Genomic DNA, 110,708 nt, shown 5'->3' with positions numbered 1-110,708 from the left:
CCGCTCGTCCGGGCTCCGGACGGCGACCTCGCGGACGTTCCGGAGGGAGCGATCCTCGCACTCCCCGCCGACTTCGACGGGGAGTTCACCGGCGACATCGAGAAGATCGGCGGGATCGTGTACGCACAGCGTGGAATGACCGGCTACCCGGCGCTGGTCGCCCGTGAGATGGACATCCCGATGATCAGCGGCGCGGACGTCTCCGAGACCGAGGGCGATACGACCGTGACGCTCGACGCCGAACGCGGCGTCGTCTACGGTGGCCACATCGGCGACCGAACCGATCGGGACTGAGACTGAAACGCGTCTGCCCGTGGTTCTCGACGGCCGGGCGTCGACGCGAATGACCGCGGGTTTTTGACCGCGGGCCCACTACGGGTTCGTATGGCAGACGATGCGTCCGGGCCGGAACGCGACGAAGACGACCCAGCGCCGCCGTCACGGGATCCGGACGGTCCCGGGCCGTCGACGCCGGCCGACGGGTTCGACTCCGACTACGACGTCGAAACCCCCTCGAGAACCGTCCAGAGCGAAGCCGATTCGGGGAGCGACGAGAGCTACCACGAGCGAATCCCGATCGATCTCTCCGGCGCAAACGGGGCGGACGAACCCGAGGACGACGAATACACTCCTGAACCGAGTTCGACGCCGATCGAAGCCGGGGATCCGGACCTCGAGAACGCGGTGTTCGTCCTGCTCGGCGCGATCGCGATGATCCTCCTGATCGTCCACATGCTTTCGCTCCCGTTCTGACCGTCGGATCGGGCGGTACAGCTATGGGGTTCCCGTGTGATACGTTCCGACGAACCCATGGGGACTGCCCAGGCGGTCCTCGACCGCTATGCCGACGACACGCCTTACGAGACCCTCTCAAAGCGGTTTCTTGAGTCCGATCGCTGGACCGGTGACGACCCCGTGTTGCTCCTCGCCGAGGCCGCCGCCGCGACGACCGGACAGCGCTTTGGCGGCATCAGGTCGACCGTCGAGCGCTTTCACGACGCGTTCGTCTCCACCGGCCGCGTCGATTCGCTCGCGAGCCTCGCGGCGCTGGACTTCGAAGACGACGCGCTCGTCGCCGCCTTCGGTGCCCGGCGGAAGCGTCGCGTCCTGCTCGAGGCGGCGTCCATCCTTGCGAGTCGCCCGGAAGCCGCGGACCGCACCGCGTTACGGGCGTGGGCCGCCGAAGCCGACCACTACCGGTACGCCGAGGACCCGATCGGAGCCATTTCGGGCGTCGGCCCTGCGACCTTCCAGTACTTGCGACAGCTCGCCGGCGTCGATGCAGTGAAACCGGATCCACAGGTCCGGCGTCTCATCACGGCCATCGACGCCGCCCTCGGGCCGTCGCCGCTCGATACCTCGACGCCCCTGCGGACGATCGCCTCCTGTGAGTGGCTGTCGCTGACCACCGCGTACCGGCCGCTCGAGATCGACCGGATCGCGTGGTGGACGTTCACCGACGCGGACGAACGCGAGGCCGTCGTTGCGACACACCGCGATCGCTCGCTCGCGGACGGCACCGGAGGCGGCCGCGAGGACTAGATCTCGGTCAGTTCCCGGGCGCGTTCGAGTCCGGTCTCGACCTCCGCTTCGGTGGTCTCGAGCGGGTCGACGATCTCGTCGGGCAACTGCATCCGATCGGCGAGTTCCAGCAGCGTCTCGAGTTTCGTGAGTTCGAGTCGCTCGATCGAACGCCCGAGTTCGGCTTCGACGAGGTCGCCAAGCGGCGGCTGCTGGACGTCCTCGACGAGCGCCTCGCGCTCCTCCCGGAACCCCGCAAGCGGGGCACTCTCGAGTTCCCCCGGGTCGGCCTCGACCGCGTCGAAGATCGGTTCGAGACGGCCGATCTGTTCGGTCGTGGTCTCGCTGTGAGCCATGTAAAACTCCTCGAGGTCCTCGTCGGTCGCGGCCTCGGCCAGTTCGGTCTGGAGGTCCTCGAGTTCGCGCTCGAGGTGATAGAGTTCGCGAAGCTTCCGGACGAACAGGTCGCGTTCGCTTTCGATCATCCCGTCAGCGGCGACGCCGGCGAGGCGCAAAGAGCTTCGGCCGTCGAGTGAAACCCGGCTGTCCGCGCCTCACGAGGTCCGTAATCCGGGTTCCGTGCCGCACAGGGACTACCCTAGGCGGGCGTCCGTAATCCGTACCCGACCGCGCGTTCCGTCCCACTCGGTCTCGTACTCGAGGTCGAGTCGTCGTTCCATGTGCGGGCCGTCGATCACCAGCGTCTCGAACTCGCCGCCTTCGCCCAGCACGTGGACGCCGTATTCCTCGTGTAGCGCCTCGAGATCGGCCAGCGCCTCGCGGTCGATCGTCCGGCCCAGCCAGGAGTCGTCGAGGCCGTGTGCCGCGACCTGAATGATCTCGATCTCGAAGCCGGCCGTCAACATCGCGTCGGCGAGTTCCCGGGGATCTTCCTGCCACAGGGGTGCAAACAGGTCACAGCCGAGCCGGTCGCACATACCCTCGATGCGGTTCGTCTGGTACTCGCTTTCGACCGCGCCCGCAGTGACGCCCGCGATCCCGCCCTCGAGCCGTCGGTCGAGGGATTCGAGCGCGGCCTCGAGCGGCTCGAGTTCGTCGTCACCCTGTGTCGACGAATCGGCTGCCGCCTCCGCCTCGAGATCGCCGGGGTCGACCTCGACCAGTTCGATCCCGATACTCTCGGCGGCCAGCGCCGCCAGATCCGTCGCCGGAACGTGATACATGTAGGAGTCGCCCGTCGGATGGACGGTAACGAGCCGTCGCACGTCGAGTCCCTCCTCCAGCGCCCGGTACAGCGCCCACGCGGAGTCTTTCCCGCCTGAAAAGAGACTCACCCACGCGCCGTCTGCGTCGCTCATAGTGTGAGCAGGGCGTACGGGAGTAAATGCGTGACGAGTTCGCGCTCATCGGGTCGACTCCGACGGTGCCGTGTCGGACTCGAGCGGCGACGTCGACTCGTGGGTTCCGTCCGCGTCGTCGCGCTCCGGAGTCGAATCGCTCGAGCGATTACCGCTCGTCTCCGGGCCGCCGTCAGTGATCTCCGATTCCGGTCCGGAGCCGCTTTCCTCCCCGCCGTCGACTGGCTCCGTGTCGTCTCCCGTCGTGGCGACCGTCGCCGCGATCCGTGCGCCGACGAGACTGATCACGATCGCGCTGACGACGTACAACGCCAGCCGTTCACCAGTGGCCACGGTAATCCCCTCGGTCGGAAGTGGCCCGAGGACGCGTGTCGGAACCACCAGCGGGTCGATCACGCCCTGTTGCTCGAGGAAATACGCGGCGAACCCGCGGATCACCAGCCCGACCGCGACGACGATAAACGGCAGGTTGAGATAGGAGCTTCGAACCGGGTCCTCGCCGATCGCTTCGTCGAGCAGTCGGCCGGCGCTGGCGGTGAGCGCGGCCATCGCGAACCAGGGGACGCTGTTGAACACGAACTGCATCGTCGGGATCACCACGCCCGCGGGGTCGTCGAGGTTCGAGACGCCGAGCCCACCGGCAAAGAGACCGACCAGCGTGAGGCCGGCGGCGACGACGTAGGTGACGACAGAAACCTGTCCCGAGTACAGCGACTCGCGGGTCCGGCGGGCGAGTCCGGTGACGATCTCGTCGATGCTGAACCCCTTGTAGAGCAAGAACAACCCGATGACGGTCGTAATCGCGGCCGCACCTTCCGCGGCCCCGATACGCATCGCGAGAATCGGAAAGACCAGCAGCGTCAGGCCGAGCGGTACCAGAACCGTCTGTCGAAGCTCCTCGTCGGCGAGGAACTGTTTGAGGAGGTAGTACGTCGATTCGATGTCGCGGGCCTGTCGAACGACGACGCGATCGACCGAATCGACCCGCACGCGACTCTCGACGATAGGGACCAGCCGTTCGTCCTCGGCGCTGTCGATGACGACGATCGCCGACTCCGGATCGTGCTCCGCAATGAGATCGTCCAGCTGTCGAGCGACCGCCCTGTCGGCCGAGACCATCGACTCACGGTCGCCGGAGACGACCGCGACGACGGCTTCCTCGTTCTCGTCGCGGAGGTCCTGTGCGACCCGCAGCCCCTCGAGCAGCGTATTGACGCCCGAGTCCTCGGGATCCGCGAGCCCGACGTCGGTCACGAGCGCGCGAACTGCCTCCCAGCCGACGACGGGCGACTGCAGTCCGGTCTTTCGACCGACGTCGTCGGTCCGGTCGAGACAGACGACCAGCGTTGTCACGGTATCCGTTCGATCCCGTACAACGATAAAACCACTTACTCTCTCGGAAACGGCGGCAGACGGAGGACGACCGGCTCAGTCGTTCCCCGTGATACAGTCGGCGACCCGTTGGCGGTCGAACAACTGTTCGTCCCCGGGGATCTCGGGGTACGGTCCGGTCGTATACGTCGGCCACTCGCCGAATCGATCGGGATACAGTTGTTTCGCCGTCATCTCGAGCTGGAAGAGGTTCAGTATCGGTCCCTGATAGCGTGCGCCCTGTGGGTATACGCGTCCGTTCTGGACCGCGGATAGCTCCCGGGCCACGGCGTGGTCTTCGAGCCGAGTACGGATGTCGACCATGTCCGTCTCCGGATGCAGCCCTCCGAGGACGAAGATGACGTCCGGATCGGCGTCCAGTAGCCGCTCGAAGTCGATGACGGCACCCGACTTGACGTCGTCACCGAGCGCACCGACCGGCCCGAGCGGGCGCGTGTGTGCCGTCAGGAATCCGGGGTTAGAGAGCGTGTACGCGTAGATAGTGTCGAGGTCGCTCAGCCCGAGCATCACCGCCGTCGGTCGCGCTTCGACCGCCGGCAACTCCGCGTCGAACCACTCGAGTAGTCGCTCGCGGATCGCCGCCAGCGTCCGGTAGCGATCTTGCTCCCGGAACACGCGCGCAACACGTTCGAACAGTTCCCACAGTGAGTAGTACCGGTAGTCGTCGGCCCACCCGGACGGTGGCGTCTCGTGTCTGTCGCTGAACTTGTTCCCGAACCACGGCCCGAGGTACTGACCGACCTCCTCGAGGTCGGACTCGGACCAGCCGTCAAGGGCGGCGACACTGGCCGGATCAGCCAGATGGACGTCGCTGTCCAGTTCGTAGAGTTGTTCCTTGCTCACCTCCCACGAGGGTTCGCAGTCGCTCCAGTCGAGGGTCACCCCGTCGAGACGCGGCGTAAACTGGTTCCAGAGCGCGTCGTAGTACCCCGGGGCGTGCATTGCGTTGACCTGTTCACCGCGGCCGAGCGCGAACGCCATCCCGGCGTGGTGGGTGAGCCGCGTGAACACGCTCTCGGGGACGGAATCGAACTCGACCTCACCCATCGGGGCCATCGAAACCGTGTACGAGCCACCGGTGCCGGTCGTCGCCCCGTCGTCCGCGGAGCCGTTCGGCTCGGCGATACAGCCGGCGAGTAACCCCCCGCCGACGACCGTTCCGCCGCCTTTGAGATAGTCGCGTCTCGTCGGCACTGCCTGGTGTACAGCGTTGCTAGCCATGGTTTTAGGCTGGCCTAAATCAATATACCGTTTTCGCATCGTTCCGGATCGAGCCCCAAGCGGCGTCAACTCCGCAACCGGAAACCGCGGTCTTGCCCGAGACCGGCGATGCCGGCCCCGAACGCGTACGCCACCCGCTGGGCACCCGCACCGACGCGGGACATCAGCGGCCGCTGGGGCTCGAACTCCTCGACGGTCACCGCATCGGTCTCGAGGCGGTCGGCCAGTTCGTCCTCGAGTTCACGACGGGTGCCGAGTTCATCGACGAGGCCCATCTCGTGGGCCTGCTCGCCGAGGTAGATCCGGGCTTCGGTGTCGCGAACGAACTCCGTTTCCAGATCGCGGCCGTCACTGACCCGCTCGACGAACGTCTCGTAGTAATCGTCGATCAACCCCTGGAGGTACTCCCGTTCGTCCTCCTCGAGTTCCTTCAGCGGCGTGCCGGCGTCCTTGTACTCGCCCGCGGCGAACCGTTCGTAGGAGAGGCCGACCTTCTCGGCGAGTTCGCTCGCGTTCACCCGCGAGCCGATGACGCCGATGGAACCGACGATGCTCCCCTCTCGAGCCCAGAGTTCGTCACAGCCGCTTGCGATCCAGTAGCCTCCACTCGCACAGACGTCGGTCGTGTACGCGATCGTCGGGCCGTCGAACCGCTCGGCGGCCAGCCGGATGTCGTCGCTCGGGACGACCTCGCCGCCGGGCGTGTTCAGTTTCAACAACAGCGCGTCGACGCTGTCGTCCGCGTCGGCGCGGTCGATCTCGTCGACGATGTCGTCGGCCGGCGTCGCGCGCGGACTCGAGGGAAGCGGACCGCCGCTGCCGTCGCGAGTGATCGGCCCTTCGACGGCGACTTCAGCGACGTCGTAGCCGGGAAACAACGACGTTGCGACGGTGCCGGCGATCTTCAGCCCGACGAGCGCCGCACCCAGCGCGAACACGACGCCGAACAGATCCGTCAGGGTCTCCGGATAGACGACAAACACCGCGACGCCAGCGATCACGACCGCGGCGACGGCCAGCGTCCCAACTGCGAGTCGACCGATACCGTCCTTACTGACCACGACAACCACCTCGATTCATGCCGGAGTCTGAGGGTGCCGACCTGTTAATCGTTGTCGTCGCGGCGACGGAGGCTGGAACGACGAAAACACGAAAACGGGCCCACCTTCGCAATCGACGAAGCAACGGCTCTCGAGTCGCGGCTCGGGGCCGGACGTCGGCGAACGCGCGGTCGAAAAACGAACGTGGGACGAATCGAGAGGACGACCGCGTTAGAGCAGCCCCGTCTTCTGGAGCTTCATCAGGTCCTCGGTGTCGAGGGTTTCGCCTTCCTTGAACTTCTGATAGATCTCTTCGGCCTCCTCTTTGGCCTCCTCTTTCTTCTTGTCCCGCTCGGACTTGCGCTCCTCTTCTTCCTTCTTGTCCAGTTCGCGCAGGCGCTTCTGGACGCGGACGAAGTCCTCGTGGTGTCGGTCGGCGGCCTCCTGGGCCTCGACGAACTTCTCGTGCATCTCGTCGGCCTCGTCACGGATGTCGTCGGCCTCGCGGTAGGCCTCGATCATCTGGTTGTGGTGTTCCTGGGCCTTGTCCGCAAGCTCCGTGACCTTCTGGTGGTGTTTGGACGCTTCCGAGCGGACCTCTTCAGCTTCCTCGACGAGCTCTTCCAGATCCTCGTTCTGTTCGAGCTTTTCCTTTCGCTCCTCGTACTCCTCGCGTTTGGACTCGATCTTCTCGATGAGCTCTTTTTCCTCCTCGCTCGAGAGGACCTCGGTCTGCTGTTTGAACTCGAGTTCCTCGATCTCCTCCTCGAGTTCCTCGAGGTCCTTGCCCTCGTTGAGCTCCATGTCCGACTTGAGCTTCTCGACTTTGTCGAACAGCTCGTTGGCCTCGGCGTTGAGCTCGTTGCGGCTTTCCTTGTGCTCTTGGACCTTCTCGTTGAGCTCGTCGCGCTTCTCGCGGTGTTCTTGGGCTTCGTCGACTTTCTCTCGCGTTTTCGCGTTGAGATCGTCGCGTTTCGAGGCCCGCTCGGAGGCCATCTGGTTCAGCTCGTTTCGCCGGTCTCGCAGCTGCCCGGCCATCTTGATGAGCTGTCCTTTCGATTTGTTTTCTAGGTCGTCCTCTGTCAGTTCGATGTTTTTCGATTCGTCTACCATGTGTTAGTCAAACCTCTGTGCCATACCCGCACCGGGGAGACGGGACGCCGTCCGAAGGACGTCCGAAACCGGACGATCACGTCGTTGGCGACCCGTATAAAGCGTCCGCTCACGATCTGCGAAACCTCGGTGAATAAGATTTCCTGTCATCGATCGTCGAGCGATACGCGCCCCGGTGGCGTTCTGGTACCCGTAACTACCGGTGCCTGTAATTTAAATGTACCGGTCCGTAACTCCCTGAAAACAGTTAGCAGGGGCCTCGTCGTGCGTGCTGGAGAGTCCCGCGTGGGTCGGCGAATCCCTATAAAGGATAGCGGTTACGGGCCGATCGATCCCCGGCGGTCACGGCGAGCACGACGCGAGATGCTTCCGGTGGCACGTCGGCGACGCCGGCGTCGGCCGTCGAAAGCGGATCGACGTCGACGGTCGTTTCGCCGGCCGCGTCACCGGCCTGCCAAGTAACGGTCGCTTCGAGCGCCTCGCGAGTATCGTTACAGAGCGTGATACCGACGGAACCGGTCGTCGGCGGCCCGTCGAGAACCGCTTGAAGGGGCTCGAGGGAATCGGCGATCGCTGGATACGCGGGTAGCGGTTCCCCGTCGGCCGTCACCACGCCCATGCCGCCGCCCGGGGACGGGTCACGCAACGTCGCAGCGACGAAGACGCCACAGCGTCGCCGGCGAAGCGTCTCCGCGATCGTCTTCACCGCGGTCGCCTGTGAGGACCGAGACGATTCGTCGTCCGAGCGACGATCGAGAAGCGCCGCGTCGAGTCCGGGGACATCGGACGGCTCGGCGTCGGCCGTTACCGAGCCGACGCCGACGGCACTGACGATCTCGCCGAGGGACGGATACGCCTCGAGCAGCCACGCGAGGTCGTCGGACTCGAGGTACTGCCAGCCGGGCGCGAGGCGAGCGGCGTCCGGATCGGTTCCCGGCGGGCCGACGACCGGGACCACGGGGAGATCCGCGGGGAGTGCCTCGGCGATGGCTGGGGTCGACCCGTGATCGGCCGCGGTCCGCCACGCGCGGTATCGGAACGCGAGTTTCGCGAGGACGCCGCTCCCGAGCGGTTCCGCGAACGGATCCGTCGGGTGCTCCCGGAGGCTACACATCGTCAGACTCGGATGGGGACCGTACGTCCGCGCGAGGTCCCCCGCCAGTTCGCGCCCGCGCTCGGCCCCGAGGTCGTCGGTCGCGGGAAAATCCTGCCAGACGAGTAGCCCGGCTTCGTCACAGGCTGTGTAGAACGCCGACGATGGCGCGTGCGCACGAGCGCGAACGAACGTCGCGTTCGCCTCCCGTGCCCGCCTGACGTCCGCGCGTGGCTCCCCGCCGGGGAGTCGCGCGAACCCGCGGGCGCGAACGCGAGTCCCGTTGACCACGAACCCGTCGGCGTCGCGCTCGATCCGACGAAAGCCAAGCGTCCGGTCGACGGTATCCTCACCGAGGGTCGCCCGCAGCGTGTATCGGTGCTGGGGGCCGTACCCTCGCGGCCACCACAACGACGGATCGCGCACCTCGAGCGTTCGCGAAACCGTCGTTCGTTCGGCCCCTGCAGTCGTTACCGAAACGCGCTCCATCGTGGCACCGCCCCCGGCCCCCTCCGGGCGAAGCGAGAGCGTGATCGCGTCGTCGATCGCCGCGCCGGCATCGACGTCGATCGAGACCTCGACCGTCGCGCCGCCCCCCTCGAGCGTGTCGGCAGGGTGCCCGTTTGCCGCCGCGTCGAGTCGCGGCCGACCCTCGAGCCGACGCAGGAACGTTCGCGGTCGTGATTCGACGTCGATGCGCAACCGCCCGCCGGGGACGGCCAGTCGTGACGGGATCCCCTCCGGTGTAGAGCTGTCCGGCCGCACGTCAACCGACGCGGAACTCGCCGGTGGTTCGCATACGACGAGCAGTTCGTTCTCCGACCGTCCATCGAGGGCGGCGTCGATCGTCACGAGCGCCGGGGCAACGTACTGCTCCCGCTCGCCGAGGTTCGTGCCGTTGACCCAGATCGTCGCCCGACCACCGATCCCGCGAAGCGAGAGGAGTGCCCGATCGGTTCCGTCGGAACGAGGGTCCTCGAACGTCGTCCGGTACGCGATCGCTCCCGCGTCCGCCCGATCGCCCGCAAGCGCCGGCCACGACCCGGCCCCGTCGACGGGGAGCCACTCGTCGACGATCGGGCGGCCGTCGGCCCGCCGGTCCTCGACGACACCGCCGGTCAACTCGTCAGTCATTACCACGGAGAGTGGGCGCGGGGCTGAAAACGGTTCCGACGGTTCGAACCGTTAGAAAAGGTTCTCGAGCCGGTCGTCGACGAGCTGTTCGGCCGGATCGGTCCGGTCCTGTTCTTGCTCCCGGTTTGCCTCGCGAGCACGCTCCATGAACTCGTCGATCCGGGCCGACCGTTCGGCACCGCCGAGCAACACGAGGGCACCGAGTCGATCGCTGTCCAGCGGGAAGTCCCCGCCGCGGACCTGCATGCTGCCGGTTTCGTCCTCGAGCCATCGCCGCGCCTTCTCGACGCCTTTGCGGGGGATCTTGTCGGGCTCGCCGGCGATGACGAGCAGCGCCGAATCGGCCGTCGTCGCGTCCGGGAGGCTGGTCCCCGTAAGCAACGCCTGCCTCGAGACGGTCATCGCGGTCCGGACGTTCTCGCTGCTGTCGTCGCTTGCGGCCTCGCTTGCGTACCCGAGTGCGGCGATACCGCCCGCACGCAGGGTGTTGATGATCTCCGAGGAGTCGACGACGCTCTCGCCGACGCCTTCGACGGCCTCGCCCGCGGCAAACAGCAGGCCGACCCGCTGGGCGATCCGTTCGTTGATCGTCTCGAACGCGCCTTCGACGCTCTCGCCCTGTTCGTGCCAGGCGTCGTTGTCGACCAGCAGGGTCGAGTCGGCCTCGCGAACGATCGTTTTCAGCGAACGGCCGGCGTTGGCCTGATAAAGCGATCCCTCGTTCCGACCCGGAAGAATGCCGAGCGCGTAGACGGGGACGTCGTAAACCTGCTGGAGGTGATGGACGAGGACGGGTGCGCCGCCGGACCCGGTGCCGCCGCCGAGGCCCGCCACCACGAAGATCGCCTCGGCGCTCGAGGTGACGCGGCCGTCAAGGGATCCCAGCACCTGCTGGATGTCCGATTGCATGATCTCGGTACCGAGTTCGTTGTCGCCGCCGACGCCGTGACCGTTCACGCGGTCCGCGCCGATCAACTGCGTGTCGACGAACTGGAGGGACTGGAGGTCGGGTTTCGCGGAGTTGACGGCCAGTGCACCACGAACGGCCTCGAATCCCATCTCCGCGTCGAACCGGGCGAGCCGTTCCGTGACTTTCCCACCGGCCTGACCGACTCCGATCAGGGCTACCTTCATAGACACTCCATGTGAGGGGGGCGTGTTGAACGTTGCGATGCAACGGTAATGACAGCCAGATGAACTGACTTCCACGGGACACACGTCAGCAACCCGGGTTCGCTGACGGGTCGATCAGTGCATCGAGTACCGGGGACGGGTCGTCGGGAGACGCCTGTGGCGACGAGACCGACAATGACAACGCACTTGTGGCCGACCGCTGTCACTCCGGGTATGTTCCACGAGCAACGGACCACGGTCCCCGAGTCGCCGGACGAACTGCTGGCGGAGTACGAGTCCGACCTCGCGGCCCTCGTCGAGCGCCACGGTCTCGAGCACGTCGTCGACGCGACCGACGTCGACCGGGACGCGCTCGAGGCGCTTCTCGAGGGCGATGCCGCCGATCTGGATCTCGAGGAGGCAGCCCGGATTCAGGCGCTCGAGGACGGCGTCCGGGAGCCGGAGACTGTCGTGACGATGGCGTGTGAACACCTGCTGATGGGAATGTCGTCGGCGGTGCTCGACGTCGATGCGGTCCAGAGCGAACTCGAAATCGAGCTGGACGCAAAAGAGATCCAACAGAAGATCGAACGCCGTGCGCCGATGTCGTTCGCGGAGTACGCCCACATCCAGCACGTGATCGTGTCGAACATGCCCTGACGGCGGTACGCGGGACCGGCCGTCCGAAGCCGCGAAACCACTGTGGTTCAACGGTCGCGGAACCTGTCGGCTCGAGCGGTGGCGTTATGTCTCCCCCGCGACGAGTTTCGGTATGCGAGTCGCAATTCTGGGCTGTGGCTACGTCGGTCTGGAGCTGGGCGAACAGCTGACGGCCCGCGGACACGACGCGATCGGCGTTCGACGGTCCGAATCCGGCATCGAGCGGATCGAAGACGCGGGATTCGACGCCGTCCGTGCCGACGTAACCGACGGCGACGCGCTCGCGGCCGTTCCGGACGTCGACGCGATCGTGTTCGCCGCCAGCAGCGGCGGGCGAGGGGCAGAGGCCGCCCGGACGGTGTACGTCGACGGACTCCGTGCGGTCATCGAACACTTCGGCGAGCGAGAGCAGCCGCCCGAACGCCTGCTCTATACCTCTTCGACGGGCGTTCACGGCGACCACGACGGCGACTGGGTCGACGAGTCGACGCCGATCGAACCGACGACGGCGAAGACGGAGGTGCTCGCGTCGGCCGAACGGCTCGCACTCGATCTCCCGCCGGCATACGGCTTCGACGGCACGGTCGCACGCTACGCCGGCCTGTACGGTCCCGATCGGTATCGCCTCGAGCGCTATCTCGAGGGGCCGGTCACCGAGGGCTATCTGAACATGGTCCACCGCGACGACGCTGCCGGAGCCGTCGGCTACCTCCTCGCGGAGGATCTCGCCCGCGGCGAGGTCGTCCAGGTCGTCGACGACGAACCGGTCTCGAAGTGGGAGTTCGCCGACTGGCTCGCCGACGAGTGTGGCCTCGAGCGACCGCCCAAGCGGACGAAAGCCGAACGGCTCGCGGACGACGATCTCTCGGAACCGGCCCGTCGCCGGCTTCGGACGAGCAAGCGCTGTTCCAACGAGAAGCTCCGTGAACTCGGGTACGAGTTCGCGTATCCGACGTTCCGGGAGGGGTACCGCGACGCCGTCGAGTCGCATCGGTGACCGACCGACGACGCCGCCGAACCCGGCGGAAATTTCATGGGGATTCGATTTGAGTGTGTGGTATGAGCTACCGGAGCACCTCGGACAGCCGCGCGTTCGCCGAGGCGGACGTGCTGGCGGTCGAGCCGGTCGTGGACTCGATACGGTCGCTCGATCCGCTGGTCCTTTCCCTGCTCGTTCTCGGTCTCGTCGGCCTCGTCCTCGGTGGTTGGTGGATCGTCCGCTGGTTCCGGCGTCCGCCGGGCGTGCGTCTCCAGCGGGTGCTCCGGGAGTACGACGAAGTTGCGGTCCTCATGCATCCCAACCCCGATCCGGACGCGATGTCGTGTGCGATGGGCATCGGGGCGATCGCGGCGTCGGTCGATACCGACGCGACGTTGCAGTTCGCCGGCGAGATCCGCCATCAGGAAAACCGGGCGTTCCGGACCGTACTCGACATCGACCTCGAGAGCGTCGACTCGAATTCGGAGCTCGCCGCCGACCCGGTCGTGCTGGTCGATCACAACACGCCGCGCGGGTTTACCGGCGCACAGACGGTCGAACCGGTCGCAGTGGTCGATCACCATCCGGGCAACGGGACGGGAACGGCGTTTACCGACGTTCGGACGGCCTACGGCGCGGCGTCGACGATCGTCGTCGAGTATCTCGACGAGATCGGTGCGTCGCGTGACGGGACGGACGGGGCGACCGATCTCGAGCTTTCGGCGGAGCTCGCGACCGGGTTGCTCTACGGCATCCAGTCGGATACGAACCACCTCACGAACGGCTGCTCAAAAGCCGAGTTCGATGCCTGTGCGTACCTCTTTCCGGCGATCGACGAGGACCTGCTCGACCGGATCGCGAACCCACAGGTCAGCGACGACGTGTTACGGGTCAAAGCCACCGCGATCACCGAAAAGCGGATCGAGGGTCCCTTCGCGGTCTGTGACGTCGGCGAGATCACGAACATCGACGCGATCCCGCAGGCGGCGGACGAACTCATGCACCTCGAGGGCGTTACAGCGGTGGTCGTCTACGGAGAGTACGACGGGACGATCCACCTCTCGGGGCGATCGAGGGACGACCGCGTCCACATGGGCGAGGCGCTTCGCCACGCGGTCGACGACATTCCGATGGCCAACGCCGGCGGCCACGCGCGAATGGGCGGGGGACAGGTTTCGGTCGATCACATGAACGGAATCGGGCCGTCCGACGGGATCAGCAGGCCGGAGTTCGAGGACCGCCTGTTCGCGGCGCTGGCCGGCGAGCGGTAGCCGCAAAAGAGACGACACCGGTAACTGCCGTTGGACATTGGTGCCGCCGGCGAAGCGCCGACTCGGTCCGTGACCGGCGTCGACTATCGGATCTCTTTCCACTCGGAGTCGCAATCCGGACAGATCCGGACGGTTTTGATATCGTCCGGATCGTTCTCGGTCTTCAGCGGCTTCTCGCACTCGCCACAGACGAGTCGATCGTACGTATCCTTGTCGAGTTCGCCGTCACGTAGTGCCTTCCGGACTGATTTCATGTTCACCCTTTAGGAAGGTAGGGGAGAAAAAGACCGGGGCTTTCTCCGAACTCGAGGGGGCCGGTCGCTTCGAACACAGCCCGCCCGGAAAAATCCAAAACCGCACCGGGTTAGTCCGGCGGGAACGCTATCGTCCGGAGTCGTGGCCGTTTTACCGGTTCGGCCGAACAATCCACCGATGGAGTACGTCCAGGAGCGGATCGCGACGCTCCACGATCTCGGCGGATCGGGGAGTACGAGGACCACTGCCGCCGACCGGGATCTCGACGGCCCCGTCGACGAGACGGCCGTCGTCGTGCCGATGACCGGCCGTGAACACGGAAGTCCCGCCGCCGAGCGCGTCCTCTCGGAACTCGAGACGCTCGATCCGCCGCCAGCCGCGGTTTTCGTTCCGGTCCGTGCACCACCGGATCGGATCGGTCCGTTCCGCGAGTGGATCGAGTCGTTCGCGCTGCCGAGTCGCATCCTCTGGTGTAACGCGCCCGACGTCGAGAACCTGCTGGGGGACGCCGGACTGGCAACCGGCTTCGGCAAGGGGCGGGACGTGTGGCTCGCCGTTGGTCCCGCCGCCGACGCAGCCGAATACGTCGTCGTTCACGACGCGGACGCACGAAGCTACGAGGCCGCCCACGTCCGTCGGTTGCTCGCACCGCTGTCGATGGATGCCGGCTTCGAGTTCTCGAAGGGCTACTACGCCCGCGTCGAGCAGGGGCAGCTCTACGGTCGCCTGTTTCGCCTGTTCTATCGGCCCCTGATCCGAGCGCTCGCGGCCGACCACGACGAGCCGATCCTCGACTACCTCGGGGCGTTCCGGTACGCGCTGGCCGGCGAGTTCGCGATGACCGGCGCGCTCGCGCGTCGACTCCGAACGCCCCGCGCGTGGGGGCTCGAGGTCGGCACCCTCGGCGATGCCTTCCAGTACGCCGGGTTCGCCGGCAGCGCACAGGTCGACCTCGGCCGGCACGTCCACGATCACCGCGCGGTAGCCGGCGAGGCGGGACTCGAGGGGATGAGCCGGGAAGTCGCCGCGGCGCTCCTGCGGGTGCTCGAAGAGGGCGGCGTCGAACCGGCCTACGAGACGCTGCCGGATCGGTACCGCGCCGCCGGCGAGCGGCTGCTCGAGCAGTACCGCGCCGACGCGTCGTTCAACGGCCTCGAGTACGATCGGGCGAGCGAGCGCGCACAGCTCGAACGCTACGCCGAATCGATCGCCCCGCCCGGTCCCGACCGACGGCTCCCGCGCTGGATCGACGCGCCGTTCGGACCGGCCGACGTCCTCGAGGCGGCACGACCATGGCGCGAGCACCGTGTCGATCCGAGTGCGGGGGACTGACGGTCGTGTTCCCCACCCGCGGCGTCGCTCGTAGTCTTTATCAGCAAACCACCCGTTGGACCGGGTATGGATCCGACCGCCGACGAAGTAGCCGGGATCGTCGATCTCTTCGGCGGGTTGACGCGCTCGGAACTCGAGCGTGCACTCGAGGAAGCCGCCTTCCGCGCGGGCGGCGAGACCGTCGACGCGACCGCGCTCGAAGGGACGATCGAGGGCGCACTCGAGTCGTTCGCGCTCGTCCGGTACGAGCGCGACGATCCCGGCTCGGAACCGCTGCTGGTCGCCGGCCCGACGGCGTTTCCGACGGTTCCGGAACACGCGGCGGACGTCCCCCACATTCTCGACGTCGACCGGCGGCGACTGGACCGGGACGCGCTCGGCGAGGCGGTGTCCGATCGGTTTACCGACGCCGTCAGCGACGCCGTCGAGGCCGGCGACGACCAGCGCCGCCGCCAGTTGCTCGAGGTGAGCTACGATCTGGAGGCGTGGGCACCGCTGGATCTCACCGCACAACGACGCCGACTGGAGGAGACGCTGGAGTGACATGGGCCGGACGACACTGAACCTCGATCCGATCGCAGCACACGCCCCCGTCGAGATCGACGACCAGGAACACGACGCGGCCGTCCTCGCGCCGGTCATCGATCGCGACGGCGAGGACCACCTGCTGTTTACCAGGCGGGCCGACCACCTCGGCGAACACCCCGGCCAGATGAGTTTCCCCGGCGGCGGGGCCGAACCGGTCGACGAGACGATCCTCGAGACCGCACTCCGCGAGGCAAACGAGGAGATCGGCCTCGCGTCCGCGGAGACGGAAGTCGTCGGCCAACTCGACGACATCCGAACGGTTACCGAGTACGCGGTCACGCCCTTCGTCGCACGGGTCCCCGATCGGGAATACGTACGCGACGGCCACGAGGTCGCCGAGATCGTCGTCCTCCCGCTGTCCGAGCTGCTCGATCCGGCCAACTACGAGCACGAACGCCGGGAGCACCCCTACTACGGCGATATCGTCATCCACTACTTTCACGTCGACGGCTACACCGTCTGGGGGGCGACCGGCCGGATTCTGGTGCAGTTGCTCGAGTTGGCGACCGATTTCGAGGCCCCCGAACGGATCGACCGATCGCAGCTGTAGTACTGCCGACAGATACGCCCGCAGGGGTGTCAAGCGTCAGGTTTTTGCATCCGGCTCGCCCAGCACGCCCATGGTCGCACAGACGATGGATCGAGTTCCGCACGGGCTGTAGAACGACGTCTTTTACCGTTGTGTGGGGTGAGATCGGATGTTAGCAACGAGTACCGTAGCTCGCGCTGGCCTCGACGCGGTCGCGCTCAAACCGACCGAGTGTGACGTCTCGACGGCCGCGTCGATACCAGTCGAAACGATCGCGATCGATTACGAGGGCCGCGAGCACGTTCCGACCCACGAGACCCTCGAGACCCTCGCCGGGGACGCCGACGTCCTCGTGACGACGCCGGTCCGGGCCGACGGCTTCGACCCGCTCGGGGACGATTCGATCGTGACGGACCTACCGGACGCCGTCGGGCGCGTCCTCGTGGCGGGTCATCCCGCGTACCTCACGGACGAGGAGCGCGACCGAGCCGTCGCGCCGCGATTGGGCGCGGCTCTCGAGACCGATTCCGACGCCTGGGTCGGGACCGAAAGCGTCGAACGAATCGCCATGGCGACGGGCGCGACCCAGTACGATCTGCTCTCGCGGACGACGCCACGGGAGTTGCGGGCGCTCCGATCGGCCGGCTTTACCGGCGACGTCGCGGTGTACGCGCCGACGGTCCTGACCGACGACGACGACGCCATCCTCGATGCAGTCGGGGACTACGTCTCGCGCCGGCGGCCCGTCTCGAAGGCGCTCCCCGAGGATGCCGCCGTTGACGCGACCGCTACCGGGCGCGCACGCGAAGTGCTGCTCAAGGCGGCCGACGACTACGCGCTCGTGGGCACCGAAGCCGAGATCCGCGAGCAGACCGACACGCTGCGCGAGGCCGGCGCGACGACCGTCGTCGGCTACCCCGCGCGCGGCCTCGAGCCGTTTTGCGAGTAGTCCGCGTCGCCGACCGCGGGCCGGCGTTGACCCTCGCGATCCGCGCCCGGTTTCTTCAAGGAACGATGTCCGACAGTATAAGTCACTCCACGCGCCAGAGGAAGGCATGACGTTGCTCGCCGAACAGACGACGACGGCCGCAGCCGACGCGCTCGGGACGGCCGACGTCGCGGTGATACCGACGGGGAGTACCGAACAGCACGGGCCGGCGCTGCCGCTCGGAATGGACCACATGGCCGCCGAGGCGTTCGCCCGGACGGCGACCGACCGCGATGACGCGGTCGTCCTCCCGACGATTCCGGTCGGCGTCAGCGCCCACCACCGACAGTTCGACGGGACGCTGTACGTCTCCGCGGACACGTTCGAACGCTACGTCGAGGAGACGCTCTCGAGTCTCGCCGAACACGGCGTTCGCAAAGCCGTCGTCGTCAACGGACATGGCGGGAACTCGGGCGCACTACGACGGGCCGCCCGGACGCTGCGCGACGAGCGGACAGCGTTCGCGCCGCCGTGGAACTGGTGGGACAGCGTCGACGACCTCGGAGCCGACCTGTTCGACGAGGAAGGCGGCCACGCCGACGCGATGGAGTCGAGCCTGCTGTGGTACCTCCGCGAGGACCTCGTCCGGCCGGCGGCACTCGAGACCGCCGAAGCCGGCGCGAGCGAGTCCTGGGGGGAGTCGATTCACGGGGCGGCCCTCGGGTTCGATACGATCGATTTCTCCGAGAGCGGCGCGGTCGGTCGGCCGACTCAGGCCGACCCGGAGAAAGGCGAACGGCTGTTCGAGGCCGCCCGCGACCAGCTTCACGCGCTGCTGGACTGGCTGGTCGAACGACCGCTCGAGGACTGCTGGTCGCGTGATCACCGATGACGGGCGACGACGATCCCGAACTCGCCGTGGGCGCGGACGCGTTCGTTCAACAGGGGGCCGGGCTCGAGGTCGCGGTCGTCGGCGCGGGAGCCGTCGGCGCGACGGCCGCCTACGACCTGGCACGGGAGGGTGCGGACGTAACGCTGTACGACCGCGGGCAGGTCGCAAGCGGCTCGAGCGGCCGGGCGGCGGGAATCTGTTACGACGCCTTCGCTGACCCGCTGGACGCCGAGATCGCCGGCGAGGCGATCGAACGGTTCCGGGCGTTCTCGGGCGACGATACGTTCCCGTTCGTCGAGTGCCCCTACGTCTGGCTCGCCCGCGAGGGCGACACGGAACGAGCCGATGCGATCCGCGAGCAGATCGAACGGATGCAGGAAAACGGCGTGGTCGCCCTCGAGTTGGACGCCGACGCGCTCGCGGACCGGTTCCCGGCGCTTCGAACGGACGACGTCGCCGTCGCCGGTATCGCCGGCGCGGCCGGGTACACCGATCCCGCCCAGTACACCGCCTGTCTCGCCGCCGCGGCGACCGGGGCTGGCGCGACTCTCGAGTCCGAGACGCCGGTCGGCGTACGGGCCGACCCCGCTCGGATCGTCCTCGAGGACGGCACCGAACGGGAGGTCGACGCCGTCCTCGTCGCCGCCGGCGCGCACACGAAGCAACTGCTCGCGGACGCCGGAATCCCGATCGCGATGAAACCCTATCGGGTGCAAGCGCTCGTCGCGAGCGGCGACCTCGCGGAGCCGACCTGTTACGACGCGACCGGCGAGTTCTATCTCCGGCCACACCCCGAAGGGCTCCTCGCGGGCGACGGTACCGAAGAGATCGAAGCCGACCCGGACGACTACGACCGGGCGGCCGATCCAGACTTCGCGGACGACCTCCTCGAGCGCGTTCGCCGTCGGCTGCCCGACGTCGAGCTGGAACTCGAGCGCGCCTGGGCCGGCCTCTGTACCTCGACGCCCGACCGGGACCCGCTCGTCGGTCAGCTACAGAACGGACTCTACGTCGCGACCGGCTTCCAGGGACACGGGTTTATGCGCGCGCCCGCGATCGGCCGGCGAGTTGCCGAGGACATCCTCGGCGGGGACAGCATCGAGGACTTCGATCCAACGCGGTTCGACGGCGACGAGGAGTTCGAAGTCGTCGAGGGAATGGCGGTGGATTTCGAGAACTGATCAGTTATCGACGGTGAGTTCTTCGGGTTCGGATTCGGACCCGGCGGGTTCCTCGATGGCTTCGCCTTCGTCGATCTCGGGTTCGTCGGCGTCGTCGTCGATAGCCCGTCCTTTCGGTATTTCGATGCGCAGCGTGCCGGTTTCGGTCAGCGTCGCCGTCCCCGCGTCGGGATCGACGACGGCGTCGGCGGGTAACTCGGCCTCCCCGTCGAGTTCCATCCCGCGACCCGGAAACCGTATCTCGTACCCCTCGCGGTACTTCCGGAATCGGTCGATACGGATCCTGACGGTGCCGGCGAGATACCGAACCTGCACGTCGTCCGGTTCGGCCCCGGGCGCGTCGAAAACGACGAGATAGGAGTCGGGAGCCTCGAGGACGTCCACCGGAATCGATCGGTGGTTCTGTATATGTCCGTTCGCCCGCCCGACCTGACGGTAGAGCGCGTTGCCGACCGACGTTTTGAATTCGTTGAAACTCACTCACGGTCACCTCCGGTGGAGGCCTCGCTCACCGGAAACGCCGACGGGATGGGGACCTGGCAGTGCGCGTTGGACATGTCCGGGTGCATCGCTACGAGTGCCCTGTTCTTATTGATTTTGATCGTTCCAAAATAAATGTCTGACGACACACCGGCGTCGACTCTGCGAACCGTCAGTCCGGAGCCGGTGTTTCAGAGTTCGACGGGCTCGAGACAGTCGGTCCCGCCACAGACGGGACACGAGAGTTGCGAGACGTCGAAGTCGTCAGGGACATCGTAGGTGTAGTGATTCTCGAACAGATCGAGAACGCAGTCGTCGTCGGTACACACGATCTCTTCCGTCGGTGGCATAACCGGATGTACCGCCACCAGAACCATCAACGCTTGCACTGGGAGCCAAACGGCGACGGACACAACGGATTACCCGGGACGGAACCGGACGCTCGCGCGTGTAGTCACCGTTTTACCCCTCGAGCCGCTATCCGGAGCTATGACTGACCCCGAGACGCTGTCGGTGACGATCGTCGACGGCTACGTCGACGAACCCGCACACTTCGGGGTGCCGCCGTACGTCTCGACGTACCCCCGGTACGCGGCAGGGGCGCTCGTCGACGCGGGCGTCCCGCGCGAGCGGATCACCTACCACACGATCGACGGGCTTCGCGAGGACCCCGACCGGTGGCGCGACGTCGACGAGGCCGACCTCATGATCTATCTGGGCGGGATGACCGTCCCCGGGAAGTACGTCGGCGGTACACCGGCCGAACCGGACGAGGTACGAAAGCTCGCCTGGACCGCGACGGGCACCAGCCTGATGGGCGGTCCCGTCAAGTTCGGCGTCGGCGACGAAAACGCCGGCGCGACCGAAACCGAACGGCAGGACCTCGATTTCGATTTCGTCGCCAAAGGCGACGTCGAAGCCGCCGTCCACGACCTCGTCGAGAACGGTCTCGAGGGGTTCAACAACCGGATGCGCGACGTCGACGAGGTTACCCGCTGGGCGCGCGAGGGCGCGTTCGTCGTCGAACAACACCCCAACCATCCCGACCATCTGATCTGCGAACTCGAGACCTCGCGGGGCTGTGCCTACCGCTGTTCGTTCTGTACCGAACCGCTGTACGGCAACCCCTCGTTCCGACCGCCGGAGACGGTCGTCGCCGAGGTCGATGCCCTTTCGGAGTACGGGGTCAAACACTTCCGGCTCGGGCGGCAGGCCGACATCCTCGCCTACGGCGGCGACGGCGAGGCCCCCAACCCCGACGCGCTCCGGGAACTCTACGGCGGCATCCGCGACGTCGCACCCGATCTCGAGACCCTCCATCTGGACAACATGAACCCCATCACGATCGTCAACTGGCCCGAGAAGAGCCGGGAGGGGATCCGGATCATCGCCGAGCACAACACGCCCGGCGACACCGCCGCGTTCGGCCTCGAGTCCGCCGACCCCGTCGTTCAGGAGGAGAACAACCTGAACGTCAGCGCCGAGGAGTGTTTCCGAGCGGTCGAGATCGTCAACGAGGAGGCCGGCTGGCGACCGGGAGAGGAGCCGGAAGACGCACCCACCTTCGGCGAGGACGCGCCGCGACGGCTCCCGAAACTCCTGCCCGGTATCAACCTCCTGCACGGGCTCAAGGGTGAACGCGAGGAGACCTACGAACGCAACCGCGAGTTCCTCCAGCGAGTCTACGACGAGGGGTACATGCTCCGGCGGGTGAACATTCGGCAGGTGATGTCCTTCGACGGGACGGACATGTCCGACACCGGGGCCGAGATCGCGAAGGACCACAAGAAGCTCTTCAAACGGTACAAACGACAGGTCCGAGAGGAGATCGACAACCCGATGCTCGAGCGCGTCGCCCCGCCGGGCACCGTGTTGCCGGACGTCCACCTCGAGTACCACCAGGACGGGAAGACGTTCGGTCGCCAGCTGGGGACGTATCCGCTGCTGGTCGGCATTCCCGGCGAGCGGGAGCTCGGACGGACGATCGACGTCGCCGTCGTCGATCACGGCTATCGTTCGGTTACGGGCGTTCCCTACCCGCTCGATCTCAACGACGCATCGATGGACGAACTCACCGCGATTCCGGGTGTCGGCGACTCCACTGCGGGCGACATCGTCGTCAACCGGCCCTACGATACCGTCGCCGACACGTCGCTGGACCTCGAGTTCGACCTGTCGTCGTTCACGACCGTGCAGTCGGCCGAACAGGTGGAGTAACGGGAACGACGCTCCGGGCCGAAATCCAGCAATCGGCGGCGCTCGGTCGGTAGTTCTATTATGGATGGGAATCAGAGAAGATATTGAGGGTCTACCTGTGGAAATATCTGAAAAACTCCTGTGTCTGTTCAGTACGGAGGTTTCGGCAGAGGAGGATCGATACGTCATTGAAGTACCACGGCAGGAAGTCGAGACCGGCGACGTCGATCCGGGGGACGTCTATCGCGTCGCGCTCATCTCCCGCGAGGAGGGGGAGGAAGCCGACGCGTCAGCGACGGCACAGCCACAGAGTGCACCGTCCGAGCCACAGCCACCGGTCGACGTCGGCGAAACACGCTACGTCGAGATCGAAGACATCGGGAAGCAAGGCGACGGGATCGCCCGCGTCGAGCGGGGGTACGTCATCATCGTCCCGGGGGCCGATATCGACGAACGCGTCAAGATCGAAGTCACCGAAGTCAAGTCGAACTTCGCGGTCGGCGAGATCATCGAAGAGACCTTCTGAAAACCGGGTTGCGTCCGGGCCGGCCACACCCACCACGCAAACCCGCCGTCGCGTCGTTCTTCTCCGAAGGAGGGGTCAGGGGTCCGGAATCGTCTCACGGAAGGTTTCGGGATCGTCGTGGAAACAGTCACCGACGACGATCGCGTCCGCGCCGGCCTCGAGGATCTCGGTCGCCTTCTCGCGACTGTCGATCCCGCCGCCGTAGAACAGCGTCGTCTCTTCGAGATACCGGGCGGCGGCTTCGACGTCCGTGGGGCCGCCGTAGGTTCCGGAGTACTCGATGTAAAACACCGGGAAGCCGTAGAACGCCTCGGTCGCGAGCGCGGCACCGGCGACCTCTTCCGGCGTGTACGTCGACTCGACGCCCGCCCGGGCCGCCGCCGCGGAGTCGAGGTGTTGGACGACGTACCCCTCCCCGAGCAGGCTGTCAGCGAGCTCCGCGACCGCGTCGACTCCCTTCGACGCGATGAGGTCGCCGACGACCGGCAGCCCCGAGCCGAGAAGTTCGTCCGGTTTGCGGCCGACCTCGGTGAAGAGATCGACGTGCTTGCCGACGAAGTGGCTCCGGTCGCCGTTGTAGACGGCCGCGATCGAGAGTCGGTCGGCGGCCTCGACGGTCGCTTTCGAGACGTGACTCGAACGGTACGGCTCCTGAAAGATCGGCGTCTCCGGGATCGCGGCATCGACCGTCCGGATCGTTTCGAGCGTGTTCGCCTCCGTGACGCCGTCGGAGCCGCCGACGATCACCAGATCGGTCCCCGACAGGACCTCGAGATCGGACGGGAGCGGCTCCGCCGGATCGACCTTGGTCACGTGCGTAATTTCGTTCCAGTTGACGTTCATAGCGGTCGCTTCGAATTACAAGTATAAATCCGCTGTCGATTCGAGGCGTTCCGCTCGGCCGGCGACGATCGCCGTCGGTCGCTCCCGGCTTCGTCTCACTCCTCGAGCGGCGTTCCGTCGGCTCGCTTCGCGCCTTCGGAGTCGTGGACGACGACCTCGCCGGGGTCCGGATCGGCGGGTTCGTAGGCGTCGCGGACGGCGATCGCCTCCTCGAGTTCTCGCACCGCCCGTTCTTTCAGTGCGCGAGCGAGTTCGACGGCGTCCTCGCGGGAGATATCCCGACCGAGTCCCTCACACTCGTGGGCGCGGACGACGCCGGCCTCGTCGACGGCCTCCCCCATCGGCTGGCTGGTTCCGGCCAGCGCGACGCTGAACGGGTACGTCCGGCAGATCAGCGGCCGGTCGTCGTGGGCAACGCAGGTCCCGACGCCGTCGTTTTCCTCGTAGAAGACGCAATCGCCACAGCCGTCGGTCTGGAGCGCCCACTCGAAGGTCTCGCCCTCGAGTTCGCCGTCGTCGGTTTCCGTAAGGCCGTACGGCATCGGACGGGCGACGTCGCGCCAGTCGTAGGGACGGTCGTCGCTGTCCTCGAGACCGCGCACCTCGTCCGGGAACACCGTCGCCGTGTGTTCCTCCCCGCCGTGGCCCGTACAGCACGCGCCACACCGGGTACACTCGAAGCCGATCGATTCGATGGCATCGGCGAGGTCGTCGACTTCGAGGTCGCGGGCGGCCTCGAGTTCGGCTTCGAGGGATTGCACACGCGTACCTACGCGCCGACGCGGAAAAGTCAGTCGCTGTGTGCGCGCTCGCCGGTCCACGCGAGTTGCCCCTCGACGTCGAGTTTCTCGAGGTGGGCGCGGACGGTCGCCCGCGCGAGATCACGGACCCCGGTCAGATCCTTCTCGTACGCACGCTCGAGGATTTCCTCGAGGCTCGTCGCGCCGTCGTCGACCGCCTCGAGCACCCGCCGTTCGCGGTCGGATCGGTGGGCGAGCAGTCGCTCGAGCGTTGCCCGGGGCGTCTCGATCACGGGGCCGTGACCGGGCAACAACCGCGGCGGATCGAGCGCCCGAAGCCGTCGAAGGGTCGTCACGTACGCGCGCATGTCCCCCTCGGGTGCACCGACGACGACGCTGCCCTCGCGAACGGCACAGTCACCACAGACGATCGGTCCGTTCCGGCCGGCCTCGAAGGCGACGTGATCGGGGGCGTGACCGGGGGCATCGAGGATCCGAACGCGGTCGGTTCCCAGTTCGACCGTCGATCCCGGCGAGAACGTGCGATCGGGGTCGCAGCCGGTCGCCTCGCGGAACCGGTCGGTGCGGCCGGTACGAGCCCAGACGCTCGCGCCCGTCTCCACAGCGTAGTCCGCGACTGCGCCGACGTGATCGGGGTGGGTGTGCGTGACGAAGACGTGGGCGACGTCGCGTTCGCGGACCAGCCGATCGAGGGCGTCGGCTCCGGCCGCCGGATCGACCAGCACCGCAGGATCGGTCCCGAGCAGGTAGCTGTTAGTCGTTCCTCCCGGGGCACGCGTCGACACCGGAACGGAACAGCTGGTGACATCCATCGCTCGAACGATGTCGCTCGATGGAAAAGGGCGTACCGACCGGGTTCGCTCAGCGCTTGAGGTAGTAAACTTGCTTGCGCGCGTCCCGGAAACTGTACCGGGAGCCGACGAGGCCAACGTCCTCGAGGCGGTTGAGCGCGTAGCGGACCGTCCGATCCGGCAACAGTGACTCCTCAGCGAGTTGCCCCTGTGAAAGCGGCGAATCGCTCTCGAGAACCTTCGCGACGAGCTTCGCGCTCGGGGGTAGTTCACGGAGGCGCTCGCGGTATTCGTCCTCCGAAAGTGGCTCCTCGGCAGCAACGGCGCGATCCTCAGCTGTACTCGTGCTCATACACCGGTGAGCGGAATCAGGAGTGGTAAAGCTTCCCTATATGTGGATACGAATAATCCAGTTTGTATTAGGTATCTAGATGGTATATTACCACATTATATGTCTGCCATGCTACCGACCCGATCCCTCGGATAACTCCAGTATCGTTTTATCCCACGGCTCCTGTAGTTGCGCCCAGTGTGAAAGGACAGGAGTGGTACCAGGCCGACGACGTCGCCGAGGAGTACGACGACAAGCGCTTCTCCAAGGGCGGGCAGTTGATCGACCGTCGGGAGAAGCAAGCGGTCCTCGAGGCGATCATGCCCGTCGAGGATCGGAACGTACTCGAGATCGCCTGCGGGACCGGGCGGTTCACGGTGATGCTCGCCGAACGAGGGGCCGACGTCGTGGGACTGGATATTTCGGCAGCGATGTTACAGCAGGGGCGAACGAAGACACAGGACGCGGAGCTTTCGGGCACGCTCGAGTTCCTCCGGGGTGATGCGGGACGGCTCCCGTTCCCGGACGATCACTTCGATACCGTCATCGCGATGCGGTTTTTCCATCTGGCGGACGACCCCGAAGCGTTCCTCAGGGAGATGCGCCGCGTCTCGCGGGAGCAGATCGTCTTCGACACGTTCAACCGGTTTAGCGCCCGGAGCGTCTACAACTGGGCGCTCCCGATGGGATCACGGCTGTACTCGAAAAGCGAGGTCAGCGAGTTGCTCGCCAAGACGAACTTGACGCTGGTCGACGTCGAGGACGATTTCCTCGTTCCGTACGGGGTGTACCGGTCGATCCCGAACGGGCTCGCGTCGCCGATCCGAACGATCGAGACGGCTATCGGCGGCCATCCGATCACGGACCACTTCGCGTCGGTGTCCTACTGGAACACGGAGTTGCGCTGATTCGGGACTGCCCGACGGACACGAACCGCACCGTATTTTTACTACCGGGGAGTTCTACCACCCAGTATGGAGCTCTCGGTAGTGGTGTCGACGCTCAACGACCGGGAGCGATTGCTGTCCTGTCTCGACGCCCTCGAAGAACGGACACCGCCATCGACGGAGGTAATCGTCGTCAACGGCCCCTCTTCGGACGGGACGACCGGCGTAGTCCGGGACCGCACTGACGTCGACGTTCTCGTCGAAATCTCCGAGCGAAACCCGAACGTCTCCCGAAACGCGGGGATCCGCGTCGCCACGGGCGAGGTCGTCGCCTTCCTCGATGGCGGCTACGCGATCGACGCCAGTTGGTACGCGGCCATCGAACGGGAAATCGACGACGGTGCCGACGTCGTCACCGGTCCGGTCACGGGTACACAGCCGTTCGACACCCTCGAGAACCCGCAAACGCCCCGGACCGTCGCCCGCCGCAGCGTGACCTACTTCGACGGCGACAACGTCGCCTTCGATCGGACCGTCCTCGAGGCACTGGACGGGTTCGACGAGTACCTCGAGCTAAGCGGAGCCCGGGACTGTGCACATCGCGTTGCCGGCCTCGGCTTCGAGGTCACCTGGGCTGCCGAGATGGCCGCCCGAACGGAGGTCGGTGCCGACGGCGGCCGCGCCGAACCCGAGTGGGGGTCCCGGTACCGATCGCTCGCCTATCGGCTCGCGAAGAACTACGGCTTGCGACCGACCGTACTGGCACGGACAGCCGGCAGCGCGGTCCGTGACGGCTTCGGCGGCGCTCGGCGGCTCATCTCCGGTGACGCAACGCCGACCGGCTGGGTCTCGGACGGTCTCGAGGTCGTCACGAACGCGACCGGCGGGCTGCGCGACGGCGTCCGCGCACGCTTTCGGGATCGATCGGCACGCCGGAACCCGAACGGGCTCTCGATGCGCCACGACCGGGCGGTTCGAGTGTACGATCGGCGCTGACTGCGTCGACGGGGGCAGCTTCCGACCGCGGTTCACTCGGGATCGAACCCACCCGCAACCGTATCGAGTGTGAACAGCGCGATCGCACCGAGCAGCGCCCATGCTCCCGTCATGGCGGCGGTCTCGGATGTCACGGCGTGTGCATCGGCGACGTTGTGAAGCGGTGCGGGGACCGAGCCGGCGATAAGTCCCACGAGGAACAGAAGCGTTAGCTCGCGGTGGCGATCGAGGGCGAACCGGACGGCTCTGGCGATCGTCACGAGACCGATGAATCCACCGGCGACGAACACGACCACGGTCGTCCCCGGCTCGAGGACCGCGGCGATCGTTCCGTCGGCCCACACGAGGTCCGAGATCGATTCGACGAACGCATCGAGTTCCGACGAGAGGTAGACGTACTGGCCAAGCAGGATCAGGATCAACGCGCCCGAGACGCCCGGGAGTATCATCGCGCTGACCGCAAGCGCGCCCGCGAAAAAGACGAGAACGCTCCCGGTTCCCGGGAGTTGAAGCACGTCGGCCGCGACCAGCAGCGCAAGCGAGGTGCCGGCGGCTGCGGCGAGGACGTGCCGGGTCGAGGATATCGGGAGGCTCCGAAAGAGGACGATCGCCGTCGCCGCGATCAGGCCCGTAAAGAACCCAAAGAGCGCGAGGGGATGGGACTCAGCCAGCGCCGAGACGGCGCTTGCGATGACCGTGACTGCAGTCGCCATCCCGAGGCCGAGGGGGACGAGAAACTGCAGATCCATCTCGATCAGCGCTTGCTGTGCCCGATCGCGGCGGTCGGGATCGTACGCCCGAAGGACGGCGACGGCCCGGCCGGGCGTAAGCGACGTGATGGCGGCGATCAACCGCCCGTAGAAGCCGAGCAACAGCGCGACGGTCCCGCCGGAGACCCCGGGCAGCGCGTCGGCCGTCCCCATACAGAGGCCGTACGCGTAGACCCGAACCAGCGTGAGTCGGTCGCCGACCCACCGTTCGAGCCTATACTCCATGGCTCCGGCTCCCCGTCCAACGAGCGTTCGTCATCCACGGGAGCGGCGATCCGATGTCCCGTCTCGTGTCCATACCTACGGTCACTCGAGGCAGGAATATAAATCGTCGGAACGATCCCGTTCGCCTACGGCGGTCGGCTCCCGTCGAACGCGTTGCGGATCGCTTCAGCCTCTGATCTGGGCTTCCGGCGCGAGCGCGTCGATCACCCGACAGGCGTTCTTCGAGAAACACCGCCAGAGCTTGTCCTCGGAGACGTCGAGCGTGAGAATCTCCATGACGGCCACGTCCGGATGACACGCCGGCGCGCCGCTGCCGAAGACGACGCGATCGGGGTGTTCCAGGAGGGCACGCTCCAGCGGATCGCGGTATCTGACGAAGCTCGTCTCGAGATAACAGTCGTCGTACTCCTCGAGGAGGTCGATCATCCCGTGCATGAGCGCCCGATCGAGCGGGTGGCCGCCGAAGTGGGCGACGACGACGGGGAACGAGCGTCCGAGCAGGGTCTCCGCGAGAACGTCGGGCGGCGCGTCTGTGCCGCCGCGGACGAGCAACGGGAGGCCGACGTCCTCGAGGGTCGAAAGGATGTCCTCGTCCGGGTAGTCGTCGACCGTCGGGTCGAGGACGAACCCGTGAAACCGGTCGTCGTAGGCGTACTTCTCGACGTCTTCCGGCGTCGTGTGGTGCTCCTTGCGTCGGGTCACGGCGTTGTGTAGCCGGCCGGTCGGGGTTCCGCCGGGCCGCTGTGTGCCGTTGATCCGGGCGAACGCGACGAACGGCCGATCGACGCTGCGGCGAGCGACCCCGTTGTTCGGCGCGACGTAACTCGATTCCGGCCGTGCCGGCGGGAAGACGACCGATTTGGTGATTCCCGCCTGATGCATCTCGCGCTCGAGTCGATCGGGCGTCATCGTCCGTCTCCGCGGGGTTCCACTCCCGTGGTCCGGCGTAAGCCGGGCATAAATATCGACAACCCGAAACCCGTGTTCCAGCTCCAGCATCCCAACGGGACGTTCCGTGTCGACCCATATTTTGCTACCGGCTCTTCGGCTCGAGTTTCGTGGGACTGTGACCCACGCGTTCGGCCGCGAACTGACGACCGATTCCGTCCGGACCGATCGGAACGGGAATCGGGAACGGCGGCCGCTCGAACCGGTATATCGGCGTCGGATCACCCCTTCGCTAACCGACGACACTGTCGATCGGTCGTTCCACCTCGGGAACCGCTTCGATCCGGTCGGTCGCGACCGGGGATTCTCCCTTCTCTTCGGCATTTACCAACAAAATAACCCATTAGGGGCGTCATTCGTCCGCCTCGATTACGGCGTCCGTAAAGGTGTCTCGACGGGGAGTTCCGTCAACACGGTGGTTGTGGATAGCCGGTTTTCGGCCCGATTATCCAGCCTACCATAATATTACGGATAGGTTTTCCGCCAATGCCGCCACTACTCGCTGGACCGGTACTCTTTTCCCCTGATAGCTTCGTTCGTCGGGAGGGAAATTTTTATATAGAAGTGCTGACGACATGGTTAGTGAGGATCCAACTATGGCACAACAGCGACGCATGGGCGGACAGCCTATGTTCATTCTGAGCGAGGACAGCCAGCGAACCCAGGGTCGTGACGCCCAGTCGTCGAACATCATGGCCGGCAAGGCGGTCGCCGAGTCGGTCCGGACGACACTCGGGCCCCGCGGTATGGACAAGATGCTCGTCGACTCCGGCGGGGAGGTCGTCATCACCAACGACGGTGCGACGATCCTCGACGAGATGGACATCGAACACCCCGCGGCCCAGATGATCGTCGAGGTCGCCGAGTCCCAGGAGGAGGAGGTCGGCGACGGTACCACGACCGCGGCGGTGATCGCTGGCAACCTGCTCGGTGAAGCCGAGGATCTCATCGAACAGGACGTCCATGCGACGACGATCGTCGAGGGCTACCACGAGGCCGCCGAAATCGCCCTCGAAGCGATCGACGAACAGGTAAGCGAGTCCGAGGTCGACGACGAAATCCTCAAGCAGGTCGCCGAATCGAGCATGACCGGTAAGGGGACCGGCGGCCTCACCGCCGAGTCGCTGGCCGAGACGGTCGTCGAAGCCGTCCGCCACGTCGAGGTCGACGACGGCGTCGAACGCGAGAACGTCGGGGTCCACACCCAGATCGGGGCCTCCTCGAACGCGACGGAACTCGTCCCCGGTATCATCGTCGACGAGGAGCCCGCTCACGACGAGATGCCCGCCGAGGTCGAGGACGCCTCGATCGCGGTCCTCGACGTCGAACTCGGGGTCCGTACCGGCGAAGTCGACGCCGAGTACGCGATCGACTCGATCGACCAGCTCAACGCCGCCATCGACGCCGAGGAAAGCGAAGTCCGCGGCTACGCAGAGACGATCGCCGACAGCGGCGTCGATGTCGTCTTCACCACCGACGACGTCGACGAGCGCGTCGCCTCGTTCCTCGCGAACGAGGGCGTCCTCGTCTTCGAGGACCTCGGCGACAGCGACGCACGAGATATCGTCTCCGCGACCGGCGCTCGCCGCGTCGGCGACCTCGAGGACCTCGAAGAGGCGGACTTCGGCCACGCCGAGCGCATCCGCTCGGAGAACTTCGGCGACGGCGACCTCGCGTTCGTCGAGGGCGGCGCGGCCGCCGAAGCCGTCACCGTCTTCGTCCGCGGCGGCACCGAACACGTCGTCGACGAACTCGAGCGCGCCATCACCGACGCCCTCGACGTCGTCGCGACGGCGCTTGCCTCCGGCGAGGTCGTCCCCGGTGCCGGCGCGACCGAGATCGCGATCGCGGACAAGATCCGCGAGGAGGCCGCCGGCATCGAGGGCCGCAAGCAACTCGCCGTCAACGCCTTCGCCGACGCGCTCGATGTCGTCCCGCGAACGCTTGCGGCCAACACCGGACAGGACCCGATCGACTCGCTCGTCGACCTCCGTGCCGGCCACGAGTCCGCGGGTCGCGCCGGGCTGATCACCGCCGGCGAGGAGGTTACCATCGACGATCCGTTCGAATACGGCGTCATCGACCCCGCCGACGTCAAGCGCGAGGCCATCGAGAGCGCCACTGAAGCCGCGACGATGATCGTCCGCATCGACGACGTCATCGCCGCCGAATAACCGCCTGCGTTCCGTTTTCTTTCGTCCGTTCGCCTGTGGACCGTCCGTTCATCGGCCATCAGTGTTAACTGATAACATATGGTAGCCCCGGATAGAATGTCCGGAAAACACCCCACAGACCGATTGACGCCGATCGGCGACTCCACCGGCTGTACGGTCTACTACGACGACAGCCGGGGTACGTACCACACCTGGTTCGACGAGAGCCAGTACGAGCCGGTCAGTACGGCGCTTCTCGCCGCCGTCTCGTCGGTACTCGGCGTCGAGCCGATGGACCTCGAGCCCCTGTCGGCCTGTGTCGATCCGGACGCCCTGAACGACATTTTCGTCCACTGGCGCGGTGACGAGCCGCGAGTCGGCGACGGCTCGATCTCGTTTACGTTCGCCCAGTGTGGCGTGACGGTCCACGAGGACGGCGAGATCGTTATCGACCCCGAAACGCGCGAATCCGCGGCTCCGGGCTGAGGCGATCGGTACCGTTAAGCCGCGTTTCGGCTCGGCGGTCACTCGCCGGCCTCGAGGACGACCCGATCGCCGACCGAGAGACCGAACGCCTCGTCACCTCGCCCTTGATTGACGTCGAGTTCCACGTAGCCATGGCTGCCGACGGTCGCGAGGCGCTTTCCGACCGGAACGGCGGCGAAGGTCTCCCCGACCGGAACGGACTCGCCGTTGACGACGACCCGCTCGCGGTCCTCGAGAAAGTCGCCGACCACGTTCGTAATCGCGTTCCCGAAATCGTCCACCACCAGTACCTCGCCGGTCGCGCGGTCCCCCTCGAGCGTCGCCCCGGGAAGGTCGCAGTCGACCGCCGCCTCGCCCGACTCGAGAAAGGCAAGCGAGCCGAGTCGGTCGATCCCGACCGCGTGAACGTCGGCCGCGGCGGGGGCGAAGACGTCCCGGCCGTGGAACGTGTTGCTCGCCGGCCCGTCCTCGGCCGACACGGAGCAGGCCGTCGCGGTCGCCGACCCGGCTCCCGTCGGCTCGGGCGGTTCGAGGCGCGTCTCGTCGACGACGAAGGCCTCGATCCCGTCCTCGCCGCCGGCGAGTCGACGCGCGACGGGGAGCAAGACGCCGTTGTCCGGCCCGACGAGCGCGTGATCACCCGCCCGAAGGACGATGGCGTTGCGGTCGGTTCCGACTCCGGGGTCGACGACCACGAGATGGACCGCCGGCGGGAAGTACGGCAGCACCTCTCGGAGCCAGAAGGCGGTCGAGCGAACGTCCTGTCTGGGAAAGTCATGTCCGACGTCGACCGTCCGCGCGTCGGTTCGCTGGTGGATGACACCCTTCATCGCCGCGGGATACGGCGTCCCGAAATCGGATGCGATCGTGAGCATAACTGTCACTACGGCTCGCCCGAGGAAAGTGTGTCTGCAGAGAGTCGCCAAGCCATCGTCCGCTCGAGCGTCGTCAATCGCCGTTCGCGTCCGAATCGCTGATCATCCGGATGCGTTCGATGCCGTCGATTTCCTCGACGACTTCGACGACGGCCCCGGGGACGAGCGACTCCCAGTCCCCGTCGTTGATCATGCGTTCGCGAACTTCGCTGCCCTCGAGTACATCGCGGTTGAACATCGGCGACTGGCGGATCTCGATGCCGGCCTCGCGAAACAGTTGGATGACGAGCGGATTGTTCGAGTACGCGACATCGAAGTCCGGACTCATGCTCTGGACGTGGCTCACCCACACAGAGTTGCGCTCGAGGTCCTCGATTGGGACGGCGTAGGTCACCAGATCCGTGTCGACGAGCGATTTCGTGATCATCATGATCCGTTCGCCCGCCGTGAACGGGTTCCGAACCGTATGCGAGTCGTCGGCGCTGCCGATCCCGAGCACGAGTTCGTCGACGTCCTCCGCGATTCGCTCGACCATGTTGCGGTGGCCGTTGTGAAACGGCTGGAACCGCCCGATGTAGAACCCCCGTGTCATGCGGAAAACTGTCGGTCCATTGCGCATAAGCGTGGCGAGTTTCGCGTCCGATCCGCGACGGCCGGTTACACGACCGACACGTCCAAAACCAAGAACGACAGGAGCTGTTCACCGCGTAGAGGTGCTCTGTCGCCTGTTTTCTGGAACGAACGCCATCCTCCGCATGGAGAAAGTATATCAGTGGCAATCCCTTCGAAACAGGTACCGAACAGAGTTCTATGAGCAACGATACGAACGTTGACGACCCTCCTAAAGACGCCCCTGACACCGCTCCCGGCGAGGAGCAGGTGCGGGAGCGCGAGCAGGAGCGTCAGGGAGATCGGTCGCCGATCGAGGAAGACGGCGATCGAAGTGACGATATCGACGACGTCGACGACCGGACCGAGGTGACCGAATCGGACGCAGGCACCGAGGACGACGTCGAGACCGTCGACGATCTCGGGAGCACGGTCGACGTCGATCCCGGCGTCGAGATCGACGAGGAAAACGCCGAGGACGATCTGCTCGGCGGGCTCCAGATCGATACGACGGAAGACATCGAAGTTCCGGACCGACTCGTCGACCAGGTCATCGGGCAGGACGAGGCGCGAGACATCATCATCAAGGCCGCAAAGCAGCGCCGACACGTGATGATGATCGGCTCGCCGGGGACCGGGAAGTCGATGCTGGCCAAGGCGATGAGCCAACTGTTGCCCCAGGAAGATCTCCAGGACGTCTTAGTCTATCACAACCCGGACGACGGCAACGAGCCGAAGGTTCGGACCGTCCCCGCCGGCAAGGGCGAACAGATCATCGACGCCCACAAGGAGGAGGCGCGAAAGCGCAACCAGATGCGGTCGATCCTGATGTGGATCATCATCGCGATCGTCATGGGGTATGCGATCCTGTCAGGGGGGCGCATCCTCCTTGGTATCCTCGCAGCCGGTATCATCTGGCTGATCTTCCGGTACACCAGCCGCGGGACGGACGCGATGGTCCCCAACATGATCATCAACAACGGGGATCAGCGCACCGCGCCCTTCGAGGATGCGACCGGCGCTCACGCCGGTGCGCTGCTGGGCGATGTCCGCCACGACCCGTTCCAGTCCGGCGGCATGGAGACGCCCAGCCACGACCGCGTCGAACCCGGCGCGATCCACAAGGCCAACAAGGGCGTGCTGTTCGTCGACGAGATCAACACGCTCGACGTCCGCACCCAGCAGAAGCTGATGACCGCGATCCAGGAAGGCGAGTTCGCCATCACGGGCCAGTCCGAGCGCTCCTCGGGTGCGATGGTCCAGACCGAACCCGTCCCCTGTGACTTCATCATGATCGCGGCCGGCAACCTGGACGCGATGGAGAACATGCACCCCGCGCTCCGCAACCGGATCAAGGGGTACGGGTACGAGGTCTACATGGACGACACCATCGAGGACACCCCGGAGATGCGGCGCAAGTACGCCCGCTTCGTCGCACAGGAAGTCGAGCGCGACGGCCGACTGCCCCACTTCACCGACGAGGCCGTCGAGGAAGTGCTCCTCGAGGCCAAACGCCGGTCGGGTCGGAAGAACCACCTGACGCTGCTGTTCCGGAGCCTCGGCGGACTGGTCCGGGTCGCTGGCGACATCGCCCGCGCCGAGGACCGCGAGTACACCACCCGCGAGGACGTCCTGCAGGCCAAGCAGCGCTCCCGGTCGATCGAGCAACAGCTCGCCGACGACTACATCGAGCGGCGCAAGGACTACGAACTGCAGGTCAACGAGGGCGGCGTCGAGGGCCGGGTCAACGGTCTCGCCGTCATGGGCGAGGACTCCGGGATCATGCTGCCCGTCATGGCAGAGATCGCGCCCGCACAGGGCGGCGGGCAGGTGATCGCGACCGGGAAACTCCAGGAGATGGCCGAGGAGTCGGTCCAGAACGTCTCGGCGATCATCAAGAAGTTCTCCGACGTCGACCTCTCGGAGAAGGACATCCACATCCAGTTCGTCCAGGCCGGCCAACAGGGCGTCGACGGGGACTCGGCCTCCATTACGGTGGCGACGGCGGTCATCTCCGCGCTCGAGAACATCCCGGTCGATCAGTCGGTCGCGATGACCGGCTCGCTGTCGGTCCGCGGGGACGTGCTCCCGGTCGGCGGCGTCACCCACAAGATCGAGGCTGCGGCGAAGGCCGGCTGTGACAAGGTCATCATCCCGAAGGCCAACGAGCAGGACGTGATGATCGAAGAGGAGTACGAGGAGATGGTCGAGATCATCCCGTGTTCGAACATCAGCGAAGTGCTTGACGTCGCCCTGATGGGCGAACCGAAGAAGGACTCGCTGGTCGACCGTCTCAAGTCGATCACCGGTTCGGCGTTCGATCAGAGTACCGTCGGCTCCGCCGGCGGCTCGAACCCGAGCCCGCAGTAACAGATCGATGACCCAGTGGACGGCGTTCGCCGGTGTTACGGGCGTCGTCCTCGCGTTGTTGCTGGTTCTTTCCCACCTGACGCAGTCGGCCGTCTCCGACGTCGATAGCGGTTCCCCCGATGACTACGGACGCGAAGCCGACGCCGCAAGCGCCGGCTCTTCGTCGGTCGAGCCGTTCGGACGGGGGCAAAACGAGATTCCGGAGCCCGGCTCGAACCCGGACGACGCCCTCGAGACGGGCGACGACCGACCCCATCGCGACCGCCACGCAGGCGACCAACTCGACCCCGAATCGCTGTCGACGGGGATGGTGCTCGCGAACGTCGCGCTCTCGCAGGGCGTGTTCGGGCTGGTGTTGCTCGGTGCGGTGCTCTATACGGGCGTGCCGGCCGACGCCCTCGGAATCGAGTTCTCAACGGCGTATCTCGAGACCGGACTGGTCGTCGGGACGGCGGTCGGCACCGTCCTCTACGTCGGCAACGAGATCGGCGCGGCCGTCGCAACCCGGTTCGGGTTCGATCACGACGAGCAGTTACGGGAACTGCTCGCGCCGGAGTCAGCCGGGGGCTGGCTCGTGCTGGTCGGCGTCGTTTTGCCGATCATCGCGGTCTTCGAGGAGTTGCTCTTCCGGGCCGCGCTGATCGGGGCGATCGCGACCGGGTTCGGCGTCTCGCCGGCCGTTCTCGCGGTGGTTTCCTCCGTCGCGTTCGCGCTCGGACACGGAATGCAGGGATCGGTCGGGATCGTCGTCACGGGGCTGCTCGGACTCGTCCTCGCGGCCGTCTTCATCGTCACCGGGAGCTTTCTCGTGGTCGTCGTCGCCCACTACGTCATCAACGCGCTCGAGTTCGTCGTCCACGAGGGGTTCGACTTCGAGTGGGCGACGGCCCTCGAACATGACGGCGGCTGACCCGTCGGGACGACCGACCGCGACGGCAGAACCCCCGCGAGACGCGCTCAGAGATCCTCGAGCGACCGGAGCTTCTGTTCGACCGCCGGCGGGGCGGCGCTCGGCCCGTCCCGGACGCGGTGATCGGGGATCAAAATCGGTGCCGGGTTGCCGTCGAGGGCCGTCCGAACCAGCGTCACGTCGGCCTCGTCGTCCGGATCGAGTGCCGGCGTCATGCGCGCAAGCGTCGCCACGTCGATCTGCTCGCCGTAGGGTACCCCCCGAAGCTGTTCCAGCACGGCGCGGTGGTCCGTCGGGACGGTCAACGCGACCTGCACGTCGTCGAAAGACGCCGCCTCGAGCCCCTCGAGATACTCGAAGAGGCGCTCGAGAACGGGATGGGAGTCCGCGGCGTCGTCCTCGGGCTTCTCGGGGAACGAGACGCTCAGGACGCGGCCGCTTGCGGCACCCAGTTGCACGTATCGATCGAGATACGACGATTCCCGCGCGTAGATTCCGGCGTCCGTAACGTCCTCCATACGTCGCCGGTACGACCGGCGGGCTTGAATAATCGCCGGTCACGCTCCGACCGGACCGCCGTCGTGGCGCAAGGCTTTTGTACATATGAGTACGTCGATGTACAACAATGAACTCCGAAACGGCGCTCGCTCCCGAAGTCCGGTCGATACTCGAGGCCGCCCGGGAACGGGCGGACGACGGCCGGACCCGGCACCCGGTTTCGGTCGACGCGCGGTCGCTTCCGGACGCGCTGGCGCGAGCGGAGCGGGACGGGCGCGTACCGATCATCGCGGAAGTCAAACCGACGAGTCCGACGGCGGACGGAACGCGCGAGGACGATCCGGTCGAACTGGCCGAAGCGATGGTCGAGGGCGGTGCGGCGGCGATTTCGGTGCTCACCGAACCGGCTCACTTCGGCGGGTCGCCCGACGCGCTCGCACGGATCCGCGAAGCCGTCGACGTCCCCGTGTTGCGCAAGGACTTCGTGCTGGACGAGGCCGGCATGGACGTCGTCGAGGCGGACCTGTTGCTGTTGATCGCACGCTTTCTCGACGGCGACGGGTCGGAGAGTGCAGGATCCGACGCCGCGCTCGAGGCCCTCGTCGCCGCGGCCCGCGACCGGGGGTTTCAGCCCCTCGTGGAGGTCCACGACCGAGCCGAACTCGAGACGGCGCTCGAGGCGGGCGCGGAGATCATCGGGGTGAACAACCGGGATCTGGCGCGGCTCGAGGTCGACCTCGGGACGTTCGAAACCCTCGCGCCGGCGGTCCCGGACGACGTGACGCTGATCGCCGAAAGCGGCGTCTCGACGCCCGCGGACGTTCGGCGGATGCGGGCGGCCGGTGCCGACGCCCTCCTGATCGGCAGCGCGATCATGGACCACGGCGCGGCCGACAGCGACGTGACGACGAACACCCGGCGGCTCGCGCGGGCCGAGACGGACGGAGACCGAGACGACACGAGCGAACACCACGGAGACGATCGAACATGAGCGAACGCGAATCAACGAACACGAGCACGTTCGGCGAGTACGGCGGACAGTACGTCCCCGAGGCACTGATGCCGGCCCTGCAGGAACTCGAGGACGCCTACGAGCGCTACGTCCTCGAGAACGAGGACGGCTTCATGGACGAGTTCCGCGAGCGGATGCGCGAGTTCGGCGGGCGGCCGACGCCGCTCCAGCGCGCGGACCGACTGAGCGAGCGCTACGACCGGGAGATCTACCTCAAACGCGAGGATCTCCTCCACGGCGGCGCGCACAAACTCAACAACGCGCTGGGACAGGTCCTGCTCGCGAAGTACATGGGCAAAGAGCGGATCATCGCCGAGACCGGCGCGGGACAGCACGGCACCGCGACCGCGATGGCGGCGGCCCACCTCGAGATGCCCTGTGAGATCTACATGGGGCGGACGGACGTCAACCGCCAGCGGCCGAACGTCTACCGCATGCGGATGAACGGGGCCGAGGTCACCCCCGTCGACGCCGGCAGCGGCACCCTGAAGGAGGCGATCAACGAGACGATGCGGGACTGGGCGACGACCGTCGAGACGACACACTACGTCATCGGCTCGATCGTCGGCCCCCACCCGTTCCCGAAGATGGTCCGGGACTTCCAGTCCGTGATCGGGACCGAGGCCCGCGAGCAGATCCGCGAACAGGCGGGGCGACTCCCCGACAGCGTCGTCGCCTGCGCCGGCGGCGGATCGAACACGATGGGCACGTTCCACGCGTTCGTCCCCGATGACGGCGTCTCGCTGTACGCGGTCGAGGCCGGCGGCTCGAGCCTCGAGATCGACGCGGAGGGCGGCGTCGCGCCCAACTCCGCGACGCTCTCGACCGGCACTGACGGCGTCCTCCACGGCGCGATGACGAAACTCCTCCAGCGCACGGACGGACAGATCGTCGAATCCCACAGCGTCAGCGCGGGGCTGGACTACGCCGGCGTGGGTCCGGAGCTCTCCCATCTCGTCGAGACGGGGCGGGTGACGCCGGCGACCGTCGACGACGAGGCCGCGCTCAACGGCTTCCACCGGCTCTCGCGGCTCGAGGGGATCATTCCGGCACTGGAGTCGAGCCACGCGCTGGGATATCTCGAAGCGAATCACGAGGAACTCGGCGACCTCGTCGTCGTCACCGTCTCCGGCCGCGGCGACAAGGATCTGGAGACCGTCCTCGAGGAGACCGAGAACCGCGACCTCGAGGCGGCCCCGGACGTGGAGGTGTTCGACGCATGAGCGAGATCGAAGCCGCAATCCGGGAGAATCACCCCGCACTCATCACCTACATCACCGCGGGCGATCCGACCCTCGAGGACACCGCGGCGTACGTCGAGGCGCTGGATCGCGGCGGCGCGGATCTGATCGAACTCGGCCTGCCGTTCTCGGAGCCGATCGCGGAGGGGGCGACGATTCAGGCCGCGATCAACCGCGCGCTCGAGGCCGGCACGACCCCCGAGGGCTTTTTCGAACTGGTCGATGATCTGGAGACCGACGCGCCGCTGTTGGTAATGACGTATTACAACATGCTCCTCCAGTACGGGGTCGGAGGGACGGCACGCGTCGGGCCGGACGTCCGCCCTTTCGTCGAGCGCGCTGCCGAGGCCGGTCTCTCGGGCATTATCGTCCCCGACCTCCCGGCCGAGGAGGCCGACCCGCTGCGGGAGGCCTGCGACGACCACGGTCTCGATCTCGTCTTCATCGTCGCGCCGACGACCGACGGCGAGCGACTGGATCGAATCATGTCCCACGTCTCCGGGTTCGCCTACGTGCAGGCCCGCCTCGGGACGACCGGCGCTCGCGGGGACGTCTCGACGGCGACCCACGAGAGCCTCGAGCGGCTGTCGACGTACGACGTCCCCAAGGCGGTCGGCTTCGGCGTCAGCGAGGGCGACCACGCCGCCGAGATCGTCGCGGCCGGGGCCGACGGCGTCATCGTCGGCAGCGCGCTCGTGGACATCGTCGCCTCGAGCGACGAGCCGGCGGCCGATCTCGAGGCGAAAGCCGCCGAACTCAAACGCGGCGCGAGACGGGGCGCTGACTCTATCACGGTCGATACGGAAGATACACCGGAACCAGAACAGCCATAACTGCAAGCTTGCTACTCATCCGCAATGACTACAACAGGTATCGAGGCACGACTCGAGCGAATCGGCACAGACGGATCGTACGTAATCATCCCCATGGACCACGGCATCACGATGGGTGCCGTTCAGGGGCTGAAGGACATCGAATCGACGATCGACGGCGTGACCAACGGCGGCGCGGACGCCGTCCTCACGCAGAAGGGGATCGCCCCGCGCGTTCACGAGCACAAAAACGGCAAGGGCTACATCGTCCACCTCAACGGGTCGACGACCATCGGGCCGGACGAACGGGACAAACGGATGACCGGCACCGTCGAGGAGGCCATCCGGGCCGGCGCGGACGCCGTCTCCTTCCACATCAACGTCGGCTCGACTCACGAACCCGACCAGATCACACAGCTGTCGGAGGTGACCGAGACGGCAAAGCGGTTCGGGATTCCGGTGCTGGCGATGGCCTACGCCCGCGGTCCCGGCGTCGAGTCCGACGACCCCGAGGCGCTCGGCCACGCGGTCCGACTCGCCGAGGAACTCGGTGCTGACGTGGTCAAAACGGGCTACAGCGGCGACGCCGAGAGCTTCCAGCACGTCGTCGAATCGACCCGGCTGCCGGTCGTCATCGCCGGCGGCGCGAAGGGAACCGATCGCGAGACGATCGAGATGGTCCGGGGCGTGATGGACGCCGGCGGCGCGGGCGTCTCGATGGGCCGGTCGATCTTCCAGCACGAGGACCCCGAAGCCATCACGCGGGCGGTCTCCGGCGTCGTCCACGACGATCTCTCCGTCGACGACGCGCTGACCGAAGCGGAACTGGCTCTCGAAGCCTGATACGGACGTCTCCGCGATAGTTCTCTCGACGACGTTCCATCTCGAGTAGCACACGCGTCCATCTCGAGTCCATCTCGAGCCGACGCTGGAGGCGTCGGTAGCACATGCATGCGAACAGATCACCGCCCTCGAAGACGAGGGCGTCTTACAGGAAACCACAGGCAAGGAGCGCTACCAAGAGTACAAAGCCGTCGATATCTTCGAGATTCTGACCGACTCGTTCGAGACCTAGCCGTACTGGAGAGTGGTTCGTCGCTGCTCTCGAGGCTTCTGTCGCGGGGACGAATCCGGTCCAACAGTTATCCCGAACAGCGGCGTAGGCAGTCGCTGTGGCTCGTCCGACACTCACGACGCGGCACCTCGAGCGGACCGAAACGGGACGGTACACCGAACTGCTGTACGACGACGGGGCAAACGACGCGGTGGCGGTCTGTGCGGCCCACGGCGGGCGGGTCGAACCCGGCACCGCCGAACAGGCGCTCGAACTCGCTACCCGGCTCCCCGAGGCCACCTGCTGGGCCTGTCTGGGCTACGCCGAAACCGGCTCCGCGTTCGACCTGTGGCATCCCCCCTCGAGCGCGATCTCCCCGGCCGAGTACCCGCTGCTCGAGCACATCGCCGACCGGGGGTTCGAGACGGTGATCAGCCTCCACGGGCTGGCCGACGACCGCGTGATCGTCGGCGGCGGCGTCGACGACGGGGTCAAACGCCGCGTTGGCCAGCGCCTCGAGACGGCGGTCAGCCACCCCGTCGAAACGGCCTCTGACGGTCCCTACGGCGGCGTCAGCCCGGACAACTTCGTCAACTGGCTCGCACGCGAGGGCCGGGGCGGCCTCCAACTCGAGCAAAGCCCCGCCGTCCGGGACAGCGAGAGCGACGCCGTCGTCTCGACGCTCGCGGGCCTCGTCGAGGACGGCCGCCTGTGAGCCGTCCCGCCCGGATCGAAACCGATTCGGCCTCACCCCGTCTTGGTCGGTCCGTGACCGACGAGCGGCACACGCTCGACGACGAAATCGTCGCACGAGCGCGGATTCACGCCCGCGAGGTCGTCGCCGAGTCCGACCTGGCCGTCGACCGCGACGCCCTCGAGTGGACCGTCTCCGGTCGCGCTCGCCGCCGTGCGGGGGCGTGTCGGTGGGACGCCGATCGGGAGGTGGCGACGATCGTCCTCGCCCGGCGGGCCTACGAACGCTACGCGTGGTCGGAGTTCGCGGGGATCGTCAGACACGAACTCGTCCACGCCTGGGAGTTCCAGCGGTTCGGCGACTCCGGCCACGGTCCGCGGTTTCGCGAGGCGGCCGCGCGACTCGACGCGCCGCGTCACTGCCGCGCGTTCGCGGAGCCGCGGTACGTGCTCCGGTGTCTCGAGTCCGACTGCGACTGGACGGCAGACCGCCACCGCGCCTCACGGCCCGTGAAGACTCCGGCCCGATACCGGTGTGGTGACTGCGGCGGCCGCTACGAGGTCGAACACGCCGCGAGCGGCCGGACGTGGACGACCGCGAGCGGCTACGGCGGCGCGAAGGCGGCGCTTGGCGAGGAGTGGTGACGGCCTCGTCGGTCGAGTCGTCCACGGAACACTTATTCGATTGCCTGAACCCAATTCACGTATGGGAATACTCGATCTCATGCTGGGGGAGACGGGCCCGGGTGAGCAAGGCGTCGAGGGCAACTCGTACACGCTCCCGAAGGACACCCACGCGTTCGTGTACCCGGTCGCGGTGCGGCGCACGGAGATCGACGCGTTCGCCGAGTTGCTCGAGGCCGAGGCGGACGCGCCGTATCTCGAGGAGCACACCGACGAACTGCAGGAGGTCTTCGACGAGGCCCTCGGGGGGGTCGACGTCGATGCGTCCGAACTCGTCGAACGGAAGCGACAGGCACGGCTCGCGGCCGAGCCGCTGATCGACCACTGGCGAGACCACCTGACGGGTGAGATCGACACCGTCTACGCCCGCCCGGGGACGGACTCGACGTTGCGCTCGTTCGTCAAACTCTGCAAGCAACGCGACGAGCAAGCCGATGACCCGTTCGAACTCCCCGAGAGCTTCGAGGCGGTGCCACCCCTGCTCAAGCGAGTCGAGGAAGCCACCGACGACCAGTATCGCGCCGTCGTTCACACCGACCTGTTACCCGCCGAATCGTAACCTGATCGGGCCGCTCCGTCTCGCCGTCGCCGGCTACAGTCGCTTGGACCTACACGATCGACGCGAACGCCTCGAGCGACGCGAGCTCGTAGGTCGGCTCGTGAGTCTGCCCGTCGAGTCGGTCGCGGCCGGTATCGAGCCACGCCGAATCCAGCCCCATGGCGTTGGCACCCGCGACGTCGGCATGCAGCGAATCGCCGACGTGAATCGCCGCGTCCGGCGCGACCTCGAGATCGGCGAGCGCGCGCTCGAACGGTGCCGCATCGGGTTTCGGATGGATACCGGCGCTCGGGTCCGTAAAGACGCAGGCGTCGAAAGCGTCCTCGATCCCGAGCGCCCGGAGCTTCCGGGTCTGGGTCGGCCGCCCGCCGTTGGTGATCAAACCGACCGGGCCGCGGTCGCTGGCGTGCTCGAGGGCGGCTTTCGCGCCGGGTCGGAACTCGACGGCGGTCGGGTCCCGAAGGTCGAGATACTGCTCCGCGAGCGTCGGCGCGACGGCCGGATCGACGCCCGCACGGGACGCGACCTCGCCGAACAGGGTCGCGTAGAACTCCCGTTCGGTCCGGGACGCCGGCAACGAGGGGACGGCGGCCCGCAGGTCGGCGGGGGTACAGAACCCCTCGAGACCGGCACGGTCGAAGGTCGCTTCCAGAAGCGCCGCGGGGTCCTGGGTAGATTCACAGATCGTATTGTCGAGATCGAAACAGACGGCGTCGTAAACGGCCATTCACTCGCCGTAGGGCCTCGACGCTTCTCAACGTTTCGACGTGTTTGCGAGGGAGTCACATGCTGGCCACCGACCACCGTCGGGCCGATCCGCAGGCGTTATTTTCGCCGGGATTCCCTCCAGATGTATGGGGATGGACGTCGTCAAACGAGTTCACGTCGTTCCGCTTGGCTACGAGTTCGATCGGATCCTCGAGCCGATCCGGGACCAGCGGGCCGATCTCGTCTACCTGCTCGAAAACGACAGCGCCGACGGCGAGGATGAGCCCTCCGAATCAGCGAGCGAAGCCGGTGACGCGGAGCGAAACGCGACGACGACGGCCGACTATCACGACGAACTCCGGCGGGAACTCGAGTCGATCGTCCCGGACGTTCGGACATGGTACTGTGATCTGACCGACGTGTACGCCGTCCTCGGCGACGTGACGACGATCGCCGCGAACCACGACGACGATCAGGTGTACGTCAACGTCTCCGGAGCGGGGACGATCCCGGCTATCGGTGCGACGATCGCGTGTATGGACGTCTCGACCGACGCACGGGCCTACTACGTCGAGCCCTCGGAATACGCCCACGACGGGACCGGTGAACCGGCCTCGTTCGGTGTCGACGAGATCGAACGGGTGCCGACCTACCCTATCGAGTCGCCGACGCGCGATCAGGTCGCGATCATGGAGTTTCTGTCCGACCCGACCGCGTGGGACGGCTTCCACGACGACCGGACGGCACCGCCGAAGAAGAAAGACCTCATCGAGTACGCCAGGGATCGGAACCTCTCGTTTATGGCCGATCGGCGTACGCCCGACGAGCGAGGCGGCGAAGACAAGGGGGCGTTTCGCGTCCTCGACACGCACGTCCTCGAGCCGCTGTCCGAAGACGGTTACGTGACGATCGAATCGGTCGGCCGACGCCGCGTGGTCGAGTTGACCGAGCAAGGCGAGAACGCCTACCGGGCGTTCAGACACAAACTCGCCGACGGCGACGCCGAACGGGCGGCACGCGAGTAAACGGGATGGTTACTCCTCGGAGACGTCGCGCCCGTGAACCAGCGCGTACAGCTTGGTCCCCAGTCGCGCGAGTTCGAGATCGGCCTCGAGTCGCTCGACGTGTGTACGGAGGGCGGCCTCGTCGAGGCCGAGTTGATCGACGTCGTCGCGGCGGTCGCGGGCACGGCTCGCCCGACCCAGCAGCCACGGGGCGGCGTCGGCGAACGACGACCCGGGCAGCGCGAGCCCGTGGACGCTACCGTGGTCGCGTTCGGCCGCGTCCAGCAGCTCCCTGGCCACGATGAGCGTCCGGCGGAGGGTCCGGATCTCGTCGGCGTCAGCGGGTGGGGTCAGGTAGCTCGCGATTTCGGCTTCGGCGTCTGCGACCCGGTCGGGATCGACGTCGTACACTGACGCGATCCGACTGCGATCGAGCGTCCGGTGTCGGCTCCGCCGGCTCGCGAGCCGTAACGCACCGAGGACGGCCGCCGGTCGACCGTACTCGAGCGTCGCCAGTTCGCCCGCGTGATCGAACGCGGCCCGGGCGACGTCGACGACCGGCTCGGCCTCGAGCCGAGTCGCTGCTTGCTCGATCGTCAGTGCGTCGCCGGGTTCGACGTGGCGCTGACCCATACGAGAACGGAGTCACGTTCGGATGTTATCTGCTTCTAAGAAAGTAATTGTACTATCGTTACTATTGCTACTATCGTGTCTATCGTGATCGATCTGACCCCGTCAGCAGTGGCTCCCCACCGGGGAGCGGTTCGATGTCACGGCATCGAGAGGACCGCCGCATCGGCTGTGCGATCCGCCACGTTCAAGCCGGTTCCCTTCGAGGGTCGAGTCATGACACGATCCGTCTGGGTCAAAGCCGACGACGCCGTCGGCGACTGGGACGACCGCCGGGCGCGGATTACCGCCGCGCTCGAGGCGGGCGCAGATTGGGTACTGGTCGATGAGGACGACGTCGAGCGCGTCCGCGAGCTCGGCGACATCAACGTCGCCGCGTTTCGGACCGGCGGGGATGTAACGCTGGTCGACGACGCCGAAGACGACGAGGCAACCACCGCGAACGCCCGCCCCGACGCCGTCGTCGTCGGCAAGGACGGCGAGGGCGACGCGACGATCGAAATGCCCGAGGACTTCTCCGGCTCCGCGGATCTCTCGACGCTTCGCCGCGACGGCGACCTCGAGCGAGGGGCCTACGTTCGCATCCTCGGGACGGAGTACGAACGGTTCGCCGAAACCGCCGCCAAGGAGGCCGATTACACCATCGTCGTCGGCGAGGACTGGACGATCATCCCGCTGGAGAACCTGATCGCCCGCATCGGCGAGGAGACGGACCTCGTTGCGGGCGTGACCAGCGCCGAGGAAGCCAAAACGGCCTTCGAAACGCTCGAGATCGGGGCCGACTCCGTGCTCCTCGACTCCGACGACCCCGACGAGATCCGCGAGACCGTCGAGGTTCGCGACGAGGCCGAACGCGAGTCGCTGGAACTCGAGTACGCCGAGGTGCTCGACGTCGAGCGGGTCGGCAGCGCCGACCGGGTCTGTGTCGATACGGGCAACCTGCTCGAACACGACGAGGGAATGCTCGTCGGATCGATGGCTCGCGGCCTCGTGTTCGTCCACGCCGAAACCGCCGAATCGCCCTACGTGGCTTCCCGCCCCTTCCGGGTCAACGCGGGGGCCGTCCACGCCTACGTCCGCACGCCCGACGGCGGCACGAAGTACCTCTCGGAACTGCAAAGCGGCGACGAGGTCCAGATCGTCGACACCGACGGGCACACCCGCGAAGCGATCGTCGGCCGCGTCAAGATCGAAAAGCGGCCGATGTTCCGGGTCGCGCTCGAGACCGACGACGGCGACCGCGTCGAGACGCTGCTCCAAAACGCCGAGACGATCAAGGTCGCCACCGCGGAGGGACGTACCGCGGTAACGGATCTCGAGGCCGGCGACGAACTCCTGCTGTACTACGAGGACACGGCACGCCACTTCGGCGAGGCCGTCGAGGAGAGTATTATCGAGAAGTAGACCGATCGGTCGATTCCCCGCCGCACTAACGCTGGTTATTGCTATCATACCACACTACCGTGGGTGATGTTCGACGGAACCGCCCATCCGACTCCCAACAGCGGTGAAGATACGGCGTCTTTACAGTGAAAACCCCGTTAACGAGTAGAGTATCCCGTATTTTAGCCCAATTGTAACCAAAACCTATGCAGGTTGCTCTCGTGAGGCAAGCCGAGAGATGAGCGTCACTCGAGACCGACTCCGAGCGTTCGAACTGCCCGAGTACGCGGTGACACTCCGAAACGCAGGCGTCGCAGGGGCCGGTGGAGCCGGGTTCCCGAGCTACGCCAAGTGGGAACGGCTCGAGGAGGTCGACTCGTTGCTGGTCAACCACCAGGAGAGCGAACCCAACTACTACATGGACAAGTGGCTGGGCCGGGAGCGAACCGCGGAGTTGACGGCGCTGTTCGACGGGTTGCTCGATCACGCCTTCGATCGCATCGTCATCGCCGCGAAGGCGACCGATCGCGAGGAGTGGCTGGGGCCGCTCGAGAACGAAACCAACGCCACGATCTACGAACCGGCTGATCTACCGGTCGACGAGCGTGAGACGGGGATCGTCGTCGCCTACACCGACGACAGATACGAGTACGGGATGGAAAGCGTGCTGATGCGACTGGTCGCGGACGCCGTCATGCAAGGCGACGAGTTACCGATGGACCACGGCTGGATCGTCCAGAACACCGAGACGCTTCTGAACGTCTACCGCGCGCTCGCCGACGGCGAGCCGACGACCCGGAAGTTCGTCCACGTCGACGGCCGCGTCCCGACCCACCGGTTTCTCGAGGTCCCGATCGGCACCCCGGCGACGGCCCTGCTCGAGGCGGCCGGCCGGACCGACGGGATCGATTCCAACGAGGTACTGCTCGACGGCGGGCCGGGCTGGTGTTTCGAGATCGACCAGTCGCCGGCCGCGTTCGGCGTCCGCAAGCGGACGAACTGTCTGCTCGTAATGGAGGAGTCGGTCGTCGAGGAGAACCGCCTCGGGAGCGGCGGGCGGGTCAACGTCCTCGCGCCGGCGGCGTGGAAACAGTCGGCCCACGAAACCGAGCCGACGGCGACGCTCGAGCCGGACCGGGTCGAAGTGCCGCTGATCACGAATCCCGACTTCGAGGGAGTGGTCACGCCGAGCGAACCGATCGTCCAGTCCGGTGACGGGATCGAAGCCGGCGAGATGATCGCCCGCCCGGCGGACGGAATCAGCATCGCCCAGCACGCCCCGATCGACGGAACGGTCACCGGCGTCGACGAGCGCTCGATCACGATCGAACGCGCCGACACGAGTGCTGGCGGCGAACTCGACGCGTATCACGTCTACTGGACGTGGTGTGCCGAGTGCGGCCGCTACCTCCCGGAGTCGCAGTTACAAGCCGTCGATCCGACCGAGTTCGTCTGTCACCGATGTCGGTAACCCGAACCGGTTACCGACGGCACGGCCACAGCTCCGTCGACCGGATCCACGCTGTCGGGTTCGTGCGGTCACAGATGATCGTCCCGTCGCCGTCCGCGTAGCGGACGTACTGATCGAACTCGATAGCGGCCGTCTCAACACTGGTCGTTCCGTTCGTTCGCATTCGACTCACTCCCGTCGGTCATCCGCGGTAGCCGACGCTGGCGTTCGTATCCGGCGAGCCGGCAAAAGGGCTCCGACGGGATCGTACTAGCGTGGGTATATCCCGCGGCGACCGGTCACACGAGCCACGACCCGATCCGCCGTCGCCGTGATCGTCCGTTCACGGGCGCGCCGGACCGTCTTCGGGCTCGAGTCGAGCAGTACACCAGTGACAGAACTCGAGGTCTTCGTCGAGTTCTTTCCCGCACTCGGGACAGGTCGGGCCCTCGCTCGATCCGGCCGACGTCGGCGGGAACTCCAGTGCCCGAAACGTCGCATCGAGGGCCGCAAACAGCGCGATAAAGGAAAACAGGAACTGCGCTCTCGTGTCGGTCTCCGCGGCGACGACGTCCATGCTCTCGGCCATCGATTCGGTCGCTGCGATCTGTTCGGTCGGAAGAAAGATCGCAGCCGCCGTGATGAACAGGCCGGCGAACAGGGCGGCACGGAGCCAGTCCCGGTTGAAGGCATGCCCCGCACCGGGCATGAGCAACGAGAGACCAGCGGCGACAAGCGCACGGAGCCATGTCATCGTACGTGAGCCTAGGTGAGGCGTGCCCTTAACATTCCGATTTCTCTTTTCCCTGACTGGATACCGGGGGCCGTCTCAATCCCGAAGCCGGGACACCAGCTTCGACAGCGTCTCGAGGTCGTACTGTCCGGGGGCAGTCGCGTCCGCCGGGTCCACGGGCGCGTAGCCGATCCTCGACCCGTACACCGGCGCGACCGCCCGCGTGTGGCGTCCGATCTCCCCCATCGCCATCGTCGCGACGGCGTCGCCGTGGGCCGTCAACTGCTCGGTCGCCGAGAGCAACGCCAGCGTATCCGCTCGCGACTGGGCGGTGACCGCGAGCTTCGCCACGTCGGCGTACTTGCCCGCTTCGGTCAGCGTTCGCACGAGTTGCGGTCGCGGCGGCGTTCCGTCGAAGTCGTGGGCCGACGCGACCACTGCGACGTCGCGAGCACGGGCCGTCTCGAGGAGGTCGTCGGCGTCCCCGTCGAGGATCGCCTCGAGTTCCACGTCGATCGCCCCGACGGCGTCGAATCGGGCGGCCTCGGCGAGCGTCTCGAGCCGTCGCTCGTCGCTTGCCTCGCCGCCTTCCCACTCGGCGCGGTTGGTCGCGAGGATCGGTACCGTGCCGTCGTAGTCCGCGAGCGCGTCCAGCGGGTCCGCGGCGAGATCCATTCGGAACTCGACCGCATCGGCGTGTTCGCGTACCGTCGGATCGTCGCCGTCCGCGAGATCGGCGGTCGACGCTGCGAGGACGAACGAATCGAACGCAAGAGCCATGACTGATACTGTACGCGACGGTCGAAAAACGGTATCGTTCCGGCGAGTTACGCCAGCCCGAGGCTCTCCTCTGCCTCGAGCAGTTCGTGATAGCGGTTCCGGATGGTCACTTCGGAGATGTCGGCGACGTCCGAGACGGCCGCCTGCGTCGTCTTTTCGTTGGTCAACAGGGCTGCGGCGTAGACGGCAGCGGCCGCGAGGCCGACCGGCGACTTGCCCGAGTGGACGCCCTTCTCCTTGGCGTTCTGGAGGAGTCCGCGGGCGCGGTGTTCGGCCTCGTCGGAGAGGTCGAGTCCCGACGCGAACCGGGGAACGTAGCTTTCGGGGTCGGCCGGCTGGACCTCGAGGCCGAGTTCCCGAACCACGTAGCGGTAGGTGCGGGCGATTTCGTTTTTCTCGACGCGGGAGACGTCGGCGATCTCGTCGAGGCTGCGGGGGACGCCGGCCTGACGGGCGGCGGCGTAGACACAGGCAGTCGAGACACCCTCGATGGAGCGGCCGGGAAGGAGGTCTTCGTCGAGCGCACGGCGGTAGATGACCGAGGCCGTCTCGCGGACGTTCGTCGGCAGGCCGAGCGCGGAGGCCATCCGGTCGATCTCGCCAAGCGCCTGTTTCAGGTTGCGCTCCTTGGAGTCACGGGTTCGAAAGCGCTCGTTCCACTTGCGCAGTCGCTGCATCTTCTCGCGCTGGCGCGATCCGAGCGAGTTCCCGTAGGCGTCTTTGTTCCGCCAGTCGATGTTCGTCGAGAGCCCCTTGTCGTGCATCGTGTTCGTCGTGGGCGCGCCCACGCGGGACTTCTCGTTTTTCTCGGTGGCGTCGAAGGCCCGCCACTCGGGACCGCGGTCGACCGAGTCCTCTTCGACGACCAGTCCACAGTCCTCACAGACGGTTTCACCGTGCTCGTCGTCGACGACGAGGTTCCCCGCACACTCGGGGCAGGCCAGATCGTCCTGTTCGCGTTCGGTTTCGTTCTCGCTCGTCTCCGCGCTCTGTTCGCGTTCGTTACGTCGTACTCTCGTGTTCGATGGTGCGTTGGTCATACGATGGGATGGCGAGTGCTGCCCGGACAACGGATCGCAAAAGCCCGGACGGATTCGTTACCTACTCCGTTTCAAGACCCAGGCTTTAAGAGTTTCGGAATCCCCGTTCGAGGGTCCCCGAAAGCGGGTAATTCGTCGGAACTGGTATGAAAAATCCAAACATTGAAGCTGAGTTCTCCGCGCCGGGGAGAACCGACGAACCAGCGCACCCAAATGGCGGTCAGCCCACTGTTCGGGTATGCACGTCGCAGTCGGAAGCACGAACCCCGTCAAGATCGAAGCGGTCGAACGAACGCTCGAGCGGTTCGACCCGACCGTGACCGCCGCGGCGGTCGACTCCGGCGTTCCGGAACAGCCGTGGTCGGTCGCCGAAACCGCCGACGGAGCCGAAACCCGCGCACGCCGCGCGCTCGACGCCACCGACGCCGACTACGGCGTCGGACTCGAGGGCGGTGTCGCTCGTTTCGAGGGCGTCCCCGGGCTCTCGCTGATCATGTGGGCGGCCGTCACCGACGGAAACCGGACGGAGCGCGGAAGCGGCCCGACGCTTCGCCTCCCCGACTCCGTCGCGCGGCGGCTCGAGGACGGGGCGGAACTCGGCCCGGTGATGGACGACCTGCTCGGGACCAACGGCATCGCCGAAAGCGAGGGGGCCGCCGGCGTCCTTACCGACGGCTTAACGGACCGAAAGCGGGCGCTCGGCGAAGCCGTCGCGTGTGCGTTCGGCCCCTTCCGAACGACACACTACCGGTCGTAGCGGGTGGCTTCCCATCGCTTCCCGAGTCCCGCCTCCAGCGTGGCGAAAGGGTTCGTTACTTCGGGGTGGGGGAGACGGCTGGCGGATACCGTCACGTTGGCGGTCCGAAACGCTCACGGCCCCCAGAGAGTCGTCAACGGAGACGTATTAACCGGCCGTACCAAGACCACCTTTCCACTCGATTATTAACCGATTACTCGGTGTGAAAACCGCAGGAAGGCGGCGGGTTAACCGCACGTACCAAACCCCCTAAGGGCGTTCCTGCCGTCCCAACGAGTATGAGCACTGCAATGGCCCCCGACCTCACGAGTAAACAACGGCAGATCCTTCAGTATCTCCGTGAAAACGCCGCAACGAAGACCTACTTCAAGTCCCGTCTCATCGGTCAGGAGCTGGGTATGACGGCGAAAGAGGTCGGCTCGAACATTACTGCCCTCCAGGAAGGCGATTACGACGTCGAAATCGAAAAGTGGGGCTACTCCTCGAGCACCACCTGGAAGGTAAACGTCTAGGCGTTCCGCGACGAGTCGGTTTCCGCCCGCCGACGACGTCGCAGTTTCTATTACCCGCCGGGACGACCGGACCGACGAATGACGACGGTTCTTTTCGATATGGACGGGATCATTCTCGAGGGCCCCCGGACCGATCCGCAAGTGTACGCCGCTGCCGCAGACGAGGCGCTCGCGAAACTGGAAGCCGATCCAACCCCAGCACAGCGACGCGACCTCCGACGCCACGGGATCGACTCGGTCCGCGAGCGCTGCCGGGAACTCGAACTCGATCCCGACCGGTTCTGGGCGCTGAAGGAGGCGGCCGCCTCCGAGCACACGCACGAACGGATCCGCTCAGGCGAGCGTGGAGTGTACGACGATATCGATGCGATCGCCGCCCTCGCCGATCGGACGACAGTCGGCCTCGTGAGCAATAACCGCCATCGAACGGCCGAGTTCGTCGCCGACTCCCTTCCCATCGAGTTCGACGTCGTTCGCGGCCGCGACCCCACGTTCGAGGGGTTCAGGCGACGAAAGCCCGATTCCTACTACATCGACGACGCCCTCTCGAAACTCGGCGTCGACGACGGGCTCCACGTCGGCGATTCACCGAAAGACGTCGTCGCCGGGCGAGCGGCCGGACTCGAGACCGCGTTCGTCCGCCGATCGCACAACCGCTTGCTCGACCGTCCCGAAGGGACGACCTACGAACTCGGATCGCTGATCGAACTGCACGATCTCGTCGAGCCGTAATCAGCCGTCGTACTCGAGGAGATGATTCGCGTTCCGGGCGAGCCGCGTCGCCCGTTCGCCGAATGAGTCGGCGTGACGGACGACGAGCAACAGGACGGTCTCGGGCCGTTCGACCGCGTAGCCGTCGTTCCGCGAGAGCAGTCCCGCCTCCTCGAGTTCCCCGGCGTACTTGCTGACCGTCGGCGGAGAGACGTCGAGCGCTTTCGCGAGGTCGCCGGCGGTCGCGTCGGGATTCAACAGGAGTTCGACGAGCATTCCGCGGGGGGTCTCCCGGCGAAGGTAGCCAAGCGCCTGCTTTTCGAACTCGTCGAACCGGCCGGCGAGGACGAACCGTTTGTAATCGCCGTCGCGGTAACGTTCGATTACGTCGAGGTCCTCGAGTCGGCGGAGATGGTGTTGGGTTTCACCGGTCCCGAGCTGGAGATCGTCCCGGATTTTCGAGAAGTGTGCGCCGGGCGTCGTCGAGAGATACCCAGCAATGGCATCGCGAGCGTCGCTTTCACCGGTATCAGCCGACGCTGAATCGGAAAAGCCGGCAAACGGAGCGGCGGCACCCAGAGCGGCAAAGCGGCGCAGGGTCGATCGTTTGTCGTCGTCGACCCTGTCGGGCGATGTCATGTCTATCTACCACTACCGACGGGACGAACCGTAAAACAGGTTTCGCTCCGCTTTGCTCTCGCGCTCGAGACCGTCCCGAATCGGGACGGGTTGGAGCGGAGTACCGACACCGGATGGTTCGCTCGCTTCCGTGACCGTGTCGGCCGGCGATTGCCGATCAGTCGTCGGTCGACTGGCTGTCGGTACCGCCGTCGGTCTGTCCCTGGAAATCCTGATCCATCTCCTCGATAACGTCCTCGGGATCGGAGATCTCCGCGGGATCCTCGCCCTCCTTGATCGCCTGGGCCTCCTGTTCCATCGCTTCGACGTCCATCTCCGCCTCCTCGTCGATCTCACCGATGATCTCGGCGATGTCGTCCAGACCGATCAGCTCGCGGGTCTCCTCGTCGAACTCGAGGCTCTCGAGTTCGTGGCCGTCCTCCTTGACATCGCTGCCGGAGAGGTGTTTGCCGTAGCGGCCGACCATCGAGGTCAGTTCCTGCGGCATGACGAACGTCGTCGACTCGCTCTGGCCGATCTGTTCGAGCGTCTCCATGCCCTTGTCGATGACGGCGCGTTCGCCCATCGATTCGGCCGAGCGAGCGCGCAGGACCGTCGAAATCGCGTCACCCTGTGCTTCCAGGATCTGGCTCTGCTTTTCACCCTGTGCGCGGATGATCTCGCTCTGTTTGTCACCTTCGGCCTTCTCGACGGCACTGCGGCGTTCACCCTGTGCCTCGAGGATCATCGCGCGGCGTTTCCGCTCCGCGGAGGTCTGTTGCTCCATCGCGCGCTGGACGTCCTTCGAGGGGTTGACCTCGCGGACCTCGACGCTCTCGACGCGGATCCCCCACTCGTCGGTGGGTTCGTCGAGTTCCTGGCGGATGCGGGCGTTGATCTCCTGTCGTTTGTTCAGCGTATCGTCGAGTTCCATATCACCCAGCACGGCACGCAGCGTCGTCTGTGCGAGGTTCGAGACCGCCTTCTTGTAGTCGTCGACCTGCAGGAACGCCTTCTTGGCGTCCATCACTTTGATGTAGACGACGGCGTCGGCAGTGACTGGCGAGTTGTCCCGCGTGATCGCTTCCTGTCGGGGGACGTCGAGCGTCTGCGTTCGCATGTCGAACCGATAGGTGTTCGAGACGAACGGCGGGACGAAGTTGATCCCCGGCTCGAGCAGTTTGCGGTACTCGCCGAAGACGGTCAGCGCTCGTTTCTCGTAGGCGTCGACGATCTCGATCGCGCTGAGTAACGCGGCGATGACGACGACGAAGACGAGCGCACCGATGAACAACAACGCACCACCGGTAGCTTGCATGGGAAACAGTTCTCCGACCATATTTCGGTCTTGTGGGAGTGGAGGGAAAAACGTTCCCTTGTCAAGCCGACATTTGTGATCAGTCACCGATCCGTGTACCGGTCGCGTCGGGAACGGGACGCTGCCGATTCGGGCCGTCTCAGTCGGACTTTTCCGTCTCCTTACCAGTCACCGAGTCATCAGTATCGGATTCGGAAACGGGGGTCTCGACGTCAGGGTCGGGATCGGACGCCGCTCCCGAGTCGGCTTCCTCCGCCGCGAGGGCACGATCGATCTCGTCCTCGCCGATGGCATCGAGGGAGGCGACCGTGACCACGTTGCCACCGCCCGGATCGAGGACGATGATCTCTTCGCCCGCTTCGATCGTGCCGCCGGTCGTTCGCGCGCTGAAGTACGGGGAGAAACCGCCCTCCTCGAGTTTGACCTCGCCGTCGCGGGTCGTGATCGTCTCCGTAGCGTACCCCGTCGCGCCGGACAGCGAGTCCGAATCCGTCGTCCGTGCGGTGCCTTTTCCGCCGTAGAAGTCGAATTCGTGGTAGACGTAGGCGGCCGCGAGTCCGATAACGAGCGTGAGCGCGGCCAGAACGAGCGGGCTGAGTGAGAGCGGGACGATCGCACCGATCAACCCCGCCCCGACCAGCGCGACACCGATAACGATGAAGTGCGCGCCGGGCGAGATGGCCTCGAGCGCCATCAGTACGAGCCCCACGGAAAGGAGCAAAAGCGGCATGTTCCCCAGGAGGACGTCGAGCATGTGACCAGCTAAGGACTCCCCTTGATTAAATGTTTACAGGCGGTCGAGGCGAATGCCCCGGGGCTTGACCCCGAAGCGATTCACCGCGAGTGTCGTGTCTGGAGGTCGGCGGCGTGGATTACTCCGGCGAGCCGTTCGTGATCGTCGTGTGGGCACCGATAAGCGCGCCCGCGAGGTCGAGTTCCTCGAGATGGGTCCCCTCGTCGATGATCGAGCGTCGGATGTCGGCGTCCCGGACCGTCGCCTCCGGGAAGATCACGGCGTGATCGAGACGTGTGTTCTCGAGGGTTACCTCGCCCATCACGTGGACGTTGTCGCCGATCGAGGCGTTTTCGAGCGTCGCCGAGTCGGCGACGATCGAGTCTCCCCCGAGGTGCCAGGCGACGGCGTCGAGATAGCTCTCCGGCGTGCCGATGTCGAACCACGCACCCTCGAACGTGTAGGCGTAGGTCGACTCGCGGTTTTGCAGCCACTGGACGAACCAGCCGGGTTCGTCCGGATTGTTCCCCTCCTCGAGATACGTCGGCAGCAGAGACAGCGATTCCCGGGGGAACGCATAGCAGGCGATCGAGACCAGCGTGCTCTTGGGATCGTCGGGCTTTTCCTGAAAGTCGACGACGCGGTCGTCCTCGAGGTCGACGAGTCCGTAGGATTTGGCCTTTTCGCGGGAGCCGACATCGTAGGCGGCGAGCGTGGGGGCGTCTCGGTCCTGGAAGTAATCGAGGAAGTCCGCAACGTCGAAGCTGATCAGGTTGTCCCCGGCGATGATCAGGAGATCGTCGTCGACGTTCTCGCGGTCGATCAGCTGTGCGAGCGCACCGACGACGCCGAACTTGTCGTCTTCCTCGGTCGTTTCTTCGACCGAGAGCCGGGGTTTCTCGAACTCGCTGTCGGCGAGGTGGGCCTCGAAGTCGGCGGCGAACCGCTCGTTCGTGCTGACGTAAACCTCGTCGATCCGATCGTCTGCCTCGAGTTCCGAGAAGATGCGATCGATGACGGTCGAATCGCCGATCGGGAGGAACATCTTGGGCCGATGTTTGGTAATCGGCCACATTCGGGTTGCATACCCGCCTGCAAGGACGACGGCCTTCATGCACCCGTGTTCATCGGCGGGGTGTAAGTCACTTGCCCTTCCGCGGGTTTCGCCGCCGGCCCGGGTCGACCGCGGGCCCGAAGGGACGTCTTCCCCCGATGGCAAAACGGTAAAAGAACGACGCCCCTCTATCGACGTATGCGAGAAGCCGACGAAACGACGCGGCAACGACTCGCCGACGCGCTGCGTGCGGAACCGGCGACGCCGAGCGAACTCGCAACCCAGCTCGACCTGACGCCACACGCCGTGGTCGGCCACGTCGAACACGTCTCTCGATCGGTCGAGCGAAACGGCGAACAGCTGCTCGTCGCCCCGCCGACGTGTCGGGAGTGTGGCTTCGACGACTTCGATGACCTGCTGAACCTCCCCTCGCGGTGTCCGTCCTGCAAGAGCGAATCGCTCACCGAACCGACCTTCACCGTCGAATAGCGGACTGTCACACGATACTGACACTCCCGCGTGGAAGGATATCTGAAACGGATTCGACACTAATATTTAGTGGCGGGTCGAGAACCCGATACGAACCCTCGAGCGAACAGGAATCCGCCGCTCGTATTCACCGGCGACCGACGATTTTCGTCTCTCAGCCCGGTCGTCGTAGGATCCGGCCGTTTCGAGGGGAACGGAGGATACCATGACTTCCACGTCCCATTCCGAGTTCGACTGCGCCGAGTTCGTACTGGCGGTGCTGGAGTGGCTCGACGGCCGCGACGAACCGCCCGAAGCGATCGACGACGCGTTCGAACTCCTCGCGAGCACGCGCCGACGGCTGTTTCTCGAGGTGATGAACAGGTACGACGAGGAACTCACGCTTCCGGACGCGGCCGAAGAGGTGGCCGTCCGCGAAACCGGCCGGACGGTAACGGAGCTCTCGGCCGAGCGCGTTGCGAACGTCTATATCTCGCTGTATCACGACCACTTACCACGGCTGGTCGAGGCGGGTCTCGTCGAGTACGATCAGGAGCGAGATCTGGTCACCCCCGTCGTGACTCGCTAGAACTCGACGTTCGACGTCGACGTGAGGTCGTCGCCGTCGTCGATCGGTCCGGGACCGACGAACTCGTATTCGTCGTCGGTCAGGTAGACGCCGCCGTCCCGAACGGTCACCTCGAGTCCGGGCAGCCTTGCCCCCTCACAGGGGCCGAACGTGCACACGCCGGAGTCGGGTTCGAAGTACGCGCCGTGGTTCTCACAGACGAGTTCGCCGTTTCGCATCGCCGCCCCGGTTCCCTTGTCCAGCTTGATGTGTGTGAAGTGTTGGCAGTAATTCAACCAGCAGTGAACGTCGATATCGCCTTCGTCCGTGCTCGACGCCGACCGGCCGTCGCGGACGAGAATCGCCTCCCGTCTCTCACCCGACTCGGTGGCGACACGAAAGAGAAACGTCGACTCGGTCGGCACGTCCGTAAGCGACGCGATCCGTGAGTCGCTGTCCATCACCCCCCGGTTTTCGATCGGCTATCGTGAACGTTACGAAACGCCGACGGTCACCTACTCGTAACACGTCCGCTCGACGCGCTCGTCGTACAGTCTCGAGAGGCGGTCCGTGACGGAACCGCCGCCGATCGGGTCGCCGTCGAGCGTTTCGATGGGCCGCGGTTCCCACGTCCGATTCGTGAGAAACGCCTCCTCTGCCCGACGCACGTCGTCCGGTTCGTACCGGCCCTCGTGGACCGGCAGATCGACCTCGCGCGCCAACTCGAGGACGATTTCGCGGGTAATCCCCGGCAGCACGGGGCCGTCGGTCGACGGCGTGTGAACCTCGCCGTCGCGGACGAAAAAGAGGTTGCTGGTGGCCCCCTCGGCGAGGTGTCCATCCAGATCACACAGGAGCGCCTCGTCGGCGACCTCCGACAGTTCCGTCCGGGCGAGGATCCCGGCGAGGTAGTTGTGCGTCTTCGCGCCGGCCGGCACCGCCTCGTCGGGCACGCGGCGCGTCTCGACCGTCTCGACGGTCGCCGGCTCGTCCCAGACCGGCTTCCCCTCGAGTCCACCCCGCGGGAGCGGGCTGACGTAGACGACGACCGTCGGATCGACCGCCGGTTGCGGGGTGAGTTTCCCCGGCTGAACCCCGCGGGTGATCGAGAGCCGGACGGAGGCGTCTTCGAGATCGTTGGCCGCGAGCGTCTCGTCGATCCGGCTCCGGAGATCGGCGGCCGTGAGTCCGTGCTCGAGCGACAGCGCCTCGCAGGTCCGCTCGAGGCGTCGGACGTGGCGCTGCCACTCGAAGACCGTCCCGCCGTAGGCCCGCATCGTCTCGAACGCCCCGTCGCCGTACCGGAACCCGCGGTCGTCGACGCTGACGGTCGCCTCGCTCGCGGGCACGAGTTCGCCGTCGACGTGGTAGATGCGGTCGTCGGTCATAGCGTGCGATCGCCGTCGCGTTCGTCCCTTCGTCGCGCCCGGAGGACTATGAACCCACCGTCCGACGGTCGTGACTCCGCCGCACCGCGCTCTCGAGGCGATGACCACGGCCGAAGCGTGCTCGCATGCGTACTCGGGAATGGCACATGACTCCCAGCGGGGACGTCGGAGACGGATTTTCCGGTTACCCTACCGTGGAAGAACGCTGTTCTACCGTCCCGTATCGGTCCGTCTTCGCGCTCGCGCGGCGCGTGCGCTGCGCAATTCCCCTGTCCCGTTCGCGCCTACGGCAGCGCCGTCCGAACGTCCTCGCAGAGGTCGTCGACGTGTTCGATGCCGACCGACATCCGGACCAAGTTATCGGGAACGGCCGCGGTGGCCGATCCGTGGCTGACCTCGTCGGGGATCATCAGCGACGGCACCTCGACGAGGCTCTCGACGCCGCCAAGGCTGGCCCCGGGGGTAAACATCTCGAGGCCCGCAACGAATGCTTCGATTTCGGTGAGCGTGCCGTCGAACTCGAAGGAAAGCATCCCGCTGTACCCCGACATCTGTTCGGCCGCGAGGTCGTGTTGCGGGTGGCTTTCGAGACCCGGATAGTGGACACGGGCGACCCGCTCGTGGCCCTCGAGAAGGCGAGCAACCGCCATTGCGTTCTCCTGATGGTGTTCCATCCGTGCCGGCAGCGTTTTGATGCCTCGTCCGACGAGGTAGCAGTCGAACGGCGAGAGCATGTTCCCGAGCCCGATCCGCTGGGAAAACGCCAGCTTCTCGAAGACCGCATCGTCATCGGTGATGACGGCACCGCCGATCGAGTCGGAGTGTCCGTTGAGATACTTGGTGGTACTGTGGACGACGATGTCGGCACCCAACTCGAGCGGAGCCTGGAAGTACGGGCTCGCGAACGTGCTGTCGACCCCGAACGGGACGTCGTGGTCGTCGGCGATGTCGGCTATCGAGCGGATATCACACAGGCGTAGCAACGGGTTCGTCGGTGTCTCTGCCCAGATCAAGTCGGTTTCCGAATCGACTGCCGCGGCGACGTTTTCGGGCTCGCGGGCGTCGACGAACTCGACGTCGACGCCGAAGTGCCCGGCGACGAGTTCCGTGAGCAGCTTTTCGGTCCCGCTGTAGAGAGAGTCCGACGAGACGAGGTGCCCTCCCGGCGGGACCAGCGACAGCATCGTCGTCGAGATGGCGGCCATTCCCGAGGCGAACGCCAGTCCGTGCTCGCCGCCTTCGAGGCGGGCTAACTGCTCCTCGAGGGCCGCCCGCGTCGGGTTGCTCTCGCGCGAGTAGTCGTGTTCATTGGCGTCGTCCCCGCTGGCCCACTCGAAGGTGCTCGAGAGGTGGATCGGGGGGATGACGTCGTTTGTTCCGCCTTTGTGGGGGTGCATCGCGTTCTCAGTTGCCCCAACAGCGATCGTCGCGAATCGGTTCTCGTGGGAAGGGTCATCGTTTCGTGTCATATATTAATTAATAAGGATCCGCTCGCGTGGTGTCAGCGCTTCTATTACAGTTCAGTCGGTCATAACGAAACCATAACGAGAATATTACGTAGCGATACATAGATTTGCAGGTTCCGGTGAGACGAGCCAGAAGCAAAAACGGAAGACGGACTCTGGGTCAGGTAGTATCCTGTAGCGAGACCGTACGTCCATAGAAAAAATTCTTATCTACGAGGACGCTCGAACAGGTATCGATGTATCTCGTTACGTTCCGCCTCGATCCGGGGGAGTACGATGCGGAGTTCCACGAGTTGAACGACGCGATACAAGCGGCTGCCGAAGCGACGGACGGGTATCTCGGCAAACGCACGTGGAACGACCCCGAGAGTGGCGAGGTTCTCGTCGTCTACTACTGGGAGTCGCTGGACGCGCTCGATTCGTTTGGAGCGGATCCGGACCACAAACGGGCGAAACAGCGGTGGACCGAGTGGTACGACGCGTACGAAGTCACCGTTACAGAAGTGCTCGAAACGTACGGGAGTGGCTTCGGTGACGATGCAGACCCACCCCGGTAGTACAGCAAGACCTTGGTCGATCGGTGGAATTCGACGTGGACTCGAGGGGGTATCGAGACTCCGGTCACCCTACCGGTGGGGAAACGTTGCTCTACCGTTCCGGTCGGATGTCTTCGCGCTCGCGTGGCGCGCAGAGCATGCGCCACGCGAGTCCCCTGCCCGAAGACATCGCGGTTCGTCCGTCCGACAACCGACAAACCGATCAGTATCCGCCCGTTCTTTAGGATAAATTGCGTGCAGCAGGTGTTCGGGGACGACATGCGAGGTGGACGACGGGTTCGCAGGCGAATCGCGACCGCGCGTTTCTCGAGGGGGCGGAGTCGTTGCGCGGGACCGTCGGTAGTGCTGCTCAGGACTGCTTTGACGACTCGTTTCGAATGATTCTGTGACTGGAGGATCGCTTTTCGAGATATAAGACTCCTTGAGGGATGTTGGTGACTGAGGAAAGAATCGAACAGCGGTAGGATAATTCGGGCCTTATATATTCTAATACAATTTGAGGAGACCCATATACACGATTAGTTAAAAATTAAAATTATGAACTATGTGTACTTAGTAGATTCCCTTAATAATAGGGTTTAATATGCAGTGTTATAACATCCATATGCTATGTCCGATGGATATGGTCGTAAAGAAGTGGCGAACGGAAATGCAACCAAAAGAGATGTTCTTCGGTCAATCGCTAGTTTCGGTCTAGGTTCAGTTGCTGTTACAGGGATTGCTGCTGCTGATGATAAGGAAAACTCTCAAGAAAACCACATCCATGAAGTCTCTAATGAGAGAAAGGAACACTTTATTAATGAGATCACCAAGTCTAAACAGTACGGTTCTGTTGAAAAAATGATTGTTGAGGGTGATTTCATTCCTCAGTTTGAAGAAGGTGTCGTCTATGAAGTAGATGAAAAACACGAGAGGTTCGATGACAGTGGTCTTGTTGCTCACATACCAACCGATAACAAACAGGATGACTCGCTTTCAGTAGATATTTCTGGCTATTCAGTCAGCGGTGATGCTTCGGAACTTGAACTTTGGGTAAGAGCCTCAAATGAAGATCGCCCACTTGGAACACTTTATACTAGTGATGAAATACTTAGGGAAGAAGAAAAAGGATATATTGCGCGGTTCCCTGGATCTAGTGATTATCCTTCAGACTCCCCTCAGCCACAGATAAACATTCCCGGTTGGAGTGATATCCGAGAAGCAGCTGAGTCAGTTATTGATTCTGGTAAAGAGATCATAAGTAATACGGCAGACACGTTCACAGAAACTGCAGATTACCTAACGGATGAAGCCTCTGATTGGGCTGAGGAGGCATATGAACAATCGGAACCAATAATTGAGAACGTTGACTTAGATCCAACACCTGAAAGAAAACCACCAGAAGATCTCAAAGATGAAATGAATAATATCGATGCAGAGTACAGCTTTACGGTAGATCTGCAACGAGCGTGTGCCTATGGTGGCGCGTTAACTATTGGTGGTGGTATCGGCATCACCCTAACTGGCGTCGGTGCTGGAGCCGGTACACTTGCTATAGTTGGCGGCGGTGTAGTTGCAACCGTCGCTTCTTGTACAGTAACTGAATTAGTAAATGCATTTAAGGAGGACACTAGTTGTACTTTCAGATATGCGTATGTATTTGAAGAGACGAATACTCGGGGAGACACAGAATATTGGTATATTGCTGTTCCGTGTGAATAAGCACTGTATACACCAATAGACATCCCAATCGGCGTTTTTAATACATACATAATTAGTAAACATATAATTATGTCTAGTGGGCACGATCCAACAAAATCCCAACTGATTGGCGTTATCATCACTGGAATCGGCTCGCTCGTAGTCGGTGCCTTGATGATTGTTATAAATAACTTTGTAACTGCTATTGGCTTATTCGCTATCTCACTCCTCTGTATATCTTGGTTATCGTCATCCAGTGTTCGGGATTGGATGGACGATCACCAGTACGCTCTTTCTCTTATTTTGTCTGTATTGGCGCTTATTTCAATCGGAGGGATTTTTCCTTGGACATAGAGTCCTGATCCCGTCGCCGGAGCGACACCGACCGGATCAACCGGTCAATATCCTAACGTTCTTTAGGGTTGCTTGCGTAACGCAGAAACGCGCACGAAAGTGCGCAGAGCCGGAGTGTACAGCACCAACCCCACACTCCGGCTCAACGATACGCCCCCGCGAAGCGGGAGCAATCCATCATTGGCGTTGGCGAAATAAAGACCTGCCGACGTCTCGCCGACACAGTCGTAGCTGTCGCTGGGTCACTCGCTGGAGTGCGTTCCGCTGCGTCGGGGCCTACAAACCGAGTAACATATGGTCTCGAGAATTACACTCCACTGCGACTGTGGTACCGATGTTCATACTACGACGACCGATGAGCCGGCCACCTGTCCGGACTGCGACGCAACGTTTGCGCTGACAGTAGTCGAACTCCTCGATGAGTACGATGCATCCCACCCTCGTCACGGCACTCGCACGAATCGCGGCCCATGAGGGTTGCGACCGAACGACGTTGCCACCGCTGTACGATTCCATCGATCCCGAGGCGTTGGCCGCACTGCTCGAGTCGAACGCGGACGTTACCGTCCGGTTCGAGTACGAGGACTACCGCGTCGTGATCGGTCCCGACGAAGTGACGGTGACCGACGCGGATCGGTGACCGGTCGTCGATTCGAATCGACGGACGATTTCCCCTTTTTCTCGAGCCGTTGTTGCTGGGCTGTCGGAAGATTCCGAGAGGAACGCGTCCCGATGACTCCGGTTGAAACGGGTTCGTTGTGACGTCGGGGAGACGTCTTCGAGGCCGGCGAGAGCGCGCAAGAGGCAATAGAGACGGGTAGCGAGGGAGACAGCGGAGGAACCGACGTGTCCCACTCCGTCGACGAAGCTCCATCCGACGTTTGAGAGAGACGAAACGGGAGTCGGAACCGATTACGATGACTCCGATTTCCATCGACCCCCCGGGTTCTGAGGGCTACTCCCGGTCGACGGAAACCAATTTATGAGAGTACCCTGCATGGGTGCTCACAGGCGGAGTTTCCGCATGGTTTCAGACGAACCCTTGTGGGGTTGAAGCGGCTTTCGCTCAGTGTCGATACGCTCTTTCGAAACCGGTTTCAGACGAACCCTTGTGGGGTTGAAGCCACGGGATGACCAGCATCCCGAAGCCACTCAAAGCAGTTTCAGACGAACCCTTGTGGGGTTGAAGCTCCGGGAGCGAGATCGATCTCGAGGTCTCCATCGGGTTTCAGACGAACCCTTGTGGGGTTGAAGCACCGGGTCGCCGTTCGACGTGGTGGACGCGCTGGTTTCAGACGAACCCTTGGAAGGTTGAAGTCGGGAGCGACTCTCCCTCGAGCTTGGGGCAGAGTTTTATCAGTACAGTGAACGCATGAAACGAGTGAAAGCCCGAGCGATGACAGACGATAACCGAAAAGCGATCCGTGATGCCCGTCGGAATGACCAGAAATACACGGAGCAAATCACGCCAGCCGGCGCGTCGTCGATACCCCCGTAGGGACATCGCGTTTTATCGAAACCGACCAACCGGTCAATATCCTAACGTTCTTTAGGGTTGCTTGCGTAACGCAGAAACGCGCACGAAAGTGCGCAGAGCCGGAGTGTACAGCACCAACCACACACTCCGGCTCACACATCCGCCCCCGCGAAGCGGGAGCAATCCACCATTGGCGTTGGCGAAATAAAGACCTGCCGACGTCCCGCCGATACAGTCGTAGCTGCCGCTGGGTCGCTCGCTGGATTGCCTTTCGCTGCGTCGGGGCCTGCAAACCGAGTAACATATGGTCTCGAGAATTACACTCCACTGCGACTGTGGTACCGACGTCGATATGACGACGACCGACGAGCCGGCAACGTGTCCCGATTGTGAGGCAGCGTTCGCGCTGACTGTTGTCGAACTCCCCGACGACTACGATGCATTCAGCACTCACCACGGCACTCACACGAATCGCGGTCCGTGAGGACTGCGACCGAACGACGTTGCCACCGCTGTACGATTCCATCGATCCCGGGGCGCTGACCGCCGTCCTCGAGTCGAACGCGGACGTTACCGTCCGGTTCGAGTACGAGGGCTACCGCGTCGTGATCGGTCCCGACGAGGTGACGGTGATCGACGCGGATCGGTGACCGGTCGTCGATTCGGATCGGTTGACGACCACTCCCCTTTTCTCGAGCCGTTGTCCCTCGGGCTGTCGGAAGATTCCGAGAGGATCGCGTCTCGGTCACTCCGGTCGATACGGGTTCGTTGCGACGTCGAGACGGGAGATGTCCTCGGAAGCGTCGAAATCGTCGTCGAAGGCGTAGCAGTACCCGATCCCCTCGCCCTGCATGTAGGCAACGATACAGGCATCGACGAACGAGAAGCGCTCGTACTGCCGAAAGAGTGCTTTCGCCGCGGCAAACTCGTCCGCCGTCAGTGAGTCGATGTGGAATCGCGTATTCTCTTCGATCCGATCGAAAAAGTCGACGGCGGCGTCGTGGCCCGCGTGGGTCGTGAGCCCGTTGAGCGTCTCTGCGAGGACGTGATCGAGGATCACCGCTTCCGGGAGGGCACCGGTGTCGATTCCCCTGAGGATCGGGAGGGCATCCTCGTGGGCGCTGTCACGGCGGTACGCCGCCGCGAAGAGAACGGTCGTATCGACGAGTGCACGCGGCATCTATTCGACGTCGACGCCCCACGCGTCGTGGTCGCTCTCTACGGCTGTCGTCCGATCGCCGTCGTAGCCGTCGAAGCCGCCGAACGTCCCGCTGCGCTGCTGGACGACCGTGACGCGGAGCGTGCCGTCGTCCTCGACGCGCCAGCGGAGTTTGTCGCCGTCGTCGATGTCGAGTTCACGGCGGATGCGGGCGGGAATGTTCGCTTGATTCCCCGAAACCTTGCTCTCGGAGTCGACGCGCTCACTACTCATAGACGGGACTACGAGGCCGCCGTTCATAAATCGTAGTGTGAGCGCACACTATCTGCTGAGCCCTTCGCGAAGTTGTCGATTCGTGATATCGAAGTCCTCCCTATCGAGGGACAGCGAGACGATTCTCGCTGTCGAGTCCACGAACGCCGGAAAATCGCTCGAGAACGCGGTCCGGCGACTCGGACTCGTGTCCGTGATCGACTCGCCACGGGTTCGGGAGACCATTCGATCGCGGCCGCGATGGCGATACCAACGATCCACAGCGGCAGTAGCCGGAGATCCCACGAGTAAACTCGTGGGCTTTCGCGCTGTATCTGTGTAATGAATTCACATGGGAGTAGTTCGGCACTACTCGTTCAATTGGTAGTCGACCGTGAAGTTCCGCTGCGGGCCCGCTCGAGCAGTGACACAGCGACAGGTTCGATCCGGCTCGAATACTGCATGAGCGACGTCCCGAGAATACTCATGACGAGGACGTAGCCGACGGTAAAGGCGTAGATGGTCTGGGCCGTCTCCGCTGCCATGCTGCTTCCGGCCCCGGAGAGGGCAAGGCTCGCGATGATCAGCGAGAACTCGCCGCGGGTGGTCATTCCGAGTCCGACCCGTAGCGATCGGCGATCATCGAGGCCGTATATCCGTCCACCGAGGTAGCCGCTCACGATCTTCGTCGGCGTCGTCACGATCACGGCAGCGACGATCATCCCGAGAATCGAGAGCATGAACAGCCCAGGATCAGTGACGAGCCCAATCCAGAAGAAGAAGATCGCTGCGAACGCGTCTCGCAGCGGCTCGAGCAGCCGCTCTAGGTCGTGGACGTGATCGGTCGAGGAGAAGGCCATGCCGACGAAGAAGGCGGCGACAGCCTCGCTGACACCTAGTGCGAGCGCGATCCCGGCGACGAGGATCGTGACGCCGAGTGCCCGAACGACGATGAACTCGTTCGTGTCGGCGTCGAGAAAGCGCTGAAAGAAGCCGGTCCCGAAGGTGACGAGCCCGAGCAACGCGAGGATGAACCCGACCGCGATCCCGATCTGTCCCGCAGCTTCCCCGATATCACCGCCGCCCAGAAGCAGTGCGGACGCGATCGCCAGGTAGACGGCGATGAACAGGTCCTCGTAGACGAGCGTGCTGAGCATGGGTTCGGACTCGTCGTTGGCGATCCAGCCCAGATCGATCAGTGACTTCGTGATGATCGCACTCGAGGAGATGTAGACGATGCCCGCCGTCAGGAAGGCCGCGAGGAAGCCACCGAAGACGAGATAGCCGAACACCAGCCCGATACCGAAGTTGATGACCAGATCGATGGATCCTGCTTTGCCGATCCGATCTTTGCTCGCGATCAATCGACTCAGATTGAACTCGAGGCCGAGAAAGAACAGGAGGAGGACGATCCCGATCTCCGCGCCGACGACGATGAAGTCGGTTTCGCCGAGTGCGAGGCCGCCGACTGCGGCTAGGAGATCGACGCCACCGATCGTCACCTCGGGAACGGTGACGGCGACCGCACCGATTCCGATCTCGCTGCCGGCGAGGGCGGGGAGCTCACCCAGTACGTTCGATCCCAGCAGGACGCCGACGATGATATAAAACGGGATCACCGACTGATCGATCCGATTCGAGACGACCCCGACGAGGGCGACCGCGGCGAAGAGGATGCCGACGTCGACGAGGGCCGTTTCAGTCGCCACTAGCGCTCACCTCGGGCAGGAACATTCGGCGCAATCACTCGTCGAGTCCGGCTCCGAGCAGTTCCTCGAACTGGGTGCAGTCCTCGCGGTCGCCGATGACGACCAGCGTGTCACCGACCTCGAGGACGGTCTCCGGCGTCGGCGGCGAGATCAGTTCCTCGCCGCGCTGAATGGCGACTATGGAGACGCCCGTCTCGTCGCGGATGTTCGCCTCAGCCAGGGTCTTCCCGGCTACCTCGGCGGTTTCGGAGACGCCGTACCACTCGAGGTAGGTATCGTCGGAGAGCATCGTCTCCACCTGTTCGGCCTGCACCGGCTGGAAGTACGCCCCTTCCAGAATCGTGCCGATCTTTCGGGCCAGCCGATCCGACACCTCGAAGACCTTCTCGCTGTCCGCATCCGCGTCCGCTTTCAGATACACCTCTCGTTTCCCCGTGTTGTGGGTCACGATGACGAGGCGCTCCCCGTCATCGAGTTCGATCTCGAACTTCTTCCCGACGCCGGGGAGGTCGCTCTCATAGACGGTCATACGTCATCAAAGCGAGGGCGTGACAATAAATGGCGTGTCCCGTCGACCGATTCGCGGTCGTCTCTGTCGGTGATTCTCTCGACGCTGTCAGAGAACGATTTCCGGGTATCGTACCGCTCGCGCTCGAGGACCGATACGCGGTGACGACGAATCGTCCGGATAGAACCGGCAATTTAATCGATCGGAGATACTATCGACGGTGACTGGAGGACACCAAATGCGCGAGTTTCGGGACATCGAGGGACTGCACCCGCGCGATCTGACGCAACGCCAACGACTGTTAGCGCTATTCGTCGTCGGTCTCGGTTTGGTTGTCCTCTTCTACACGGTCGTCTACAACTGGGGAATGCAAACGCTCGAGAATCGCCCCCAGTCTATCTTTCGGTCGTTCCAGACGGTCGTCGAGACGATGACGACGACCGGATTCGGAGCGGATGCGCCTTGGGCGACGCCGGTGATGAACATCCTAATGGTGTCGATCCAGGTGACGGGGGTCATCATCGGGTTCGTCACGCTACGCGTCTTGGTCATCCCGCTCTTCGAGCGGACGCCGCTGGACCTCTCCGACCGCCTCACGACCAAGAACGACCACGTCGTCATCGCGGAGTACCAGCATGATACCGAGTTGCTTCTCGACGAACTCGAGGAACTCGATATCGACTACGTCCTCATCGAATCCGACGAGGAGGATGCGAAGCGGCTCTCGGACGACGGCTATCAGGCTATCCATGGCGATCCCGAGGAACGCACTGACCTCGACCGTGCGACGATCGATCGAGCGTCGCTGCTCATCACCGACGCTGGTGACGAGACCGCGAGCATCGTCCTGACGGCGCTGGAAGCCAACGAGGACCTGCGGGTGATCAGTTTCACCGAGTCGACGCGCCGCAAGGCAGCACTGGCGGAGGTCGGCGTCGACCGCAGTATCGCCCCGCACGCGCTGATTGGCCAGCGGTTGGCGGAGAAAGCGGCGACGCCGGTCACGGTGCCCGACCGAGCCGACGGCGACGAGGTCGACGTCCGCGAGATCCTCGTCCGACGGGATAGCCCGCTCCACGGCGTCAGAGTGCGCGACTCGCCGGTCGTGAACCACCCGAACCTGACGCTGGTCGCCGGGTGGTTCGACGGCGACTTGCACCTGCCGCCGTCACCCGGCGACGAACTCACGCCCAATACCGTGCTGGTCGTCGCCGGACCGAGGAGCGAGATAGACGAAATCACGGACGAAATCGCGGGTGCTCAGTCGCGGCGCATCCAGACCCCCTCACAGCTCATCGTCGCCGGCTTCGGCGAGGGCGGAACCGCAGCTGTCGACACGCTCCCGGCGGACGTCTCGGTGACGACTATCGACGACTCGGCGGAACGGAATCCCGATGTCGTCGGCGACGTCACCGAACCGGAAACGCTCCGCGAAGCCGGCATCGACGACGCATCGGCCCTGGTCGTCACCGTCGGCACCGATTCGACCGCACTGATGACCATCGCTATCGCCCGCTCGCTCTCGAGCGACGTCGAGATCCTTGCACGCGTGACCGATAGCGAGAAGACGCGATCAGCGTTTCGAGCGGGCGCTGACTACGTTCTCTCCATTCAACAGGTGTCCGCTCGGCTGGTCGCGGCGGAGGTCCACGGCGAACAGGTCATGTCGCCGACGAACCAGATTCGCCTAATTCGGGCCGACGCGGCACCGTTCGCCGGCGAGTCGCTGAAGGACACTCGTCGCAACCCCGAGCGGGGATGGACCGTGATCGGCGTCTCGCGCGGCGGCACTGTCCATACCGACGAACAGACCGCTATCGAGGCCGACGACCAGGTGATCGTCGCGGGGAGCGACGACGCGATTCAGGAGTTCGAGCGGACGGTCCCGACCTCGTGATTTTTGCCGCTATCGCCTAAGGCACGACAGTGATCCCGATTACCCACCTCCTAACTGTCTCCGCTAGTTTTAGTTGGCACGGCCCCGGCTTGTCTACTACTTTCACTCTATATCTCTCACTTCGGCAATTTTGCCTTTCTCCCAGCGCGGCGCGCGATCTGCGCGCGCAATTACCCCTGCCCCCGTAGGGGCATTGCGTTTTATCGAAACCGACCAACCGGTCAATATCCTAACGTTCTTTAGGATAGATTGCGTACCACACAAACGCGCACGAAAGTGCGCAGAGCCGGAGTCTGGCCACCAAGCACACACTCCGGCTCGCACGACACCCCCGCAAAGCGGGAGCAATCCACCATTGGCGTTGGCGAAATAAAGACCTGCCGACGTCCCGCCGACACAGTCGTAGCTGCCGCTGGATCTCTCGCTGGATCGCGTTCCGCTGCGTCGGGGCCTGAAACCGAGTTACACATGGTCTCGAGAATTACACTCCACTGCGATTGCGGCACCGATGTTCATACTACGACGACCGATGAGCCGGCAACGTGTCCGGACTGCGAAGCAACGTTCTCGCTGACTGTTGTCGAACTCCCCGACGACTACGATGCATCCCGCCCTCGTCACGGCACTCGCACGAATCGCGGCCCGTGAGGACCGCGATCGGACGGCGTTGCCACCGCTATACGATTCCATCGATCCCGAGGCGCTGACCGCCGTCCTCGAGTCGAACGCCGACGTTCGCGTTCGCTTCGAGTACGAGGGCTACCGCGTCGTGATCGGTTCCGACGAGGTGACGGTGATCGACGCGGATCGGTAGCGGCTCACCGATCGGTCCTCCCGGCCGACCGCTCCGTCACCCGTCGGCTCGAGCGGCGAGCCGACAGAAGTTTTCGATCATCCGTTTGCCGAGCGAAAGCGAAATCCCGTCACTGTTCCCGTCGGCGGCCCCGCATCGTCGGGTGAGGATGCTTTCGGGATGAAACTGGACGCCGACGTGTGGTTTCTCGCGGTGGCGAACCGCCATCAACACGCCACGTTCGTCGGTCGTCCGCGCCGTTTCCACGAGCGGGTCCGGGAGGTCCTTCCGCTCGACCGCAAGCGAGTGATAGCGCCCGACCCGAACGGTCGAGGGCAACCCGTCGAAGACGCCCTCGCCGTCGTGGGAGATCGTCGACGGCTTCCCGTGGACGACCGCCGGCGCGTGGCCGACCGGCGCGCCGTGTGCGGCACACAGCGCCTGATGGCCCAGACAGACCCCGAGGACGGGATAGTCGGTGTCGGCGAACAGCGGGATCGAAACGCCGGCCTCCCGGGGCGTCCCCGGCCCCGGCGAGACGACGATCCCCGTCGGATCGAGGGCGCGAACGCCCGCGAGGTCGATCTCGTCGTTTCGACGAACCACGACCTCGTCCGCGATCTCCCCGACGTACTGGACGAGGTTGTACACGAACGAATCGTAGTTGTCGATCACCAGCATCTCCGTCATGACTGCTTCCCTCCGTCGTCCTCGAGCGCCATTGCCGCCCGCTCGCCGAGCGCTTCGTCGACGGCGGTGATCAGCGCGCGGGCCTTGTCGAGGGTTTCGTCGTACTCGCGGTGCGGCTCCGAGTCGTGGACGATCCCCGCCCCGACGCGGAGGTGGTACTCGTCGGCGTGGCGGACGAGCGTCCGGATGACGATGTTCAGCGTCGCACGCCCGTCGAACCCGAAGATCCCGACGCTGCCGGTGTACGGTCCCCGCCGCGTCGCCTCGAGTTCGTCGATGATCTCCATCGTCCGTGGCTTCGGCGCGCCGGTGATCGTCCCGCCGGGGAAGACGGCCGCGACGGCGTCGGCGAGACTCGCGGCCGGCCGGAGTCGACCGGTGACGTTCGAGACGAGGTGCATCACTTCGGAGTACCGATCGATCCGACGGTACTCGTCGACCGTCACCGATCCGTACTCGCAGACCTTTCCGAGGTCGTTGCGCTCGAGATCGACCAGCATCGCGTGTTCGGCCCGTTCCTTCTCGTCGGTCAGCAGATCCTCCTCGAGCGCGGCGTCTTCCGCGGGCGTCTCGCCCCGCGGGCGGGTCCCGGCGATCGGTTCCGTCCGAACGAAGTCGCCGTCCCGCTCGAGAAGCAACTCCGGACTCGCGCTCACCAGATCGGCCGCCCGGAACTCGAGCAGACAGGAATAGGGTGCTGGATTGACCCGCCGCAGGGCGGCGTAGGCCGCGACCGGATGGACCGCGGCGGGCGCGACCAGCCGCTGTGAAACGTTCGCCTGAAAGGTGTCGCCGTCCCGAACGTACTCCTTGGCCCGTCGCACCCGGTCCGCGAAGGCCTCGCGGCCGCACTCGCTCTCGAAGGTCGCCGCGGCGGTCGCGGCCGGCGACTCGCCGATCGACGGATCGCCGTCGCGGACGGCTCGAGCGAGTTCGAGCGCGCGCTCCCGGCCACGTTCGTAGGCGGCCTCGAGCGCGGCGTCCGCGGGTTCGTCCCCGTCGGCATCGACCCGCGGACAGGCCGTAATCCGGAGCGTCGCGTCGTCGCCGTCGGTCGGCTCCTCCCACGCCGCCAGCCGGTCGTAGACGCCGACCTCGAGTCGCGGCAGGCCGCGGTCGTCGACCGACGACGAGGGGAGCGCCTCGAGGTCGCGTGCGACGTCGTAGGAGAGCCAGCCGACCGCGCCGCAGGGATAGGGGACCTCGCAGTCGCCGCGGGCGAGCCGATCGCTCTCTAAAAGCCCCTCCAGTGCGGCGAGGGTCGGCGATGCGTTCTCGGAATCCGCCCCCCGCGTCCACGCGACCGCGTCGGGACCGACCGTGAGGCGATCGACGGGATCGACGCCGAAGTAGCCCCAGCCGGGCTGGCCGCCGGTCGTCTCGAGGAAAACGCCGCCGGTCTCCCCGCGAGCACGTCGATAGGCGAAAAACGGATCGGCAACCGTGACGCGGACCTCGACGGGGACGCGGAGTCCGCCACGCGTCGCCGTCCGACGCCGGTCCGGATCCGACCCGTCGCGGGCGGACACCTCGCGTGCGGCCGCCCGGAACGAGTCGAGCGTCGTGACGACGCGTGGATCGCTCATGCTCCTCGAGAGGAGCCCGGAGCCTAATCCTCTTGCGGTTTGGGCAGTCGAACGGCGTCGGTAAACGGGGTGCCTATCGGACTTCGGCCCTGTCGATCCAGCCCTGAATTCGCTTCTCGGAGATATCGGTTCCCTCGGCGAGTTCGGCCGCGTCCGCGGCGGCAAGGTCGGCGACGGTCTCGACGCCGGCGTCGGCGAGGCGGTCGGCGTAGGCCGGCCCGATCCCCTTGATGGAATCGACGGGTTCGGCGGTCTCCCCCTCGGGTTGCTCCGGTTCCGAATCGTCCGTCATCTCGGCTTCGTCGGCCGCTTGCTTGGCGGACGCTTCGTCCGTCGCGGTCGATTCGGTGTGGGCCGGACGGTCGGGCGTCTTTTCTTCGGTCGGTGCCGCGTCCGTTTCGGTCGGTCCCGTCGCTTCCGCCGGTTCGGCCGCCTCCGCGGGTTCGTCGGTCGGCTCGACCATCGAATCGGTCGACCCGGACGCAGCGCTCCCGGCAGCGGCCGACTCCTCGGCGCTCTCGGTCGTCGAATCGTCCTCGTCGGCCGACGCCGTCGCCGACGCGGGTGCTCCGCGGTCGTCGCGTTCGGCGTCCGCGGACGCCTCGGAATCGGTTCCCCCCTCCCGTTCGACCGTGACGCCCACCTCTCGAGAACCCCGTGGCTCCGGGCCCGAATCGTCGAGCCCCAACAACGATTTCAGCTTTTCGAGGATTGCCATTATCCAGATATAGTCGTCACGATCACTTAAATTCGTCTGATACAAGACACGTCCGGCCTGAAATCACGTTAGCGTCCCATCACGTCACAGCTGCGCCCGCAGCGTCTCGTTCATCGCCTCGACCGGTGCATCAAGTCCCGTCCACAGTTCGAACGCTTCGACGCCCTGATACAGTAACATCCATGCCCCGTCGACCGTCGTCGCGCCGACCGCCGCCGCGTCGCGGAGCAATCGGGTCTCGAGCGGTTGGTAGACGGCGTCGAGCACCGCGAGGTCGCCGTGAAGCGCGTCTGCCGGGACCGGGCTTGCGTCTTCCTCCATGCCGACGCTGGTGGCGTTGACCAGCACGTCGGCGTCCGCAAGCAACGGCTCGAGGTCCTCGAGTCCGCGACCGGTGGCGTCCGGGACCGCCGCGGCGAGATCGCGGGCTTTCGATTCGGTCCGGTTTGCGACCGTGACCGTCGCACCCGCATCGGCGAGCCCGAACGCGATCGCGCGACCCGCGCCGCCGGCCCCGACGACGACCGCGCGTGCACCCTCGATCGTGACGCCGTGGTTTCGCAGTGACCGCAGGGCCCCGACGGCATCGGTGTTGTGACCGGTCGGCGGTCCCGACCCCGAGAAATCGATCGTGTTGACCGCGCCGATCCGTGCCGCCAGCTCGTCCGGTTCGACGTGCTCGAGAGCCGCCTGCTTGAACGGGATCGTCACGTTCAGACCCGCGATCTCGAGCGCGTCGGCACCAGTGATCGCGGCCCCGATGTCGTCGGGTTCCGGCTCGAAGGTCACGTACCGGGCCTCGAGTCCGAGTTCGTCGTAGGCCGTTTCGTGCATCGGCGGCGACAGCGAGTGACCGACCGGGTTTCCGAGCAGCCCGAAGACGTCCATAGCCATAGCTCTCCCTGTACTCGACGGGGCAGGACCATAACGACTCGGAACCGTTCGACACCATCACTCGATGCTCGCGGCTCGGTCACAACTCTCATGGAAGGGCGACTCCGGGCCGCTTATACGACGGTCCTGAGTACTCGCCGGCATGCTCTCGGGAACCCCGCTCTACGTTCTCCTGCTGGTGGGTGGCATCGTCGCGCTGTATGCCGGTGCCGAACTGCTCGTCGCCGGAGCGGGCCGACTCGCGCTGGGGATCGGCCTTCGAGCGTCGACCGTCGGCGTGACGGTGATCGCGTTCGCGACGACCGCGCCGGAACTGTTCGTCGCGACCATCGGGGCGCTCGACGTCTCGACCGACATCGGTCTCGGTGCCGTCGTCGGCTCGAACATCGCGAACATCGGGCTCGTGCTCGGTATCTCCGCGCTCGTCAGACCGCTGTCGGTCAGCGAGACGGTTATGCGACGCCACGTCCCGTTCATGGTGCTTGCGGCGTTCCTGCTCGTCGCACTCGGTGCCAACGGCACGATCGGCCGTCTCGAGGGAGGGATCTTCTTGCTCGTCCTCGCCGGCTTTACCGTGTACCTGCTGTACTACGTCAACGCCGATCCGGCCCCGATGATCGACGAACCGGACGCTGGCGGGGGGATCACACTCCGGGACGGGGCGCTCGTGATCGGCGGGCTGATCGCGCTCGTGATCGGGTCTCGATGGCTGGTTTCGGGCGGTACCGGGGTCCTGTCGGCCCTCGGAGTTCCGGATCTGGTTATCGGACTGACGGTGCTCGCGCTCGGGACCTCGCTGCCGGAACTGGCAGCCTCGGTCGTCGGTGCCGTCCGCGACGAGACGGGGTTTGCGATCGGAAACGTCGTCGGCTCGAACATCTACAACGTCCTCGCCGTACTCGGCGTCGTCGCGCTGATCACGCCGATCGACATCGCTCCGAGCACGCTTCGTCTCGAACTCCCCGTCCTGATCGTCTTTACCGTGTTGCTGGTCGCGATGATGGGGTACGGCCGCCGCCTCACTCGACTCGACGGGGCCGCCCTCGTCGTCGGCTACGGCGTCTTCCTTTCGCTGCTGTTTCTCTGATGGACGGTCACATCGGAAGCGACGTGGCCGTCCCGTCCGACTCGTCCGCCCGTTCGCGCCGGGCGTCCAGTTGATCCAGCCGCGGGCCGATGTGTTCGCACACGAGCGACACGAGTGGGTTTTCGGCACCTTCGCCGGTGATCGCGGTCAGCCGCGGCGATGCGTCCGGCTCGCAGTCGTCGACCGTCACGAGCAACACCCGTTCGCGGTCGGCGAAGACGACGCGGCCGTGATGGAGTCGGTCGACCGGGACGTTGATCCAGTCGAACCGCGGTTCGCAAACGGTCGCGTCCGGAACCGCAGACCGGACGGTGTCCCGAACCCGCGGCGAGCGCGAGCCGACGGAGACGTCGACGCCGCGTTCGGTCGCCTCGTACCAGCCCTCGAGACAGCCCCGCTGGATCATCGCCGCGTCCGGGAGCATGACGAACAGTTCCGATTCGGCGCTTTCGATGAGTTCCCGGCCGCGGGCGAGGACCTGCTCCGTCCCTTCGATCGTCCAGCAAGCGCCCGTCTCCCCGGCGTCAGCGGTGTCGGACCCGGGGAGTGAGTCGGTCTCGACGCTGTCATCCGCGTCGGGTTCGCTCGAGCCGGACGCGGAGCGATCCGTTTCCGGCCGGAGGAGGGCCGATATCTCGCCGAGCGGGCTCGCGGCCATCCAGTCGGTGTGCCACTGTGGCGCATCGCCCACGAGAGCGACCTCGTCGGCCCCCTCGTCGTACTCCAGTAACCCCGCGTCCGAAAGTGCCGGTAACGAACTGTACACGAGTTCCGTCGTCGTCGCCCGACACTCCGATTCGGAGACATCGACGAGTCGCATCTCGTGTTCCGCCGTCACGAGCAACGCGGCGAGATCGGCGACGGAGACCGGGCGTCGCTGGCCGGCCAGAACCGAACAGAGCCGGCGACGGTGCGGCGGCCGGAGGACCTCAAGCGTTCGATCGAGTCGCTCGCGGTTGCCGACGGCACCGTCGGTCGGGTTCGCAAGCAGCGAGCGGACCCACTCGGCGTCGAAGATCGGATGGTCGTTCGGTCGAACCGTCCCGCCGTCGGTTTCGAGGCGAACGACGCCGACGTCCTCGAGTCGTGGCAGGTGGACGTGGACGAGCGTGACCTGCGTTCGGGTACACTGGTCGTCAGTGACGATCGGTGTGTCGTGCTCGAGGGCCGCGACTTCGGTTGCAAGCGTCTCGATCGTGAGAGGGTCCCCCGTCGGCGATCCGGCCGCGTCGAACTGCTCGAGAAGGACCGCGAGCACGTGCCGCCGTTGCGACGGAGCGAGAAGATCGAACGCAACGGTCGTGTCATCGCGGGAAGCGGGACATGAACTCATTGGGTGATACTGACGACGAGGACGGGTAAGGAGTGTACCAGCGTTGTCTGGTACGACCCGGTAGTACGACCGGGTCACCGACACAACGCGTCAGATCGCGGCCTCGAAGTACGCCGCCAGTAGTTTGTTCTGTGCGACACGGAGATGCTGATGGAAGGTCTGGCGTGCGATCCCGAGTCGGTCGGCGAGCTCGCTAGCGTCGCTGTTTCGAGTCGGCCACTCGAAGTAGCCGCCGTAGTAGGCCGTCTCGAGCGCCGTCCGCTGTTTTGCCGTCAGCGAATCCCCGACAGCGCGACGGAAGTCGCCACGCGTCACGGGCGGTCGCTCGACGGTCCGTTTCGAGGCCAGCCGCGTATCGGGATAGGCGACGGTCACCGCCTCGACGAGTTCGCGAACGTCAGCGACGGGACTGGCCAGGATGCGGATCGTCGAGATCCCGTCGGCGGCCGTCTGGGACCGAATCCGGGCCCCGTAATCCGCGAGCAGTCCCGGTAATGTCGACCCGGTGACGACGACTTCCCAGTGGCTTTCGCGTGCCCCGCTCGTGCTATCTATCGCCCGAACCTCCCGGATCGACGGCTGCTTCGCAGCGAGTTCCCGGAGCCGTTCGGGAGAGACGTCGGTCACGCTGACGTAGTAGACGAACTCCTCGTCGGCCAGCGCCACCACATGCTCCAGCGTCACCTGACACCCGACACGTGCCGACAGATCGATACAGACGGCCCGCCGGTCGGCCGACTCGAACTCGAGTTCGACGACGGTGTCCGTATAGAGGAGCTGTCTGACCTCCATCGCGTTGATCGCGTGGCCGATCGTCCCGCCGAACTCCCGGAGGATTTCACGCTCGCGGTCGGTAAACGCCGTCGGCTCGACGGCGGCGATCACGAGCGCCCCGTACAGTCGATTGCTCGCGACGATCGGAACGACCGCGACCGCGCCGTAGTCGCGCTCGCGGGCGTCGGCTCGCCACGCGTCGACGGCGCTGTCCCGGAGCGTCCGGTAGCACTGGACGGCCCCGGTGTCGAGCGGCGGCCGTGTCTCACTCTCGGCCGGCGGCTCGAGAAACGACGGGAGGACATCGTCGGCACCAGGAGCGTCGGCCCCCGCCCGGACGCGGGCCTGCCACGCCCGTCGATCGGACGTGTCATCGGTGTCGGCGCGACAGATGCCGGCGAAGCGATACGCGTCGGCGGCGGCGAACTCCTCGACGACCGCGGTTTCGATCTGTTCCCGCGTTTCCGCCGCGACCATGGTCTCGTCGATCACCCGAATCACCCCGTTGAGACGCTCGAGGCGCTCGAGTTCCCGCTCTCTATGCTTTCGGTCGCTGACGTCGCGACCGACCCCGGTAAAGCCGCGGACGTGCCCGTCGCCGCCGACGATCCTGGCGCTGTTGAACTCGTAGGGGATCCGGCTTCCGTCCTTCGTGAGGAGGTCGGCTTCGGCGGTCACGTGCTCGTCCGTCTCCAGAATCCGCCCGATCGCGTCGGCGATCCGGTCCCGGTGATCGGGAGCGACGAACTCGAGCGGGTCCATCTCCGCGAGTTCCGTCTCCGTGTACCCGGTTACCTCCGGAACGCGATCGTTCCACTCGAGGTAGTTACCCTCGGCATCGAACGCGTAGACGAGGTCGGGTTGTGCCGCGAAGATACTCTCGGTGAGCGCCTGCTCCTCGCGGAGTTCCCGCTCGCGCTCGCGTTTCTCGGTGCGGTCGTGGAGACACCACGCGTATCCCACCAGTTCCTCCGCGGGGCCGGTTTCGTCGGCGACCGTGTCGTTCCGGACCGGCGCGATCACGTCACGGACCCAGAGCCGGCGTCCGTCGCTTCTGATCCGCCATCCCTCGTCCTCGGCGTGTCCTTCGGCTCTGGCCCGCTCGAGCAGGTGATCCGGTCGCCCGGCCTCGCGCGGTCCTGCCGGAAAGAGGGTCCGATAGTGCATGCCCAGAATTTCGGGGCCGTCGTATCCGGTGAGTCGCTGCATTCCTTCGTTCCACGCCCTGACGCATCCGTCTGGATCGAGCACTGAGACGGCGTGATCGTCGGCGATCGCCACCAGTTCGAGACCGCCGAGTGCGTCCTCGAGCGTCGGTCCGATCTCGGGTGCAGTGTGTGAGTCGGCGGCGGGATCGTTTCGGTTCGATGAATGCTCTGTCATGTGCGTGAAGACGGTATCGAATAGTGGTGGCTAGTAGCACACTACGGTAGAAAAAGCCGCGCCCCTCCCTCGCACCGCCGCACCGACGTGGAACCCCGAGGAAAACCGACGACGTTACTGGCCCCGACTCGTGAACTCCGGTATGACCGAGCTGGCGATCGTCGAGAGCCACGCGGACCGCGCCTCGGAGCACATCTGCGACCGCCTCCGCGAGCACGCCGACTGGGACGAACGGACCGACGACACCCGGCCGGCAGCCGACGGCGGCGGAACCTACTACCGGATCGACGGCGCGGAACTCCGTTCGTTCGACGACCTCCACCTCGAACTCGAGCGCCCCGTCGACGCGTTCGACTGCGACCCCGACCTGCTCGTTTTCGCATCGCGACACTCCGGGGATACCGGACCGCTGCTGACGGGCCATTTCACGGGGAACGTCGGCCCGGCGGAGTTCGGGGGCGACGATCACGCCGTCGCCGAGGCCTGTCCGAACGCGCTCGCCCGACTGCTCGAGGCCTTCGACGAGTACGCGCCCGACGGGTACGACGTCGGCATGGAGTGTACCCATCACGGCCCCACCGACGTCGGCTGTCCGTCGCTGTTCGCCGAACTCGGCAGCGACGCCGAGCAGTGGGACGACCCCGCGGGTGCCGCGGCCGTCGCCCGTGCGATCCTCGAGTTACGCGGCGTCGAACCCCACGGGAGCCGCCAGCTCGTCGGCTTCGGGGGGAACCACTACGCACCGCGGTTCGAGCGGATCGTCCGCGAGACACCCTGGACGGTCGGGCACATCGCGGCCGACTGGGCGCTCGAGACGCTCGATCATCCCGGAACCAACCGAGGGGTTATCGAGGCCACGTTCGAGGCGAGCAACGCCGAGGTCGCGCTTCTCGACGGTGACTGGCCGGTCCTCGCGGAGACGATCGAAGCCGAGGGCTATCGGATCGTCAGCGAGACCTGGCTGCGCGAGGTCGGCGACCGCCCGCTCGAGTTCGTCGACGCCGTCGAGACGGACCTCGGATCCGTCGACGACGGGACCCGCTTTGGCGACCGCCGCGGCGACTCCTTTACCGTCGTCGACCTGCCGGCAGCCCTGATCGACGCCGCGGAAGGGATCGATCCGGACACCGTCCGCGAGATCGTCGAACGCTATAGCGTCGCATTCGCGACGGAAAACGGCGGCAGCCGCGTCGGGGATCGGGCGGCACTTCCGGCGGGCGACTCGAACGACCCGGCGGAGTCGCGGGCAGCGATCGTCGAGGAGTTAGCCGCCGTCCTCGAGTCGAAGTTCGAGACGGTTACGATCGAGGACGACGCCGTCGTCGCGGAAGAGACGGGCTTCGATCCGGCCCTCGCCCGCGAGGCGGGCGTCCCCGAGGGGCCGAAGTTCGGCACGCTCGCCGACGGCGAGCCCGTCACCGTCGACGGCGAAACGGTCAGTCCGGAGAGAGTTCGAACGGAGCGAACGCGTCGATTCCCATTGTGACTGGTCCTGTATCGAACAGTAATGACGAACTATCTCTATCAGGCACCCGGATTCTATGTTATCGTAAATCGATAGGTAACCTGCCCATAACGTGTCAGACAGATGGCTGACGTGTAGGGGAAAGGTAATTATGCTCCATCGTTTAGAAGGGGCCAAGAATGGACTCACTCATCGACGACGCCATCGACGAGGCCGAGGACGGGGAGCCGGCCCCCGAAGACGGCCAGTCGGAGTCGGCGGACGAGTCAACGAGCGGGAGCGGCCGGCAAACCGGGACGATGACCGACGACGAACTGAAAGACGTTCTGCAGGACCTCCAGACGGATATCACGGTCGTCGGCTGCGGCGGTGCCGGTGGCAACACCATCAACCGGATGCACGAGGAAGGAATCCACGGCGCGAAACTCGTCGCAGCCAACACCGACGTGCAACACCTCGTCGAGATCGATGCCGACACCAAGATCCTGATGGGCGAAGAGAAGACCGGCGGCCGCGGTGCCGGCTCCCTGCCGCAAGTGGGCGAGGAAGCCGCCCTCGAGAGCCAGCAGGACATCTACGACGCCATCGACGGCTCCGATATGGTCTTCGTCACGGCCGGCCTCGGCGGCGGCACCGGAACCGGCTCCGCGCCCGTCGTCGCCAAGGCCGCCCGCGAGGCCGGCGCGCTGACGATTTCGATCGTCACGACGCCGTTTACGGCCGAGGGAGAAGTGCGACGGACGAACGCCGAGGCCGGCCTCGAGCGCCTGCGTGACGTCTCCGATACGGTGATCGTCGTCCCCAACGACCGGCTGCTCGACTCGGTGGGGAAACTCCCCGTCCGACAGGCCTTCAAGGTCTCCGACGAGGTCCTGATGCGATCGGTCAAGGGGATTACGGAACTGATCACCAAGCCCGGCCTCGTCAACCTCGACTTCGCCGACGTCCGCACCGTCATGGAACGCGGCGGCGTCGCCATGATCGGACTCGGCGAAGCCGACTCCGAAGCGAAAGCCGAGGACTCGGTCAAGACCGCGCTTCGCTCGCCGCTTCTCGACGTCGACATCTCGGGGGCGAGCTCCGCGCTGGTCAACGTCACCGGCGGCAACGACATGTCCATCGAGGAGGCAGAAGGCGTCGTCGAGGAGATCTACGACCGGATCGACCCCGACGCCCGCATCATCTGGGGGACCTCCATCGACGAAACCCTCGAAGGAAGCATGCGGACGATGATCGTCGTCACGGGCGTCCAGTCGCCCCAGATCTACGGCCGACCCGACGGCGAGTCCGTCCAGCCGGAGATGCAGGGCGACGACATCGACTTCGTCGACTGATCGACCTACCCCTTTGCAGACAGGGGCCGACGGTCGGCGACGGCCCGAACTCCACCGTCGGCAGTCCGACACCCATCGAAAACCCGCGGCCGCTCCCTCTCGACGCCGGGTTCAGTCGTCGGCGGCTGCCGGTTCGGTGTCCCCGCAGGCATCGACATCGTTCTCGATACTCGGCGGATATTTCCCGCGATCGAGTTTCAGATCGGACTGTGGCCGTGCCATACAGGTCAGCGCGTACTGCTCTGCTTCCTCCTCGGTGAGTCCGCGAGCGGCCGGTTGCGTGACCTCCCCGTCGACGATTTCGGCCGAACACGCCAGACACATCCCCACCCGACAGGAGTATTCCTGAGCGATACCCTCCTCGAGACACCGGCTGAGGATCGTTTCCTTGTCCGAACAGGTGATCGTCTCGCCGGTGCCGACGAATTCGACAGTGTACTCCGTCATACTGGTCGCTACGAAAGACCTCACTAAAACTCTTTATTACGCTTTTGTCGTGACTGATGGGACGAAAGTCACGACCATTGGTTTAACATAGTTTAGCTAAAACACACTATAGTGAAGAAATTTATTGTAATCACCATTTTTATCCACCATTGTTAACGACAGTCCTCTGCAGTGACAACGATAACCAGAACGCAAGTAGGAATACTCGTCTGTTCGCTGCTGTTGCTCTTCGGGGGCAGTGCGCTCGCCTTCTGGGGGCAGACAGCGGGCGGCGAAGTCGACGTACAGCGTGTCGAAATCGAGACGCCGGACGGGGGAACGATAGACGGCTACCTCTACGTTCCCGACGGAGCGAGCGAGGACGATCCCGCGCCGGGCGTGCTTGCGATCCACGGCTACATCAACTCGAAAGAGACCCAGTCGAGTTTCGCGATCGAATACGCCCGATCCGGACACGTCGTGCTCGCGATCGACCAGCCGGGACACGGGTACTCCGATCCGCCGGCCCACGCCCACGGCTGGGGCGGCCCGCCGGCGCTCGAGTACCTCGCGGACCACGAACTCGTCGACGAGGACAACATCGGGCTCGAGGGGCACTCGATGGGGGGCTGGGCGGCGGTTTCGGCTGCCGCGGAACATCCGGACAGCTACGAGTCGATCGCGCTCGTCGGCTCGTCGACTGGCACCGCGGGTGCGCCCGAGGGCAACGAGACGTTCCCGCGGAACCTCGGCGTCGTCTTCGCCCAGTACGACGGGTTCCACTGGCTGATGTGGGGGTCCGAGACCGCCCCGGCTACGCCGGAAAGCGAAACGCTCCAGTCGGTGTTCGGCTCCGACGAACCCGTCGAAGAAGGGCGGCTCTACGGCAATGCTGACGACGGGACGGCGCGATACCTCTCGATGCCGGGAACGACTCACCCCGGCGTACACCACTCGCCGTCGGCCGTCGCGGAGACCGTCGACTGGACACACCGGACCCTCGACGGCAACCACGAACCCGAGGGGCAACTCTGGTACTGGAAGGAGATCGGTACGGCACTCGCGTTGGTCGGCGGCTTCCTCTTCCTGTTGCCGGCCAGCGCCGTCGTGGTGCGAACCGACCCGCTCGAGGAGCTGACGCGACCGCTGCCCGCGGCGGTCGCGAACCGCGATCGAGGCTGGTACGTCGCAGCCGCGCTCGCGGCCCTGATCCCGGTCGTGCTCTACTATCCGGCGTTGATCGTCGGCAGCGAATCGATACCGGTGACCGCGGTGACACCCCAAAGCGAGACCAACGGGATCGTCCTCTGGGCGCTCGCGAACGCCGCCGTTATCGCCGGCCTGTTCGGATCGTGGCACCGCAACAGTGGCCGGTCGCTGACCGACGAACGGTACGGTCTCGACGCCGGCACCGGCCTCGCAACGATCGGCCGGTCGTTCGCGGCCGCCGTCGGCGTCGTCGGCGGCCTCTACGGTCTGCTGTGGCTCGTCGATACGCTGTTCATGACCGACTTCCGGGTCTGGGTACTCGGATTGAAACTCATGTCGGCGCTCCACTGGCGCATCTTCCTGACGTATCTACCCGCGTTCCTCGCCTTTTTCGTCGCGCTCGAGGTCCTGCTCCACGGTCGCCTTCGAACGTCGGAGACGACGCGGTCGCTCCCCCGAGCGATAACGACGAACGCCGTCGTACTGACCGGCGGCTTCGTCCTGTTGCTCGCAGTCCAGTACGGGGTCCTGTTCGCGACCGGGTCGCTTGCGGTCCCGTTCACGGCGTTGCAGACGATCATTGCCATCCAGTTCGTCGCACTGTTGCCCGTCATCGCCGTCGTGTCGACGTACTGCTTCCACCACACGGGCCGTATCTGGACCGGCGCGTTCGTCAACGCCCTGTTGGTCACGTGGTTGCTCGTCGCTTCGCAGGCGATCCACTACCCGTTCTAGGGGATTGTGGCCTCCCTGCGGCGACGGATCGACCATAAAACGTTTTCTTACCGGGGTATAGACAGTGTTGGTATGAGTACGCAGGAACAGTCGGCCGCCGCCGCGACGACCGAAACTCGATCGCCGGACGTGGTCGTCGTCGGTGCCGGAACTGCGGGTTGTTACGCCGCAGCGACCGTCGCGCGCGAAGGGTACGACGTCGTCGTTCTCGAGCGAAAGTCCGAGTCGGAGGCCGGACACATCGCCTGCGGGGACGCGCTGAAAGGGGCCGACGCCTTCCCCGAGTCGATTCCCAAGTCACGGATCGAGCCCGCGTTCACGAACACCGGCGTGGACCACGGCCGCTTCGAGATCCCACAGGAGGACACCGTCCTCGAGATCCCGATCCCCGGCGAACTCGCGGTCATCGACCGCTGGGAGTACGGCCGCCGGATCATCGACGGAGCCGAAGACGCCGGTGCGGAGATCCACTACGACACCGTCGTCACGAACGTGTGCCAGGAAGACGGGACGGGGCGGGTGACCGGCGTCGAGGCGATCCACGACGGCGAGTCGCGGACGTACGACGCCGAGTTCGTCGTCGACGCCGCCGGATCGCTGTCGATCCTGCAGGACAACGTCGACTTCGCGGAGTCGACGTTCGACACGAACGTCAACTACACCCACTTCTGTTCGGCCTACCGCGAGATCGTCCGCGTCGACGACCCCGTTGACTGGTCGGACGCGCTGGTGTTCAAGCCGACCGAGCGCGCCGCTGGCTACCTCTGGTACTTCCCGCGGACCGACACGGAGATCAACGCCGGACTCGGCTTCCAGATGACCGAAGAGCCGATGCAACTCGTCGACGACCTCAAACGCGACCTCGAGCGTCGGCCGGAGTTCGACGGGGCCGAGGTCGACGACAAGCTCGGCGCGGCGCTCCCGACGCGGCGACCGTACGACTCCGCCGTCCACCCCGGATACGTGGCCGTCGGCGACGCCGCTGGCCACGTCAACCCGACGACCGGGGGTGGGATCGCCGGAGCCGCGTACGCCGGCAAGTACGCCGCCGAGGCGATCGTCGAGGCCATCGCGGCCGGCGACTACGGCGAGAAGGCCCTCTGGGAGTACAACGAGCGCGTGATGGACCACTTCGGCGCGCGCTACGCCGCGCTCGACGTCTACAACATCCTCTCGACGGCCGTCGACGTCGACGACCTGATGGGGCTGCTGGCCGCGATGCCCGGCGAAAAACTCGCCGAGGCGCTGTACTCCGGCAGCACGAGCATCGGCCCGAAACTCGCCCTCGAGAGCCTCTACAAGAGCTACGGCCACTGGGAGACGATCCTGAACCTCTTCCGGACCAAGCGCCGCGCCGACGAACTGCTCGAGTTGTACGAGGCGTATCCCTCCCATCCCGCCGGGCTCGAGCACTGGCAACGACGCCGCGACGACCTGATGGAGGAAATCTACGAGACGACCGGGGCCGACCCGAAATACTAGCCGTCAGCCGTCGGCTCCCGCGAACCGGAGCCGCTCGATCCGTCTCTCGGTCGGGGGATGCGTGCCGAACAGCGTCCGCGAGACGAACCGCCGGGTTCGATCGAAGAACCGGTGTTTCTCCCACGGCGGCGGGACGATCGAGAACGCCGCCGTAGATCGGTGTTCTCGCAGATCGGCCGACGGGCGGCGCTCGAGTTCGGTATCGAGCGTCTCGAGGGCACCGGCCAGCGCCGCGGGATCCCCGGTGATCGCGACCGCTCCTCGGTCCGCGACGTACTCCCGATAGCGGGCGACGACCGCAACACACCAGCGGACGAGTACGATGATCAGGCCGGACGGGAGAGCCACGGCCGGGTGGGCGGTCGTAGCGCTCGATCAGCGCGTTCGCGTGTGCCGCTGGTATCGACAGTGCCGTCACCACGGCTGCGTCCCGATTGTTGAGGTGGGCGAGTTCGTGAGCGAGGACGGCGTCGAGTTCGCGGTCGTCGACGGTCTCGAGCAGCCCCTTCGAGACGACGACCGTCGAATTCGCGGGTCGATACCCCACCGTCGCGGCCGTCGGCGTCGGCGACGTCCCGAGACGGACCGTCGGCGAGGGGACGTCCGCCTGTCTCGCGAGACGATCGATGCGACGCTGCATGGCTTCGCGCCGCCGCTTGTCGTCGGCGTCCGGCCGTTCGATGATGCGGACAGCCTCCTCGAGTTCACGGAGCGCAGCGGCCTCCTCGGTCCACTCGGTGTAGCAGATCCACGCGAGGTGTGCGAGCGCGACGAGGACGCCGACGGCGGCTGCCGCGACCAACGGATCGACGAGAGCGCGCCACGCGATCGACTCCGCGAGGCCGAATCCGATGAACGTCCCGACGGCTACTCCAACGAGCAAAGCGAGGGGACGCTGCCAGTTGGTGAGAACTTCCGCGGCCAACAGCGTCTTGCCGACCGTTTCGACCGCGTCGGCGACGCCGTCGTGGGCGATGCGATCCGAGATCGTCCGTGCGGGATAGCACCGCCGAAACACCCCTGCGACGACGAGCCAGCAGCCGAACAGCCCGGTGAGCAACAGCGAGATGACGAACAGGACCGCGAGCCACGCCTCGAGTGGTACCAAGAAGAACAACGCCATGCCTGCTACGGTGACGAATTCGAACGCGAAAACGACGAGTTGTCCGAACCCGGCGAGAACGCTGGCGACGGCCATCCGGACCCAGAGGCCGAGCCTGAGCCGCATCGACCGGTTCATCGAGGCTCCACCTCGAACGCGGCGGTTCGTACCGGCGGTCCGTCATCCGATCTGGAACGGTGCACTGTCAGCTATTCGTCCCGTCAGGATTCCCAAGGCTATTTCGGATCGACGGAGCAGCTATCCGTCGCGGGCGATTCGTTCGATCGTCCCGGCGAGCACGTCGACGCCGTGTCCGAGGCTTGCCTCGTCGACGTCGAACGTCGCGGTGTGGTGGCCGCCCGGATGATCGGTTCCGACACAGACGTAACACGCCGTCCCGCCGTTTTGCTGGACCTCGTGCATCAGATACGTCGCGTCCTCGCTGCCGCCGAGTTCGTCGCGCTCGAGGACCCGTTCGACTCCCGGGACCGATTCCGCGACGTCGGCAACCGTCGAGACGAGTGCGGCGTCGCTCGTCGCGCTCGGGGCCTCCGCTCCGGTTTCGATCTCGAGGTCGCACTCGTGCATGTCGGCGGCGGACTCGAGGACGCGCTCGGCTTTCGCGACCATGTACTCCATCAGGGCGGTCGTCTCGCCCCGGACTTCGGCGACGATGCGGGCCTGTTCCGGAACGACGTTCGCGGCGCTGCCGCCCTCGACGACGCCCGCGTTGACCCGCGTCTTGCCGTCGTTGTGCCGGGGAATGCTATACAGGTTCTGGACCGCCGTCGCCATCGCCTGCACGGCGTTGCGGCCCTGCTCGGGATGGCCGCCGGCGTGGGCCGGCTCGCCCGTAAACGTGGCCTCGAGATGGGACACCGCGAGGAAGCCGTCGATCCCGGCGACGATCTCGCCGGTGGGGTGATCCAGCCCGATATGGACCGCAAGCAGGTACTCGACGTCCGCGAGGTGGTCGCTCTTTGCCATCGACTTACCGCCGCCGACGACCTCCTCGGCGGGCTGGAAGAACACCTTCAACGTCCCCTCGAAATCGCTGTCGGCGACCGCCTCGAGGACGCCGATTCCGATCGTCGCGTGGGCGTCGTGACCACAGCCGTGCATCGCGCCCTCGTGTTCCGAGCGAAACCCCTCCGCCGCGGGGACGTGATCGGGATCGTCCGCCTCCTCACGGGGCAGGCCGTCGATGTCGACCCGCAAGCCGACCGTCGGGCCGTCGCCCCGCTCGAGGACGGCGACGGCACCGGTGTATCCGCCCTCGAGTTGCTCGAGGATACCCTCGTCCACGTCGGTCTCACGGGCCTGTTCGTACCAGCGTGTCAACTCCGTTTCGTCGGGGACCGCCATACGGTGCTCGCTCGCGATCGCGTCCGGACCGACGTGGAGTTCGTCGAGGGTATCGCCGAGGCGGGACTCGAGTTCCTCGACGATCCGGGCGGTCGTGTAGAACTCGCGCCAGGCGGGTTCGGGTTTGCGGTGCAAATCGCGACGAAGCGAAACGAGATCTCGCGTACTCATACGTCGACCTTGTCGGGAGTCGTAAAAAGTGCCCCACCTCGAGACAGGGCGGCTCGCCGACGGGGTACCTGTCTTTTACAGGGGATCTCCGTCTCTACTCGCCGCGAGCGACGGCCACCGCGAGGTCCTCGAGTGCGGCGTCGATATTCGCTAGCAGTTCGTCCCTCCCCGCTACGCCGTGCCGACGGGCCAGATACCGCGGATCGTTGTAGGTGACGAAGACGTTCCCGTCTGCCTCCCAGACGAGCAGTTTCTGGGGCAGATCGATCGCGATGGATCGATTCGCCTGCATGAGCGGCGTGCCGGCCTCGGGGTTCCCGAAGAGAAACAGCGTCGTCGGCGGTAGATCCATCCCGACCGTCGCGGCGTTTGCGGCGTGATCGACGGTCGTCACGAGCAGCAGGCCGCGTTCCTCGAGGGCCGGTTCGACGCGGGCGACGGTCGTCTCGAAGTCCGCGTCGCTTTCGACGGTTATCAGTCCGGCCCCGTCGCGTCGGTCGTCCGTCCGTTCGCCGTCAGTGGCCGCGACCGCCGGCGATCCGGCGGTTCCGAGGACGGCCCCTGCACCGAGTACTTGGACGATTCGTCGCCGCGCCATTCGGGTTCGATCTGGATCACGTGCCATCGAGTCGAGGCCACGACGATCCAGCGCGTAGTTATCCGGTCCTTTTGTCGGCCAACGAACCGTTATTTCGCTGAAACGATAGGAAGAACGTCCCCGCTCCAAAGCGGCCGTCCTCAGTTCCCGCGGCCAGCGCCGTGGATCTGTTCGACCTCGGCCTCGACGTGAACGGAGTCGGGGAAGTCCCGCGCGGCGATCCTGCGGGCGAGGTCGTCGTGGCCGTGAATCTCGAGTTCGCGGGTGAAAACCGTATACTCCCACGAGCTAAACCGGCGGTCGTCGTCGCCGTGAAGCCGGCGGTGCTGGGGAACCGAGAGTTTTTCGGGGGGATGGGAGTGGGGGCCTTTCAGCGCAGCGCCTTTGCGCTCCGCGGTGGATTTGATGTCTTCGACGATACCGTCGAGCGCGGCTCTGTCGCCGCTCTGGAGGGTGAGCCGGGTCACGAAGGTCATAGTTGTGTCGTGCGAACGTGAACGGTCGGTGCGTAAAAACTTGCTGAGATCCGTCCCCCGCAGTGAACGTATTTCTCCGCGTCGCGAACGATTTCGTGTAAATCGGTACGGGAAACAGTATACGCTGGACGAACAGTCCGATATTCTCTTAACGTCGCACCTGTTATCACAGTTAATGGCAGTCGAAGCTACGAGCGCAGGCGCGATCCTCTTCCGCGATACGCGGGGCCGGCGCGAGTATCTTCTACTCAAGAGCCGCCCGGGCGACTGGGAGTTTCCCAAGGGCGGTGTCGAAGGAGATGAAGAGCTACAACAGACGGCGATCCGCGAAGTAAAGGAAGAGGCAGGTATCGAGGAGTTCCGGCTCATCGACGGGTTTCGCGAGGACTACGACTACGTCTTCGAGGCGAACGGCAAGACCATCCACAAGACCGTTCACCTCTTTATCGCGAGATCCTTCGAAGCGAGCGCGGAGCTCTCAAACGAACATCGCGACCTGCAGTGGCGCGACTACGAACAGGCGGTAAACACCGTCACACAGGACGGTCCACGAGAGATTCTCGAGGACGCTCACGAGTTTCTCGACGAACGCGAGGACGAAGAGTAGTCACCGCCGCGAGCGCGGCGGGTGTCGCCTGCGTTAGCGTCGCTCGACGACGACCGTATCCGCAACCAGGTCACCGACCCGCTGAGTGTCATCGGTGATGACCATCAATGCGATACCCAGCAGGTAGGCAAACGGGAAGTTGTCGATGATCCGCAGCAGGTTCCGCAGGATCGACGCTCCGATCGTACAGTTGGAGCCGTCGGACTTGACGACGACCAGCCCCATCATGTACTTGCCGGGCGTGTAGCCGTAGATCCCCTCGAGCAAGAGCAGATAGACGAGCGAGATCACCAAAGCGACCAGCATCATCAGTAGTGCGAACGACTCCCCCAGCATAAATCCGATTCCGAACGGGACGGCAGTCAGTAGCGACAGGAGAATGCTGTCGATCAGAAACGCCAGCATTCGTTGACCGATGACGTTACCGTTCGTCCCCATCCGTGGTTCAGGATGCTTTTCCATACAATCAATCGGCTTTACTCAGGATAGATAAATTAACTGGTATTCGAATATATAGTGGACCGCTCCCCGAACGTTTTTGCGGTGTGGTTCCCCTTTCGCGGACGACGCGATGTTTGCAGACGTACTGTCGTACCCGAACCGGGGAGCGTGGCTCGAGCGAACGGTCCTCGGAAGCCTCCTCGTTGTCGGATCCGTGCTGGTCGTTCCGGCCGTGTTCCTCGCCGGCTACCTCCTTCGGGTCCTCGAGACGACGCTGGACGGGGACGACACGCCACCGCCGTTCGAGGGATGGCGGGAGCTCGCCGCCGCTGGTGCCGGGGGAACTGCGATCACCCTCGCGTACCTTCTCGCACCGCTGGTCGGCGGCGCGATTGTGACCCTCGTGCTCGTCCCCATCGGCTACTACGGTCTCGTCGGACTGGCGACCGTTATCGACGGGCGGGTTGCGATCTGGGGAGTCAGCCTCGTTGCCGCGCTCGTCGCCGGCCTGCTCGCGCTCGGCTTCGCCGCCGTGACCCTTGCGGTGTACACCGTTCTGCCTGCCGCACTGACGGTGTACGCTCGAACGGGAGCGCTCCGGTCCGCGTTCGACCGGACCGCGCTCGAGCCGATCGTGCTGTGCCGCGAGTACGTCCTCGCGGTGACGGTGTTGCAGCTCGTTCCGCTCGCCGTCCCGATCGTGGCCCTTTGCTGTCTCGTAACGGTCGTCGGCGTCGTCGCCCTTCCGGCGATCCCGTTTTACGCGGCGCTGGTCAGCTGTCGAGTCCTCGGTGTCGCCACCAGTGCGGCGATCGACCGACCGATCGAGTAGCGTTTTTCCGCGCCGGCCGCCAAGACAACGCGTGACCGGTTACACCGCCGAGTTCGGCTTCGAGTTGCGCGCCTGCCGCTGGGCCGAGCAGGAGTGGCCGCCCGCGCCGACGAGCGTCGCTCCGGACGATAACGGCGACCCCACGATCGTCGTCGCCCGACAACTCGGAACCGAACGCCGGCGATGGGACACGATCGTCCTCGAGTGCGATCCCGCTGCGCTCCGCGAGCGAGCACGGTTCGGTCCACAACGCCTCGACAGCGACCTCCTCCACGTCGTCCGAAACGCACCCGGGGAATGGACTTACTACCGTGATGCCCTCCCTCACCCCGGCTATCCGTGGCGGTACGTCCGCGAGGCCGTTCACCGGGCCGACGACCGTGGCATCCTCGAGACCCGCAAGTCGGGGAACCGCATCCAGATCCGCCGGAAATGGACCTATCCCGACTGGCTCCAGCGCGTCGTCGCGATCGAGAACAAACCCGACCTCGACCGGTCTGCGGCCCGCCGACTCCGCCCGCAACTCGAATTCGACGTTGCGATAGGGCTTGCCGACGAGGTCTGGGTCGCGACCCGTCGAACCGGCGACCGGGTCGAGCCGATCCTCTTCGAGGACCTGCCGATCGAGGCGGGCGTGCTGGCGTTCGATCCCGAGAGCCTGACGGCCGACGTGGTCTGGAACCCCCGAACGCTTGCGGTCGCAGAACCGGGGACGCGCATCCTCGAGCGGCCGAGCGGCGGCGACCGGGACGGCTCCGCGGCCCGATTCGAGTACGTCGATCCCGAGTGGAAACGCGAGCGTCGGCTCGTGATCGCCGAACGGGCCTACGAGCGGGGCTGGCGTTCGTTCGTCGACACGATGCGCCCCGACTGCCGGTACTTCCACCTCCGCGACCGGGACGGACAGCTACTTCCTTACTGCGGGGTCAAGGAGTGCCAGCCGACCGCTGCGGAGTGTTCCGGCTCCTGTCAGTTCTACGAGCCGGAACCCCCAGCGTGGCGCACGAAGGGGTGGCCGATCGAGGGCGGCCCCGGAACGCGGTTCAAAACGCTGCTCGCCGAGCGACGGCGGCGACGACGACCGGGGCTGGAGTGACTACGAGGGACCCGCTTACCGTCGATCGGAGGCCGACGATTCGATATCCTCGAGGAACGTTCCCGGAGGACATTGCCGATGGCGTAGCGCCGAGGCTGATCGTCGCGGACGACGCGAAAAGAAACAGTCCGACTCCCAGAACCATCGCGGATAGATAACGCCGCATCGGGTTGTCGACTTAATTCTTCATGATTATAATAAGTAAAGGGACACGTATTCAGTAGTAGAATACGGATGGACCAAACATGGCTTCACTTCGGATTGCTCATGCTCGGGCTCTCGGCGCTTTTGCTCGCGCTATTTGCCGGCATCACCGCCGTCAGGTACGAGGTGACCTACGAGCGGTCGGCCGAGGAGATCGAACCGATTTCGGATTCGGTCGACCGGTACGGCGTCGTCGAGTACGACGAGTTGACCGCCGCCGAACAGCGGATGATCGACGAACTGCGGGGCGAACGCGAGCGATACACCCTCCGGGACGGCGACGAACGAGCGACGAGACTGGGCGATGGCTACGTCGTCTCGCAGGGGGAGCGCTATCACGTGATCGAGCGAAACAGGACTATCGAGTGGACGAGTCCGGGCGGGATCACCGCGATCGCACTGGCGGTCATCGGCCCGGGGCTGATCGTCGAGGCGATTCGTCGCAACCACTTCCCGAACTGGGGGCCGTTCGGGTGACGGCAGCCGCTTCGTGACCGCGATTGGACCGGATCGGGACCGGTACCGGCCGCACGGACTGTGACGGTTCGCCTGTCCCGTTTGCTCTCGCCGATCGGGGACGGTCAGTCGGCGACCGAAACCTCGAGCTCCTCGCGCTCGAGGGCGAGCCGGAAGGTGGGGACGGTACGGTACTCGACCTCGACGACATCCTTCCGTCGGAGGCTTTGGAGCGCGGAGCGGACGTCCTCGGCTTCCGGTTCGTCGTCGCCGTACTCGTAGGCATCCCGCAGCGAGTGTAACACGGAAACGACGCTTTCCGACTCCTCGTCGGGTCCCGCGAGGACCTCCACGATCCGTGCCTGAAGCTCCGGAACGCGGATCCGCGAGGGGGCACCCTCGCTGTCCGGGTCGCTCTCGATGCCGGGTTCGACATCGACGAGGTCCGCCGCCTCGCCGGTGGCGCGGATCAGGCTGTTGTCGTCGCGGAAGTAGTAGTCGCCCAGTTCGTTCTCGAGGTACTGGTGGACCTCGCTGCCGCTTTCCATCCCCCACCGTTCCTGTAGTTCGGCGTTTTTCGTCGGCTGTAGTTCCACCACGTCGGCCAGCCGTTCTCGGGCCTCCTCCGAAAGCGTCATCGTCGAAACGTATGCGGATCCGGTACTTTTGCGTTGCGTCCCGCTCTCCCGGGATCTCGTCCGGTCGATCGTCGCCGCCGACGGGCACCGAACCCGAGCAGGCGAAACGTGTCGTAGACGCCCGTAGTCCCCCCGCGATTCTCGATCGTCGCGAGTTCGGTGACCAGCGCGACCGACGCCGGGACGATGAACGCGACGCCGATGCCCTGCGGCCCGCGAATGACGACCACGCCACGTAGAGCTCCGCGAAGACGGAGGTCGCGTTGGTGACCGCGAGGCCGGCCAACCGGATCAGGAGAAACGGTTTTCGACGGCCGATCCGACGGCCGGCCGGTAACCGGCTGGAAGCCACTGTTGAGAAAGCCGAACGGCGAGAGGACGAGTCCGATCACCAGCGACCCCTCGAGTCCGAACGTTGATCCGCCCCGATCTCGAGTCGGAACGGCAACTTCCACCCGCGGGCTAAACGCGTCGCTTAAGTCGCTCGGACGACGTATGCCGGACAACGATGGAATTTTGCGACGAATGCGGCTCGATGATGAAAGCCGATGACGGCCTCTGGACGTGTGGCAGCTGTGGCTACACCGAACCGAAAGGCGACGCCGACCAGTACGTCGTCACGGACAGTCAGGAAGCCAGCGAGATCATCGAATCCTCCGAGGAGACGTCGCTGCCGGAAACCGACGCCCACTGTCCCGAGTGTGGCAACGACCGCGCCTACTGGTACATGCAACAGATCCGGTCGGCCGACGAGTCCGAGACGCGGTTTTTCATCTGTACCGAGTGCGAACACAAGTGGCGCGAAGACGACAACTGACGAGATTTTACCCTGCAGTCTATCGCGGACGCGGCGAGCGCGTCCGCGATGTCCCTCGGCGGAATTTCGATCAAAAGCACTCTCCTTTCACATCGTTCCGGGTCGGCCGTCGGCCCGCTCGCTCGTTTCACTCGCTCGCGGTCGGCCACCTGCGGAGCGCCTGCCCTCCCCCGGGTCGCGGCTCCTCGCGGCACCCGGAACCCGCTCTCGGCCGTATTACGACAGCAGACTTCGCCGTCGTTGACTTCGTTGCGGTTCGAACGGTGAGAACGGAGAAAGCCGCTACACGTTCCGTGCGATCGTCAGGTAGCCCGTGTGGCCGACGGGAGCGGTCGAGGGGCGCGAGCCGCGATCGTCGAACTGCATCTCGCGCTGGATGGTCTCGCGGGTGCGGACGTTCGAGAGATCGGCCTCGTGGGCCGTCTCGACGACCTCGCGGGTCGACTCGACGAACGGGCTGTAGACCGCGAGGAAGCCGCCGTCGACGAGGAGTTCGGGCACGTGCTCGACGACTGCGGGTGCGTCGCCGGTATCGAGCGTGACGACGTCGAACGACGACGGCTCGAGGGCCTCGAGACTGTCGAGAACGTCGCCCGTCCGGACGTCGACGGCGTCCTCGACGCCGCCCAGTCGCATGTTCTCGCGGGCGACGTCCGCGAACTCGGGATCGCGCTCGTAGGTGACGACCGACGCGCCGGCCCGGGCCATCGAGGCCGCGAGCACGCCGGTTCCGGTGCCGGCATCGAGCACGCGGTCGCCACGGGCGATACCGGTCTCGCCGATCACCAGTCCGATATCGCGGGGCACCATCGGCGCGCCCGTCCGCTCGAAGTGGTGAAACAGGTCCGGGCCGCGAAGCCGCCTCACGCGGAACTCGTCGCCGAGGTGGGTCTCGAGCGTCTGTCCGGGTTCGACGTCCTCGGGGACCTCGAGCACGCCGAGGTCGGTGCCCATCTCCGCGCCGGGTTCGACGAGGTACTCGCGGTCGCCACGGACCAGTAACACGGGAACCGGGTCGTCGCCGGCCGCCGTTTCGGACCCGCTGTCGGGTTCGTTTTCGGACACGCGAGTTACTCGAGGGCTTCGACCGCGGCGGCGAGGTCGCCGTCGTTGTCCTCGAGGGCCTCGCGGGCCTCGTCCTCGCTGACGCCGGCCCGTCCGGCGACGAGTTCGACGTCCGCGTCGGGGATCGCGCTCCCGCCATCGGCGTCGGCCCCGGCATCGCCGCCGGCCGTGCCGGCCTCGACCTGTTCGGGCGAGCCGATGACCTGATAGGTCTCCTGACCGCGGGCGTCCATCTTGGTGACTTCGGCGTCGTCGAACACGAGGTCGTACTCGCCGGTTCGGATGATGACCTCCTCGGCGTCGATGTCCTCGACGTCGATCCCCATCTGTTCCATCATCTGTTCCATCTTGCGCGGATTCAGTCCGCCGCCTCCTCCAAACATACCCGACACGTCGCCACCCGCGACCTTTTACTTTGTCGTTCGGCCGACGCGGACGAGCGGCCGCGGTCGTCCGGCGTGGCCGGAATCGGTGCCTTCAACCCGAAGTGCGGTGACCACCGACCGATGACGGACGAACTCGAGACCCTGCTCGAGATGCTCGCGTTGAAAGACGAGCGCCGGACGGGGTGGGTCCTCCGTGGGATCGAGGCCCCGGAGTCGGTCGCGGCACACACGTGGGGGACGGCAACCCTGTGTCTGCTGTATGCCGACCGGGCCGACGCGGCGGTCGATCGCGACCGCGCGGTTTCGATGGCGCTCGTCCACGATATCGCAGAGGCGCGCACGGGCGACGTCGCCACCCGCGCGAAACGTGACGACCAACGGATTTCGGCCGACGAAAAGGCGGCCCGCGAGCGGGATGCGCTCGACGACCTGTTCGAGCCGTTTCGGGAGCAGGAGCTGCTGGCGCTCTGGGAGGAGTACGAGGAGCGCGAGACGGCCACCGCGACGTTCGTCAAGGACATGGATCTGATCGATAACTGCCTGCAGGCGCTCAAGTACGAACGCGAGGATCGGTACGACGAAACCGAGCCAAACGACGCCTTTTCCGAGTTCGAGAACCTCGACGAGTTCTTCGCCACGGCCACGCCCCGGATCCGGACGTCGATCGGCGAGGAGTTGTTCGAGGCGATCAAAGCGCGCTACGAAGCGGAGATCGGACGGGACTGCAAACTCCCTTAGGCGTCTGCCGGAGCCCCTTCGCGGACGGTGACCGCCATCCCCGTCTCGAAATCGCGGATCGCCTCGGCGTCGAGTGCCGCCGTTCCGACCGCGATCAGTTCGCCGCGCTCGTGGACGACGAGCACCTCGTCGCCGGGACGGACCTCCGAGCCTACCTCGAGGACGAACTTCGCGAAAACGTTCTTCTCGTCGCGGACGAACGGCTCGCTCTCGTCGTCGACGACGACGCGGTAGGCGGGGTGCTCGAGCGCCGCCTCGAGCCGACGGCCGCCCTCGAGACCGAGGGTAAAGCGGCCGTCGGTTCCGAACGAGACGATGCGGCCGGATTCGGCGTGGATCTGCTGGGGACGCCCCGACGACGTTCGTTTGATCGTCAGCGACTCCTCGGGTGGAAACAGCGCCGTTCCCGCGCCCGCGCCGAACTGGTACTCCGCGATCGTTCGGAGGTCCGAAAGCCCTGCGTGCCCGTCGGCTGGCTCGCTCATCGTCCGGGGTTTCGCGCCGCGGGTCGAAAGCCCTTCGATCGTCGTCGCCGGCACGACCCGCCGACGCGGGTCGGGAGCCGGCGCTCCCGACCGCACCGTTCTGACGACCAATCATGATCGTTATATAGAGCGGGACACTATCCGCGTGGTGAGATGGATCTCACACAGATCGTCCTCGGGACCGCGCTGCTTGCGGTCAGCAGCCTGACGCTCGTCGGGCCGTCGGTCCTCGAGTTGTCGCTTCCGGGCTATGTGCTTCCGGGGACGGCGCTTGTGGTCGGCGCGCTCGCGCTGTTCGTCGGCGTGGCGAAGGAGTCACGGGCGTAGCCGGGTGATATCGACGGAAACGTCCCGGTCGATCGCTCCTCGGGGCGGGCACGGAGTCGATGACTCGAGCGCGGCCGCTATTTATCGCTGCCTTACAGGAGGAAGGTTTCGTGGCGCTCGCCCAGATCGAGGAACGCGTCGGCTTCGTCGATGAGTTCCTCGGCGGTCGAGGACTCGAAGGCCATCACCTCGACGCGAACGCCTTCGTGTCGCAGATGCGAACACAGCCGGGAGAAATCCCCATCGCCCGTACAGAGGACGATCGTATCGACGTGGTTTGCAAGCGTCACGGCGTCGAGGCTCATCCCCACGTCCCAGTCGGCTTTCTTGGTCCCGTCGGCGAAGGTCTTGATGTTCTTGATCTTCGTCTCGAAGCCGATGTCGACGAGCGCATCGAAGAAGCTCTCCTCTTCGGGGGCTTCCGCGCGGATGACGTAGGCGATCGCTCGAGTGAGTTGCCGGTCCTGAACGGCCTTCTCGAGCAGCGCGGAGTAGTCGATGTTGCGGCTGTGCAGGCTCTGTGCGGTGTGATAGAGGTTCTGGGCGTCGACGAGGACGGCGACGCGCTGACCGGGATGGATTTCAGTCACGTCTCGGTGTGTCATACCCGAACGTAAAAAATCGCGTCGGTCGGCCGTCAGCCCGCCCAGTGGGTCAGCGTCGGAGTTTCTCGATGCGCTTTTCCGTCGGCGGATGGGTCGCGAACAGCGACTGGAGCAGGCCGCGCTCGGCGTTGAAGATACACAGCGCGCTGACGCTGTCGTCGAGGTTCGACTCCCGCCCCTGTGCACCCTGTGAAATCTTCTCGAGCGCGCGGGCCAGCGGGTCGCCGCTGCCGATGTACTGGCGGGCGTCCTCGTCGGCGACGTACTCGCGGTATCGCGAGATCGCGAGCACGAACACCATCACGAGCATCTGGGCGATGTTCGAGATGAACATCCCGACGAAGATGCTGCCGATGTTTCGGTCGTCGCCCATCATGTAGATCATGTAGGCGACCCAGCCGACCATCATCCCGATCGACTGGCCGACGACCATCGTGACGACGTCGCGGTTTTTGATGTGGGCGAGTTCGTGGGCGATGACGCCCTCGAGTTCGTCACGCTCGAGCAGCCGGATGAGTTCCGTCGAGACGACGACGACGCCGTTGCCCTTGCGGCCGGTCGCGAAGGCGTTGGGGACGCCCATGTTCATGACCATCAGTTTGGGTTTTTTGATACCCATATCCTGACTCAGCGAGTCGGTCATCCGGTGGATATCCTGGTACTGTCCCTCCTCGGGCATCGGTTCGGCACGTCTGGTCGCGGACCACGTCCCGATCTTGTACTGGATGAACGGCAACGTGACGAGTCCGAGCAGGACCAGCGGCCACGCCTGAACCCCGAACATCGCCAGGCCGAAGGCCCCAACGAACATGTAAAACGCGAACAGGATCGACCCGACGATCGCCATTCGCACCTTGAGCCCGAAGTCTGTCATAGACGGCTGTAAGTAATGCATTGGGATAAATTACGTGGAACGGTACGTTGCCGACCCAGTAACGGCCGGCCAATACCGCCACGGACACAACGGATAAGTCGGTCCAGTCCCGTCGGGTACGTATGCGCCGCGTCGCTCACCCGGGCGCTGGTTCCCTCGTGAGCGACGGCCGTCCTCGTTTTCCGAAACGTAAACGCGCGTGATTGTGCTCGCGGCGGGAGTGGCACCCCCGTCCCGGGCACGCTCCGACCGCGCGCGACCGACCTTCAAACGTCACCGATCGGACCCGGAACGTCCGGTCGGTGATCGGAACCCGATATCCGAACCCAACGACAATGACAGACATCGACCTTTCGGGCGTCTTTCCGGCGATGTGTACGCCCTTCGACGAGGACGAACGGATCGACTTCGAAACGCTCCAGCGGGATGCCAAGCGGCTCGAGGCGGCGGGCGTCGACGGGTTGGTTCCCGTCGGCTCGACGGGCGAGTCGGCGACGCTGACCCACGACGAACACGTCCGGGTCGTCGAGGCGGTCATCGAGGCCGTCGACGACGTCCCCGTCATCGCGGGGACGGGCTCGAACAACACCCGTGAAGCGCTGGAACTCTCCGAGCGCGCGGCCGACGCGGGTGCTGACGGACTGCTTCTCATCTCGCCGTACTACAACAAGCCCGAACAGCGCGGGTTGCTCGAACACTATCGGACGATCGCCGACGCGGTCGACCTGCCACAGATCGTCTACAACGTCCCCTCGCGGACCGGCCGGACGATCGAGCCGGACACGGCCGTCGAACTCGCCGATCACGAGAACGTCGCTGGGTACAAGGCGGCAAGCGGCGATCTCGGCGCGATCGGCGAGATCGTCGAGCGTACGGCCGACGCGGAGTTTGCCGTCCTCTCGGGCGACGACGCGCTCACGCTGCCGACCCTCTCCGTCGGCGGGACGGGAGCGATCAGCGTCGCCGCGAACGTCGAACCCGAACGGACGTGTGCGATGGTCGGGGCTGCACTGGACGGTGACTACCGGCGCGCACGCGCCCTCCACCACGAACTCGGCCCGCTGTTCCGGAACCTGTTCGTCGAGACCAACCCGATACCGGTCAAGGAGGCGATGGAGATCCGGGACTACGGCCCCGCCCGCCTGCGCTCGCCGCTTACCCGCCTCTCGGCGGCGCACCGCGAGGATCTCGAGCGCGTCCTCGCGGACCTCGAACACCGGTCGGCCGCGCTGGCAAACGCCGATGCGAACCGGGAGGGTGATCGATGACGATCCGGATCGGCGTCACCGGCGCGACCGGCCGGATGGGACGCGAGGTGATCGCCGCCGTAACGGACCGCGAGGACTGTGACGTGGCCTTCGCGGTCAACCGTGATCCCGGCGACGAGACGGTCGCCGGGGTCGCCGTCGAGCCCGCTGCCGAGTTCGAGTCGCTGGTCGTCGACCGCGACCCGCGGGTCGTGATCGACTTCACCGGACCGGCGTCCGCGCTCGAGTACGCACAAGCCTGTGCCGACGCCGGGGTCGCGTTCGTCACCGGGACGACCGGGTTCGACGAGACCGAAACCGCAGCGCTCGAGGCTGCGGGCGAATCGATCCCAGTCCTCCACGCGCCGAACTTCGCCCGCGGGGTCGGGGCGCTCGTCAACGCCGTCGGGGAGGCCGTTCGGAGTCTGCCGGGATACGACGTCGAACTGGTCGAAACCCACCACAGCGCGAAGCGCGACGCGCCGAGTGGCACCGCGAACCGACTGCTCGCCGCGATCGAAGCAAACGGGGAGTTCGGCGAGCGAACGCACGGCCGCGAGGGGGTGACGCCCCGAACGGAGGGCGAAATCGGCGTCCACGCCCTCCGGGCGGGCGATATTACCGGCGAACACGAGATCGTCATCGCGGGCAACCACGAGGAGGTCCGCCTGACACACCGCGCCGAGGATCGAGCGGTCTTCGCCGCGGGCGCGGTCGACGCGGCCGTCTGGATCGACGGTCGAACGAACGGCGTATACGACTTCGCGAACGTGATCGACCAATGAGCACACTCGAGACCGAAATCACCGACCTCTGGGAACAGTACGACGACGGCACTATCACCGCCGAGACGGCGAGCGAAGACGCGGACGCGACGCTCGAGGCGTTTCTCGACGCCCTCGAGGCCGGCGAGGTCCGCGCCGCCGAGAACCGCGGCGGCGAGTGGGTGGCAAACGAGTGGGTCAAGCGGGGAATCCTGCTCAACTTCGGGCTTCGACCGACCGAGCCGCGCGAGTACGGCGGCGTCACGTACAACGACGTCCTGCCGCTTGCCGACACGAGCGACTACGCGGCCCGCGGGAGCCGGAACACGCCCGACGGGACCGTGGTTCGCCGCGGCGCTCGCGTCGGCTCCGACTGCATCCTGATGAGTCCGGCCTTCGTCAACGTCGGCGCGTTCGTCGGCGACGGGACGCTCGTCGACTCCTGCGATACGGTGGGGTCGTGCGCCCAGATCGGCGACGACGTCAAACTCGGCGCGAACACCCTCATCGGCGGCGTCTTGGAGCCGGTCGAGAACGCGCCGGTCGTCGTCGAGGACGGCGTCTCGCTGGGTGCCGGCTGTCGCGTTACTTCGGGCTTTATCGTCGGCGAGAACAGCGTCGTCGGCGAGAACACGCTTTTGACGCCGCGGATCCCGGTCTACGACCTCGTCGAGGAGGAGGTCCTGTACGGCGAACTGCCCGCGAACCGGCGTGCCTTTACCCGCTTCGTCGAATCCTCGGTCAGCGATCACGACCTCTTCGACGGCGGCGCGTACAAGCCCGCCGTCGTCGCGACCGATCTCGAGGCGGAGACGCTCGAGGCAACCGAACGCGAGGAGGTGTTGCGGGAGTGAGCGGGACGGAGGAACCCGGGACGCCGAGCGCCGAGACCGCGACGGGCGAGACCGCCGCCGTTCGTCGGCTCGAAGACTGGGACGGGACCGCCCTTCGGGGGCTTGTCGACGACTACGGCTCGCCGCTGTACGTCCTCGACCTCGAGCGGGTCCGTGAGAATTATCGTCGTCTGACGGCGGCGTTCCCTGACGCGGCGATCCTGTATGCGGTAAAGGCCAACGCCCTCGGAGACGTCCTCGAAACCCTCCACGACGCGGGGGCCGGGCTCGAGTGTGCCTCCGCCGGGGAAGTACGGCGGGCGCTCGAGGCGGGCGGCACCGGTGCCGACGTCCACTACACGGCCGTCAATCCGCCCGCCCGCGACCTCGACTGGGTCGTCGACGCGTGGGCGGCTCACCCCGACCTGACGGTCACCGTCGGTGCCGAGGACACCGTCGACCGGCTGGCTGACCGCGGCTACGACGGCCGGCTGTGCCTGCGGGTCAACCCCGGCATCGGCGCTGGCCACCACGAGAACGTCGAAACTGGAGGACACGCGAAGTTCGGCGTTCCGGCCGACCGCGCCGTCGACGCCCTCGCGGACGCAGCCGACCGCGGGTTCGACGTGGTCGGACTTCACGCACACGTCGGCTCCGGCGTCTCGAGCGAGCAACTCGACGCACACCGGGAGTTCGTCTCGCGGATGGGCGATCTCGCCCGTTCGGTCGCCGATGCCGTCGGAAGCCTCGAGTTCGTCGACGTCGGCGGCGGCTTCGGGGTCCCCTACCGCGACGACGAGGAGCCGCTGGACCTCGAGGCGGTCGCCGACGCGACCCGGTCCGCGCTGGGCGACGTCGACGCGACGCTCGCGATCGAACCCGGCCGCTACGTCGTCGCCGACGCGGGCGTGCTCCTGACGCGGGTCAACACCGTCAAAGAGGCCCGCGAAACGATCGCGGTCGGCGTCGACGCCGGGATGACGACCCTGCTCCGGCCCGCGATGTACGACGCGTCCCACCCGATCCGCAACCTGACGGCCGACTCGAGCGCCGCCGGCGAACGCGACCCGATCGCACAGACCGTCGCCGGCCCGATCTGCGAGAGCGGGGACGTTTTCTGTACCGACCGCGAACTGCCCGCAACCGAACGCGGCGACGTCCTTGCGATCGGCAACGCAGGCGCGTACGGCTACGAGATGGCTTCACAGTACAACTCCCGGCCCCGACCCGCGTCGGTCGTGATCGACGGCGATGCGGTCCGACTCGCGCGTCGCCGGGAGACCGTCGAGGACGTCACCCGCCTCGAGACGAGTCGAGTCCCCACCGACGATGAACCGGAGTGATTCACGTATGACCGTTCCATTCCAGAAGTACCACGGCACCGGCAACGACTTTCTCGTTATCCACGCGGACGAACACGTCCCCGACCGGGGTGCGCTCGCCGAGTGCGAGTGCGACCGGGACGACGGCGTCGGGGCCGACGGGATCCTCTTTCTCGCGCTCGAGCCGGCGTTTACGCCCCCGCGGGTCGTGATGACGCTGGTGCAACCCGACGGGGCGACCGCGCCCATGTGCGGCAACGGTGCGCGCTGTGCCGCCGAGTGGGCGATGCGACGCACGGACGCCGACAGCGTGATGATCGATACGCAAGCGGGAACGCTGCGAGCGGATCGAACACCGAACGGCGACGTCACCATCGAAATGGGGACGCCGACGTTCGATCCCGCGGCGATCCCCGTCGACGCAGACGGACCGGTCTTCGAAGCACCGATCGAGGGGCTCGAGGTGACGGTGGTCAACACCGGCGTCCCCCACGCCGTCGCGTTCGTCGACGACGTAGACGACGTCGATCTCGAGGGGGTCGCCCCGCCGGTTCGCCACGCCGACGTCTTCCCCCGCGGGACCAACGTCACCGTGGCGAGTCACGACGGTTCAGGCGGGTTCGACCAGCGCACCTACGAGCGCGGCGTCGAGGGCGAAACCGACTCCTGTGGCACCGGTGCGGTCGCCATCGCCGTCGCGGCGCGTCGACTCGGCCGCACCGACGCCGATCCCGTCGCCGTCCATCCGCCGGGTGGCACCCTCACCGTGAGCTTCAACGACCGCGGCTGCGCGACGCTGACCGGTCCCGTCGAACGCGAGTTCGAGGGCGAGGTGGCGATCGAACCGCCGGCCGAATCATGACGGAAACGGGGACCGATACCGCACCCGGGTTCGATCCCATCGCCTTCCTCGAGACGGCCGTCCAGCATCCCTCCCACGAGGACGTCGAGCCGATGCGAACGTTGCTGTGCGAGACCCTCGAGGCGAACGGCGTCGACGCCCGGGTCGACGACGCCGGCAACGTGCTGGCGACTCGGGGACCGACGGGCGAGAACGCCGAGACGCACGTCGTCCTGAACACGCACATCGATACGGTGTCGCCGCACGTATCGTTCGAGCGCGACGAGGGCGCGGGCGTCGTCCGCGGTCGCGGCTCCTGTGACGCGAAGGGACCGCTCGCGGCCATGCTGACCGCGTTTTTCGCCGTCGAACCCGAGAGGGGTCGGGTGACGCTCGCGATCACCCCCGACGAAGAGGTGCTCTCGACGGGCGCGTACGCGCTGGCCTCGAGAGCGGACTCGCCGATTCGAGACGCCGACGCGGTGATCGTCGGCGAGCCGACCGGACTCGACGTCTGTACGGCCGCGAAGGGGCGCTTTCAGGGAACCGTCCGCCTCTCCGGAGCGGCCGCCCACGCGGCCGAACCCGAGACGGGAACGAACGCCGTCGCCGCCCTCGAGCCCGTCCTCGCGGCGGTCGGAACGTTCGACGAGCGTCCGGACGCGCCGCCCACCCACCCGCAACTCGGCGCGGCGACGCTCACCCCGACCGTCGTGGAGGGTGGCGAGGCCACGAATCAGGTGCCGGCCGACTGCGCGCTGACGGTCGACCGCCGGAGCGTCCCGCCCGAAACGGCCGCCGAGTTTCACGCGGCGCTGACCGATCACCTGCGGGACGCGGTGCCCGACGACGTCGGCGTCGAGTTCGCGTTCACCGACCGGCCGACGCCGTTTCTCGAGGCCTGGGAGACCGATCCCGACGCGCGGATCGTCGAGGTGCTCGCGGACGCGGCCGGCGGCGCGGTCCGTCCCTTCACCGCGGCGACGGAGGCCGCGTACTTCGCGGAGACCGCGCCGACGGTCGTCTTCGGCCCCGGAGTGCTTGCCGACGACGAGGGGGCCGTCGCGCACTCGGCCCGTGAGTACGTCCGCGTCGACGCCGTCGAGGCCGCGGCGACCGCGCTCGAGGAGACGCTGGCCGCGATGGTCGGATCGCGATAAACGCGACGGGTTCGCTCGGACCCTACCGGAGCGAATCGACCGCGTCCGAGGCGGTATCGACGACGGCCTCCATTCGACCGTCGCGCTTCGACCGAAACCCGTGCCGGCGGACGTACTCGACGAGGACGTCGCGTTGATGGCCGTGAGTCGTTTCGATCCGATCCCGAGCCAGCGGCGGGAACGACCCGCTGGCGAACGCGAACGACGGGGCGGCCACCTCGTAGGCGGCCTCGGGATCGGGCGACGTTCCGGCAACCGTCGCCGACACGAGTTCGATGTCGGCGGCCGTGCGCCGCCACGAGAGCGATGCGCCGCTGACGTGGGCGATCACGTCCGGCTCTTTCGCTCCGGTCGACGGAGTCGCGAGATTCTCGAACAGGGTCACGAGCTCCGCCCCCGTCAACTGCGTCGCGTGTATCTCGTTGTCGAACGGGGTCAACGACCGGAGATCGCCAACGGTCACGTCGCCGGACAGCGGCGGGCCGGCACGAAACATTCCGGCGTGACAGACGGCGACGTCGGCTCCGGCCGCCCAGCGGTAGGCGTCTGCCACGGTGTTTCCGACCCGGCTCTCGGGGTAACGCGCCGCAGTGTTCCGAGCAACCGGCGTCTCGAGCGTCACGACCGTCTCGTCCAGACCGATCTCGGCGAACAACTCCCGATAGGCTGTTTCGACGTCCGTCGCCACGGGCGCGTCCGGAACCCGATGCAGGACGACCTCGGGGGTCCCCTCCGTCAGTCGAACCTCGCTTACCAGTTCCGCCCGCTCGCCGACGTGAACGACCGGCGTCCCGGCCACGACGTTCGATCGGACGTCGTGGACGTGTCCCCCGAGAACGGCGTCGACGCCCTCGAGCCGGGCCAGTTCGTCGTCGATCGTTCCGACGTGCGAGAGCACGACGACGAAATCGACGCCGTCAGCGAGACACGCGTCGACGGCGTCGGCGGCTGCCTCGAGCGGGTCGACGACGGTGACGCCGTCGGCGACCGGGTGGTCCCGTATCGACCGCGGATCGCTGACGCCGACGACTCCGACGCGTTCGGTGCCGGCCGACACCACTGCCGTCCGCTGGACGCCGCGTTCGGCTGCGAACGGGCGAGCGCCGTCACCGACCCGGATATTCGCCGTCACCCATTGCTGGGGTGTGGCGGCGACGAGTTCGCGCAGCGACTCGGCTCCGAGATCGAACTCGTGGTTCCCGAACGTCGAGACGTCGGGATCGACGGCACGGAAGAACCGACACGCGTGCTTTCCGTCCGTCTCCCTCGCGAGGACGCCGGGTGCGGTCGTATCACCCGCACCGCAGACGAGCGTCGTTTCGTCCCGACGACGGCGGACGACCGACGCCAATCGGCCGATCCGTTCGGGATCGTCGTACGCGTTTTCGATGTCGGCGTAGTGGAGCAATCGTAGCGACACAGTGAACCTTCCTGATAACTTCGCTACCGTTCCGGGTCGGGAATAAGTAGTGGTTTACCGTTTCTTACGAAGGGTGCGTGAATTAGTACCAGGAGCGCCTCGAGTCGGTATGGCGTCGATCCCAGACGACTTCCAAGGCCTGTTCGAGAAAGAAACGTACGCACACCTGACGACGCTGTTGCCGGACGGCACGCCGCACGCGACGCCGGTGTGGATCGATTACGACGCCGACGCCGATCGACTCCTCGTGAACACCGAGCGCGACCGCCGGAAGGAGAAAAACGCCCGGAACGATCCGCGTATCGCCGTGAGCATGACCGATCCGGACAATCCCTACCGGATGCTCTCCGTGACGGGCGAGGTCGACGAGGTCACGACCGACGGCGCGCGCGAGCACATCGACGAGTTGGCCAAGCGCTATACGGGCGAGGACGAGTATCCGAACCCGATCGAGACCGAACGCGTCATCATCTCGATCGAGCCACAGGACGTGCGTCACTTCGAGGGCTAACCGCCGTCTGGCGACCACGAGCCGGTCGCTCGTCGGCCGACCGACGGCGGACAACGGGCCGTTCAGTTCGGGCCGGTGCGATCGAGATCGTCGACCAGTTCGCTCGCCACGCCGGTGTACCCCGCGGGCGTCAGCGACCGGAGTTCGTCACGGACGCCCTCGTCGACGTCGAGTTCGTCGAACAGTTCCCGGAAGTCCGCGAGCGTGACCTGCCGGCCGCGGGTGAGCTCCTTGACCCGTTCGTAGGCGTCTTCTCGCCCTTCCCTGCGGAGGATCGTCTGGACGGCCTCGCCGATGATCTCGGGGGTCGACTCGAGGGCCTCGCGCATGACCCGTTCGTTGGGAACGACCTTCTCGAGGCCGGCGGCCGTCTTGGTGTAGCCGATGAGACAGTGTGCGAAGGCCGCGCCGATGTTGCGCTTGACCGTCGAATCCGAGAGGTCCCGCTGGAGCCGCGAGGTGGTGACGTAGTCGGCGAGGAACTCGAGGTCGGCGTTCGCCTTCGAGAGGTTGCCCTCGCTGTTCTCGAAGTCGATCGGGTTGACCTTGTGGGGCATCGTCGACGAGCCGGTTTCGCCCTCGACGGCCTCCTGCCCGAGGTAGCGATCGGAGACGTAGAGCCAGACGTCCAGATCGAGATCCAGCAGCACCCGATTCGCCCCGCGGACGGCGTCGAACAGCGCCGCGAGGTCGTCGCAGGGGTTGACCTGCGTCGTCAGGGGTTCGAACGCGAAACCGAGGCGGTCCGTGACGAACTCCCGGGCGAACTCCTGCCAGTCGACGCCGGGGTAGGCGGCGACGTGGGCCGCGTAGGTCCCCGACGCACCGCCGAGTTTGCCCCGGAGGTCGTCGGTCGCCCGCCGAATCCGTCCGGTCGCGCGGCCGAGGCGGGCCGCGTAGACCGCCAGCTCCTTGCCGAACGTCGTCGGCGTCGCCGGCTGGCCGTGGGTGCGCGCGAGCATCGGCAGGTCGCGGTACTCGCGGGCCATTTCGGCGAGCGTGTCCCGCAGATCGTACAGCTCCGGCAGCAGCACGTCCTCGACGGCACCGCGGACGAGCAGCCGGTGGGCGAGGTTGTTGACGTCCTCGCTGGTGAGTCCGAAGTGAATCCAGGCCGAGGCATCGCTGTCGTCGGACAACCGGTGGCGGACGAAGTACTCGACTGCTTTCACGTCGTGGTTGGTCGCGTCGAACCCGGCGTGGCCCTCCGTCTCGAGCGTCTTGATCAGACGGGCGTCCGATTCGTCGAACTCCTCGTAGAGCCCGCGCAGGTGTTCGCGTTCGTCGGGGTCGATCTCGAGCGGCGTCGCGTCGAGGGCCGCCAGCGCGAGCAGGTATTCGACCTCGACGCGAACGCGGGCCCGCATGAGCGCGGCCTCGCTCGCGTACGGTGACAGGGGTTCGGTCCGGCCGCTGTACCGGCCGTCCAGCGGCGAGACGGCGTACAGTGGGTCTGTGTCGGTCATTGTCGGACTCTTTTCATCCCCGTGCAAAAGGGTATCGAAACACGGGCCCGGGAAGACCACGAGTATGTATATCTCGAGAGTACTCTCGGATATTAGGGGGAGAGTAATGCACAGTTGTGGATATATTTGCGCTCGAGACCGCAACGGCTTTGCCGATCGCGGGTGGGGATACGATCATGACGCGAATCGCCGGGATGGCCGGCAACCGAGGGCGCAATCTGTTGAACATCGCCGACAGACGACCGGGCGGTGCCGAACTCGCCGTCGTCCTCACGAACGACGCGGACGCGCCGGTGCTCGAGGCCGCCGCCGAACGGGGGATTCCGACCGAAGTCGTCCCACTGGAGGAAGGAATGGACCGCCGCGAGCACGAGGAGGCGGTGCTGGGGGCCCTGTCCGACTACGGGTTCGATCTCGTCTGTCTGGACGGGTACATGCGAATCCTCTCGGATACCTTCCTCGAGCGCGCACCGACGACGCTGAACGTCCATCCATCGTTGCTGCCGTCGTTCCCCGGCACGGACGCCTGGGGCGACGCGCTCGAGGCGGACGTCTCGGTGACCGGCTGTACGGTCCACGTCGTCACCGATGCGACCGACGAGAACGGTTCGGTCCTCGAGAGCGAAATCGACGCGGGGCCGATCGTCACTCAGGAGCCGATCCCCGTCTACGAGGGCGACGACACGGATTCGCTAAAAGAACGGGTCCTCTACGAGGGCGAGTTCCGCGCGTACCCACGCGCCGTAAAGTGGTTCGCCGAGGATCGGGTCGCGGTCGACCGCGAGGCCGGCGAGGTGACGGTCGACGCGGACACCCCCGCCGCGCCGGACGCCGAGGGACTGCCCGCTCGGCGACTCGTTTCGAGCGACAGGGTCGACACGCTCCGGTACGGGGAGAACCCCCATCAGAACGCCGCGGTGTACGCCGATTACACCTGCAACGAGGCAAGCGTCGTCCACGCCGAGCAGTTGAACGAGGGCGCGAAGGCGCTTAGCTACAACAACTACAACGACGCCGACGGCGCGTTGAACCTGATCAAGGAGTTCGACGAGCCCGCGGCGGCGGTCATCAAACACACCAATCCGGCGGGCTGTGCGACCGCCGACTCGCTGGCCGACGCGTACGAGCAGGCCCTCTCGACGGACCCGATGAGCGCGTTCGGCGGCATCGTCGCGCTGAACCGTGAGTGTGACGCGGCGACTGCCGAGCGGATCGTCGACTCGTTCAAGGAGGTCGTCGTCGCCCCCGGTTACACCGACGACGCGCTCGCGGTCCTCCGCGAGAAGGACAATCTACGCGTGCTCGATGTCGGCGAACTCGGCGATCGAACCGAGCGTGTTACCGAAAAACCACTCGTCGGCGGGCGGCTGGTTCAGGAGCGCGACCTCCAATCGATCTCGAGCGACGACCTCGAGATCGTCACCGAGCGCGAGCCGACCGAGGCGGAACTCGAGACGATGGTCTTCGCGTGGCAGACCCTGAAACACGTCAAGTCCAACGGCATCCTCTTTGCCGACGGCACGGAGACGGTCGGCATCGGGATGGGGCAGGTCTCCCGCGTCGACGCGGTTCGACTGGCGGCGATGAAGGCCGACGAACACGCCGAGGGGAAAGACGCCGAGGGCGCGGTCATGGCTTCGGACGCCTTCTTCCCGTTCCCGGACGGCATCGAGGAGGCCGCGGAGGCGGGCATCGAAGCGGTGATCCAGCCCGGCGGCTCGGTCAACGACGAGGACGTAATCGAGGCCGCGAACGAACACGGCATGG

The 110,708-nt window shown here is 65.6% G+C and carries 117 protein-coding genes, 2 pseudogenes and 1 CRISPR repeat array (1 of these 120 cut by a window edge); of the genes and pseudogenes, 61 read left to right on the top strand and 58 right to left on the bottom strand.

The annotated features are described in order from the left end of the window. The 3 genes from pyk to TX80_RS09315 form a co-directional block, all read left to right on the top strand. Positions 1-294: the 3' portion of a pyruvate kinase gene (gene pyk, locus TX80_RS09325; protein WP_049922830.1), read on the top strand. The gene continues 1,464 nt to the left of window position 1, outside the view; only the last 294 of its 1,758 coding nucleotides appear in the window; the start codon falls outside the window, past its left edge; the stop codon is at positions 292-294. A gap of 90 nt (positions 295-384) precedes the next feature. After that, complete coding sequence (locus TX80_RS09320; protein WP_049922829.1) at positions 385-753, top strand: DUF7312 domain-containing protein; 369 nt, start codon at positions 385-387, stop codon at positions 751-753. Between the two features lie 57 nt (positions 754-810). Beyond that, positions 811-1,542: a hypothetical protein gene (locus TX80_RS09315; RefSeq protein WP_049922828.1), complete on the top strand. Its 732-nt coding sequence runs from the start codon at positions 811-813 to the stop codon at positions 1,540-1,542. Here the strand turns inward: TX80_RS09315 and TX80_RS09310 are convergent. From TX80_RS09310 to TX80_RS09275, 8 genes are all read right to left on the bottom strand, one after another. Then, the gene (locus TX80_RS09310) at positions 1,539-2,006 is read right to left on the bottom strand and encodes a DUF892 family protein (protein ID WP_049923210.1); all 468 of its coding nucleotides are present in this window, start codon (positions 2,004-2,006) and stop codon (positions 1,539-1,541) included. The genes TX80_RS09315 and TX80_RS09310 overlap by 4 nt on opposite strands. Before the next feature lie 108 nt (positions 2,007-2,114). After that, positions 2,115-2,840, bottom strand: a complete 726-nt coding sequence (locus tag TX80_RS09305) for a diphthine--ammonia ligase (protein ID WP_049922827.1) — start codon at positions 2,838-2,840, stop codon at positions 2,115-2,117. A 45-nt stretch (positions 2,841-2,885) separates the two neighbouring features. Further along, positions 2,886-4,193: a DUF373 family protein gene (locus TX80_RS09300; protein ID WP_049922826.1), complete on the bottom strand. Its 1,308-nt coding sequence runs from the start codon at positions 4,191-4,193 to the stop codon at positions 2,886-2,888. Positions 4,194-4,268: 75 nt separating this feature from the next. Then, positions 4,269-5,453 carry an ABC transporter substrate-binding protein gene (locus TX80_RS09295; protein ID WP_049922825.1) on the bottom strand — a complete coding sequence of 395 codons (1,185 nt, stop codon included), beginning with the start codon at positions 5,451-5,453 and terminating at the stop codon, positions 4,269-4,271. 65 nt (positions 5,454-5,518) lie between these two features. Further along, positions 5,519-6,514 (bottom strand): signal peptide peptidase SppA, encoded by a 996-nt coding sequence (gene sppA, locus TX80_RS09290; RefSeq protein ID WP_049922824.1) that lies wholly within the window; start codon positions 6,512-6,514, stop codon positions 5,519-5,521. A 210-nt stretch (positions 6,515-6,724) separates the two neighbouring features. After that, entirely contained in the window at positions 6,725-7,606 is an 882-nt protein-coding gene (locus TX80_RS09285) for a coiled-coil protein (protein WP_049922823.1), read from the bottom strand. Positions 7,607-7,907: 301 nt separating this feature from the next. Next, positions 7,908-9,833, bottom strand: coding sequence for a glycoside hydrolase family 2 (locus tag TX80_RS09280; RefSeq protein WP_049922822.1), 1,926 nt, complete (start codon positions 9,831-9,833; stop codon positions 7,908-7,910). A 51-nt stretch (positions 9,834-9,884) separates the two neighbouring features. Beyond that, on the bottom strand, positions 9,885-10,967 hold the full coding sequence (locus TX80_RS09275; RefSeq protein ID WP_049922821.1) for a tubulin/FtsZ family protein: 1,083 nt from the start codon (positions 10,965-10,967) through the stop codon (positions 9,885-9,887). A gap of 213 nt (positions 10,968-11,180) precedes the next feature. Between TX80_RS09275 and TX80_RS09270 the strand changes: the two genes are divergently transcribed. The 3 genes from TX80_RS09270 (at position 11,181) to TX80_RS09260 (ending at position 13,856) form a co-directional block, all read left to right on the top strand. Then, entirely contained in the window at positions 11,181-11,606 is a 426-nt protein-coding gene (locus TX80_RS09270) for a DUF5791 family protein (RefSeq protein ID WP_049922820.1), read from the top strand. 112 nt (positions 11,607-11,718) lie between these two features. After that, positions 11,719-12,603, top strand: a complete 885-nt coding sequence (locus tag TX80_RS09265) for an SDR family oxidoreductase (protein ID WP_049922819.1) — start codon at positions 11,719-11,721, stop codon at positions 12,601-12,603. Positions 12,604-12,665: 62 nt separating this feature from the next. Then, entirely contained in the window at positions 12,666-13,856 is a 1,191-nt protein-coding gene (locus TX80_RS09260) for a DHH family phosphoesterase (protein WP_049922818.1), read from the top strand. Positions 13,857-13,939: 83 nt separating this feature from the next. Here TX80_RS09260 and TX80_RS19395 read toward each other — a convergent pair whose 3' ends face one another. After that, positions 13,940-14,110, bottom strand: a complete 171-nt coding sequence (locus TX80_RS19395; protein ID WP_195893061.1) for an HVO_0758 family zinc finger protein — start codon at positions 14,108-14,110, stop codon at positions 13,940-13,942. A 178-nt stretch (positions 14,111-14,288) separates the two neighbouring features. Between TX80_RS19395 and TX80_RS09255 the strand changes: the two genes are divergently transcribed. From TX80_RS09255 to TX80_RS09230, 6 genes are all read left to right on the top strand, one after another. Beyond that, positions 14,289-15,443, top strand: coding sequence for a glycosyl transferase family 2 (locus TX80_RS09255; RefSeq protein WP_049922817.1), 1,155 nt, complete (start codon positions 14,289-14,291; stop codon positions 15,441-15,443). Between the two features lie 66 nt (positions 15,444-15,509). Next, the gene (locus TX80_RS09250) at positions 15,510-15,986 is read left to right on the top strand and encodes a DUF7109 family protein (protein WP_049922816.1); all 477 of its coding nucleotides are present in this window, start codon (positions 15,510-15,512) and stop codon (positions 15,984-15,986) included. A 1-nt stretch (position 15,987) separates the two neighbouring features. Next, positions 15,988-16,581, top strand: a complete 594-nt coding sequence (locus TX80_RS09245) for an NUDIX hydrolase (RefSeq protein ID WP_049922815.1) — start codon at positions 15,988-15,990, stop codon at positions 16,579-16,581. A 148-nt stretch (positions 16,582-16,729) separates the two neighbouring features. Further along, entirely contained in the window at positions 16,730-17,509 is a 780-nt protein-coding gene (locus TX80_RS09240) for a DUF7388 family protein (protein ID WP_049922814.1), read from the top strand. Between the two features lie 106 nt (positions 17,510-17,615). Then, a complete protein-coding gene (locus TX80_RS09235) occupies positions 17,616-18,380 on the top strand; it encodes a creatininase family protein (protein ID WP_049922813.1) in 765 nt (254 codons plus the stop codon). Continuing rightward, complete coding sequence (locus TX80_RS09230) at positions 18,377-19,561, top strand: NAD(P)/FAD-dependent oxidoreductase (protein ID WP_049922812.1); 1,185 nt, start codon at positions 18,377-18,379, stop codon at positions 19,559-19,561. The genes TX80_RS09235 and TX80_RS09230 overlap by 4 nt, the downstream gene beginning before the upstream one ends. Here the strand turns inward: TX80_RS09230 and TX80_RS09225 are convergent, their stop codons facing one another. Next, entirely contained in the window at positions 19,562-20,041 is a 480-nt protein-coding gene (locus TX80_RS09225) for an Hsp20/alpha crystallin family protein (protein ID WP_049922811.1), read from the bottom strand. It abuts the gene before it with no gap. A gap of 191 nt (positions 20,042-20,232) precedes the next feature. Further along, complete coding sequence (locus TX80_RS19390; RefSeq protein ID WP_195893060.1) at positions 20,233-20,391, bottom strand: DUF7559 family protein; 159 nt, start codon at positions 20,389-20,391, stop codon at positions 20,233-20,235. 139 nt (positions 20,392-20,530) lie between these two features. On the opposite strand from TX80_RS19390, the gene TX80_RS09220 reads away from it, so the two are divergent. Then, positions 20,531-22,258, top strand: a complete 1,728-nt coding sequence (locus TX80_RS09220; protein WP_049922810.1) for a radical SAM protein — start codon at positions 20,531-20,533, stop codon at positions 22,256-22,258. A gap of 97 nt (positions 22,259-22,355) precedes the next feature. Next, complete coding sequence (locus tag TX80_RS09215; RefSeq protein ID WP_049922809.1) at positions 22,356-22,763, top strand: TRAM domain-containing protein; 408 nt, start codon at positions 22,356-22,358, stop codon at positions 22,761-22,763. Between the two features lie 75 nt (positions 22,764-22,838). On the opposite strand, the gene TX80_RS09210 is transcribed toward TX80_RS09215, so the two are convergent. The 4 genes from TX80_RS09210 to TX80_RS09195 all read right to left on the bottom strand — a co-directional run bounded on the left by TX80_RS09210 (position 22,839) and on the right by TX80_RS09195 (position 25,510). Then, complete coding sequence (locus TX80_RS09210; protein ID WP_049922808.1) at positions 22,839-23,606, bottom strand: heptaprenylglyceryl phosphate synthase; 768 nt, start codon at positions 23,604-23,606, stop codon at positions 22,839-22,841. A gap of 95 nt (positions 23,607-23,701) precedes the next feature. Further along, entirely contained in the window at positions 23,702-24,367 is a 666-nt protein-coding gene (locus tag TX80_RS09205) for a YkgJ family cysteine cluster protein (RefSeq protein WP_049922807.1), read from the bottom strand. A 29-nt stretch (positions 24,368-24,396) separates the two neighbouring features. Beyond that, positions 24,397-25,179 (bottom strand): MBL fold metallo-hydrolase, encoded by a 783-nt coding sequence (locus TX80_RS09200; protein WP_049922806.1) that lies wholly within the window; start codon positions 25,177-25,179, stop codon positions 24,397-24,399. Between the two features lie 49 nt (positions 25,180-25,228). Further along, the gene (locus TX80_RS09195) at positions 25,229-25,510 is read right to left on the bottom strand and encodes a winged helix-turn-helix transcriptional regulator (RefSeq protein ID WP_049922805.1); all 282 of its coding nucleotides are present in this window, start codon (positions 25,508-25,510) and stop codon (positions 25,229-25,231) included. Between the two features lie 179 nt (positions 25,511-25,689). Between TX80_RS09195 and TX80_RS09190 the strand changes: the two genes are divergently transcribed. Together TX80_RS09190 and TX80_RS09185 are read left to right on the top strand one after the other, a co-directional pair. Beyond that, positions 25,690-26,397, top strand: a complete 708-nt coding sequence (locus TX80_RS09190) for a class I SAM-dependent methyltransferase (protein WP_049922804.1) — start codon at positions 25,690-25,692, stop codon at positions 26,395-26,397. A gap of 66 nt (positions 26,398-26,463) precedes the next feature. Further along, complete coding sequence (locus tag TX80_RS09185; RefSeq protein WP_049922803.1) at positions 26,464-27,372, top strand: glycosyltransferase family 2 protein; 909 nt, start codon at positions 26,464-26,466, stop codon at positions 27,370-27,372. Positions 27,373-27,404: 32 nt separating this feature from the next. On the opposite strand, the gene TX80_RS09180 is transcribed toward TX80_RS09185, so the two are convergent. Continuing rightward, a complete protein-coding gene (locus tag TX80_RS09180; RefSeq protein WP_049922802.1) occupies positions 27,405-28,367 on the bottom strand; it encodes a DUF368 domain-containing protein in 963 nt (320 codons plus the stop codon). A gap of 165 nt (positions 28,368-28,532) precedes the next feature. After that, positions 28,533-29,366, bottom strand: coding sequence for an amidohydrolase family protein (locus TX80_RS09175; RefSeq protein ID WP_049922801.1), 834 nt, complete (start codon positions 29,364-29,366; stop codon positions 28,533-28,535). 578 nt (positions 29,367-29,944) lie between these two features. On the opposite strand from TX80_RS09175, the gene thsA reads away from it, so the two are divergent. Next, positions 29,945-31,489 (top strand): thermosome subunit alpha, encoded by a 1,545-nt coding sequence (gene thsA / locus TX80_RS09170; RefSeq protein WP_049922800.1) that lies wholly within the window; start codon positions 29,945-29,947, stop codon positions 31,487-31,489. Positions 31,490-31,585: 96 nt separating this feature from the next. Continuing rightward, complete coding sequence (locus TX80_RS09165; protein WP_049922799.1) at positions 31,586-31,954, top strand: HalOD1 output domain-containing protein; 369 nt, start codon at positions 31,586-31,588, stop codon at positions 31,952-31,954. 38 nt (positions 31,955-31,992) lie between these two features. Here TX80_RS09165 and TX80_RS09160 read toward each other — a convergent pair whose 3' ends face one another. Together TX80_RS09160 and TX80_RS09155 are read right to left on the bottom strand one after the other, a co-directional pair. Then, positions 31,993-32,829, bottom strand: a complete 837-nt coding sequence (locus tag TX80_RS09160) for an SAM hydrolase/SAM-dependent halogenase family protein (protein WP_049922798.1) — start codon at positions 32,827-32,829, stop codon at positions 31,993-31,995. 73 nt (positions 32,830-32,902) lie between these two features. Next, on the bottom strand, positions 32,903-33,421 hold the full coding sequence (locus TX80_RS09155) for a nicotinamide-nucleotide adenylyltransferase (protein WP_049922797.1): 519 nt from the start codon (positions 33,419-33,421) through the stop codon (positions 32,903-32,905). Positions 33,422-33,639: 218 nt separating this feature from the next. Here TX80_RS09155 and lonB point away from each other — a divergent pair, with 218 nt between their 5' ends. Continuing rightward, complete coding sequence (gene lonB, locus TX80_RS09150) at positions 33,640-35,808, top strand: ATP-dependent protease LonB (RefSeq protein WP_049922796.1); 2,169 nt, start codon at positions 33,640-33,642, stop codon at positions 35,806-35,808. A 7-nt stretch (positions 35,809-35,815) separates the two neighbouring features. Beyond that, complete coding sequence (locus TX80_RS09145; protein ID WP_049922795.1) at positions 35,816-36,718, top strand: CPBP family intramembrane glutamic endopeptidase; 903 nt, start codon at positions 35,816-35,818, stop codon at positions 36,716-36,718. 47 nt (positions 36,719-36,765) lie between these two features. On the opposite strand, the gene TX80_RS09140 is transcribed toward TX80_RS09145, so the two are convergent. Further along, entirely contained in the window at positions 36,766-37,236 is a 471-nt protein-coding gene (locus TX80_RS09140) for an MGMT family protein (RefSeq protein WP_049922794.1), read from the bottom strand. A gap of 107 nt (positions 37,237-37,343) precedes the next feature. Between TX80_RS09140 and trpC the strand changes: the two genes are divergently transcribed. The 7 genes from trpC (at position 37,344) to TX80_RS09105 (ending at position 43,271) form a co-directional block, all read left to right on the top strand. Continuing rightward, complete coding sequence (gene trpC / locus TX80_RS09135; RefSeq protein WP_049922793.1) at positions 37,344-38,207, top strand: indole-3-glycerol phosphate synthase; 864 nt, start codon at positions 37,344-37,346, stop codon at positions 38,205-38,207. After that, positions 38,204-39,451: a tryptophan synthase subunit beta gene (gene trpB / locus TX80_RS09130; RefSeq protein WP_049922792.1), complete on the top strand. Its 1,248-nt coding sequence runs from the start codon at positions 38,204-38,206 to the stop codon at positions 39,449-39,451. Before trpC ends, trpB begins: the two co-directional genes overlap by 4 nt. Then, entirely contained in the window at positions 39,448-40,302 is an 855-nt protein-coding gene (gene trpA, locus TX80_RS09125) for a tryptophan synthase subunit alpha (protein ID WP_049922791.1), read from the top strand. The genes trpB and trpA overlap by 4 nt, the downstream gene beginning before the upstream one ends. A gap of 24 nt (positions 40,303-40,326) precedes the next feature. Then, a complete protein-coding gene (locus TX80_RS09120) occupies positions 40,327-41,124 on the top strand; it encodes a 2-amino-3,7-dideoxy-D-threo-hept-6-ulosonate synthase (RefSeq protein ID WP_049922790.1) in 798 nt (265 codons plus the stop codon). A gap of 329 nt (positions 41,125-41,453) precedes the next feature. Continuing rightward, entirely contained in the window at positions 41,454-42,050 is a 597-nt protein-coding gene (locus tag TX80_RS09115) for a poly-gamma-glutamate hydrolase family protein (protein WP_049922789.1), read from the top strand. 53 nt (positions 42,051-42,103) lie between these two features. Continuing rightward, positions 42,104-42,673 carry a SprT family zinc-dependent metalloprotease gene (locus TX80_RS09110; RefSeq protein ID WP_049922788.1) on the top strand — a complete coding sequence of 190 codons (570 nt, stop codon included), beginning with the start codon at positions 42,104-42,106 and terminating at the stop codon, positions 42,671-42,673. A 61-nt stretch (positions 42,674-42,734) separates the two neighbouring features. Further along, on the top strand, positions 42,735-43,271 hold the full coding sequence (locus TX80_RS09105) for a hypothetical protein (protein ID WP_049922787.1): 537 nt from the start codon (positions 42,735-42,737) through the stop codon (positions 43,269-43,271). A gap of 49 nt (positions 43,272-43,320) precedes the next feature. On the opposite strand, the gene TX80_RS09100 is transcribed toward TX80_RS09105, so the two are convergent. Beyond that, complete coding sequence (locus TX80_RS09100; protein ID WP_049922786.1) at positions 43,321-43,998, bottom strand: HAD family hydrolase; 678 nt, start codon at positions 43,996-43,998, stop codon at positions 43,321-43,323. Between the two features lie 133 nt (positions 43,999-44,131). Here TX80_RS09100 and TX80_RS09095 point away from each other — a divergent pair, with 133 nt between their 5' ends. Continuing rightward, entirely contained in the window at positions 44,132-45,004 is an 873-nt protein-coding gene (locus TX80_RS09095; RefSeq protein WP_049923209.1) for an HFX_2341 family transcriptional regulator domain-containing protein, read from the top strand. Between the two features lie 9 nt (positions 45,005-45,013). Here TX80_RS09095 and TX80_RS09090 read toward each other — a convergent pair whose 3' ends face one another. Continuing rightward, complete coding sequence (locus TX80_RS09090) at positions 45,014-45,616, bottom strand: hypothetical protein (protein WP_049922785.1); 603 nt, start codon at positions 45,614-45,616, stop codon at positions 45,014-45,016. 213 nt (positions 45,617-45,829) lie between these two features. On the opposite strand from TX80_RS09090, the gene TX80_RS09085 reads away from it, so the two are divergent. Together TX80_RS09085 and TX80_RS09080 are read left to right on the top strand one after the other, a co-directional pair. Then, complete coding sequence (locus tag TX80_RS09085; protein ID WP_049923208.1) at positions 45,830-47,017, top strand: 3-dehydroquinate synthase II; 1,188 nt, start codon at positions 45,830-45,832, stop codon at positions 47,015-47,017. Between the two features lie 217 nt (positions 47,018-47,234). Continuing rightward, complete coding sequence (locus TX80_RS09080) at positions 47,235-48,467, top strand: NADH dehydrogenase (RefSeq protein WP_049922784.1); 1,233 nt, start codon at positions 47,235-47,237, stop codon at positions 48,465-48,467. A gap of 10 nt (positions 48,468-48,477) precedes the next feature. Here TX80_RS09080 and TX80_RS19385 read toward each other — a convergent pair whose 3' ends face one another. The 4 genes from TX80_RS19385 to TX80_RS09065 all read right to left on the bottom strand — a co-directional run bounded on the left by TX80_RS19385 (position 48,478) and on the right by TX80_RS09065 (position 50,999). Continuing rightward, the gene (locus tag TX80_RS19385; RefSeq protein ID WP_195893059.1) at positions 48,478-48,630 is read right to left on the bottom strand and encodes a DUF7331 family protein; all 153 of its coding nucleotides are present in this window, start codon (positions 48,628-48,630) and stop codon (positions 48,478-48,480) included. A 159-nt stretch (positions 48,631-48,789) separates the two neighbouring features. After that, a complete protein-coding gene (locus TX80_RS09075; protein ID WP_049922783.1) occupies positions 48,790-49,200 on the bottom strand; it encodes a DUF7575 domain-containing protein in 411 nt (136 codons plus the stop codon). Between the two features lie 75 nt (positions 49,201-49,275). Next, on the bottom strand, positions 49,276-49,959 hold the full coding sequence (locus TX80_RS09070; RefSeq protein WP_049922782.1) for a type I 3-dehydroquinate dehydratase: 684 nt from the start codon (positions 49,957-49,959) through the stop codon (positions 49,276-49,278). Between the two features lie 47 nt (positions 49,960-50,006). Next, the gene (locus tag TX80_RS09065; protein ID WP_049922781.1) at positions 50,007-50,999 is read right to left on the bottom strand and encodes a transcription initiation factor IIB; all 993 of its coding nucleotides are present in this window, start codon (positions 50,997-50,999) and stop codon (positions 50,007-50,009) included. Positions 51,000-51,237: 238 nt separating this feature from the next. Between TX80_RS09065 and yjjX the strand changes: the two genes are divergently transcribed. The 3 genes from yjjX (at position 51,238) to TX80_RS09050 (ending at position 53,000) form a co-directional block, all read left to right on the top strand. After that, positions 51,238-51,756 (top strand): inosine/xanthosine triphosphatase, encoded by a 519-nt coding sequence (yjjX, locus tag TX80_RS09060; RefSeq protein WP_049922780.1) that lies wholly within the window; start codon positions 51,238-51,240, stop codon positions 51,754-51,756. 278 nt (positions 51,757-52,034) lie between these two features. Then, positions 52,035-52,268 carry a DUF7123 family protein gene (locus TX80_RS09055; protein WP_195893058.1) on the top strand — a complete coding sequence of 78 codons (234 nt, stop codon included), beginning with the start codon at positions 52,035-52,037 and terminating at the stop codon, positions 52,266-52,268. Between the two features lie 78 nt (positions 52,269-52,346). Continuing rightward, entirely contained in the window at positions 52,347-53,000 is a 654-nt protein-coding gene (locus TX80_RS09050; protein ID WP_049922778.1) for an HAD family hydrolase, read from the top strand. Here TX80_RS09050 and TX80_RS09045 read toward each other — a convergent pair whose 3' ends face one another. The 4 genes from TX80_RS09045 to TX80_RS09030 form a co-directional block, all read right to left on the bottom strand. After that, positions 53,001-53,618 carry a winged helix-turn-helix transcriptional regulator gene (locus TX80_RS09045; protein WP_049922777.1) on the bottom strand — a complete coding sequence of 206 codons (618 nt, stop codon included), beginning with the start codon at positions 53,616-53,618 and terminating at the stop codon, positions 53,001-53,003. 157 nt (positions 53,619-53,775) lie between these two features. Next, complete coding sequence (locus TX80_RS09040) at positions 53,776-54,936, bottom strand: SPFH domain-containing protein (protein ID WP_049922776.1); 1,161 nt, start codon at positions 54,934-54,936, stop codon at positions 53,776-53,778. A gap of 118 nt (positions 54,937-55,054) precedes the next feature. Further along, positions 55,055-55,669 carry an NfeD family protein gene (locus TX80_RS09035; protein WP_049922775.1) on the bottom strand — a complete coding sequence of 205 codons (615 nt, stop codon included), beginning with the start codon at positions 55,667-55,669 and terminating at the stop codon, positions 55,055-55,057. A gap of 118 nt (positions 55,670-55,787) precedes the next feature. Beyond that, positions 55,788-56,762 (bottom strand): sugar phosphate nucleotidyltransferase, encoded by a 975-nt coding sequence (locus TX80_RS09030; RefSeq protein WP_049922774.1) that lies wholly within the window; start codon positions 56,760-56,762, stop codon positions 55,788-55,790. A gap of 138 nt (positions 56,763-56,900) precedes the next feature. Between TX80_RS09030 and TX80_RS09025 the strand changes: the two genes are divergently transcribed. Both TX80_RS09025 and TX80_RS09020 read left to right on the top strand, forming a co-directional pair. Then, the gene (locus TX80_RS09025) at positions 56,901-57,191 is read left to right on the top strand and encodes a transcriptional regulator (RefSeq protein ID WP_049922773.1); all 291 of its coding nucleotides are present in this window, start codon (positions 56,901-56,903) and stop codon (positions 57,189-57,191) included. A 205-nt stretch (positions 57,192-57,396) separates the two neighbouring features. Continuing rightward, on the top strand, positions 57,397-57,759 hold the full coding sequence (locus TX80_RS09020; RefSeq protein ID WP_049922772.1) for a DUF7344 domain-containing protein: 363 nt from the start codon (positions 57,397-57,399) through the stop codon (positions 57,757-57,759). On the opposite strand, the gene TX80_RS09015 is transcribed toward TX80_RS09020, so the two are convergent. From TX80_RS09015 to TX80_RS09005, 3 genes are all read right to left on the bottom strand, one after another. Next, the gene (locus TX80_RS09015) at positions 57,756-58,199 is read right to left on the bottom strand and encodes a Rieske (2Fe-2S) protein (RefSeq protein ID WP_049922771.1); all 444 of its coding nucleotides are present in this window, start codon (positions 58,197-58,199) and stop codon (positions 57,756-57,758) included. The genes TX80_RS09020 and TX80_RS09015 overlap by 4 nt on opposite strands. Positions 58,200-58,253: 54 nt before the next feature. Then, positions 58,254-59,126 carry an aminotransferase class IV gene (locus TX80_RS09010; RefSeq protein WP_049922770.1) on the bottom strand — a complete coding sequence of 291 codons (873 nt, stop codon included), beginning with the start codon at positions 59,124-59,126 and terminating at the stop codon, positions 58,254-58,256. A gap of 284 nt (positions 59,127-59,410) precedes the next feature. Further along, positions 59,411-60,595 (bottom strand): trans-sulfuration enzyme family protein, encoded by a 1,185-nt coding sequence (locus TX80_RS09005; RefSeq protein WP_049922769.1) that lies wholly within the window; start codon positions 60,593-60,595, stop codon positions 59,411-59,413. Positions 60,596-60,828: 233 nt separating this feature from the next. On the opposite strand from TX80_RS09005, the gene TX80_RS09000 reads away from it, so the two are divergent. From TX80_RS09000 to TX80_RS08985, 4 genes are all read left to right on the top strand, one after another. Continuing rightward, positions 60,829-61,149 carry an antibiotic biosynthesis monooxygenase family protein gene (locus tag TX80_RS09000; protein WP_049922768.1) on the top strand — a complete coding sequence of 107 codons (321 nt, stop codon included), beginning with the start codon at positions 60,829-60,831 and terminating at the stop codon, positions 61,147-61,149. Positions 61,150-61,758: 609 nt separating this feature from the next. Beyond that, positions 61,759-62,850, top strand: a complete 1,092-nt coding sequence (locus tag TX80_RS18980) for a hypothetical protein (protein WP_154658615.1) — start codon at positions 61,759-61,761, stop codon at positions 62,848-62,850. A 760-nt stretch (positions 62,851-63,610) separates the two neighbouring features. Beyond that, a complete protein-coding gene (locus TX80_RS08990; protein WP_049923207.1) occupies positions 63,611-63,823 on the top strand; it encodes a HalOD1 output domain-containing protein in 213 nt (70 codons plus the stop codon). A 387-nt stretch (positions 63,824-64,210) separates the two neighbouring features. Then, positions 64,211-64,501: direct repeats of the CRISPR family, unit length 30 nt; unit sequence GTTTCAGACGAACCCTTGTGGGGTTGAAGC. A gap of 596 nt (positions 64,502-65,097) precedes the next feature. Continuing rightward, on the top strand, positions 65,098-65,310 hold the full coding sequence (locus TX80_RS08985; RefSeq protein ID WP_049922766.1) for a HalOD1 output domain-containing protein: 213 nt from the start codon (positions 65,098-65,100) through the stop codon (positions 65,308-65,310). 95 nt (positions 65,311-65,405) lie between these two features. On the opposite strand, the gene TX80_RS08980 is transcribed toward TX80_RS08985, so the two are convergent. From TX80_RS08980 to TX80_RS08965, 4 genes are all read right to left on the bottom strand, one after another. Then, positions 65,406-65,840, bottom strand: coding sequence for a PIN domain-containing protein (locus TX80_RS08980; protein ID WP_049922765.1), 435 nt, complete (start codon positions 65,838-65,840; stop codon positions 65,406-65,408). Next, positions 65,841-66,092, bottom strand: coding sequence for an AbrB/MazE/SpoVT family DNA-binding domain-containing protein (locus TX80_RS08975; protein WP_049922764.1), 252 nt, complete (start codon positions 66,090-66,092; stop codon positions 65,841-65,843). A gap of 356 nt (positions 66,093-66,448) precedes the next feature. Further along, positions 66,449-67,780: a cation:proton antiporter gene (locus TX80_RS08970; RefSeq protein ID WP_049922763.1), complete on the bottom strand. Its 1,332-nt coding sequence runs from the start codon at positions 67,778-67,780 to the stop codon at positions 66,449-66,451. Positions 67,781-67,814: 34 nt separating this feature from the next. Next, positions 67,815-68,309 (bottom strand): cation:proton antiporter regulatory subunit, encoded by a 495-nt coding sequence (locus TX80_RS08965; RefSeq protein WP_049922762.1) that lies wholly within the window; start codon positions 68,307-68,309, stop codon positions 67,815-67,817. 217 nt (positions 68,310-68,526) lie between these two features. Between TX80_RS08965 and TX80_RS08960 the strand changes: the two genes are divergently transcribed. Together TX80_RS08960 and TX80_RS08955 are read left to right on the top strand one after the other, a co-directional pair. Beyond that, positions 68,527-70,185, top strand: coding sequence for a potassium channel family protein (locus TX80_RS08960; protein WP_049922761.1), 1,659 nt, complete (start codon positions 68,527-68,529; stop codon positions 70,183-70,185). A 601-nt stretch (positions 70,186-70,786) separates the two neighbouring features. Then, entirely contained in the window at positions 70,787-70,999 is a 213-nt protein-coding gene (locus TX80_RS08955) for a HalOD1 output domain-containing protein (protein WP_049922760.1), read from the top strand. 36 nt (positions 71,000-71,035) lie between these two features. On the opposite strand, the gene TX80_RS08950 is transcribed toward TX80_RS08955, so the two are convergent. From TX80_RS08950 to TX80_RS08935, 4 genes are all read right to left on the bottom strand, one after another. Next, positions 71,036-71,668, bottom strand: a complete 633-nt coding sequence (locus TX80_RS08950) for an anthranilate synthase component II (protein ID WP_049922759.1) — start codon at positions 71,666-71,668, stop codon at positions 71,036-71,038. Next, on the bottom strand, positions 71,665-73,254 hold the full coding sequence (gene pabB / locus TX80_RS08945) for an aminodeoxychorismate synthase, component I (RefSeq protein ID WP_049922758.1): 1,590 nt from the start codon (positions 73,252-73,254) through the stop codon (positions 71,665-71,667). Before pabB ends, TX80_RS08950 begins: the two co-directional genes overlap by 4 nt. 73 nt (positions 73,255-73,327) lie before the next feature. Then, positions 73,328-73,972, bottom strand: a complete 645-nt coding sequence (locus TX80_RS08940) for a helix-hairpin-helix domain-containing protein (RefSeq protein ID WP_049922757.1) — start codon at positions 73,970-73,972, stop codon at positions 73,328-73,330. An 84-nt stretch (positions 73,973-74,056) separates the two neighbouring features. After that, on the bottom strand, positions 74,057-74,860 hold the full coding sequence (locus tag TX80_RS08935; protein ID WP_049922756.1) for a shikimate dehydrogenase: 804 nt from the start codon (positions 74,858-74,860) through the stop codon (positions 74,057-74,059). 148 nt (positions 74,861-75,008) lie between these two features. Between TX80_RS08935 and TX80_RS08930 the strand changes: the two genes are divergently transcribed. Beyond that, on the top strand, positions 75,009-75,953 hold the full coding sequence (locus TX80_RS08930) for a calcium/sodium antiporter (RefSeq protein WP_049922755.1): 945 nt from the start codon (positions 75,009-75,011) through the stop codon (positions 75,951-75,953). A gap of 7 nt (positions 75,954-75,960) precedes the next feature. On the opposite strand, the gene TX80_RS08925 is transcribed toward TX80_RS08930, so the two are convergent. After that, entirely contained in the window at positions 75,961-77,286 is a 1,326-nt protein-coding gene (locus TX80_RS08925) for a DUF7344 domain-containing protein (RefSeq protein WP_049922754.1), read from the bottom strand. 90 nt (positions 77,287-77,376) lie between these two features. Next, positions 77,377-79,443, bottom strand: a complete 2,067-nt coding sequence (locus tag TX80_RS08920; protein ID WP_049922753.1) for a bacterio-opsin activator domain-containing protein — start codon at positions 79,441-79,443, stop codon at positions 77,377-77,379. 142 nt (positions 79,444-79,585) lie between these two features. On the opposite strand from TX80_RS08920, the gene TX80_RS08915 reads away from it, so the two are divergent. Further along, positions 79,586-80,929: a D-aminoacyl-tRNA deacylase gene (locus TX80_RS08915; protein ID WP_049922752.1), complete on the top strand. Its 1,344-nt coding sequence runs from the start codon at positions 79,586-79,588 to the stop codon at positions 80,927-80,929. Positions 80,930-81,087: 158 nt separating this feature from the next. Next, a complete protein-coding gene (gene ftsZ, locus TX80_RS08910; RefSeq protein ID WP_049922751.1) occupies positions 81,088-82,242 on the top strand; it encodes a cell division protein FtsZ in 1,155 nt (384 codons plus the stop codon). A 111-nt stretch (positions 82,243-82,353) separates the two neighbouring features. On the opposite strand, the gene TX80_RS08905 is transcribed toward ftsZ, so the two are convergent. Continuing rightward, a complete protein-coding gene (locus TX80_RS08905; protein ID WP_049922750.1) occupies positions 82,354-82,689 on the bottom strand; it encodes a 2Fe-2S iron-sulfur cluster-binding protein in 336 nt (111 codons plus the stop codon). 180 nt (positions 82,690-82,869) lie between these two features. On the opposite strand from TX80_RS08905, the gene TX80_RS08900 reads away from it, so the two are divergent. After that, on the top strand, positions 82,870-84,612 hold the full coding sequence (locus TX80_RS08900; RefSeq protein ID WP_049923206.1) for an alpha/beta hydrolase family protein: 1,743 nt from the start codon (positions 82,870-82,872) through the stop codon (positions 84,610-84,612). A gap of 72 nt (positions 84,613-84,684) precedes the next feature. Beyond that, positions 84,685-86,094, top strand: coding sequence for a geranylgeranyl reductase family protein (locus TX80_RS08895; protein WP_049922749.1), 1,410 nt, complete (start codon positions 84,685-84,687; stop codon positions 86,092-86,094). A 3-nt stretch (positions 86,095-86,097) separates the two neighbouring features. Here the strand turns inward: TX80_RS08895 and TX80_RS08890 are convergent. From TX80_RS08890 to TX80_RS08875, 4 genes and pseudogenes are all read right to left on the bottom strand, one after another. Continuing rightward, positions 86,098-87,334: pseudogene (locus TX80_RS08890) on the bottom strand (M48 family metallopeptidase). Positions 87,335-87,454: 120 nt separating this feature from the next. After that, positions 87,455-88,732 carry an amidohydrolase gene (locus TX80_RS08885; RefSeq protein WP_049922748.1) on the bottom strand — a complete coding sequence of 426 codons (1,278 nt, stop codon included), beginning with the start codon at positions 88,730-88,732 and terminating at the stop codon, positions 87,455-87,457. 94 nt (positions 88,733-88,826) lie between these two features. Continuing rightward, positions 88,827-89,357 (bottom strand): DUF302 domain-containing protein, encoded by a 531-nt coding sequence (locus TX80_RS08880; RefSeq protein ID WP_049922747.1) that lies wholly within the window; start codon positions 89,355-89,357, stop codon positions 88,827-88,829. Between the two features lie 113 nt (positions 89,358-89,470). Continuing rightward, entirely contained in the window at positions 89,471-89,806 is a 336-nt protein-coding gene (locus TX80_RS08875) for an uS10/mL48 family ribosomal protein (RefSeq protein WP_049922746.1), read from the bottom strand. Positions 89,807-89,981: 175 nt separating this feature from the next. Here TX80_RS08875 and TX80_RS08870 point away from each other — a divergent pair, with 175 nt between their 5' ends. After that, positions 89,982-90,413 carry a bis(5'-nucleosyl)-tetraphosphatase gene (locus TX80_RS08870; RefSeq protein WP_049922745.1) on the top strand — a complete coding sequence of 144 codons (432 nt, stop codon included), beginning with the start codon at positions 89,982-89,984 and terminating at the stop codon, positions 90,411-90,413. A 33-nt stretch (positions 90,414-90,446) separates the two neighbouring features. On the opposite strand, the gene TX80_RS08865 is transcribed toward TX80_RS08870, so the two are convergent. Further along, positions 90,447-90,875, bottom strand: coding sequence for an RDD family protein (locus tag TX80_RS08865; protein WP_049922744.1), 429 nt, complete (start codon positions 90,873-90,875; stop codon positions 90,447-90,449). 109 nt (positions 90,876-90,984) lie between these two features. Between TX80_RS08865 and TX80_RS08860 the strand changes: the two genes are divergently transcribed. The 3 genes from TX80_RS08860 to TX80_RS08850 all read left to right on the top strand — a co-directional run bounded on the left by TX80_RS08860 (position 90,985) and on the right by TX80_RS08850 (position 93,463). Continuing rightward, positions 90,985-91,686, top strand: a complete 702-nt coding sequence (locus TX80_RS08860) for a DUF4013 domain-containing protein (RefSeq protein ID WP_049922743.1) — start codon at positions 90,985-90,987, stop codon at positions 91,684-91,686. A gap of 31 nt (positions 91,687-91,717) precedes the next feature. Further along, positions 91,718-92,782, top strand: a complete 1,065-nt coding sequence (locus tag TX80_RS08855) for a DUF5787 family protein (RefSeq protein WP_049922742.1) — start codon at positions 91,718-91,720, stop codon at positions 92,780-92,782. A gap of 234 nt (positions 92,783-93,016) precedes the next feature. Next, entirely contained in the window at positions 93,017-93,463 is a 447-nt protein-coding gene (locus TX80_RS08850; RefSeq protein ID WP_049922741.1) for a hypothetical protein, read from the top strand. Between the two features lie 104 nt (positions 93,464-93,567). Here the strand turns inward: TX80_RS08850 and TX80_RS08845 are convergent, their stop codons facing one another. Then, a complete protein-coding gene (locus tag TX80_RS08845) occupies positions 93,568-94,080 on the bottom strand; it encodes a DUF5797 family protein (RefSeq protein WP_049922740.1) in 513 nt (170 codons plus the stop codon). Between the two features lie 83 nt (positions 94,081-94,163). Further along, positions 94,164-94,505 (bottom strand): annotated as a pseudogene (locus TX80_RS19380) (MFS transporter); the annotation flags it as partial. 83 nt (positions 94,506-94,588) lie between these two features. Between TX80_RS19380 and TX80_RS08835 the strand changes: the two are divergent. Beyond that, a complete protein-coding gene (locus tag TX80_RS08835; RefSeq protein WP_049922738.1) occupies positions 94,589-94,897 on the top strand; it encodes a transcription factor S in 309 nt (102 codons plus the stop codon). A gap of 282 nt (positions 94,898-95,179) precedes the next feature. Here the strand turns inward: TX80_RS08835 and TX80_RS08830 are convergent, their stop codons facing one another. Together TX80_RS08830 and TX80_RS08825 are read right to left on the bottom strand one after the other, a co-directional pair. Beyond that, positions 95,180-95,962 (bottom strand): methyltransferase domain-containing protein, encoded by a 783-nt coding sequence (locus tag TX80_RS08830; protein ID WP_049922737.1) that lies wholly within the window; start codon positions 95,960-95,962, stop codon positions 95,180-95,182. 5 nt (positions 95,963-95,967) lie between these two features. Beyond that, complete coding sequence (locus TX80_RS08825) at positions 95,968-96,345, bottom strand: nascent polypeptide-associated complex protein (RefSeq protein WP_049922736.1); 378 nt, start codon at positions 96,343-96,345, stop codon at positions 95,968-95,970. Between the two features lie 123 nt (positions 96,346-96,468). On the opposite strand from TX80_RS08825, the gene TX80_RS08820 reads away from it, so the two are divergent. Continuing rightward, positions 96,469-97,086: an HD domain-containing protein gene (locus tag TX80_RS08820; protein ID WP_049922735.1), complete on the top strand. Its 618-nt coding sequence runs from the start codon at positions 96,469-96,471 to the stop codon at positions 97,084-97,086. Here the strand turns inward: TX80_RS08820 and TX80_RS08815 are convergent. Then, positions 97,083-97,571: a PUA domain-containing protein gene (locus TX80_RS08815; RefSeq protein WP_049923205.1), complete on the bottom strand. Its 489-nt coding sequence runs from the start codon at positions 97,569-97,571 to the stop codon at positions 97,083-97,085. The two genes, TX80_RS08820 and TX80_RS08815, sit on opposite strands and share 4 nt — an antisense overlap. Positions 97,572-97,724: 153 nt before the next feature. Here TX80_RS08815 and TX80_RS19375 point away from each other — a divergent pair, with 153 nt between their 5' ends. Then, positions 97,725-97,898 (top strand): hypothetical protein, encoded by a 174-nt coding sequence (locus TX80_RS19375; protein WP_195893057.1) that lies wholly within the window; start codon positions 97,725-97,727, stop codon positions 97,896-97,898. 92 nt (positions 97,899-97,990) lie between these two features. Here TX80_RS19375 and TX80_RS08810 read toward each other — a convergent pair whose 3' ends face one another. Further along, positions 97,991-98,488, bottom strand: coding sequence for a LabA-like NYN domain-containing protein (locus TX80_RS08810; protein ID WP_049923204.1), 498 nt, complete (start codon positions 98,486-98,488; stop codon positions 97,991-97,993). A 64-nt stretch (positions 98,489-98,552) separates the two neighbouring features. After that, positions 98,553-99,377, bottom strand: coding sequence for a M48 family metallopeptidase (locus TX80_RS08805; protein WP_049922734.1), 825 nt, complete (start codon positions 99,375-99,377; stop codon positions 98,553-98,555). A gap of 335 nt (positions 99,378-99,712) precedes the next feature. On the opposite strand from TX80_RS08805, the gene dapA reads away from it, so the two are divergent. From dapA to TX80_RS08775, 6 genes are read left to right on the top strand one after another with little or no spacing between them, the layout of a single operon-like run. Next, the gene (gene dapA, locus TX80_RS08800; protein WP_049922733.1) at positions 99,713-100,645 is read left to right on the top strand and encodes a 4-hydroxy-tetrahydrodipicolinate synthase; all 933 of its coding nucleotides are present in this window, start codon (positions 99,713-99,715) and stop codon (positions 100,643-100,645) included. Beyond that, positions 100,642-101,409 (top strand): 4-hydroxy-tetrahydrodipicolinate reductase, encoded by a 768-nt coding sequence (gene dapB / locus TX80_RS08795; protein ID WP_049922732.1) that lies wholly within the window; start codon positions 100,642-100,644, stop codon positions 101,407-101,409. The genes dapA and dapB overlap by 4 nt, the downstream gene beginning before the upstream one ends. Further along, positions 101,406-102,242 (top strand): 2,3,4,5-tetrahydropyridine-2,6-dicarboxylate N-succinyltransferase, encoded by an 837-nt coding sequence (locus tag TX80_RS08790; protein WP_049922731.1) that lies wholly within the window; start codon positions 101,406-101,408, stop codon positions 102,240-102,242. Before dapB ends, TX80_RS08790 begins: the two co-directional genes overlap by 4 nt. Beyond that, entirely contained in the window at positions 102,239-103,564 is a 1,326-nt protein-coding gene (gene lysA / locus TX80_RS08785) for a diaminopimelate decarboxylase (protein WP_049922730.1), read from the top strand. Before TX80_RS08790 ends, lysA begins: the two co-directional genes overlap by 4 nt. Positions 103,565-103,571: 7 nt before the next feature. Then, positions 103,572-104,405, top strand: a complete 834-nt coding sequence (dapF, locus tag TX80_RS08780; RefSeq protein WP_049922729.1) for a diaminopimelate epimerase — start codon at positions 103,572-103,574, stop codon at positions 104,403-104,405. Next, positions 104,402-105,544: a M20 family metallopeptidase gene (locus TX80_RS08775; protein WP_049922728.1), complete on the top strand. Its 1,143-nt coding sequence runs from the start codon at positions 104,402-104,404 to the stop codon at positions 105,542-105,544. Before dapF ends, TX80_RS08775 begins: the two co-directional genes overlap by 4 nt. 22 nt (positions 105,545-105,566) lie before the next feature. Here the strand turns inward: TX80_RS08775 and TX80_RS08770 are convergent, their stop codons facing one another. Next, positions 105,567-106,964, bottom strand: a complete 1,398-nt coding sequence (locus tag TX80_RS08770) for a bifunctional metallophosphatase/5'-nucleotidase (protein WP_049922727.1) — start codon at positions 106,962-106,964, stop codon at positions 105,567-105,569. A gap of 109 nt (positions 106,965-107,073) precedes the next feature. On the opposite strand from TX80_RS08770, the gene TX80_RS08765 reads away from it, so the two are divergent. Next, entirely contained in the window at positions 107,074-107,475 is a 402-nt protein-coding gene (locus TX80_RS08765) for a PPOX class F420-dependent oxidoreductase (protein ID WP_049922726.1), read from the top strand. Between the two features lie 62 nt (positions 107,476-107,537). Here the strand turns inward: TX80_RS08765 and purB are convergent, their stop codons facing one another. Next, complete coding sequence (gene purB, locus TX80_RS08760) at positions 107,538-108,941, bottom strand: adenylosuccinate lyase (protein WP_049922725.1); 1,404 nt, start codon at positions 108,939-108,941, stop codon at positions 107,538-107,540. Between the two features lie 176 nt (positions 108,942-109,117). Between purB and TX80_RS08755 the strand changes: the two genes are divergently transcribed. Further along, a partial coding sequence (locus TX80_RS08755; protein WP_049922724.1) for a formyltransferase family protein occupies positions 109,118-110,708 on the top strand: 1,591 nt, incomplete at its 3' end.

Source organism: Halopiger djelfimassiliensis (assembly GCF_000455365.1).
In the GTDB taxonomy this organism is placed as follows: domain Archaea; phylum Halobacteriota; class Halobacteria; order Halobacteriales; family Natrialbaceae; genus Halopiger_B; species Halopiger_B djelfimassiliensis.
This window is presented reverse-complemented; position numbering and strand designations above follow the sequence as displayed.

What these genes read in the sequence shown, in the direction of transcription:
- TX80_RS09320 (WP_049922829.1), top strand. Translation starts at nt 385, where the DNA reads ATGGCAGACGATGCGTCCGGGCCGGAACGCGACGAAGACGACCCAGCG.
- TX80_RS09315 (WP_049922828.1), top strand. Translation starts at nt 811, where the DNA reads ATGGGGACTGCCCAGGCGGTCCTCGACCGCTATGCCGACGACACGCCT.
- TX80_RS09310 (WP_049923210.1), bottom strand. Translation starts at nt 2,006, where the DNA reads ATGATCGAAAGCGAACGCGACCTGTTCGTCCGGAAGCTTCGCGAACTC.
- TX80_RS09305 (WP_049922827.1), bottom strand. Translation starts at nt 2,840, where the DNA reads ATGAGCGACGCAGACGGCGCGTGGGTGAGTCTCTTTTCAGGCGGGAAA.
- TX80_RS09295 (WP_049922825.1), bottom strand. Translation starts at nt 5,453, where the DNA reads ATGGCTAGCAACGCTGTACACCAGGCAGTGCCGACGAGACGCGACTAT.
- TX80_RS09285 (WP_049922823.1), bottom strand. Translation starts at nt 7,606, where the DNA reads ATGGTAGACGAATCGAAAAACATCGAACTGACAGAGGACGACCTAGAA.
- TX80_RS09280 (WP_049922822.1), bottom strand. Translation starts at nt 9,833, where the DNA reads ATGACTGACGAGTTGACCGGCGGTGTCGTCGAGGACCGGCGGGCCGAC.
- TX80_RS09275 (WP_049922821.1), bottom strand. Translation starts at nt 10,967, where the DNA reads ATGAAGGTAGCCCTGATCGGAGTCGGTCAGGCCGGTGGGAAAGTCACG.
- TX80_RS09270 (WP_049922820.1), top strand. Translation starts at nt 11,181, where the DNA reads ATGTTCCACGAGCAACGGACCACGGTCCCCGAGTCGCCGGACGAACTG.
- TX80_RS09265 (WP_049922819.1), top strand. Translation starts at nt 11,719, where the DNA reads ATGCGAGTCGCAATTCTGGGCTGTGGCTACGTCGGTCTGGAGCTGGGC.
- TX80_RS09260 (WP_049922818.1), top strand. Translation starts at nt 12,666, where the DNA reads ATGAGCTACCGGAGCACCTCGGACAGCCGCGCGTTCGCCGAGGCGGAC.
- TX80_RS19395 (WP_195893061.1), bottom strand. Translation starts at nt 14,110, where the DNA reads ATGAAATCAGTCCGGAAGGCACTACGTGACGGCGAACTCGACAAGGAT.
- TX80_RS09255 (WP_049922817.1), top strand. Translation starts at nt 14,289, where the DNA reads ATGGAGTACGTCCAGGAGCGGATCGCGACGCTCCACGATCTCGGCGGA.
- TX80_RS09250 (WP_049922816.1), top strand. Translation starts at nt 15,510, where the DNA reads ATGGATCCGACCGCCGACGAAGTAGCCGGGATCGTCGATCTCTTCGGC.
- TX80_RS09245 (WP_049922815.1), top strand. Translation starts at nt 15,988, where the DNA reads ATGGGCCGGACGACACTGAACCTCGATCCGATCGCAGCACACGCCCCC.
- TX80_RS09240 (WP_049922814.1), top strand. Translation starts at nt 16,730, where the DNA reads ATGTTAGCAACGAGTACCGTAGCTCGCGCTGGCCTCGACGCGGTCGCG.
- TX80_RS09235 (WP_049922813.1), top strand. Translation starts at nt 17,616, where the DNA reads ATGACGTTGCTCGCCGAACAGACGACGACGGCCGCAGCCGACGCGCTC.
- TX80_RS09230 (WP_049922812.1), top strand. Translation starts at nt 18,377, where the DNA reads ATGACGGGCGACGACGATCCCGAACTCGCCGTGGGCGCGGACGCGTTC.
- TX80_RS19390 (WP_195893060.1), bottom strand. Translation starts at nt 20,391, where the DNA reads ATGCCACCGACGGAAGAGATCGTGTGTACCGACGACGACTGCGTTCTC.
- TX80_RS09220 (WP_049922810.1), top strand. Translation starts at nt 20,531, where the DNA reads ATGACTGACCCCGAGACGCTGTCGGTGACGATCGTCGACGGCTACGTC.
- TX80_RS09210 (WP_049922808.1), bottom strand. Translation starts at nt 23,606, where the DNA reads ATGAACGTCAACTGGAACGAAATTACGCACGTGACCAAGGTCGATCCG.
- TX80_RS09200 (WP_049922806.1), bottom strand. Translation starts at nt 25,179, where the DNA reads ATGGATGTCACCAGCTGTTCCGTTCCGGTGTCGACGCGTGCCCCGGGA.
- TX80_RS09195 (WP_049922805.1), bottom strand. Translation starts at nt 25,510, where the DNA reads ATGAGCACGAGTACAGCTGAGGATCGCGCCGTTGCTGCCGAGGAGCCA.
- TX80_RS09185 (WP_049922803.1), top strand. Translation starts at nt 26,464, where the DNA reads ATGGAGCTCTCGGTAGTGGTGTCGACGCTCAACGACCGGGAGCGATTG.
- TX80_RS09180 (WP_049922802.1), bottom strand. Translation starts at nt 28,367, where the DNA reads ATGGAGTATAGGCTCGAACGGTGGGTCGGCGACCGACTCACGCTGGTT.
- TX80_RS09175 (WP_049922801.1), bottom strand. Translation starts at nt 29,366, where the DNA reads ATGCTGGAGCTGGAACACGGGTTTCGGGTTGTCGATATTTATGCCCGG.
- thsA (WP_049922800.1), top strand. Translation starts at nt 29,945, where the DNA reads ATGTTCATTCTGAGCGAGGACAGCCAGCGAACCCAGGGTCGTGACGCC.
- TX80_RS09165 (WP_049922799.1), top strand. Translation starts at nt 31,586, where the DNA reads ATGTCCGGAAAACACCCCACAGACCGATTGACGCCGATCGGCGACTCC.
- TX80_RS09160 (WP_049922798.1), bottom strand. Translation starts at nt 32,829, where the DNA reads ATGCTCACGATCGCATCCGATTTCGGGACGCCGTATCCCGCGGCGATG.
- TX80_RS09155 (WP_049922797.1), bottom strand. Translation starts at nt 33,421, where the DNA reads ATGACACGGGGGTTCTACATCGGGCGGTTCCAGCCGTTTCACAACGGC.
- lonB (WP_049922796.1), top strand. Translation starts at nt 33,640, where the DNA reads ATGAGCAACGATACGAACGTTGACGACCCTCCTAAAGACGCCCCTGAC.
- TX80_RS09145 (WP_049922795.1), top strand. Translation starts at nt 35,816, where the DNA reads ATGACCCAGTGGACGGCGTTCGCCGGTGTTACGGGCGTCGTCCTCGCG.
- TX80_RS09140 (WP_049922794.1), bottom strand. Translation starts at nt 37,236, where the DNA reads ATGGAGGACGTTACGGACGCCGGAATCTACGCGCGGGAATCGTCGTAT.
- trpC (WP_049922793.1), top strand. Translation starts at nt 37,344, where the DNA reads ATGAACTCCGAAACGGCGCTCGCTCCCGAAGTCCGGTCGATACTCGAG.
- trpB (WP_049922792.1), top strand. Translation starts at nt 38,204, where the DNA reads ATGAGCGAACGCGAATCAACGAACACGAGCACGTTCGGCGAGTACGGC.
- trpA (WP_049922791.1), top strand. Translation starts at nt 39,448, where the DNA reads ATGAGCGAGATCGAAGCCGCAATCCGGGAGAATCACCCCGCACTCATC.
- TX80_RS09120 (WP_049922790.1), top strand. Translation starts at nt 40,327, where the DNA reads ATGACTACAACAGGTATCGAGGCACGACTCGAGCGAATCGGCACAGAC.
- TX80_RS09105 (WP_049922787.1), top strand. Translation starts at nt 42,735, where the DNA reads ATGGGAATACTCGATCTCATGCTGGGGGAGACGGGCCCGGGTGAGCAA.
- TX80_RS09100 (WP_049922786.1), bottom strand. Translation starts at nt 43,998, where the DNA reads ATGGCCGTTTACGACGCCGTCTGTTTCGATCTCGACAATACGATCTGT.
- TX80_RS09095 (WP_049923209.1), top strand. Translation starts at nt 44,132, where the DNA reads ATGGACGTCGTCAAACGAGTTCACGTCGTTCCGCTTGGCTACGAGTTC.
- TX80_RS09090 (WP_049922785.1), bottom strand. Translation starts at nt 45,616, where the DNA reads ATGGGTCAGCGCCACGTCGAACCCGGCGACGCACTGACGATCGAGCAA.
- TX80_RS09085 (WP_049923208.1), top strand. Translation starts at nt 45,830, where the DNA reads ATGACACGATCCGTCTGGGTCAAAGCCGACGACGCCGTCGGCGACTGG.
- TX80_RS09080 (WP_049922784.1), top strand. Translation starts at nt 47,235, where the DNA reads ATGAGCGTCACTCGAGACCGACTCCGAGCGTTCGAACTGCCCGAGTAC.
- TX80_RS19385 (WP_195893059.1), bottom strand. Translation starts at nt 48,630, where the DNA reads ATGCGAACGAACGGAACGACCAGTGTTGAGACGGCCGCTATCGAGTTC.
- TX80_RS09075 (WP_049922783.1), bottom strand. Translation starts at nt 49,200, where the DNA reads ATGACATGGCTCCGTGCGCTTGTCGCCGCTGGTCTCTCGTTGCTCATG.
- TX80_RS09070 (WP_049922782.1), bottom strand. Translation starts at nt 49,959, where the DNA reads ATGGCTCTTGCGTTCGATTCGTTCGTCCTCGCAGCGTCGACCGCCGAT.
- TX80_RS09065 (WP_049922781.1), bottom strand. Translation starts at nt 50,999, where the DNA reads ATGACCAACGCACCATCGAACACGAGAGTACGACGTAACGAACGCGAA.
- yjjX (WP_049922780.1), top strand. Translation starts at nt 51,238, where the DNA reads ATGCACGTCGCAGTCGGAAGCACGAACCCCGTCAAGATCGAAGCGGTC.
- TX80_RS09055 (WP_195893058.1), top strand. Translation starts at nt 52,035, where the DNA reads ATGAGCACTGCAATGGCCCCCGACCTCACGAGTAAACAACGGCAGATC.
- TX80_RS09050 (WP_049922778.1), top strand. Translation starts at nt 52,347, where the DNA reads ATGACGACGGTTCTTTTCGATATGGACGGGATCATTCTCGAGGGCCCC.
- TX80_RS09045 (WP_049922777.1), bottom strand. Translation starts at nt 53,618, where the DNA reads ATGACATCGCCCGACAGGGTCGACGACGACAAACGATCGACCCTGCGC.
- TX80_RS09040 (WP_049922776.1), bottom strand. Translation starts at nt 54,936, where the DNA reads ATGGTCGGAGAACTGTTTCCCATGCAAGCTACCGGTGGTGCGTTGTTG.
- TX80_RS09035 (WP_049922775.1), bottom strand. Translation starts at nt 55,669, where the DNA reads ATGCTCGACGTCCTCCTGGGGAACATGCCGCTTTTGCTCCTTTCCGTG.
- TX80_RS09030 (WP_049922774.1), bottom strand. Translation starts at nt 56,762, where the DNA reads ATGAAGGCCGTCGTCCTTGCAGGCGGGTATGCAACCCGAATGTGGCCG.
- TX80_RS09025 (WP_049922773.1), top strand. Translation starts at nt 56,901, where the DNA reads ATGCGAGAAGCCGACGAAACGACGCGGCAACGACTCGCCGACGCGCTG.
- TX80_RS09020 (WP_049922772.1), top strand. Translation starts at nt 57,397, where the DNA reads ATGACTTCCACGTCCCATTCCGAGTTCGACTGCGCCGAGTTCGTACTG.
- TX80_RS09015 (WP_049922771.1), bottom strand. Translation starts at nt 58,199, where the DNA reads ATGGACAGCGACTCACGGATCGCGTCGCTTACGGACGTGCCGACCGAG.
- TX80_RS09010 (WP_049922770.1), bottom strand. Translation starts at nt 59,126, where the DNA reads ATGACCGACGACCGCATCTACCACGTCGACGGCGAACTCGTGCCCGCG.
- TX80_RS09005 (WP_049922769.1), bottom strand. Translation starts at nt 60,595, where the DNA reads ATGACACGAAACGATGACCCTTCCCACGAGAACCGATTCGCGACGATC.
- TX80_RS09000 (WP_049922768.1), top strand. Translation starts at nt 60,829, where the DNA reads ATGTATCTCGTTACGTTCCGCCTCGATCCGGGGGAGTACGATGCGGAG.
- TX80_RS18980 (WP_154658615.1), top strand. Translation starts at nt 61,759, where the DNA reads ATGTCCGATGGATATGGTCGTAAAGAAGTGGCGAACGGAAATGCAACC.
- TX80_RS08990 (WP_049923207.1), top strand. Translation starts at nt 63,611, where the DNA reads ATGCATCCCACCCTCGTCACGGCACTCGCACGAATCGCGGCCCATGAG.
- TX80_RS08985 (WP_049922766.1), top strand. Translation starts at nt 65,098, where the DNA reads ATGCATTCAGCACTCACCACGGCACTCACACGAATCGCGGTCCGTGAG.
- TX80_RS08980 (WP_049922765.1), bottom strand. Translation starts at nt 65,840, where the DNA reads ATGCCGCGTGCACTCGTCGATACGACCGTTCTCTTCGCGGCGGCGTAC.
- TX80_RS08975 (WP_049922764.1), bottom strand. Translation starts at nt 66,092, where the DNA reads ATGAGTAGTGAGCGCGTCGACTCCGAGAGCAAGGTTTCGGGGAATCAA.
- TX80_RS08965 (WP_049922762.1), bottom strand. Translation starts at nt 68,309, where the DNA reads ATGACCGTCTATGAGAGCGACCTCCCCGGCGTCGGGAAGAAGTTCGAG.
- TX80_RS08960 (WP_049922761.1), top strand. Translation starts at nt 68,527, where the DNA reads ATGCGCGAGTTTCGGGACATCGAGGGACTGCACCCGCGCGATCTGACG.
- TX80_RS08955 (WP_049922760.1), top strand. Translation starts at nt 70,787, where the DNA reads ATGCATCCCGCCCTCGTCACGGCACTCGCACGAATCGCGGCCCGTGAG.
- TX80_RS08950 (WP_049922759.1), bottom strand. Translation starts at nt 71,668, where the DNA reads ATGACGGAGATGCTGGTGATCGACAACTACGATTCGTTCGTGTACAAC.
- pabB (WP_049922758.1), bottom strand. Translation starts at nt 73,254, where the DNA reads ATGAGCGATCCACGCGTCGTCACGACGCTCGACTCGTTCCGGGCGGCC.
- TX80_RS08940 (WP_049922757.1), bottom strand. Translation starts at nt 73,972, where the DNA reads ATGGCAATCCTCGAAAAGCTGAAATCGTTGTTGGGGCTCGACGATTCG.
- TX80_RS08935 (WP_049922756.1), bottom strand. Translation starts at nt 74,860, where the DNA reads ATGGACGTCTTCGGGCTGCTCGGAAACCCGGTCGGTCACTCGCTGTCG.
- TX80_RS08930 (WP_049922755.1), top strand. Translation starts at nt 75,009, where the DNA reads ATGCTCTCGGGAACCCCGCTCTACGTTCTCCTGCTGGTGGGTGGCATC.
- TX80_RS08925 (WP_049922754.1), bottom strand. Translation starts at nt 77,286, where the DNA reads ATGAGTTCATGTCCCGCTTCCCGCGATGACACGACCGTTGCGTTCGAT.
- TX80_RS08920 (WP_049922753.1), bottom strand. Translation starts at nt 79,443, where the DNA reads ATGACAGAGCATTCATCGAACCGAAACGATCCCGCCGCCGACTCACAC.
- TX80_RS08915 (WP_049922752.1), top strand. Translation starts at nt 79,586, where the DNA reads ATGACCGAGCTGGCGATCGTCGAGAGCCACGCGGACCGCGCCTCGGAG.
- ftsZ (WP_049922751.1), top strand. Translation starts at nt 81,088, where the DNA reads ATGGACTCACTCATCGACGACGCCATCGACGAGGCCGAGGACGGGGAG.
- TX80_RS08905 (WP_049922750.1), bottom strand. Translation starts at nt 82,689, where the DNA reads ATGACGGAGTACACTGTCGAATTCGTCGGCACCGGCGAGACGATCACC.
- TX80_RS08895 (WP_049922749.1), top strand. Translation starts at nt 84,685, where the DNA reads ATGAGTACGCAGGAACAGTCGGCCGCCGCCGCGACGACCGAAACTCGA.
- TX80_RS08885 (WP_049922748.1), bottom strand. Translation starts at nt 88,732, where the DNA reads ATGAGTACGCGAGATCTCGTTTCGCTTCGTCGCGATTTGCACCGCAAA.
- TX80_RS08880 (WP_049922747.1), bottom strand. Translation starts at nt 89,357, where the DNA reads ATGGCACGTGATCCAGATCGAACCCGAATGGCGCGGCGACGAATCGTC.
- TX80_RS08875 (WP_049922746.1), bottom strand. Translation starts at nt 89,806, where the DNA reads ATGACCTTCGTGACCCGGCTCACCCTCCAGAGCGGCGACAGAGCCGCG.
- TX80_RS08870 (WP_049922745.1), top strand. Translation starts at nt 89,982, where the DNA reads ATGGCAGTCGAAGCTACGAGCGCAGGCGCGATCCTCTTCCGCGATACG.
- TX80_RS08865 (WP_049922744.1), bottom strand. Translation starts at nt 90,875, where the DNA reads ATGGAAAAGCATCCTGAACCACGGATGGGGACGAACGGTAACGTCATC.
- TX80_RS08860 (WP_049922743.1), top strand. Translation starts at nt 90,985, where the DNA reads ATGTTTGCAGACGTACTGTCGTACCCGAACCGGGGAGCGTGGCTCGAG.
- TX80_RS08850 (WP_049922741.1), top strand. Translation starts at nt 93,017, where the DNA reads ATGGACCAAACATGGCTTCACTTCGGATTGCTCATGCTCGGGCTCTCG.
- TX80_RS08845 (WP_049922740.1), bottom strand. Translation starts at nt 94,080, where the DNA reads ATGACGCTTTCGGAGGAGGCCCGAGAACGGCTGGCCGACGTGGTGGAA.
- TX80_RS08835 (WP_049922738.1), top strand. Translation starts at nt 94,589, where the DNA reads ATGGAATTTTGCGACGAATGCGGCTCGATGATGAAAGCCGATGACGGC.
- TX80_RS08825 (WP_049922736.1), bottom strand. Translation starts at nt 96,345, where the DNA reads ATGTTTGGAGGAGGCGGCGGACTGAATCCGCGCAAGATGGAACAGATG.
- TX80_RS08820 (WP_049922735.1), top strand. Translation starts at nt 96,469, where the DNA reads ATGACGGACGAACTCGAGACCCTGCTCGAGATGCTCGCGTTGAAAGAC.
- TX80_RS08815 (WP_049923205.1), bottom strand. Translation starts at nt 97,571, where the DNA reads ATGAGCGAGCCAGCCGACGGGCACGCAGGGCTTTCGGACCTCCGAACG.
- TX80_RS19375 (WP_195893057.1), top strand. Translation starts at nt 97,725, where the DNA reads ATGGATCTCACACAGATCGTCCTCGGGACCGCGCTGCTTGCGGTCAGC.
- TX80_RS08805 (WP_049922734.1), bottom strand. Translation starts at nt 99,377, where the DNA reads ATGACAGACTTCGGGCTCAAGGTGCGAATGGCGATCGTCGGGTCGATC.
- dapA (WP_049922733.1), top strand. Translation starts at nt 99,713, where the DNA reads ATGACAGACATCGACCTTTCGGGCGTCTTTCCGGCGATGTGTACGCCC.
- dapB (WP_049922732.1), top strand. Translation starts at nt 100,642, where the DNA reads ATGACGATCCGGATCGGCGTCACCGGCGCGACCGGCCGGATGGGACGC.
- TX80_RS08790 (WP_049922731.1), top strand. Translation starts at nt 101,406, where the DNA reads ATGAGCACACTCGAGACCGAAATCACCGACCTCTGGGAACAGTACGAC.
- dapF (WP_049922729.1), top strand. Translation starts at nt 103,572, where the DNA reads ATGACCGTTCCATTCCAGAAGTACCACGGCACCGGCAACGACTTTCTC.
- TX80_RS08775 (WP_049922728.1), top strand. Translation starts at nt 104,402, where the DNA reads ATGACGGAAACGGGGACCGATACCGCACCCGGGTTCGATCCCATCGCC.
- TX80_RS08765 (WP_049922726.1), top strand. Translation starts at nt 107,074, where the DNA reads ATGGCGTCGATCCCAGACGACTTCCAAGGCCTGTTCGAGAAAGAAACG.
- purB (WP_049922725.1), bottom strand. Translation starts at nt 108,941, where the DNA reads ATGACCGACACAGACCCACTGTACGCCGTCTCGCCGCTGGACGGCCGG.